Annotated in this window: 116 protein-coding genes and 1 pseudogene (2 of these 117 only partly in view); 63 read left to right on the plus strand and 54 right to left on the minus strand. The window is 67.8% G+C overall.

What is annotated here, in order from left to right; translation table 11 throughout:
- The 7 genes from KBY88_RS02025 to KBY88_RS02055 all read right to left on the minus strand — a co-directional run.
- On the minus strand, positions 1–99 hold the 5' portion of the coding sequence (locus tag KBY88_RS02025; protein WP_254938214.1) for a hypothetical protein. It extends 75 nt beyond the left edge of the window; the window shows 99 of its 174 coding nt (coding positions 1–99); it begins with the start codon at positions 97–99; the stop codon falls past the left edge of the window.
- The gene (locus KBY88_RS02030; protein ID WP_254938215.1) at positions 96–380 is read right to left on the minus strand and encodes a PilZ domain-containing protein; all 285 of its coding nucleotides are present in this window, start codon (positions 378–380) and stop codon (positions 96–98) included. Before KBY88_RS02030 ends, KBY88_RS02025 begins: the two co-directional genes overlap by 4 nt.
- A gap of 387 nt (positions 381–767) precedes the next feature.
- Positions 768–1013: a hypothetical protein gene (locus tag KBY88_RS02035; protein ID WP_254938216.1), complete on the minus strand. Its 246-nt coding sequence runs from the start codon at positions 1011–1013 to the stop codon at positions 768–770.
- The gene (locus KBY88_RS02040; protein ID WP_254938217.1) at positions 997–1908 is read right to left on the minus strand and encodes a glycosyltransferase family protein; all 912 of its coding nucleotides are present in this window, start codon (positions 1906–1908) and stop codon (positions 997–999) included. Before KBY88_RS02040 ends, KBY88_RS02035 begins: the two co-directional genes overlap by 17 nt.
- A 61-nt stretch (positions 1909–1969) precedes the next feature.
- Entirely contained in the window at positions 1970–2794 is an 825-nt protein-coding gene (locus KBY88_RS02045; RefSeq protein ID WP_254938218.1) for an HlyD family secretion protein, read from the minus strand.
- Positions 2795–3081: 287 nt separating this feature from the next.
- Positions 3082–3624, minus strand: coding sequence for a hypothetical protein (locus tag KBY88_RS02050; RefSeq protein WP_254938219.1), 543 nt, complete (start codon positions 3622–3624; stop codon positions 3082–3084).
- Positions 3625–3862: 238 nt separating this feature from the next.
- The gene (locus tag KBY88_RS02055) at positions 3863–4330 is read right to left on the minus strand and encodes a hypothetical protein (RefSeq protein ID WP_254938220.1); all 468 of its coding nucleotides are present in this window, start codon (positions 4328–4330) and stop codon (positions 3863–3865) included.
- A gap of 329 nt (positions 4331–4659) precedes the next feature.
- Here KBY88_RS02055 and KBY88_RS02060 point away from each other — a divergent pair, with 329 nt between their 5' ends.
- Positions 4660–5214, plus strand: coding sequence for a rhomboid family intramembrane serine protease (locus tag KBY88_RS02060; RefSeq protein ID WP_254938221.1), 555 nt, complete (start codon positions 4660–4662; stop codon positions 5212–5214).
- Positions 5215–5240: 26 nt separating this feature from the next.
- Positions 5241–6020, plus strand: a complete 780-nt coding sequence (locus tag KBY88_RS02065; protein WP_254938222.1) for an SIMPL domain-containing protein — start codon at positions 5241–5243, stop codon at positions 6018–6020.
- Positions 6021–6051: 31 nt separating this feature from the next.
- Here the strand turns inward: KBY88_RS02065 and KBY88_RS02070 are convergent, their stop codons facing one another.
- From KBY88_RS02070 to KBY88_RS02080, 3 genes are read right to left on the minus strand one after another with little or no spacing between them, the layout of a single operon-like run.
- Positions 6052–6315, minus strand: a complete 264-nt coding sequence (locus tag KBY88_RS02070) for a cell division protein SepF (protein ID WP_396102338.1) — start codon at positions 6313–6315, stop codon at positions 6052–6054.
- 4 nt (positions 6316–6319) lie between these two features.
- Positions 6320–9496, minus strand: a complete 3177-nt coding sequence (locus tag KBY88_RS02075; protein WP_254938223.1) for an efflux RND transporter permease subunit — start codon at positions 9494–9496, stop codon at positions 6320–6322.
- On the minus strand, positions 9493–10761 hold the full coding sequence (locus KBY88_RS02080; RefSeq protein WP_254938224.1) for an efflux RND transporter periplasmic adaptor subunit: 1269 nt from the start codon (positions 10759–10761) through the stop codon (positions 9493–9495). Before KBY88_RS02080 ends, KBY88_RS02075 begins: the two co-directional genes overlap by 4 nt.
- Positions 10762–10925: 164 nt before the next feature.
- Here KBY88_RS02080 and KBY88_RS02085 point away from each other — a divergent pair, with 164 nt between their 5' ends.
- On the plus strand, positions 10926–11429 hold the full coding sequence (locus KBY88_RS02085) for a hypothetical protein (protein ID WP_254938225.1): 504 nt from the start codon (positions 10926–10928) through the stop codon (positions 11427–11429).
- Here KBY88_RS02085 and KBY88_RS02090 read toward each other — a convergent pair.
- The 3 genes from KBY88_RS02090 to KBY88_RS02100 form a co-directional block, all read right to left on the minus strand.
- A complete protein-coding gene (locus KBY88_RS02090; RefSeq protein WP_315858080.1) occupies positions 11419–12411 on the minus strand; it encodes a PfkB family carbohydrate kinase in 993 nt (330 codons plus the stop codon). The two genes, KBY88_RS02085 and KBY88_RS02090, sit on opposite strands and share 11 nt — an antisense overlap.
- A gap of 181 nt (positions 12412–12592) precedes the next feature.
- Positions 12593–13063 (minus strand): universal stress protein, encoded by a 471-nt coding sequence (locus KBY88_RS02095; protein WP_254938226.1) that lies wholly within the window; start codon positions 13061–13063, stop codon positions 12593–12595.
- 31 nt (positions 13064–13094) lie between these two features.
- Positions 13095–13328: a hypothetical protein gene (locus tag KBY88_RS02100; RefSeq protein WP_254938227.1), complete on the minus strand. Its 234-nt coding sequence runs from the start codon at positions 13326–13328 to the stop codon at positions 13095–13097.
- A gap of 68 nt (positions 13329–13396) precedes the next feature.
- On the opposite strand from KBY88_RS02100, the gene KBY88_RS02105 reads away from it, so the two are divergent.
- The 3 genes from KBY88_RS02105 (at position 13397) to KBY88_RS02115 (ending at position 16421) form a co-directional block, all read left to right on the plus strand.
- On the plus strand, positions 13397–13555 hold the full coding sequence (locus KBY88_RS02105; protein ID WP_254938228.1) for a hypothetical protein: 159 nt from the start codon (positions 13397–13399) through the stop codon (positions 13553–13555).
- A 52-nt stretch (positions 13556–13607) separates the two neighbouring features.
- Positions 13608–16079: a putative bifunctional diguanylate cyclase/phosphodiesterase gene (locus KBY88_RS02110; protein ID WP_254938229.1), complete on the plus strand. Its 2472-nt coding sequence runs from the start codon at positions 13608–13610 to the stop codon at positions 16077–16079.
- A 192-nt stretch (positions 16080–16271) separates the two neighbouring features.
- Positions 16272–16421: a hypothetical protein gene (locus KBY88_RS02115; protein WP_254938230.1), complete on the plus strand. Its 150-nt coding sequence runs from the start codon at positions 16272–16274 to the stop codon at positions 16419–16421.
- A gap of 212 nt (positions 16422–16633) precedes the next feature.
- On the opposite strand, the gene KBY88_RS02120 is transcribed toward KBY88_RS02115, so the two are convergent.
- The 7 genes from KBY88_RS02120 to KBY88_RS02150 all read right to left on the minus strand — a co-directional run bounded on the left by KBY88_RS02120 (position 16634) and on the right by KBY88_RS02150 (position 23138).
- Entirely contained in the window at positions 16634–16909 is a 276-nt protein-coding gene (locus KBY88_RS02120; protein WP_254938231.1) for a hypothetical protein, read from the minus strand.
- Between the two features lie 101 nt (positions 16910–17010).
- On the minus strand, positions 17011–17688 hold the full coding sequence (locus KBY88_RS02125) for an alpha/beta hydrolase (RefSeq protein WP_254938232.1): 678 nt from the start codon (positions 17686–17688) through the stop codon (positions 17011–17013).
- A 149-nt stretch (positions 17689–17837) separates the two neighbouring features.
- Entirely contained in the window at positions 17838–19934 is a 2097-nt protein-coding gene (locus KBY88_RS02130; RefSeq protein ID WP_254938233.1) for a bifunctional diguanylate cyclase/phosphodiesterase, read from the minus strand.
- Positions 19935–20041: 107 nt separating this feature from the next.
- Positions 20042–21142: a magnesium/cobalt transporter CorA gene (corA, locus tag KBY88_RS02135; protein ID WP_254938234.1), complete on the minus strand. Its 1101-nt coding sequence runs from the start codon at positions 21140–21142 to the stop codon at positions 20042–20044.
- A 96-nt stretch (positions 21143–21238) separates the two neighbouring features.
- Complete coding sequence (locus KBY88_RS02140) at positions 21239–21754, minus strand: HNH endonuclease (protein ID WP_254938235.1); 516 nt, start codon at positions 21752–21754, stop codon at positions 21239–21241.
- A gap of 23 nt (positions 21755–21777) precedes the next feature.
- Complete coding sequence (locus tag KBY88_RS02145; RefSeq protein ID WP_254938236.1) at positions 21778–22371, minus strand: hypothetical protein; 594 nt, start codon at positions 22369–22371, stop codon at positions 21778–21780.
- Between the two features lie 560 nt (positions 22372–22931).
- On the minus strand, positions 22932–23138 hold the full coding sequence (locus KBY88_RS02150; protein ID WP_254938237.1) for a hypothetical protein: 207 nt from the start codon (positions 23136–23138) through the stop codon (positions 22932–22934).
- Between the two features lie 231 nt (positions 23139–23369).
- Between KBY88_RS02150 and KBY88_RS02155 the strand changes: the two genes are divergently transcribed.
- Together KBY88_RS02155 and KBY88_RS02160 are read left to right on the plus strand one after the other, a co-directional pair.
- The gene (locus KBY88_RS02155; protein ID WP_254938238.1) at positions 23370–24488 is read left to right on the plus strand and encodes a glycosyltransferase family 4 protein; all 1119 of its coding nucleotides are present in this window, start codon (positions 23370–23372) and stop codon (positions 24486–24488) included.
- Positions 24478–26601: an amylo-alpha-1,6-glucosidase gene (locus tag KBY88_RS02160; protein ID WP_254938239.1), complete on the plus strand. Its 2124-nt coding sequence runs from the start codon at positions 24478–24480 to the stop codon at positions 26599–26601. Before KBY88_RS02155 ends, KBY88_RS02160 begins: the two co-directional genes overlap by 11 nt.
- A 136-nt stretch (positions 26602–26737) precedes the next feature.
- Here KBY88_RS02160 and rbp read toward each other — a convergent pair whose 3' ends face one another.
- Positions 26738–27091 carry an RNA-binding regulator gene (rbp, locus tag KBY88_RS02165; protein WP_254938240.1) on the minus strand — a complete coding sequence of 118 codons (354 nt, stop codon included), beginning with the start codon at positions 27089–27091 and terminating at the stop codon, positions 26738–26740.
- A 422-nt stretch (positions 27092–27513) separates the two neighbouring features.
- On the opposite strand from rbp, the gene KBY88_RS02170 reads away from it, so the two are divergent.
- From KBY88_RS02170 to KBY88_RS02180, 3 genes are all read left to right on the plus strand, one after another.
- A complete protein-coding gene (locus tag KBY88_RS02170; RefSeq protein ID WP_254938241.1) occupies positions 27514–28413 on the plus strand; it encodes a phycobilisome rod-core linker polypeptide in 900 nt (299 codons plus the stop codon).
- Between the two features lie 135 nt (positions 28414–28548).
- Entirely contained in the window at positions 28549–29088 is a 540-nt protein-coding gene (locus KBY88_RS02175; RefSeq protein ID WP_254938242.1) for a hypothetical protein, read from the plus strand.
- A 214-nt stretch (positions 29089–29302) separates the two neighbouring features.
- Positions 29303–29488 carry a DUF8657 domain-containing function gene (locus tag KBY88_RS02180; RefSeq protein ID WP_254938243.1) on the plus strand — a complete coding sequence of 62 codons (186 nt, stop codon included), beginning with the start codon at positions 29303–29305 and terminating at the stop codon, positions 29486–29488.
- Positions 29489–29968: 480 nt separating this feature from the next.
- Here the strand turns inward: KBY88_RS02180 and KBY88_RS02185 are convergent, their stop codons facing one another.
- Together KBY88_RS02185 and KBY88_RS02190 are read right to left on the minus strand one after the other, a co-directional pair.
- The gene (locus tag KBY88_RS02185; protein WP_254938244.1) at positions 29969–30727 is read right to left on the minus strand and encodes a hypothetical protein; all 759 of its coding nucleotides are present in this window, start codon (positions 30725–30727) and stop codon (positions 29969–29971) included.
- A complete protein-coding gene (locus tag KBY88_RS02190) occupies positions 30727–32415 on the minus strand; it encodes a VWA domain-containing protein (RefSeq protein ID WP_254938245.1) in 1689 nt (562 codons plus the stop codon). The genes KBY88_RS02185 and KBY88_RS02190 overlap by 1 nt, the downstream gene beginning before the upstream one ends.
- A 74-nt stretch (positions 32416–32489) precedes the next feature.
- Between KBY88_RS02190 and KBY88_RS02195 the strand changes: the two genes are divergently transcribed.
- The gene (locus tag KBY88_RS02195) at positions 32490–33512 is read left to right on the plus strand and encodes a substrate-binding domain-containing protein (protein ID WP_254938246.1); all 1023 of its coding nucleotides are present in this window, start codon (positions 32490–32492) and stop codon (positions 33510–33512) included.
- Positions 33513–33524: 12 nt separating this feature from the next.
- Here the strand turns inward: KBY88_RS02195 and KBY88_RS02200 are convergent, their stop codons facing one another.
- A complete protein-coding gene (locus KBY88_RS02200) occupies positions 33525–33911 on the minus strand; it encodes a VOC family protein (protein ID WP_254938247.1) in 387 nt (128 codons plus the stop codon).
- 112 nt (positions 33912–34023) lie between these two features.
- Between KBY88_RS02200 and KBY88_RS02205 the strand changes: the two genes are divergently transcribed.
- The 3 genes from KBY88_RS02205 to KBY88_RS02215 all read left to right on the plus strand — a co-directional run bounded on the left by KBY88_RS02205 (position 34024) and on the right by KBY88_RS02215 (position 36155).
- On the plus strand, positions 34024–34674 hold the full coding sequence (locus KBY88_RS02205; RefSeq protein WP_254938248.1) for an ABC transporter ATP-binding protein: 651 nt from the start codon (positions 34024–34026) through the stop codon (positions 34672–34674).
- Positions 34671–35558 (plus strand): ABC transporter permease, encoded by an 888-nt coding sequence (locus KBY88_RS02210; protein WP_254938249.1) that lies wholly within the window; start codon positions 34671–34673, stop codon positions 35556–35558. The genes KBY88_RS02205 and KBY88_RS02210 overlap by 4 nt, the downstream gene beginning before the upstream one ends.
- Positions 35559–35672: 114 nt before the next feature.
- Complete coding sequence (locus KBY88_RS02215; RefSeq protein ID WP_254938250.1) at positions 35673–36155, plus strand: TspO/MBR family protein; 483 nt, start codon at positions 35673–35675, stop codon at positions 36153–36155.
- A 29-nt stretch (positions 36156–36184) separates the two neighbouring features.
- Here the strand turns inward: KBY88_RS02215 and KBY88_RS02220 are convergent, their stop codons facing one another.
- On the minus strand, positions 36185–36403 hold the full coding sequence (locus tag KBY88_RS02220; RefSeq protein ID WP_254938251.1) for a hypothetical protein: 219 nt from the start codon (positions 36401–36403) through the stop codon (positions 36185–36187).
- A gap of 207 nt (positions 36404–36610) precedes the next feature.
- Between KBY88_RS02220 and KBY88_RS02225 the strand changes: the two genes are divergently transcribed.
- Both KBY88_RS02225 and KBY88_RS02230 read left to right on the plus strand, forming a co-directional pair.
- Positions 36611–36748, plus strand: coding sequence for a hypothetical protein (locus KBY88_RS02225; protein WP_254938252.1), 138 nt, complete (start codon positions 36611–36613; stop codon positions 36746–36748).
- Positions 36749–38647: 1899 nt separating this feature from the next.
- Positions 38648–38914, plus strand: coding sequence for a PM-15 family protein (locus KBY88_RS02230; RefSeq protein WP_254938253.1), 267 nt, complete (start codon positions 38648–38650; stop codon positions 38912–38914).
- A 42-nt stretch (positions 38915–38956) separates the two neighbouring features.
- Here KBY88_RS02230 and KBY88_RS02235 read toward each other — a convergent pair whose 3' ends face one another.
- Together KBY88_RS02235 and KBY88_RS02240 are read right to left on the minus strand one after the other, a co-directional pair.
- Positions 38957–40165 carry an NAD(P)-binding protein gene (locus tag KBY88_RS02235; protein ID WP_254938254.1) on the minus strand — a complete coding sequence of 403 codons (1209 nt, stop codon included), beginning with the start codon at positions 40163–40165 and terminating at the stop codon, positions 38957–38959.
- A gap of 3 nt (positions 40166–40168) precedes the next feature.
- Positions 40169–40933: a sulfite exporter TauE/SafE family protein gene (locus KBY88_RS02240; RefSeq protein ID WP_254938255.1), complete on the minus strand. Its 765-nt coding sequence runs from the start codon at positions 40931–40933 to the stop codon at positions 40169–40171.
- A gap of 138 nt (positions 40934–41071) precedes the next feature.
- Between KBY88_RS02240 and KBY88_RS02245 the strand changes: the two genes are divergently transcribed.
- Positions 41072–41665, plus strand: coding sequence for a MarC family protein (locus tag KBY88_RS02245; RefSeq protein WP_254938256.1), 594 nt, complete (start codon positions 41072–41074; stop codon positions 41663–41665).
- A 27-nt stretch (positions 41666–41692) separates the two neighbouring features.
- On the opposite strand, the gene KBY88_RS02250 is transcribed toward KBY88_RS02245, so the two are convergent.
- From KBY88_RS02250 to KBY88_RS02285, 8 genes are all read right to left on the minus strand, one after another.
- On the minus strand, positions 41693–42388 hold the full coding sequence (locus KBY88_RS02250; protein WP_254938257.1) for a CPP1-like family protein: 696 nt from the start codon (positions 42386–42388) through the stop codon (positions 41693–41695).
- Between the two features lie 51 nt (positions 42389–42439).
- Positions 42440–42664 carry a hypothetical protein gene (locus tag KBY88_RS02255; protein WP_254938258.1) on the minus strand — a complete coding sequence of 75 codons (225 nt, stop codon included), beginning with the start codon at positions 42662–42664 and terminating at the stop codon, positions 42440–42442.
- 141 nt (positions 42665–42805) lie between these two features.
- Positions 42806–44461, minus strand: a complete 1656-nt coding sequence (locus tag KBY88_RS02260) for a peptide chain release factor 3 (RefSeq protein ID WP_254938259.1) — start codon at positions 44459–44461, stop codon at positions 42806–42808.
- Positions 44458–45444, minus strand: a complete 987-nt coding sequence (locus KBY88_RS02265; protein ID WP_254938260.1) for an FUSC family protein — start codon at positions 45442–45444, stop codon at positions 44458–44460. Before KBY88_RS02265 ends, KBY88_RS02260 begins: the two co-directional genes overlap by 4 nt.
- Positions 45441–46145, minus strand: a complete 705-nt coding sequence (locus KBY88_RS02270; protein ID WP_254938261.1) for a class I SAM-dependent methyltransferase — start codon at positions 46143–46145, stop codon at positions 45441–45443. The genes KBY88_RS02265 and KBY88_RS02270 overlap by 4 nt, the downstream gene beginning before the upstream one ends.
- A 100-nt stretch (positions 46146–46245) precedes the next feature.
- Positions 46246–46821 (minus strand): cysteine hydrolase family protein, encoded by a 576-nt coding sequence (locus KBY88_RS02275; protein WP_254938262.1) that lies wholly within the window; start codon positions 46819–46821, stop codon positions 46246–46248.
- A gap of 10 nt (positions 46822–46831) precedes the next feature.
- Positions 46832–47206, minus strand: a complete 375-nt coding sequence (locus KBY88_RS02280; protein WP_254938263.1) for a DoxX family protein — start codon at positions 47204–47206, stop codon at positions 46832–46834.
- A gap of 70 nt (positions 47207–47276) precedes the next feature.
- Complete coding sequence (locus KBY88_RS02285) at positions 47277–48974, minus strand: SulP family inorganic anion transporter (RefSeq protein WP_254938264.1); 1698 nt, start codon at positions 48972–48974, stop codon at positions 47277–47279.
- Between the two features lie 260 nt (positions 48975–49234).
- Between KBY88_RS02285 and KBY88_RS02290 the strand changes: the two genes are divergently transcribed.
- Positions 49235–49726: a hemerythrin domain-containing protein gene (locus KBY88_RS02290; RefSeq protein ID WP_254938265.1), complete on the plus strand. Its 492-nt coding sequence runs from the start codon at positions 49235–49237 to the stop codon at positions 49724–49726.
- Between the two features lie 249 nt (positions 49727–49975).
- On the opposite strand, the gene KBY88_RS02295 is transcribed toward KBY88_RS02290, so the two are convergent.
- Positions 49976–51367: a PhoH family protein gene (locus tag KBY88_RS02295; protein WP_254938266.1), complete on the minus strand. Its 1392-nt coding sequence runs from the start codon at positions 51365–51367 to the stop codon at positions 49976–49978.
- Between the two features lie 110 nt (positions 51368–51477).
- Between KBY88_RS02295 and KBY88_RS02300 the strand changes: the two genes are divergently transcribed.
- The 15 genes from KBY88_RS02300 to fba all read left to right on the plus strand — a co-directional run bounded on the left by KBY88_RS02300 (position 51478) and on the right by fba (position 64628).
- Positions 51478–52665, plus strand: coding sequence for a F420-0:Gamma-glutamyl ligase (locus KBY88_RS02300; RefSeq protein WP_254938267.1), 1188 nt, complete (start codon positions 51478–51480; stop codon positions 52663–52665).
- A 66-nt stretch (positions 52666–52731) separates the two neighbouring features.
- Entirely contained in the window at positions 52732–53778 is a 1047-nt protein-coding gene (locus KBY88_RS02305; RefSeq protein WP_254938268.1) for a hypothetical protein, read from the plus strand.
- A complete protein-coding gene (gene ruvX, locus KBY88_RS02310; protein WP_254938269.1) occupies positions 53775–54251 on the plus strand; it encodes a Holliday junction resolvase RuvX in 477 nt (158 codons plus the stop codon). The genes KBY88_RS02305 and ruvX overlap by 4 nt, the downstream gene beginning before the upstream one ends.
- A 19-nt stretch (positions 54252–54270) precedes the next feature.
- Positions 54271–54822 carry a DUF3727 domain-containing protein gene (locus KBY88_RS02315; protein WP_254938270.1) on the plus strand — a complete coding sequence of 184 codons (552 nt, stop codon included), beginning with the start codon at positions 54271–54273 and terminating at the stop codon, positions 54820–54822.
- Positions 54819–55331 (plus strand): YqeG family HAD IIIA-type phosphatase, encoded by a 513-nt coding sequence (locus tag KBY88_RS02320; protein WP_254938271.1) that lies wholly within the window; start codon positions 54819–54821, stop codon positions 55329–55331. The genes KBY88_RS02315 and KBY88_RS02320 overlap by 4 nt, the downstream gene beginning before the upstream one ends.
- Positions 55331–56452 carry a glutamate 5-kinase gene (gene proB, locus KBY88_RS02325; RefSeq protein ID WP_254938272.1) on the plus strand — a complete coding sequence of 374 codons (1122 nt, stop codon included), beginning with the start codon at positions 55331–55333 and terminating at the stop codon, positions 56450–56452. The genes KBY88_RS02320 and proB overlap by 1 nt, the downstream gene beginning before the upstream one ends.
- A gap of 39 nt (positions 56453–56491) precedes the next feature.
- Positions 56492–57529, plus strand: a complete 1038-nt coding sequence (lpxD, locus tag KBY88_RS02330; RefSeq protein WP_254938273.1) for a UDP-3-O-(3-hydroxymyristoyl)glucosamine N-acyltransferase — start codon at positions 56492–56494, stop codon at positions 57527–57529.
- Positions 57530–57611: 82 nt separating this feature from the next.
- Positions 57612–58685, plus strand: a complete 1074-nt coding sequence (leuB, locus tag KBY88_RS02335; RefSeq protein WP_254938274.1) for a 3-isopropylmalate dehydrogenase — start codon at positions 57612–57614, stop codon at positions 58683–58685.
- 73 nt (positions 58686–58758) lie between these two features.
- Complete coding sequence (locus tag KBY88_RS02340) at positions 58759–59649, plus strand: phosphoribulokinase (protein ID WP_254938275.1); 891 nt, start codon at positions 58759–58761, stop codon at positions 59647–59649.
- A 43-nt stretch (positions 59650–59692) separates the two neighbouring features.
- Complete coding sequence (locus KBY88_RS02345) at positions 59693–60007, plus strand: hypothetical protein (protein WP_254938276.1); 315 nt, start codon at positions 59693–59695, stop codon at positions 60005–60007.
- Positions 60008–60865: a prepilin peptidase gene (locus tag KBY88_RS02350; RefSeq protein WP_254938277.1), complete on the plus strand. Its 858-nt coding sequence runs from the start codon at positions 60008–60010 to the stop codon at positions 60863–60865.
- 30 nt (positions 60866–60895) lie between these two features.
- Entirely contained in the window at positions 60896–61771 is an 876-nt protein-coding gene (gene accD, locus KBY88_RS02355; protein WP_254938278.1) for an acetyl-CoA carboxylase, carboxyltransferase subunit beta, read from the plus strand.
- A gap of 15 nt (positions 61772–61786) precedes the next feature.
- Positions 61787–62212, plus strand: coding sequence for a hypothetical protein (locus KBY88_RS02360; RefSeq protein ID WP_254938279.1), 426 nt, complete (start codon positions 61787–61789; stop codon positions 62210–62212).
- A complete protein-coding gene (locus tag KBY88_RS02365) occupies positions 62209–63339 on the plus strand; it encodes a Gfo/Idh/MocA family protein (protein WP_254938280.1) in 1131 nt (376 codons plus the stop codon). The genes KBY88_RS02360 and KBY88_RS02365 overlap by 4 nt, the downstream gene beginning before the upstream one ends.
- A gap of 215 nt (positions 63340–63554) precedes the next feature.
- A complete protein-coding gene (fba, locus tag KBY88_RS02370) occupies positions 63555–64628 on the plus strand; it encodes a class II fructose-bisphosphate aldolase (protein ID WP_254938281.1) in 1074 nt (357 codons plus the stop codon).
- 69 nt (positions 64629–64697) lie between these two features.
- Here the strand turns inward: fba and KBY88_RS02375 are convergent, their stop codons facing one another.
- On the minus strand, positions 64698–67565 hold the full coding sequence (locus KBY88_RS02375; protein WP_254938282.1) for a UPF0182 family protein: 2868 nt from the start codon (positions 67563–67565) through the stop codon (positions 64698–64700).
- A gap of 110 nt (positions 67566–67675) precedes the next feature.
- Here KBY88_RS02375 and thrC point away from each other — a divergent pair, with 110 nt between their 5' ends.
- From thrC to KBY88_RS02390, 3 genes are all read left to right on the plus strand, one after another.
- Complete coding sequence (gene thrC, locus KBY88_RS02380; RefSeq protein ID WP_254938283.1) at positions 67676–68983, plus strand: threonine synthase; 1308 nt, start codon at positions 67676–67678, stop codon at positions 68981–68983.
- Between the two features lie 75 nt (positions 68984–69058).
- A complete protein-coding gene (locus KBY88_RS02385) occupies positions 69059–69334 on the plus strand; it encodes a MoaD/ThiS family protein (RefSeq protein WP_254938284.1) in 276 nt (91 codons plus the stop codon).
- A gap of 124 nt (positions 69335–69458) precedes the next feature.
- Positions 69459–70421 (plus strand): cupin domain-containing protein, encoded by a 963-nt coding sequence (locus KBY88_RS02390; protein ID WP_254938285.1) that lies wholly within the window; start codon positions 69459–69461, stop codon positions 70419–70421.
- A gap of 30 nt (positions 70422–70451) precedes the next feature.
- Here the strand turns inward: KBY88_RS02390 and ftsH are convergent, their stop codons facing one another.
- Positions 70452–72329, minus strand: a complete 1878-nt coding sequence (gene ftsH, locus KBY88_RS02395) for an ATP-dependent zinc metalloprotease FtsH (protein ID WP_396102446.1) — start codon at positions 72327–72329, stop codon at positions 70452–70454.
- Positions 72330–72572: 243 nt separating this feature from the next.
- On the opposite strand from ftsH, the gene rpmF reads away from it, so the two are divergent.
- On the plus strand, positions 72573–72752 hold the full coding sequence (rpmF, locus tag KBY88_RS02400) for a 50S ribosomal protein L32 (RefSeq protein ID WP_254938286.1): 180 nt from the start codon (positions 72573–72575) through the stop codon (positions 72750–72752).
- Here rpmF and KBY88_RS02405 read toward each other — a convergent pair.
- Genes KBY88_RS02405 through KBY88_RS02415 form a run of 3 tightly spaced genes read right to left on the minus strand, consistent with a single transcriptional unit; the run spans position 72713 to position 74852 of the window.
- Complete coding sequence (locus KBY88_RS02405; protein ID WP_254938287.1) at positions 72713–73726, minus strand: hypothetical protein; 1014 nt, start codon at positions 73724–73726, stop codon at positions 72713–72715. The two genes, rpmF and KBY88_RS02405, sit on opposite strands and share 40 nt — an antisense overlap.
- Entirely contained in the window at positions 73723–74067 is a 345-nt protein-coding gene (locus KBY88_RS02410) for a DUF565 domain-containing protein (protein WP_254938288.1), read from the minus strand. The genes KBY88_RS02405 and KBY88_RS02410 overlap by 4 nt, the downstream gene beginning before the upstream one ends.
- A complete protein-coding gene (locus KBY88_RS02415; protein WP_254938289.1) occupies positions 74064–74852 on the minus strand; it encodes an HAD-IA family hydrolase in 789 nt (262 codons plus the stop codon). Before KBY88_RS02415 ends, KBY88_RS02410 begins: the two co-directional genes overlap by 4 nt.
- Positions 74853–74872: 20 nt before the next feature.
- Between KBY88_RS02415 and recJ the strand changes: the two genes are divergently transcribed.
- Positions 74873–76837 carry a single-stranded-DNA-specific exonuclease RecJ gene (gene recJ / locus KBY88_RS02420; RefSeq protein WP_254938290.1) on the plus strand — a complete coding sequence of 655 codons (1965 nt, stop codon included), beginning with the start codon at positions 74873–74875 and terminating at the stop codon, positions 76835–76837.
- 46 nt (positions 76838–76883) lie between these two features.
- A complete protein-coding gene (locus KBY88_RS02425) occupies positions 76884–78179 on the plus strand; it encodes a chloride channel protein (RefSeq protein WP_254938291.1) in 1296 nt (431 codons plus the stop codon).
- On the opposite strand, the gene psb30 is transcribed toward KBY88_RS02425, so the two are convergent.
- Positions 78158–78265 carry a photosystem II reaction center protein Ycf12/Psb30 gene (gene psb30 / locus KBY88_RS02430; RefSeq protein ID WP_254938292.1) on the minus strand — a complete coding sequence of 36 codons (108 nt, stop codon included), beginning with the start codon at positions 78263–78265 and terminating at the stop codon, positions 78158–78160. The two genes, KBY88_RS02425 and psb30, sit on opposite strands and share 22 nt — an antisense overlap.
- A 177-nt stretch (positions 78266–78442) precedes the next feature.
- Between psb30 and KBY88_RS02435 the strand changes: the two genes are divergently transcribed.
- The 12 genes from KBY88_RS02435 to KBY88_RS02490 all read left to right on the plus strand — a co-directional run bounded on the left by KBY88_RS02435 (position 78443) and on the right by KBY88_RS02490 (position 89156).
- Entirely contained in the window at positions 78443–78799 is a 357-nt protein-coding gene (locus tag KBY88_RS02435) for a YkgJ family cysteine cluster protein (protein ID WP_254938293.1), read from the plus strand.
- Positions 78799–79182 (plus strand): TMEM165/GDT1 family protein, encoded by a 384-nt coding sequence (locus KBY88_RS02440; RefSeq protein WP_254938294.1) that lies wholly within the window; start codon positions 78799–78801, stop codon positions 79180–79182. Before KBY88_RS02435 ends, KBY88_RS02440 begins: the two co-directional genes overlap by 1 nt.
- Positions 79183–79221: 39 nt before the next feature.
- Positions 79222–79539: a TMEM165/GDT1 family protein gene (locus KBY88_RS02445; protein ID WP_254938295.1), complete on the plus strand. Its 318-nt coding sequence runs from the start codon at positions 79222–79224 to the stop codon at positions 79537–79539.
- An 84-nt stretch (positions 79540–79623) separates the two neighbouring features.
- Entirely contained in the window at positions 79624–81930 is a 2307-nt protein-coding gene (locus KBY88_RS02450) for an RNB domain-containing ribonuclease (protein ID WP_254938501.1), read from the plus strand.
- Between the two features lie 2 nt (positions 81931–81932).
- Positions 81933–82547 (plus strand): flavin prenyltransferase UbiX, encoded by a 615-nt coding sequence (locus KBY88_RS02455; RefSeq protein ID WP_254938502.1) that lies wholly within the window; start codon positions 81933–81935, stop codon positions 82545–82547.
- A gap of 7 nt (positions 82548–82554) precedes the next feature.
- Entirely contained in the window at positions 82555–83124 is a 570-nt protein-coding gene (locus KBY88_RS02460) for a hypothetical protein (RefSeq protein ID WP_254938296.1), read from the plus strand.
- A gap of 48 nt (positions 83125–83172) precedes the next feature.
- Entirely contained in the window at positions 83173–83643 is a 471-nt protein-coding gene (locus KBY88_RS02465; protein WP_254938297.1) for a DUF2996 domain-containing protein, read from the plus strand.
- Between the two features lie 50 nt (positions 83644–83693).
- Positions 83694–84782, plus strand: a complete 1089-nt coding sequence (gene acsF / locus KBY88_RS02470; RefSeq protein ID WP_254938298.1) for a magnesium-protoporphyrin IX monomethyl ester (oxidative) cyclase — start codon at positions 83694–83696, stop codon at positions 84780–84782.
- A gap of 32 nt (positions 84783–84814) precedes the next feature.
- On the plus strand, positions 84815–86248 hold the full coding sequence (locus tag KBY88_RS02475; protein ID WP_396102364.1) for a TldD/PmbA family protein: 1434 nt from the start codon (positions 84815–84817) through the stop codon (positions 86246–86248).
- A 3-nt stretch (positions 86249–86251) separates the two neighbouring features.
- On the plus strand, positions 86252–87619 hold the full coding sequence (locus KBY88_RS02480; RefSeq protein WP_254938299.1) for a TldD/PmbA family protein: 1368 nt from the start codon (positions 86252–86254) through the stop codon (positions 87617–87619).
- Between the two features lie 12 nt (positions 87620–87631).
- A complete protein-coding gene (locus tag KBY88_RS02485) occupies positions 87632–88714 on the plus strand; it encodes a methionyl-tRNA formyltransferase (protein WP_254938300.1) in 1083 nt (360 codons plus the stop codon).
- A gap of 7 nt (positions 88715–88721) precedes the next feature.
- The gene (locus KBY88_RS02490) at positions 88722–89156 is read left to right on the plus strand and encodes a 23S rRNA (pseudouridine(1915)-N(3))-methyltransferase RlmH (protein WP_254938504.1); all 435 of its coding nucleotides are present in this window, start codon (positions 88722–88724) and stop codon (positions 89154–89156) included.
- An 18-nt stretch (positions 89157–89174) separates the two neighbouring features.
- On the opposite strand, the gene KBY88_RS02495 is transcribed toward KBY88_RS02490, so the two are convergent.
- The 4 genes from KBY88_RS02495 to KBY88_RS02510 are packed head-to-tail and all read right to left on the minus strand — an operon-like array spanning position 89175 to position 92222.
- The gene (locus tag KBY88_RS02495; RefSeq protein WP_254938505.1) at positions 89175–89564 is read right to left on the minus strand and encodes an MAPEG family protein; all 390 of its coding nucleotides are present in this window, start codon (positions 89562–89564) and stop codon (positions 89175–89177) included.
- A 26-nt stretch (positions 89565–89590) separates the two neighbouring features.
- Positions 89591–91069 (minus strand): DEAD/DEAH box helicase, encoded by a 1479-nt coding sequence (locus KBY88_RS02500; protein WP_396102367.1) that lies wholly within the window; start codon positions 91067–91069, stop codon positions 89591–89593.
- A gap of 32 nt (positions 91070–91101) precedes the next feature.
- On the minus strand, positions 91102–91440 hold the full coding sequence (locus tag KBY88_RS02505) for a DUF6464 family protein (protein WP_254938507.1): 339 nt from the start codon (positions 91438–91440) through the stop codon (positions 91102–91104).
- Between the two features lie 5 nt (positions 91441–91445).
- On the minus strand, positions 91446–92222 hold the full coding sequence (locus KBY88_RS02510; RefSeq protein WP_254938301.1) for a MeeY/MeeF family manganese export membrane protein: 777 nt from the start codon (positions 92220–92222) through the stop codon (positions 91446–91448).
- A 64-nt stretch (positions 92223–92286) separates the two neighbouring features.
- Between KBY88_RS02510 and KBY88_RS02515 the strand changes: the two genes are divergently transcribed.
- The gene (locus KBY88_RS02515; RefSeq protein ID WP_254938302.1) at positions 92287–93240 is read left to right on the plus strand and encodes a slr1353 family protein; all 954 of its coding nucleotides are present in this window, start codon (positions 92287–92289) and stop codon (positions 93238–93240) included.
- Here the strand turns inward: KBY88_RS02515 and KBY88_RS02520 are convergent.
- Positions 93211–94035, minus strand: a complete 825-nt coding sequence (locus KBY88_RS02520; RefSeq protein WP_254938303.1) for a hypothetical protein — start codon at positions 94033–94035, stop codon at positions 93211–93213. The genes KBY88_RS02515 and KBY88_RS02520 overlap by 30 nt on opposite strands.
- Positions 94032–94778 carry a class I SAM-dependent methyltransferase gene (locus tag KBY88_RS02525; protein WP_254938304.1) on the minus strand — a complete coding sequence of 249 codons (747 nt, stop codon included), beginning with the start codon at positions 94776–94778 and terminating at the stop codon, positions 94032–94034. Before KBY88_RS02525 ends, KBY88_RS02520 begins: the two co-directional genes overlap by 4 nt.
- Before the next feature lie 84 nt (positions 94779–94862).
- Between KBY88_RS02525 and mfd the strand changes: the two genes are divergently transcribed.
- From mfd to KBY88_RS02545, 4 genes are all read left to right on the plus strand, one after another.
- The gene (mfd, locus tag KBY88_RS02530; RefSeq protein WP_254938305.1) at positions 94863–98399 is read left to right on the plus strand and encodes a transcription-repair coupling factor; all 3537 of its coding nucleotides are present in this window, start codon (positions 94863–94865) and stop codon (positions 98397–98399) included.
- Positions 98400–98452: 53 nt separating this feature from the next.
- The gene (locus tag KBY88_RS02535) at positions 98453–98683 is read left to right on the plus strand and encodes a hypothetical protein (RefSeq protein WP_254938306.1); all 231 of its coding nucleotides are present in this window, start codon (positions 98453–98455) and stop codon (positions 98681–98683) included.
- A gap of 11 nt (positions 98684–98694) precedes the next feature.
- Positions 98695–99123, plus strand: a complete 429-nt coding sequence (locus KBY88_RS02540; RefSeq protein WP_254938307.1) for a PIN domain-containing protein — start codon at positions 98695–98697, stop codon at positions 99121–99123.
- Between the two features lie 329 nt (positions 99124–99452).
- A complete protein-coding gene (locus KBY88_RS02545; RefSeq protein ID WP_254938308.1) occupies positions 99453–99656 on the plus strand; it encodes a hypothetical protein in 204 nt (67 codons plus the stop codon).
- Between the two features lie 49 nt (positions 99657–99705).
- Here the strand turns inward: KBY88_RS02545 and KBY88_RS02550 are convergent, their stop codons facing one another.
- The 3 genes from KBY88_RS02550 to KBY88_RS02560 all read right to left on the minus strand — a co-directional run bounded on the left by KBY88_RS02550 (position 99706) and on the right by KBY88_RS02560 (position 100645).
- The gene (locus KBY88_RS02550; protein WP_254938309.1) at positions 99706–100068 is read right to left on the minus strand and encodes a hypothetical protein; all 363 of its coding nucleotides are present in this window, start codon (positions 100066–100068) and stop codon (positions 99706–99708) included.
- Between the two features lie 114 nt (positions 100069–100182).
- On the minus strand, positions 100183–100341 hold the full coding sequence (locus KBY88_RS02555; protein ID WP_254938310.1) for a hypothetical protein: 159 nt from the start codon (positions 100339–100341) through the stop codon (positions 100183–100185).
- A 163-nt stretch (positions 100342–100504) separates the two neighbouring features.
- A complete protein-coding gene (locus KBY88_RS02560) occupies positions 100505–100645 on the minus strand; it encodes a hypothetical protein (protein WP_254938311.1) in 141 nt (46 codons plus the stop codon).
- A gap of 336 nt (positions 100646–100981) precedes the next feature.
- On the opposite strand from KBY88_RS02560, the pseudogene KBY88_RS02565 reads away from it, so the two are divergent.
- From KBY88_RS02565 to KBY88_RS02585, 5 genes and pseudogenes are all read left to right on the plus strand, one after another.
- Positions 100982–103591: pseudogene (locus tag KBY88_RS02565) on the plus strand (Calx-beta domain-containing protein); the annotation flags it as partial.
- Positions 103592–104319: 728 nt separating this feature from the next.
- Positions 104320–105075: an Ig-like domain-containing protein gene (locus KBY88_RS02570; protein ID WP_254938508.1), complete on the plus strand. Its 756-nt coding sequence runs from the start codon at positions 104320–104322 to the stop codon at positions 105073–105075.
- 179 nt (positions 105076–105254) lie between these two features.
- The gene (locus KBY88_RS02575) at positions 105255–105431 is read left to right on the plus strand and encodes a hypothetical protein (RefSeq protein ID WP_254938312.1); all 177 of its coding nucleotides are present in this window, start codon (positions 105255–105257) and stop codon (positions 105429–105431) included.
- A 100-nt stretch (positions 105432–105531) separates the two neighbouring features.
- Entirely contained in the window at positions 105532–106086 is a 555-nt protein-coding gene (locus KBY88_RS02580) for a hypothetical protein (RefSeq protein ID WP_254938313.1), read from the plus strand.
- Positions 106083–106613 (plus strand): hypothetical protein, encoded by a 531-nt coding sequence (locus KBY88_RS02585; protein WP_254938314.1) that lies wholly within the window; start codon positions 106083–106085, stop codon positions 106611–106613. Before KBY88_RS02580 ends, KBY88_RS02585 begins: the two co-directional genes overlap by 4 nt.
- Positions 106614–106652: 39 nt before the next feature.
- Here KBY88_RS02585 and KBY88_RS02590 read toward each other — a convergent pair whose 3' ends face one another.
- From KBY88_RS02590 to KBY88_RS02600, 3 genes are all read right to left on the minus strand, one after another.
- Complete coding sequence (locus KBY88_RS02590; protein ID WP_254938315.1) at positions 106653–107987, minus strand: S41 family peptidase; 1335 nt, start codon at positions 107985–107987, stop codon at positions 106653–106655.
- Positions 107988–108140: 153 nt separating this feature from the next.
- Positions 108141–109412, minus strand: a complete 1272-nt coding sequence (gene ispG, locus KBY88_RS02595; RefSeq protein WP_254938316.1) for a (E)-4-hydroxy-3-methylbut-2-enyl-diphosphate synthase — start codon at positions 109410–109412, stop codon at positions 108141–108143.
- A gap of 45 nt (positions 109413–109457) precedes the next feature.
- A complete protein-coding gene (locus KBY88_RS02600) occupies positions 109458–110072 on the minus strand; it encodes a uracil-DNA glycosylase (protein ID WP_254938317.1) in 615 nt (204 codons plus the stop codon).
- A gap of 120 nt (positions 110073–110192) precedes the next feature.
- Here KBY88_RS02600 and KBY88_RS02605 point away from each other — a divergent pair, with 120 nt between their 5' ends.
- Positions 110193–110802 carry the 5' portion of a pyridoxal phosphate-dependent aminotransferase gene (locus tag KBY88_RS02605; protein ID WP_254938318.1) on the plus strand. It continues 569 nt past the right edge of the window, so 610 of the gene's 1179 nt are visible here — the first part of the coding sequence; the start codon lies at positions 110193–110195; its stop codon lies beyond the right edge, outside the window.

Here is a 110802-nt window from a genome sequence, read left to right on the forward strand (position 1 = left end):
AGCCGCCGTGCCCATGCGTCGGGGCTTCTGATACCTGGCGCTGCCGTCATGGAGCAGGGCCATCAGAGCCGCCGCCGGCGCTTGGCTGAGGGATTTCAAGGCCAGCCGCCAGCGCCGGCAAGGGTCCCCTGGTTCTGTGGAAGCACCTGATCCGGTCGCTCAAGGCGCTCCTCCACCAAAATCCGCTGGCCGCCCAGGCCCGTGGGCGGCAGGATCTCCCCCCGGTTCAGCAGCAGATGGACTCCCGATTCGGAGGCATCACTGGTGGTGCCCCAGGGCTCCTGGTCGTCCAGCCGCAGGCGAGCCATGCCTTGGAAGGGAAGACGATCGCTGAGGTGTTTCTCGGGCCAGTCCCCGCAGACGAGCCGGCAGGGGAGCACCGCCCAGGCGTTGGAATGGTTTCAAGCCAGCATCAACCCTTCGCCCTCAAACGACACCCCGCCCCAGCCCGGGACCGGCAGAGGCCGACCTGAGAACAGCACCAGGCTCTCGATCAGGAGCGTGAGGTGAGCGATGAACGGCCTGACCAGGACACGATCCAGCTGCCCACTGCGGCTGCTCGCGGCCTTGTTGGTGATGACGGCGCCGAGGAGGCGGAAGGGCCAGGGTCTGCCCGATGCGGACCACGGCGGGATAACAGAACAGCGAAGCGTCGGCCTCATTCCAGATCAGGATGTGGTGGTGATTCGTGAGCCAGGTGGTGCATGGGCAGACCAGGATCGCGAAGGGCTGCCCATGCACCACAGCTTCGATCGGCGGCGCGGCGATCAGGGTGAGGCCCAGCTCCAGGCTGGCCGGGGAATCCGCTGAACGACCAACCGCAACAACGGCTTGAACAGGCTGACCAGGAGATTGAGGTGGCAACGCTTCGGACCGAGGTTGAGCTTGCTCGAAAGCGGCAACTCCTTGCCCGAGGAATTGATCTGAATGTTGCCTTGCCTCCAGCGCAGCCGGTGGTCGCGGAGGCTGCGTGGCACTTCGGCAAGGCTCAGGATCTCATCGAGGTAGAGCATGCGCCACCCCGTGTGAGCCCTGTGGTGCCGCTCTGGTGATCCTCGATGGTGCAAGGGGTGATGCACCCTTCACCCCCACCGATTCGATCACGCTTCGGCGCACCCTGTAGGAGGTGCCGCAGCAGATCACGGCGTTGAAGTGATCGCGGATCACCTGCAGGTGGTGAAAGACGTCATCGCTGTCGTCGGGCATGCCCGGTTCCAGGCCGAGGTTGCGGTTGTGGCGACCAGAGTTGAAGTCGCCCGGGGCAGAGGCCCCAGGGCTTCCTTGATCTCCGTGACGAACCCGAGGATGCGCTCGACCACCTGGCGGAAGGGAACAGAATCGCCGTCGATGTCGGCGGTCGGTTCGGAGGAGCTGCGGGCCAGGGTGGCGGTGGCGGATGGCCTTGCTGGCGAGCACGCAGCGCTGGATCAACGGTTCGGATTCGTTGTCGGTGGGAATCCAGATGTCCACCGTGGTTGCCTGCTCCTGGGCTAAGCCGGCCAGGCGGCTCGCCTCGCGCGGTCGCCGCAGGGGCCCGTAGACGATCCAGGGAATGAGCTGCACCGGGCTGGTGATCAGGTCAAGCGCCGCGCACAGAGTCTGAACGAGGTCGAAGGCGAAGCGGAGCGGTCGTGTTGATCGTGGTGCTGCGCCAGATGAAGGACCGCAGACCCCGCGGGCCAGCGCGCTGAGCACCAGGGCATGGCTCCAGTTCCTCCGGGGCAGCAGGTTCCCCCCCGGGGCGAGTCCCACCGGCGGGACCGTATCCAGCCCCAGGCCCCACCCCTGCCATGGCGCTGGCAGGGTGCGGAGGCTGAGCGGATGGAGCTGCACGTGGCCGAGGCACGCGGGCTGCAGGTTCACGAGCAGCAGGGCGCCCCGCAGCGGCAGAACCAAGGCCAGCAGCAACCACCGGACCCCGGGCTGAGCGCCGGAGCAGAGAGGGCCGTGGCTGCGGGGTGGCGGCGGCTCATCGCTCGAAGCTGAGCCGCGCGCTGAAGTCCCCAGGGCAGACCTTCAGGGGAGGGGCCGGGAGGTCGTTGCGGATGCGACCGCCCACCTGGCTTCTGCGCGCCAGGTTGATCGGAATCGGGTTGGTGTCATCCCGCAGGGACACCCGGCCCAGGCCGGAGCGGATCTTGGCCACCTCGCCGCGCAGGTCAAGGGTCTCGCCTACCAGACCAATCCGGGCCGGGCTGCCGATTCGCACCCGGTTCAGATCACTTCCCTTGATGAAGGTGGTGATGAAGCGGTTCTTGCACTCGATCAGCTGCAGCACCGGCGCTTCAGCGGGGAGGCTGTCGCCCTGGTTCGACAGAGCCACCGGAGCACAGCCTGATGGGGGCTCACCAGGGTGCCTTTCCGCCTGCAGGCCGCGGGCCGCTTGGGCGCTGTCACGCTGCGCGCTCAACCCCTGCACGCATCGGGCCTCGGCGCGGCGGCGGCCCTCGAGGTGCTGGAGCTTGAGGTTGGATTCCTGCAGCCGCATGGCCGGATTGAAGGTGCTGCCGATGGTGGTCAAGGTGCGGTTCTTGCTGGCGGCGGCCACCACGCTCCTTTGACCGGCCCGGCGTTCGTCCAGGGCCGCCGGTGGCTGGCGTTCAGGGGCCAGTTCGGCGCTGGCTCGATCCACCACCGTTTCAGCCACCGCCCCCCTGGAGCGACGCACCTCTGCCTCAAGACTCTGGAGATCTCGGCTGCACTCGATCTTGAGTTCCTGCTGTTGTCCAGCCTCACGGCGAATCTGAGCGATCAGCAGCTTTGGCTTCCCAACCTCCTCGTCGAGTGCCTCCAAGCCGCTGCGGCTGGTGAGCCGATCGTTCGTCTCGCGGCTGCGCCCCTCCTGGCCGCTGGCGGGGGCGCATCGACCAGGCCGAGCAGTTCCTCCTTGCTGACGAACCGTCGGCTTTGGCGCTGAGCATGACCCGGAGGCCGCTGCCGGGCGTCTTGATGTCGCGCGCGCTGGCCTCCACCCTCGGATCCCTGGAGCGGGCGGTGGGCAAGTCGATCAGGATTCGCCACGGCCGTGGGGGCCAGGCCCCCTCGCCACGGTCTCCGTCTGGGACCGACGTCCGGGGCGGCTCAGGGCTCTGGGGTGTCATGGCGGACCCGCGCGAGCGGCGAGATCGGCGAGCGCCGCCACTGGGCCAATCCACCCCCGCGCCCCCGGGCGCACAAGGTGGCGCCCTTGTCCTGGAGCCCAATCAGGGCAAAGAAGGGCAGCCGGCCCACGGGCGCGGCTTCGAACGGCTCGCTGACTGGAAGAGTCCGGTCCAGGGCGCGCCAGGGGCCCAGCTGGAGGTGCAGACGCTCGAAGCGAAACACCAGCAGGGGCCGTCGTCCCTGCAGCCGGGCCGGACCCTCGAACTGCAGCGCCAGGCCCCCCAGCCGCACGGAATTGCGCACCCGCAGTTGGGATTCCGTTGAATCCCCGGGGGAATCCGTCGCCATGATCTCCAGCTGGGCCCCCAGGCCCCGGAACAGGCGGCTGTTGAGGCCTGAGGGCTGGGTGCCCCGCCGGGGCCAGACCTGGTCCAGCCGCCAGCAGCCGATCAGATCGGCCGCCGTCAGGCCGCTGCCCCCGCGGCGGCTGAGTCGTTCCTGATCGAGCAACGCCGGTTCCATGGCGTCATTGTGGAGCGCTCGCGTCTCTGGCGGGGCCGTCCGCGTCAGGGGGGCTTCCGGGGCTGAGGGATACCAGGGGCGACAGGGGGGTGCCAAACGGGCTTGGCGAACAGCCCATCCAAGAGGCCGCCCTTGGCGGAGAAGTCCCGCTCCAGCGGGGGCCAAACGCCAAGCTCCGCGATCCTGAAGAATCCCACCGCCTGGAAGGTGTTCCTGGCGTCGGCCTTGCCCTCGGCAGTCACAGGCCGGAAGCCGTGGTCCACGACAAACCTCTGGGCTTCGGGGGTGAACAGGAACGTGGCGAAAGCCTCGGGAGCCGGGGGCGTGCCCCGCCCATCGACGGTCCTGTCGACCACGGCGGCGGGCATTCCCGTGAGCACATGGGGAGGAACAGCTTCACCGGGGTGGTCCAGGTGCCGCTGCGCCTGGCCAGGAACGCCTCGGTTTCCCGGTTCAGCAACCCATCCCCTGCCCACCCATCTCCTTTCTTGTCCTTCACGAAGGCATCGGGGGCGGCACGGGCGTCCTTGGCCAGCCCCTCGTCGTTGCGGAACTCCGCCTTGATGAAGGCTTTCGATCGGGCCGCGTTCGATCCTTTCTGTTGCAGGCCCCCCAGAGGGCGACGACGCTCCAGCGGCCGCACGAACGTCGACACGCTGGAGTGGCTGGCCGGGCCGACCACGTCGGCGGCGAGGCCATCGATCACCGCCCGGGTCCGGCTGTCGAAGCCCCCGTCACTGCCCTTGATCGTCACATCCTCGGCTGTGCGCTTCTACCAGTCGGCTGTCAACAGAGGGATGATCTGGTCTGTGGTGGCTTCGGTGACGGCCTGGCGCACCGGCACGGTCAGGAGGTCGGCCGGAACAAAAGGACCCCGAGACCGCGGGAGTGCCGATGCGCTGAGACAACCACGTCATCCGGATCGGATCCAGATTGCACACTGCCCGCGGCCCCGGGGGTGGGTCGGATCGGCACGGCAACGGTTGCCCCGTCTGCCGGCGGTGGGAGACTTGACGGTCGGCGTCTCCCTTGACCATGGCTCCGTTCTCCACCCAATTGCGCCGCGGCTTCTGGCTGCCGATCCTGGTGTTGGCGCTGCCCTGGGGACAGGAACTGCTGGACCAGGTCTTCTTCGCGGGCCGGTGGAACCTGCCGATGGAGCCCGGCGGCTCCTTCCTCGGGGTGCTCACCGCCCCCTTCAGCCACGCCGGCTTCGGCCACCTGATCAGCAATTCCCTCTGGTTCCTGCCCCTTTCCTGGCTGGTGCTGCTCCAGGGCCGTCGCGACTACCTGGCGGTCTGGCTGGGGGTCTACCTGATGGCGATTCCCGTCTGGTTGTTCTGGCCCTACGGCAGCCATGGGCTCTCGGGGGTGGTCTATGGGCTGCTGGGCTACCTACTGCTGGTCGGATGGCTGGAGAAACGGATGCTGTCGCTGCTGCTCTCGGTGGTTGCCCTGCTCAGCTACGGGGCCCTGTTGCCCAGCCTGCTGCCTTTCCTCAGTCCGCCGGGGGTGAGCTGGATCGGCCATCTTTCCGGCTTTGCCGGAGGCGTGCTCGCCGCCTTTGCCATGCACCGGGAGCCGACTTAGGTTGAAACCTCTACTTCCCTGCGGCGATGGCGGATTCAGAGCTTGACCCGCCGGGGAACGGCTGGCCCCAGCGCAGTCTGCACGCCCTGCGGAACACCCCGGCCCTGGTGGCGGCCATGGCGGTGCTGAGCCTGGGGATGGTGGTCTCCAGTGCGGTGCTGATCAAGGGGTTCCGCCAGGCCGACGACAGCATCACCGTCACCGGCGCCAGCACCGAACGCATCCGCAGCGACGCGGTCGACTGGAGTCTGGAGGTGCGCCAGGGCGGCACCAGCCAGGGGGACTCCTACAGGGCCCTGCTGCCGGCGGTGGCGACCACCACCGCCTTCCTCAGGGCCCGGGGCCTGACGGACGCGGAAGTGCAGCTGGGGGCAGTCAGATCTGAGCGGGAGGATGTGCGCGATCCGAGCACGGGGATGTTGCGCTCCAGCGTCTGGACCAGCCGCCAGCCGATTGTGGTGTCCAGTGCCCGGGTGGAGCTGGTGTCCCAGGTGGCACGGGACGCCGCCCGGTTGATCGGCGAGGGGGTGCCGCTCACGATCAACGACCCCGCCTACACCTACGGGCGGCTGGCGGAGAAGCGCGTGGACATGCTGGCCAAGGCGACCCGGGATGCCCGGGCCCGGGCCCGGGCCATCGCCGCCGAGGCCGACGCCCGGATCGGGGCGATCGTGAATGCCGACACAGGCTCGTTTCAGATCACCGCTCCCAACTCCACCGAAACAGGTGACACGGGCTCCTACGACACCCGCACGATTGACAAGGACATCACCGCGGTTATGGCCGTGACGTTTCGGGTGGAGTGATCCGGTTGGTACGCCTCCGGCAGCCGTGCGCTCAGAAAGGGTCCCGCTCAATGGCCACGTCGTAGGGGGCGAACAGAAAGATCAGATCATCGAGCTGCTCCTGATGGCCGTCGATGGCGAACACGCCACCGGCGACGAAATCGGCGGCGCGCTGGGCTTCAGAGTGCTCCATGGCGGAGAGATTGAGCAGCACGGTTTTGCGGTCGCGCACGGCCAGAACCGCCTCGGAGACCTCTTCGAAGCGGCGGGGCTGCATGAGGACCACTTCGTGGCCCCCGTCGGCAAAACGGGTCATGCCCTCAGGCTGGCGCGACCGGCTCCTCTTGGCTACTGGGGTCTGGACTTCCTTGATGGAGCGCCCCATGGCTTGCTTCGGCTGCATCCCCGGTGATCTGTGGTCGCAGCCCCAGCCGTGCTGCGAATCCCTCAGCAGTCACATAGAACACCGGAGTGATGTAGAGCGTCACGATCTGGGAGACCACCAGCCCCCCCAGCACCACCAGCCCCAGGGGGCGGCGGGCCTCGGCCCCGGCGCCGAGGCCCAGGGCAATCGGCATCACGCCGATCACCGATGACACCGTGGTCATCATGATCGGCCGGAAGCGTGTCAGTGAAGCTTGGTAGATCGCTTCGATGGGCGTCAGCCCCGTGCGCGAGGCCACGACGGCGAAATCGATCATCATGATGCCGTTCTTCTTGACGATGCCGATCAGAAGAATCAGGCCGATGTAGCTGTAGATGTTCAGCTCCGAGCCGAACAGGATCAAGGTGGCCAGGCCCCCCACCGCCGCCGAGGGAAGGCTGGTGAGGATCGTGAGCGGATGGATGAAATCCTCATACAGGATTCCCAGCACCACGTAGATCACCAGGATCGCCAGAATGGCCAGCCAGCCCAGGTTGGCGAAGGATTCCCCGAACACCTTGGCGTCCCCCTGGAAGCTGGTGCTCACGCCTGCCGGCAAGCTCTCGCGCGCCAGATCGTTGATCGCTGCCGTGGCCCGATCGAGCGACACCCCCGGGCGCACGTTGAACGAGAAGGTGACCGAGGGCAGCTGGGCATTGTGGTTGATCGAGACGATCCCGCTGCCGCGCTCGAGGCTGGCCACGGCGCCCAGGGGAACGAGCCTGCCGGCGCTGTTGCGGATCGAGAGCAGATCCAGATCGGCCGGTGAATTCTGATCCACCAACTTGACGCCACTGATCACGGCGTACTGGCCGTCGGATTTGTAGATCGTTGAGACCTGCCCTTCGCCGTAGGCGTCCCGCAGGGTGCTCTGCAGGGTGGCCACGTTCAGGCCCAGGGCCGCCGCCCGGTCGCGGTCGATGTTCACCTTGAGCTTCGGGTTGTTCAGCAGCAGGTCACTGTTGACATCGGTGAGCTCGCCCATGGCGCGCAACTGGCGCTCGAAACCGGGCGCCACCTCCAGGAGTTGGGCCAGATCGATCGCCTGGAGCGTGAACTGATAGCGGGCGCGGGTCTGGCCGCCGCCGATGCTGATCGCCGCCGGCTGGCGCACGAAGCCGCGCAGACCTGGAACGCTGTTGACGGTGCGCCGCAGGCTGCGGGTCAGCTCCGCAGCCCCAAGGGGGCGCTCGGAGCGTGGCTTGAGCCGCAGGAACAGGCGGCCACTGTTGGAGGAGGCGTTGGGGCCGCCGGAGCCGATGGTGCTGTTCACCCCGTCGATGTTGGGGTTGGCCAGCAGCTTGCTCGCCAGCTTGTCCTGGAGGGCCGCCATCTCCGGAAACGAGATGCCTTCGGCGGCCTGGGTGTTGACCGTGAGCTGGCCCGTGTCCACATCGGGAATGAATCCCTTCGGGACCAACTGAAAGAACAGCACCGTGAGCAAGACCAGCGCCAGGGAAAACAGATGCACGGCTCGGGGACGGCGCAGGGCCGTGCCGAGGGTGCTGGCGTACAGCGTGCTGAGGCGATCGAAGGAGCGGTTGAACCAGCGCAACAGTCGGTTGTTCTCCAGGAATCCACTCGATCTGGCGCCGGTTTCGGGCAGAAAGCGAGCCGCCATCATCGGCGTGAGTGTGAGCGCGACCACGCTCGAGAACATCACCGCCACGCTCAGGGTCACGGCGAACTCCCGGAACAGGCGGCCGAGCAGCCCCCCCATGAACAGGATCGGAATGAACACCGCCACCAGGGCCACCGTTGTGGAAATCACGGTGGTGGTGATCTCCTCTGAACCCAGCAGCGCCGCGGTCCAGCGCCGCTCGCCTTTCTCCTGGCGGCGCACGACGTTTTCCACCATCACGATGGCGTCGTCGACCACGAAGCCCACACTCAAGGTGAGGGCCATCAGCGAGATGTTGTTGAGCGAATACCCCAGCAACCAGATCACCCCGAAGGTGGCCACCAGCGAGATCACGATGGCCAGGGCGGGCAACGTGGTGGTCATCGGCGAGCCGAGGAACAGGTAGACCACCACGACCACCAGGGCGATGGTGAGCAGCAGGGTGTGCTCCACATCGGTGATCGATTCCTTGATCGCCTCGGAGCGATCGAAGAGCACATCCAGATTGATGGCGGCGGGAATAGAGGCTTTCAACTCCGGGATCAGGTCGCGGATCTTGCTGGTGATCGCCACCGTGTTGCTACCCGGCTGGCGCTGGATCGCCAGCACGATCGACCGGGTGCCGTTGTATTTGCTAGCGAGGCGCTCATTGGCCACCGAATCGAACACATCGGCCACATCGGAGAGGCGCACGGGTGAACCGTCCCGGTAGGCGACGATCAGCTGGCGGTAACCGGCGGCGTCATCGAGGCGGCCATTGTCTTCGACTGAGTAGGTCTGCTTGGGTCCGTAGAGGTTGCCCGTGGGCAGATTGGAGTTCCCGCCGCGCACGGCATTGAGGGCTTCGTCGATGCCGATGCCCTTGGCGCCCAGGGCCTGGGGGTCGAGGCGCACGCGCACGGCATACTTCTGGGCCCCGAACACCTGCACCTGGGAGACCCCGTCCAGCATCGAGAGCCGTTGGGCCAGTTGCACCTCCGCGGCCCGGTTCACCTCCACCAGCGGCAAAACCTCCGAGCTGAGCACCAGATAGAACACCGGCTGCTCGGCCGGGTTCACCTTGCGCAGGGAGGGCGGTGAGGGCAGATCGGGGGGCAGCTGCCGGCTGGCCTGGGCGATCGCCGTCTGCACGTCCTGGGCGGCGGCGTCGATGTTGCGCTCGAGGTTGAACTGGAGTGTGATCTGGGTGCTGGATTGGCTGCTGCTGGAGGTGATCGAGCTGATGCCAGCCACGGTGGAGAACTGCTGCTCCAGAGGGGTGGCGACCGCCGTGGCCATGGTTTCCGGGCTGGCCCCCGGTAGGGAGGCGCTCACCTGCAGGGTGGGGAAATCGATCGTGGGTAGATCGTTGATCGGCAACTGGCCGTAGCCGATCAGGCCGAAGATCACCAGGGCCACGGCGATCAGCGTGGCGGTGACCGGCCGCCGGATCATCTGGTTCGCGAGACTCATGGCTTGGTGCCTCCCTCGCGACTCGGTTGGCGCGCCCCCCCCGGGCGGCCCGGACGCTCGGAGAGGCTCGCTCCGGGGCTGAGGGCGAACTGCCCCTTGGTGACCACCCGATCACCGGGCTCCAGTCCGCCGAGCACCACCACTTCCCCATCGGCGGCGGGCCCGGTGCGGATCGGCCTGACCTCGGCCTTGCCGGTCTTGGGCTTGCCGCTGGCCAGGTAGACGTAGCTTCCCTTCTGGCCGATCTGCACCGCCGTCTGCGGCACCAGCAATACGTTCTCCAGCCGCTGCAACTGCAGCCGTCCCTTGACGAACTGACCCGGCACCAGCGATTGGTCGCCGTTGGCGAAGCGGCTTTTGATCCGGGTGGTGCCCGTGGTCGCATCGACGGCGTTGTCCACCGAGGCCAAACGCCCCCGGATGGGGACCGCCCCGGGACCGCTGGCCTCCAGCTGCACCGGCAGGCCCGGCCGCAGCTGCCCCAGCAGCCGCTGGGGCACGGCGAAGACCACGTCGATGGGCGAGAAGCTGTTGACCAGCAGCAGCGGTGCGTTGTCTTGGGCCCGGACGTAGTTGCCCACGGTGACCTGCAGCTGGCCGGCACGGCCGGCGATCGGCGAGCGGATCTGGGTGCGCTGGAGTTGCAACCGCGCCGTGGCCTCAGCGGCCCGGGCCGCCGCCAGGTTGGCCAGGGCACTGCTGACCCCACTGCTGCTGCTTAGGGCCGTGGCCTCGGCGCTGTCGGCCTCGCTGATGAATTGATCCTGCTGGTCGTTGCTCACGGCACCCTGGCGTCCCAGGTTGCGGTAGCGCTCGGCCCGCACCCGGGCCGTGCTCGCCTGGGTGGCCGTGCGTTTGGCCTCGGCCCTGGCCTGGAGCACCCCTGCCTCGGCCTTCTGGCTGTTCGCCCGGGCCTGGTTAAGGGCAGCTTGAAACTCGTCTGGATCGAGGCTGAGCAGCAGCTGGCCGGCCTTCACCTGCTGTCCCTCGCGGAAATGCACCTGTTGCAACATGCCGGAGACTTCCGGTCGAATGGCGGCGGCGGCGATCGCCTTCACCTCGCCGGTGAGCGGAAAGACCACATCGAGCTGGCCGTAGCGCGCCTGGGTGGTTTCCACCAGAACGGGCGGGCGCTTGCGCTGTTCGTTCTCCTTCGGCAGCAACCCTCTGACCAGCAGGCCGCCCAAAGCGAGCCCCGCGGCGACCAACAGCCAGCGGGTGCGTCGTGGGGTCCGCAGCCAACGCTCGCGCAGGGGCCGAGTCAAGGGGACTGAATCCGTCACCGAGTCACCGTAGAAGCCGGATTGGGGGCTTGCGTGTGCTGACTGCCGCCTGGATGAACCAAGCTGTGACCAGGTCTGTCCCTGCCGATCGAGAGGGAGTTGCGATGGCGATCCCACGGCCAATCCGATCCTTCCGATTCCGAGCCTTGCCCGGGCTCGTCCCGTTGGTCGTGCCCTGGGCCGTGACCGGCGCGGCGCTCTCCTGGGCGGCTTCCCTTGGCACTGGTGCGGCGCTGGTGCCGAACGCATTGTTCGCAGGATTTCCGGCCGTGTCCTTCGGCCTGCCGTTCGCGGCGGCGCGCCTGGCGATCGAGCGCAACGGAGCCCGGCCGGCGTCCTTTGGGGCTGACACCATCGAATTGGCCTGGGATGGTCGTTTCGCTGGCCACGATGGGCGCGCCACGCTGCTGTTCGCCCCGGGATACGGGCTGCGCCCGATCAGCCTGCTCCTCCAGGCGCCGAGGGGCGGCGACCGATGGTTCGAGCGTTTCGGGGCCCAGATCGCCGCCCGCCAGGGTGCCGCTGACCAGCGCATCCTGAGCTCACTCGATCGCACGCTCACCTGGCCTGCCCGGGCGGGCGTGGTGGTCAGCCTGCGCCAGACCCTGCCAGCTCCCCAGACGCTGGTGCTCTCCTGGATCAGTCCCTGACGGATCCCAGCCGCCGCTCGGCCGCCGCCCCATCGATCTGGCCGGCGTAGGCCCCGCGGCCCGTGATGCAGGCGGCGCCGCAGTGGGAACCCAGGGCGAGGGCTTCCTCCAGGGTCCAGCCGGCCGCCAAGGCCGTGGTCAAGCCGCCGGCGAAGGAATCGCCGGCCCCGTAGGTGTCCCCGCCGCAGCGCTCCAGCCCCACGGCGCTTCGCTGCGGCGCCTGAAAGCGGCCGCCGGGGCAGGTGTAACCGCCCTGGGCCCCTTCCGTTCCCACATAGACCCCAGGGGGCGGATCCAGATCCCCCGCGCCGTAGCTCTCGCCGGGATCACTGGCACTGCCGACCAGGGCGTCGAGGCCCACCCCCGTGGCGCGAATCAGGGGCAGGCCGAGGCGCGGCGTGGCCGCCAACACCTTTGCCCGGCGGGCGTGACGCAGGGCCTCGGCATCGCAGGCGGTCACGAACACGCCGTCGCAGCTGCCCAGCAGCTCCCAGGGCAGCGGGTCACTGGCGCAGGGGCTGAGGCGCTCGCCGTAGACGGTGATCGAGCGTTCGCCGCTCGCTTCGATGAAGCTGATCGCCCGGCGGGTGGGGGCCTCCCTCCAGGCAATGTGCAGGTTGAGCCCGCGCTCGCTCAGCTCCGCTGCCGCTCGCTCACCGAGCGGATCACGCCCCAGGGCCGTGAAAACATCCACCGGCCCGGCCAGGCGGGCCATCTGAGCCGCCACCACGGCGCCGCCGCCGGCGGCTTGCTCGAACAGGTCGCTGGCGCGCTGGATCTGGCCGGAGCGCGGCAGGGCCGGCACCCGCACGAAGCTGACCCACTCCACATGGCCGACCACGGCCAGGCGCAACCCCGTGCCGAGCGCCGTCAACGGGCCTGGGGGTGCGTAGAACGGAAGCAGGTCAACCGGAGGCTGGTGTGGGTCATCACCATCGTCGTCGGGCGCCAGCGCGCCATCGCCGCCTGGGTCCTTCCGCACCCTCGGCGGAGGCCCAGCGCACGGCAGAGCGAATCCATGCCAGCACCACGGCCCATTGGCGCTGCTTGATCGACGATCCCGATCACCCGGGTCAGCGGGTGGAAAGGCACGTGTACGCCCTGCGGCAGCAGGCCAGGGCCCACCGGCTGCTGTTGGGGTGAGTGCCTGCGAAGCCCTTGACTCATGGGCCTTCCGGTGTCCGGTAAACGAGCACCGGAAGGCTGCTGTGGGTGAGCACCCGCTGGGTTTCGCTGCCCAGCAGGAAGCCGGCCAGTCCGCGGCGCCCGTGGGAGGCCATGAAGATCAGGTCGCAGCCGTGGCGCTTCGCCTCATCGAGGATCGCCTCGTAGATCACGCTGCCCACGACCGTGATTCCTTCGCTCCTGACCCCGGCTGCCGTGGCCAGGGCCTCGGCCTGCTGGAGCACCTGGGAGGCGTAGGCCTGGTTGGCTCGCAGGAGTTCTTCACTCCAACCTGGATTGACCACCATTCCATCGCCGAACAAGGAGACGTTGCTGGGGCCGAAGACTTCCGGTTGAACATGCAGAAAGGTGAGGCGAGCGCTGTTCTCAGAGGCAAAGGCGACGGCCTTTGCGATCGTTTCGCGCGAAAGGCTCGAGCCGTCGGTGGGAACAAGCAGGTGGCGGAACATGGGAGCTCACGCGTTGAATCCCAGGCTAGGTTCAGCCATCAAGGAGGTTCAGATCCTGAAACCTCGCCACCAGCCAGGGGGGGATGCCGTCGACATCCCAGTTCCAGAAGGATCCGCGGCCCAGATAGAGGGGTTCGCGGGCCAGGTACGACTGGACCAGGGTGCTCAGATCGAAATCCTGCAGGGCATCGTCGCGGTTGACCTGACGCAGCCGGGCGGCGGGGGAACCTTTGCTGGCGACCTTGGTAAAACGCCTGACGAACATGGCCCCCACCCACGGTCATGCTCACGTTATCCGCATGCCAGATTCGGCGCCCATCCGCGTGCGGAGCCATGAGCAAGATCCTGTTGATCCTGCTGACCGTGGCGTCCGTTCTTGCTCTGCAGAAGGGCTGGCTCAAGCCCGATTGGTCTGTGATCGTGAAGGACTCGGGCCTGCCTTTGCCCGTCCCGCCCAGCCAGCCGTCCGCGAAGCCATGCCCGGCCCGATAGCGGCCATGGCGCTGAGTTGTATCCCGCCAAGGCGCAACCAAGCCAAGCACCGTTGAAGCAAACGTCCACCCCACGCTCCCCCTTCACCCTGCTCCGTGGCCTGGGGCGATCCTGCCGCTCGTGGTGGAAGGAGGAGCGCAGCCACTTGCCGGGCCCCGGGGCCTGGCGACTGGCGACCGTGTCCGCTGTGGTGCTGATCACGCCTCTCCTGGTTCTGGAGTTGCAGCGGCGGGCGGGCTCGATTGATCGCAGCCAGCGGGAGGACCGCCAACAGGCCGTTGAGCTGGCGACGTCCGCCTTTTCTGGCCTCCGCCGCACGGTCTTCGATTGGGCCAACTGGGCCGACATGGAGGGGTTCGTTCTGGGCACCAACCCCGGCTTCCTGAAGCGTGACGTGGCCACCACGTCCTTGTTTGACGGGGGGGCCTCGATGGTCGTGCTCACGACGGCGGAAAGGCCCGTGCTCGTTTACGCCAGGCGCCCGCTGGATGGGCCGGAGACGGAGTTGCTGCTGAGCTGTGCCAGGGACGGGGGGCGTTCACGGAGCCAGGTGGGGGTGGCGGTGCGGCTGATCTGCCAGGACCCCCGTGGCCGCTGGCTGCTGGGGATGAAGACGGCGATCAGCAACAACGATGGCAGCCATGGGGCCTCCGGCACTCTTGCGATGTTTCAGCCGCTGCTGCAGCCGGAACACGGCCCGGCCCTGCGGGGCAACCTGCGGGAGCTGAGCGGGCATTTCCGCTTCCTACCTGAGGGCGACGAGGGCCAAGCTTCGCGCTCCAGTTGGCAGGTCTTGACCCCGTTGGTCCATGCGCCTGGCGGGCTCATCCTGGTCCTGAGCCCGCTGAATCTGGCGCCGGCCCTCGCCCTTGAGGTGCTTGAGGATCTGATCCTCATCGTCGCCATCCTGGCGGCCCTGCTGGTGGTGCGTGCCCAACTGATGCTGGAGCGTCGCCGCCAGACCCTGCGTCAGCGCATCCAGGAGCGGAGGGAGAGCCAACGCATTCGCCAGGTATGTCAGGAACTGGACCGGTTGCTCGACCACTTCGGCCTGGCGGAGGGACCATCGGCGCCCGATGAACAGGTGCTCGCACGCCTGTTGGGGCGCCTGGAGGAGGGCCAGGCGCCTGGGGCGGAGCCTGCTTCCGTGGACGGCCGTCTCACACAGGTGGCCCAGCGCTTCCAGCGCTTCCTGGCGGGCGCCAAAAACCTCGCCCTGCGCGACCCGCTGACCCAACTGCCCAACCGGGCTTATTTCATGGAGAAGCTGGAGCTTGAGGCCAAGCGTTATCAAAGGCTTCGTTCCAGCTTCGCGATCCTGTTCGTGGATGTGGACAAGTTCAAGGACATCAACGACACCTATGGCCATGCCATCGGAGATGCTGCCCTGGTGAACGTGGCTCAGCGGCTCGCCGGTTTGATTCGCGGCACTGATTTCCTCGCCCGCTACGGCGGCGATGAGTTCGTTCTGCTCATGGACCTCTCCCAGGGATCAGGCGGCAAGCCGATGGATCCCAAGGTCGAGGCTTACCTCCTGGCCGAGCGCATCACATCGGCATTCAGCCAATCGAGCGAAGTGAATGGCCTGCCGTTGGAGCTGAGCCTGAGCATCGGCATCGCCTTGGTGGACCCCGATGAGCAAGACACAGCTTTGGCGATGCAGCGCTCGGATCTGGCGATGTTGAAGGCGAAACAGAGCCGCAGCAGCCAGATCTCCATTTTCGAAGTGGAAGCGAACGACTTCCGGCTCGACAACTTCCAGCTCTACAGCGACTTGATGGAAGCGGTACGCAACCATGAGCTCCAGGTGTTGTTCCAGCCGATCGTGGATGGGGATGGTCGGGTGCATTCGCTCGAGGCGCTGGCCCGTTGGCATCACCCGATCAAGGGACCGATCCCCCCTGAAGACTTTCTCTCCCTGGCTGAACGGCACCGCAAGATGCGGATGGTGGGGGAGGAGCTGCTGCGGTTGTCACTGGAGGGCTTCTTGACCATTGCTGAGCGTTTGGGCCCCAGGGTGCGGCTGTCGTTGAACCTCAGTCCCTCCCAGTTGCTGGATGGTGAGATGGTGAACAGGATGAGTGTTCTGTTGCGCACCCTGGGCTTTGATCCGGGTCGCCTCACGTTTGAGATCACCGAGCTCGCGATTCTCGAGGCCAACGAAGTCGTTCATGGCAATTTAAAGCGTCTACGGGCGATGGGGATTCACCTCTCACTTGATGATTTTGGCACGGGCTATTCTTCGCTCAACATGCTCAGTACGCTCAAGCCTCAGGAGGTGAAGATCGATAAGACATTCGTGATGGCGATGGAGCGAGATGCCTATGCCCTCCAGATCATTGAGTTGATTGCGCGCATGGCGCCCAGCATGGCCCTCGAACTGGTGGCTGAAGGGGTGGAAGACCGGAGCAGCTTGGTGGCACTGAAAGCGATGGGGATCGGGCTCTTCCAGGGGTATCTGTTCTCCAGGCCGATCCCCGCCGACCGGGTGGTGGCCCAGTACCCGGTCGAACCGTTGAGCTGACCGCCAGTGGGCCGGGCCAGAGGTCCAGGCTGGGCGCAGGAGGTTGATCATCGCGAGCGGTCTGGGAGATCAGATTTCAGTTGGTTCTTCTCGATTGGCCTGAGCTTTCAACCGGCCAGGAGGATCAGGGGCCTCCACGGGTCGCCTATCCGCTGGGTTCATTCTTGTCCTGGGGATGACGTGAAGGCGCCCGTGACACCCTGCGTCCAACCATCGATCGGCGCCCACTCCCACCCCGGTGCGATGACCACCAATGGCCAGACTGGCAGCAGCGCCTTCAGCGACGACGGCTCCCGCATGACGGCGGCCCGTGGCGCCCCTGGTGAGCGCCATGATCCTTGAGCAGGTGGTGGAAGTGGCCCGTTGGCATGGGTTCTGTCTCGGCGTTGCTGAGTCCCAGCAGGCGTAGGTGATGCGCCCCCTCCACAGCCTGGTCAAGGCCGGTCTTGAGAAGGCGATGACGCCCTTTCCTGTGATCCAAAGCGAGAATGAGGCTGATCAGGAGAGCAAGGTTTCCTGGGTCTGTGGATGGATTCAGCAGAGGTGCGTTGCACTCATTCAGGAGGGTCGAGAAGGATTTGATCCTCTGATGCTTCGCTGAGCCCACTATCGATGTAGGCAATGGATGGGGGAAGGCGCAGTCCACGGAGCCATTCCACTAGAAAGCAACGATCCATCATTGCCGCCGAAATCTCCTGAAAATCAGAGAACAGCACCGTCTGGTCTTTGATCACATGTTGCAGTTCTTCCAGTTTCCGACAGATGGCCCGGTAGAGGCTGAAGTCGCGTCTGTTGAGTTGTGAGAGCTCTTTCCGTATAACGACCGCCATGGGCGAACAGTTTAGGCCTTTTGAGAAAGAATCGCATTGAACACGAGCCCAGGCGCTGTCCCCATGGGACCCCGCCCTGACGGGGCGGGGTCAGGCGCGAATCACCAGAGGCCACGAATGCCTACCCCAGGCACCACGGGTGTACTGACCTCGCGGGTCACCACGGCCGTGCTCTGCTGATTGGCCTGGATGCAGGCCGGCAGGAACACATACCAACTCAGCAGGGAGGTGCACTGGGCTTCACCCACGCATTTGCCCTCGGCGCAGATGTTCTGTTTGCCGTCGTAGGTGTTGCAGGTGTGGGCCAAGCGGTAATCCACCGGCAGGTTGGCCATGATGTCGAGCGAGGAGATCGTGCCATCGGCAGCGGCGCCGATGATCGCCCCCCGCAGGGATTCCACGGCGTAGGTGCTCTGGGTCCAGTAGGGGAAGTAGCTACGCGAAGCATTTTTGAGGAACTTGATACCGGGATCGGAGTAAAGGAAGTTCGCAACTCCGACCACATCAACGGAGTAGGGCTTGGCCAGTCCCGCGCGCAGCTCGCTGGCGGACCAACCCGAGCGGGAGATGCCGTCATTGAGACCGCGGTCGGTGACGTCGCCCGTGTTCACAAAGGTAGTGATCGAGGCGAGATCCGTGGACCAAACGGCTCCGCCGGAGTTCCAGCGGATGGTGTTTCGGTTCGAGTCGTTGCCCAGGTCGTAGGCCGAGGCGGGAGGTGAGAACACAACGCCAAGGCTGGTGCCGACCAAAAGGCCGACGGCGAGATAGTTGAACATGGCCATCGACGGGGAGAGTCACTACAAACCTAATCAGCTCTTTTGCGCCTGAAGGCATAGCGAAGTTGAGGATTGTGAAGCTTGCCTACTGGAGGGGTCGTTGCGCTTGGATCACACCTGATGTGCAGCGCCGATGCGGTGATGATTGCTCAGTTGCCTGAGACAACCTCCTCTGTGAGCGGGATGACCCGGTTGCGGCCTTTTTGCTTGGCCAGATACATCGCCGCATCGGCCCGGGCGATCAGGCTGTCGGCCTGTTCACCGGTACGCATCAAGGTGACGCCGATGCTGAGGGTGATCGTCACCGTCCCTGCCTCGGTGGAAATCGGTTCAGCGACAGCTAGGCGGATCTTTTCGGCGATCACAAGGGCGTTGTCTAGATCGCGCACGCCATGGAGCAGCACCAACATCTCATCGCCGCCGATGCGGGCGGCGAGGTCATTGCTGCGCAGGCAACGACGCAGGCGCTGGGCCACGGTGATCAGCACCGTGTCACCGGCGGCATGGCCATGGGTGTCGTTGATGGACTTGAAGAAATCCAGATCACAGAACAGCACACCTGAATCATCGCTACTACGGCGTACCTGGGGTGTGATCGTTTCGAGCCGTTGCAGCACTTCGTGCCGGTTGAGCAGGCCGGTCAATGCGTCGGTGCTGGCGCGACGTTCCAGTGTCTGTTCCGCTTCCACTTCGCTATCCACGGTGCGGAAGGAGGTCACCAGACCGTCGGGCTTCCCATCCATGTCCAGGTAGGGCTTGGTGTGGGACTCGATCCAGTGCCGATTGCCGTCCTTGGCCTGCACCAGGTCACGGGTGACGATGCTGGTGCCCGCCTCCACCTGTTTCAGCTTTTCGGCGTACTGCTGATGGGTGCTCGGATCCATGAAATCGGTGCTCGACCGGCCGACCCAGTCCTCGGGCCGCCAGCCCAGCATCGCGCTCAGCGAGGGGGACACCCATTCGATCATCCCCTGGCGCAGGTGCATCACCACATCGAAGGAGTTCTCGGCGAGCAAGCGGTAGCGCTGCTCGGAGGCGGCGATGCGTTGTTTGGCGCTCTCCCGTTCGCTGACCTCCCGCCAGGTCAAGGAAAGGGTGTCTGGCCCCATGGGTACGGCTCGAACGTCGAACCACCGCCGCTCGCCTCCCTGCCGTTCGTCGTCGTAGGCGAAGCCGTCCAGATCAAGCGGTCGTTGATCCTTCAACACGGTTCGGCATCGATTGAGCAGACCGGTCTTCTCCAGCCCGGGCATCACCGTGCTCAGGCGAACCGTGCGCAGCTCATCAAAACTCCGGTCGATGCCTTGGCGGGCTGCGCTGTTGGCATCGAGATAAGTGAAGTCGAGGATGTGGGCCTTTCCGTCGCGGATGGCCTGGAGCACCACATGGGGATCGATCAATGCATCGAGGGTGGCACGCAGGCGACCACGTTCATGACGCAGGCGCTCCTCGGTGGCGGCCCGTTCCGTGTGGCTGCGTTGCAGGTTGTTTTCTGCTTGCTTGCGCTCGGTGATGTCGAGCATGACGCCGCACCATAGGCTCGGTTGGTTGACGTCTGGGCGCAACTGGCGTGTGCTCAGGTTCAGCCATTTCAGCGTGCCGGAGGGGGTGGTGATGCGGAAGTCCGCAGTAAAACTGCCGCTGCTGGCGGCACCCTCGGGGTGCAGGTCGCCCAGGCGCTGGACATCCTCCTGGTGCACCAGGCGCCAGAAGCTCTGGGCCTCATCCAGCAGTTGTTCGGGCTCCAGTTCAAGTAGTTCGCGGCAGCCGGCTCCGACGACAAGGAAGCGGCCGCCGCCAAAGGACTCCTGGAGGTATTCATAGAGCACGCCGGGAACCGTATCGGCGATCTGGGAAAAACGCGTCTCCAGGCTCCGGATCGTCTGCTCCCGTCGCTGGCGTTCCCTGGCCGCCAGGATGGCCACGATAGAAATACTCATCAGACCCAGAAGCCGGGTGCTGGTTTCCACTGAAGGGAACAAGTCCCCGTGGCGACTTGACATGATCCCCAGGGCCAAGGCTTCGCTTGAGAGGGCACCCACCTGCAACGGGCTGGCGAAGCCCGCCGCTAGCACCACTGGAATCCAATAGAAGGGGAGCAGCACAACCTCCTTGGGCAGGGCCAGGTCGACCAGGAAGATTCCCACCATGGCGAGGGTGAGCAGGACCCAGCGCCGCTCTCCCTGGCGCCCTGGCCGCGGGAGGCTCAGGGGGACCTTGGGTCGCTCAAGGCTTCTGGGTTCCATGGGTCAGGAACGAGTGCCTTTTCTCCCTTCTGGTTTAGGCCGCTTGAAGGAGCATCTAGGGGCCTGTTCACAGATTGGAATCCTCCCCATTTGATCGGACTCTGGGCTCAACGCGGTGCGGTCCAGTCTTCAAACCAGCGGCGGCGCCAGAGCCAGTAAAGCTGAATCAACGCCACCAGGGCCATCAGGCCCATCGCATAGGCATAGCCGTAGCGCCAGTGCAGCTCGGGCATGTTGTCGAAGTTCATGCCGTAGACCCCGCCAATGAAGGTGAGGGGAGCAAAGATGCTGGTAAGGATGGTGAGCGTCTTCATCACCTGGTTCATGCGATTGCCCACACTCGCCGCATACGATTGAGTGATCGCATCGCACTGGTTGCGCAGCAGTTCGCAATTCTCGAACAGCATTTCCACCAGGTCGCCCATGTCACGGAAGCCGGCGGTGGCCTCCGGCCCCAGCAGCTCCTGGCGCTGGCGCAGCAACACCCGGATCTGGTGGCGCAGGGGCCAGATCTGACTGCGAATCGTGAGCAGGTTGGAGCGGTGCTCAAAGGTGCGCTTGAGTAACTTCGGCTTCGGGTCGCGCAGGGCCGCCTCCTCCAGATCGCAGAGCCGGTTGGCGATGAGCTCCAGCATCGGGAACAGTTCATCGAGGATCTCGTCCACCAGGAAGTGGAGGATGTCGTCGAGGTCACGCAGCTCCGTGGCACCCACCTGGGCCGAGAGCCAGTTCGTGAGGTCGGGAAAGGCTTCCCCCAGCGGCGCTTCCTCGAAGCTGATCAACAGGCCTGGCAGCAGCAATGCCCCCACCTGGGAGCTGATCAGATGGGAGGGATCACGGGCGAAGCTGAAGCGGTGCAGCACCACCAGCAGCGCCTCCCCGAGGGAGTCCACCCGGGGACGCTGGGGCACCTCCAGGAGCGGAGGCAGGAGCACCGATGGCACCGCCAGGGGCAGCAGCATCGCCTGGATCGCCCTTGGGTCGCTCAGCCCCATGACCCGCAGCCACAGCGGAATCCCAGGCTTCTGAAGAGCCGCCAGTTCGCCCGGGTGCTGCAGGGCATGCAGCCTGGGCCCCGCGGCTTCGAAGGCCATGACGCTGAAGCGGCTGGGCTGCTGGCCGCCATGCACATAGAGCTGGGTGGGGATGGCGGCGGGGCGTTCCTCCAGGCGACTGGAGCGCAGGGCGCCGGGGGTGGGTCGCAGCACGGGGAAAGGGGGCCATCCGGCGAACGGCCATCTCAGGCCAGGGGGGCCACCTTCGCCTGTCGCAGGGACGACATGGCCTGTTTCGATGGGATCGCCTCAGGCGGTGGGGCCGCGGAGCTGAGCCTTGGCCACGCGCACATAGGTCAGGAAGGCGTCGTACTTGTTGTCGAATTCTCCCAGCGACTGGCGGCGGCCATCCATGAGGATCCGCGCCCGAAAGCGGCCCGTGCTGCGGTCCTGGGTGACGCCCTTGAAGCCTGTGGCCAGATCACTGGGGGCACTGCGGCGCGGGTTCCGCGGCTGGCCTTCGGGCGTGGCGCGCAGGTTGTTGATCCGGTGGTCATCGCGGTTGCCGTTGATCGGCGTGATCTCCCGCCCGATCGGATCGACGCCGTGGTGCAGGCACCAGATGATGCGTGTCAGGGCATAGCGCTGACCTTCGATGGCGACATGCCAGCGGCCGTCGCGGCTCTTGCTGCCGGCCCGTTCGCCCTGGCGGCTCTGTCCACGAACCGTCGCCGCAGCGGTCCAGCGGCAGTGGCCGCTGCGGGGGTCGTAGCTGAGGTGCTGGCGCAGGAACTCAGCCGGCGGCAGCCGTTTGTGGTTCGCCATGCTGCCAGGAGCGTTGGCTGAGTTTACGCGGGCGGGGCTTGGGACGAGCCCACCCCGGGCCTTGGTTCAGCGTTCAGGTGTTCAGGAGGCCCCTGCGCCCAGCGCAGCGGCGCCTCCTCCTGCTCGCGCCCATGGTCGCGCTCCTCGAGGACGTGCTCCTGGATCAGCAGCGGCCGCAGGTCGCTGGGCCGTGCACCGGGACGGGTGAACACCAACCCCCAGCCGCACCCGCCGGAACCGCAGGGCGCGGGGTCCTGCAGGCCCGGGTGCGCGACCACGCCACGGCCATCGCAGCCGATGCGCTCGAAGGGGATGTTGGGGCCATGGCGGGCGTTGAAGCCCCCGACGCCGTCCTGACCGATCGCCTCGATCGCCCGGGCGATCAGCCGGTTGACCTGCAGCCCTTGGTGAACGCCGCCGCCTCGCTCAAGCAGGCCCCCTGCGGGAGCGGGCTGAGGCCAGAGGGCCCCGTTGGGAAGGACCTGCCGCACGCTGAGCCTCCGGTTCGGATGGGCGGTGATCGCCTCCAGCGCCTGCTCCGGCGGGTGGCGGATGTTCTGGCGTTTGTGGTCCGAGGCGACGGTGGTGGAATCAGGGGTCTCGATGCCGAGGAACACCCGTTCGCAGCGGTGGCCCCCCCCAGCGCCATCCGTCCCTCGTCCGTGGCCAGATCCAGGGAGGCTTCCCTGATCAGGGCACAGGGGATGCCGGGGAGCGCTGCCAGGTCGGTCGCTGGGGGAGCCGCCGCTTGACGCTGCGCCTGTCGCCGATGACGTTGTCATCGTCGGGAAAGCGTTGCCGAGCCAGCCGCGTTCGGCGAGCCGATGGCGCTCCGCGCCAGCCATTGCTCCGTTTCCCCGGTCCACGGCTTGCGGCCGGCGGGCACGATGCTGGCGCAGAACTCGCCCAGCAACGGGAGCCGCACGAGAATTGCGCGGCCATGGCGGCGCAGGCGCCCAGCTCCAGCCGAGCGCAGCGGGTCACGGACATGCTGGTGAGCACCGGCGCTCCTCGACGGTGCGGAGGCCACCACGGCGCTCGCTCCGCCCCCAGGGCCGCCGCGGAAGCGGCCAGGCCATCTGATCGGCGAGGTCCTTGGGTCGCACGAACGTCGCACCGACGATCACCAGATCGGCCCAGGCCCCGTCTCCCTCGGGCACCTCGCGCCCTTTCACGTTCACCAGCGGCGGCAGCCGAACCCGACGGCCCCGCGCTCCAGGGCAGGGCGGAAGCTTCGGGAGGCCTGGGGAAAGCGCGGGTCGGCGGGCAGGTGCCTGTGGGGCTCCCCCAGACCCGCCTGTGCCCTGAGCGTCCCACGGGAGCTGGCCCAGTCGGCCCGTTCGTCATCGGCTTGCGCCGCTGGATCGCTCCGATGGCGTTCCATGTGCCGCCGATGTACCGCACGTCGGCTTCGGATCACCTCCCTAGCCTTGTTGAGCGGAAGCTGATGCATCCCACGGCCGCTCTGGGTTGTTCAGCTTCTTTCCGGTTGATCGCCGTTCCCTGGTGATCCGCTGAAGCCTGGTCGGCTGTCGCTCGGTGTCTTGGGTCTGCCATCGGCATGGCAGCCGGCGAGACCCGGGCGTGGCGATCGTTCTGTATAGGAGTCACGACGATGCGCATCGCCCAGATCTCGCCCCTCGATGAATGTGTGCCTCCCCTGCGCTACGGCGGTACGGAGCGGGTGGTTCACTACCTCACCGAGGAGCTGGTGCGGCGCGGCCACGAGGTGGTGCTGTTCGCCAGCGGTGATTCCACCACCAGTGCCGAGCTCTACCCCTGCGTGCCCCAGGCCCTGCGGCAGGCAGGGTACGAGGGTGATCGCAGTGTGCCGGCCCTGATCCAGCTCGACTGTGTGGCCGAGCAGCGGCATCGTTTCGATGTGCTGCATTTCCACACCGGCCACGGCCATTACCCCCTGACGGCGCGCCTGGACGTGCCCCATCTCACGACCATGCACGGGCCGCTGTCGGCCCCCTCGATGACGGCACTGCACCACCACTTCGCTCGAGTGCCTTTGGTGTCGATCTCCGAGTCCCAGCGCCTGCCGTTGCCGCTGGCCCACTGGCTCGGTACGATCCACCACGGTCTGCCCACGGATCTCTACCGCTTCGAGCCCACGCCGTCTCCCTATCTGGCCTTCGTCGGGCGCATCTCGCCTGAGAAGAGGCTGGATCGCGCCATCGCGATCGCGGCGGCGGCGGGGCTGCCGCTCAAGGTGGCGGCCAAGGTCGATGCGGTGGACCGCGCGTATTTCCATGCCGTCATTGAACCGCTGTTGGAAGGCCATCCCGAGGTGGAGTTCATCGGCGAAGTCGACGACGCCGGCAAGCAGGAACTGTTGGGCCACGCCCTGGCGCTGCTGTTCCCGATCGACTGGCCGGAGCCCTTCGGTTTGGTGATGATCGAGGCCAACGCCTGTGGCACCCCGGTGATCGCTTGGTGCAACGGCTCCACTCCGGAGGTGATTGTCGATGGTCTCAACGGGCGGCTGGTGCAGTCGATCGAGCAGGCGGTGGCAGCGGTGCGCAGCATCGATCAGTTGCCGAGGACGCTCATCCGGGCTGATTTCGAGCGTCGCTTCTGCGTCGAGCGCCAGGCGATCGCCTACGAGGCGCTCTATAGGCGCTTGATCGAAGCGCAGGGCGATCCCCCGGCCCCTTCACCGGCCCAAGCAGAGCAGCCCTTGAGTCCGGAGGGCACCGCCCTTGCCCAGGTGTGCCATGCCGCTTGATCAACTCCCCCCGTTCGTGCTCAAAGATGGTGAGACCTTCGCCATGCTCGACCGGCGGGGTGAGATCAGCCCGGTGGCCCATCCCGATTCCGGGGTGTTTCACCGGGGCATGCGCCATGTGAGCCAATTGGAGCTGCTGCTCTGGGGCCACCCCCCCTCGGTGCTCTCCTCCACCGAGCGCGAGGAGATGGGTCTGCATGTGAGCCATCTCAGCAACGACGGCTTCGCCGCCGGCTCGGCGCCAGCGGGCACGGTGCACCTGGAGCGCAGCACAGTGCTCACCCCCACAGGCCTGATGCAGCAGTTGAGCTTCACCAGCTATGCCCCCTCCTCGCTGACGATCCCCCTGGTGCTGCTGGTGGATGCTGATTTCCTCGACATCTTCGAGGTGCGCGGTCTGAGGCGGGAGCAGCGCGGCACCCGGGTCTACAGCTGCACCGCCGACAGCCTGGAGGTGGTCTACCGCGGCCTCGATGCCATCGACCGCAGCACGGCCCTGCGGGTGGCGGCGCCGGTGCAGGACGTGTCGGAAACTGAACTGCGCCTTTCCCTCGACCTGGAGCCCCGCTGCACACGCAAGTTGGCGTTGGTGTTGGATTTTCATCACCACAGCGAGGACAGCTGTTCCCCCCAGGCGGCCTTCGATGGCGCCCTGCTGGCGTCGGTGGAGAGGTTTAGGAGCAACCGACTCCTGACGGCCGCGATCAGCACCGACAACCCCGCCTTCAACGCCTGGATTGCACGCTCCACGTCGGATGTGCACCTGCTCTCCACCCAGCTCGACCATGGCCTCTACCCCTACGCCGGGGTGCCCTGGTTCAGCTGTCCTTTCGGGCGTGACGGGCTGATCACCGCGCGCCAGATGCTTCTGGTGGAACCTCGCCTGGCCCGGGGGGTGTTGGGGTTCCTTGCCGAGCAGCAGGCCCGCCACCGCGACGCCAGCTCCGACGCCGAGCCGGGCAAGATCCTGCATGAAGCGCGCCTGGGGGAAATGGCGGTGCTGGGGGAGGTGCCCTTCTCCCGTTACTACGGCAGCGTTGATGCCACGCCGTTGTTTGTGATGCTGGCGGGTGATTACCTGCTGCGCAGCGATGACCGGGCCTTCATCGACAGCCTTCGACCGGCCTTGGATCGTGCCCTGGCCTGGATTCGGCAGGCCGAGGCGAAGAGTCCGGATGGGTTTTTGCGCTACCTCTGTGCCGCCCAGGGAGGCCTGCGCAACCAGGGCTGGAAGGACAGCGACGATGCGGTGCACCATGCCGATGGCAGGCTGGCGGAGGGTTCCATCGCCCTGTGCGAGGTGCAGGCCTACGCCTATGGCGCCCGGCGCGCGATGGCTGCGATCGAGCAGCGCTGCGGTCAGCAGGCGCAGGCGGATCGGCTGCTCCAGGAGGCCAGTGACCTGCGCCGTCGGTTTCATGGGGCCTACTGGTGCGAGTCGATCGGCACCTATGCCCTGGCCCTCGATGGGGCCGGGGTGCCCTGCAAGGTGCGCTCCTCAAATGCGGGCCATTGTCTCTGGACCGGCATCGCCAGCCAAGCCGCGGCGGCATCGATCGCCCGGGAACTATTAGCCCCCACCAGCTTCAACGGTTGGGGGGTGCGCACCCTGGACGAACGGGAGGCGCGTTTCAACCCGATGAGTTACCACAACGGCTCGGTCTGGCCCCATGACAACGCGATGATTGGACTGGGACTGGCCCGCTACGGCCACAGCGCAGAGGTGATGCGGATTCTCACGGGGCTGTTCGAGACTGCCTGCGCCATGCCCCAGTACCGCCTTCCGGAGTTGTTCTGCGGCTTTCCCCGCCAGGAGGGTGAGGCACCCACCCATTACCCGGTGGCCTGCAGCCCCCAGGCCTGGGCCAGTGGCTCGGTGTTTGGCCTGATGGAAGCGATTACGGGCATGGGCCTCGGCCGTGACTCGACCACCGGCCGGGTGCAGGTGCTGTTCCGCAACCCCGTGCTGCCCAAGGGCCTTGACCTTCTGGAGATCGCCGGACTGCGTCTCGGGGAGGAAGAAATCGACCTGCAGTTGCACCGCAGTGACCACGACACGGGAGTCCTGGTGGGACGGCGCACCCCGGGGGTGGACGTGATGATCTGGAAGTGAGCATTGGGCCATGAAAAACCCCCGGGGAGTGAGGCTCTCCGGGGGCATCAGCTAACTGTCGAGGGGGCGCTCAAGGGCGTTGCCTCAGGTTGCGTCAAGGCGGAGGGGTCAGCCGCACTCCGCCAAGAGGTTTGGATCAGTAACGGCCCTGGCCACCGCCGCCGTAACCGCCGCCACCGCCGCCGTAGCCTCCGCCACCGCCGCCGCCGTAACCACCACCACCGCGATTGCCGCCACCGCCACCACCGGTGCGGGGTTCGGCTTTGTTGACGCGGATGTTGCGTCCCATCCACTCGACGTTCTGAAGGTCGTCGATGGCCTTGGCCTCTTCAGCCTCGACGGCCATGTCGACGAAAGCGAAGCCACGCTTACGGCCGGTTTCCCGATCGAGGGGCAGGCTGCACTGTTTGACTTGACCGTAGGTCGCGAAAAGCTGTTGGAGGTCCTCCACTTCGGCATCGAAGGAAAGGTTGCCCACGTAAATCGTCATGAACTCAGAAACTATGAATCGATCCGTCGACGGCCCTGAAGAAAGTTGAAACTCGCTTGAAGAGAAATCTTGGAACCATTCACACTATAGATGGGCATGGGCCCCCTGCCGGCAGGGTCTGCCATCGGTGGGGACAATCGCGCACCGGCGAAGGCTGCGTCTGGGGTCCCAGCGCCCTTGGGCTGGACGGCTTGAGGGCCATGGGGGGAGCTTGCGCGGTCGCGGTCCCTCGCTGGCGGCAGGGCTTTGCCTTCTCTGGGAACGTGCCCCAGTGAACTCGGATCAACATCCGTAAAGACTTGTTCTGAAGCGTTGAAATCCATGGACCCCCATGAAGCTTGTCAGTGTTTGCCCATTGATCCGCCTACGGTCCAGCCTGGCGCCTCCCTGGCCCTGACGTCGACTCCTTTGCCCTTTTCCCGATGACCTTGATCAGAGCCCCCTATCTCGGTATCGAGCGTTTCGCCAATGACCGCTACAAGGAAGGCTGGATCACCGACTCCGACAACGACAAGAGCATCACGATCCGCGCTGTCTACCAGCAGGTGCTCGGCCACCAGTACCTGATGCAGAGCGAGCGCTTGGAGGGGGCCGAATCCCTCTTCCGCAACGGCTACTACAACGTTCGTGAACTGGTACGGGCCGTGGCCAAGAGTGGTCAGTACCGCAGCCGTTTCTTCGAGAATTGCAATCCCTATCGCTTCATCGAGCTCAACCACAAGCACCTGCTCGGCCGCGCTCCCCACAACCGCGACGAGATGCTCCACCACTTCACGATTCTGCAGGAGCAGGGGGTTGATGCCGAGATCGATTCCTACATCGACAGCCCCGAGTACCAGGAGCGCTTCGGTCTCGATGTGGTGCCCTACATCCACGGTTGGGATTATTCCGCCGGTCTGGAGGGCCGTCAGTTCTCCTGGCTGATGCAGTTGGCCCGTGGTGCCGCCGCTTCCGTGAAGGGGGATGCCGCCGGTACACGTTTCCGCCTCGGAGGTGCTCTGCATCAGAACCGGGCCATGCCGGTGGTGAGCCCCAGCGCCAGCGAAGGGCCCTTCCGTTCGGTGGTCAGCTCCGGCCTGGCGGCGGGCGACATCAACGTGGGCGGCGCCCATGCGCTCCGGAGTCCCGCCCAGGCCCACAGGGTGCATGGCCTCCAGGGCGCTTCCGGGCGCACCGTCACCCTGCACGTGAGCGGCATTGCCAGCCTGAGGGACGAGCGCAGTGCCGATGTGGTCTGGCGGGTGCCGTTGGCGCGTTTCAATCAGGCGATCCAACGGGCGAACCGGCTCGGCGGTCGCATCACCCAGGTGAGCGTGGCCTGAGCTCCAGTGGTTGGGGGGCTTGGCCCCCCGGCCCGTGAATCGCGGTGGACCCTGGCCCGGGGCGTGCTTCCCGGCCAGGGTTCGTCCATGATCGGGCGGTGCCCGGTGCCTCACCAGGGTCCTGGAGGCTGAGCTTTGAACCCAACCCTCTCCGAACGACTGCGCCGCCGCAAGCGCCAACGCCGGGGCCGGTTCGGCGTGGAGAGTCCCTATCGGGTGCCGGGCGATCTGCCCACCGCCCTGGCGGCCATGCGGGGACAGCCTGCCGATCTGCCCCCTTCATGGGCGCCCCTGGCGCGCGGAGCGGTTGAGGTGGAGGAACGGCGTGGGGAGGACGGCGTTGGCCCCTCCGGCCCTGAGAGCGAAGGGCTTGAAGGTCGCGCAAGCGCTCCGGGGACTGGATCCGTAGAAGTGGCGCTATCGCTTCCAGGGGGCCAGGGAGTGGCGGCGGTCCCAGCGCTGGTGCTTGAGGCCAGCGCCAAGCGCCAGACCATCCTTGCGCTTGTGGTGTGGATGCTGGTGGTGGTTGTCGATGGTGCCCTGGCCTTGCAGGAGTTGGTGAGCCCGTTGCTTGATCGCTGGGATCGACGTGTGGAGGCCCCAGGGAGAAGGACAAGGCGCCGGGTGCTCCCCGGTGGGGCTGTTGGACCCGTGCCATGCGAACTGCTGCACTGAACGGGCGGGCGCCGGCCTGGGATCCGCGTGCTCGGTGTTTGCACCAGCACAGAAAGCATGAATTCGTCAACCGGTGCGCAATCAACCGTTACGATTGCTCCAGCCGCTGCGTTCGTCGACTCACCCCCTGACTCCATCGGCGGTCTTCGTCGCCAGGCGCCCCGGCGTCGTTGGTGCCTGAGGCCCAGGCCGATCGCCCCCCGTGTTCGATCCCATGACCCTCACATCAGGCTCCTTTGTCCAGCTGACCAACAAGCCCGACGGCACCTACCAGGTGGTCAGCCTTGACGACGCCTCGGATTCCTGCTGGGTGCGCCGTTGGCCCCTGGCCCGCAACGGTTCACCCCCTTTCTCCGTTCCTCTCCAGCACGTCATCCCGTCGGTGGCGGCGTTGCGCTGAAGCAGCGGCTGCATGCGGGCCCGATCCATCCTGCAATCAAGCCGGTAACGCTCTCCAGCGCCCCTGGGGCGGTGGGGAGGGAGCTGTTTCCCCACGCGCGACGTGCGATGGCGGTTCCCTTCTGGCGCCCTGGGAGGGTGGCTGCATGGGATCGCGACAGTTCTCTGCCGTGCTGGTTCACCTTCGGCCTCGTCATGAACGCCATGGGCCAAGCCCGGCCGGATCGGGCCCTTCAAGAGCGATGGATTGGCAGCAGGGGTCCCCAGCCGTTGCCAACAGAGTGCCTTCCCGGAACGGCCCATCGAGCGGCAGGGCAGCAGATGGCCTTGGTAGACAGAGACGTTGCGTTCATTGCGGTGGCCTCGACGGACCTGGTGACCAAGCCTGTGCGGTAATTGTTCCTTTGGCGTGAGCATGGTTCATCGGTCCGCCGCTGCCCGGTGCCTCCAGGGGCGCCGTGATCGGACCTCTGGAGGCGGTTCAGGCCCGGCCGGCATCTAACAGCCGCTCGATCTGATCAAGGGCTCCGTCGAGGGGATCGATGGCCGCCGTCAGGGCCGCGTCGCTGGCCTCCTCGGAGTTCCACTCGCGCTCGATCTGGCGCCGCAGCAGCTGCAGCCCCCCGTCGATGGCCTCCAGGCGGGTGGCCAGGGCCAGCAGCCGGGCCTCGCGCTCGTCCATCCCCTGGTGGGCGGCGCTGAGGTTGCGGCTGAGTTGATCCACGAGGCGCCGGCGTTCCTGGCGCAGGGGCCCGTCAGCGTCCCGCGTCAGGGCCTGTTGCTCGCTGCGCAGGCGCACGGAGAGGTCAACTGTGGAGAGCAGCACGCCGCCACCCGACTGGAGCAGCGGGCGGCGGCTCTCCAACCGCTGGGGCAGGGCCGCGAGCCGCTCGCAGCAGAGTTGCACGCGGCCCAGGCCCTCGAGCTGAACCGTCGCGGTGAAGCGCTCGATCGCCTGCAGCCGGAGGGTCTCCGCCTGGGCCGCCAGCTCGCTGGCCCGCAGCAGCGCCGCGTCGATGCCGGCCTCCACCCGGCGATCGTGCAGCCGCTGGTCCTGGCTGGGGCGGCGGCGCAGGGATCGGCCCAGGGCGGCCAGCAGCAGGGCGGCCCCCAGGCCGAGTAGTAACCCCGGCACCAGCGCGAGCAGGCCGAGCCTGACCACGGCCACCAGCAGCAGGCCGGCGGTGGCGACCGCCAGGGGTTCATCAAGGGGATTAACCCAGGCCGGGAGTCGTGCCATCAGAAGGCCAACTGCAGATCTTCCATCCGCTTGCGGATGCTTTCGGGCGTGCCGGTGGCAAATTCACCGCCGTTGCCCAGGGCGATGCGCTTGAGCACCTCGCCATCGAAATCGCCCTGGTTGCCATAGCCGATCGTGAACACGGCGATGCGCTCATCGGCGCCAAACCCGCTGCGCTTGAGGCTGCCGATCAGGCCGTCGAGAGGAAGGCTTGAGCCGTTGTCCTGACCGTCGGTGAGCACCACCACCGCCAGGATCTCGCCCGGTTTTCGGCTATTCAGCAGCCAGTCGCGTCCCTGGTTCACGGCGTCGTAGAGGCGGGTTCCCCCCTCGGCCTGCAGGGAGCTCACGAACCGGCTGGCCGCCGCCCCGCCTGCGCCGGTGGCCGCGCCTCCGCGCACCACCACGGGCGGGCGCAGGGCGGCATCGAAATCAAACAGCCCGACCGTGTCCCGGGGGCCGATCTGGCCCAGGTAGGCCTGCAGGCTGCGCTGGGCGGCCGCCAGCTTTTCTCCCTTCATCGAGCCGGAGCTGTCCACCACCAGGGCCACCCGCGACGGCTTCTTGGCCAGATCGCGCCACACCTGGATGATCGCCTCGACCACCTCCGGTTTCGGGGCCCGCAGGGAGTCGTAGACGGCGCCGGGATCGGCGCCCAGGGCGGGGGTGACGCGGCTGGCGGGCACGGCCGGATTGGCGGGCCTGAGGCCCTCGGCGGCCGCCAGCTGCTGGATCGCCGGCTGCTGGAGCCGTTCAATCAGCAGCAGGGCCGCCTGCTTTTCCTTCGCCGACACCCAGGGGGCATTGGGCAGGATCACGCGCATCGTGCTGGCGTAGGTGGCGCGGGGGTAGACGGCCTTCATCGCCTCCTGGTCGGGGCCGCGGCGGCTGTTCACCCCCACCACCGAGGACTCGTACACCGCCCCCACCGAGGCCCAGAACACCCCGTTGCGCTGCATCGCCCGGGCGAGTTCATCGGTGGAGCTGCCGTAGCGGGTGACGTGACGCTCGATCGCCGCCAGCTGGTCGGCATGGGCACGCACATCGGCAACCGTGAGCTGCTCGGGCCGCTTGCCGGCCACCTCCGCCACCATCGCCACCACCGTCTGCAGGCCGGAGTTGGAGCGGGTGGGGGCGGTGTGCACGAAGCGGATCGGCTGGAACGGGCCACTGGGATCAAGCTGGTGGTGGTCGCCGCTGCGGGCCAGGGCTCCGTAGGGATCCTTGCGGTTCAGGCCCTTCGCCAGCTCCGGCGTGGTCATCAGCACCATGGGGCTGGAGGCCAGGGCGGGGGCGTCGGCGGGCAGGGGGATCAGCTCCCGGGTCGGGGCCAGCCGTTGCAGCCGGTGACGCAGCAGCTCCAGGTAGATCTCCCCGTCCACCGAGAGCAGGGTGGGAATCCGCGGATCCTCCGCTGCGCCGCCGCCCTGGAGCACGCCCCGAGCCTGGTCTTCAATCTGCTGCACCACATCGCCGCTGCCTGCGGAACGACAGCGCAGGAGCACGGGGGTGCGGTCCGGGAGCTGGGGTGGGTCCTTGGCGATCGCCGCCGCCGCGCTCTGGCAGAAGCCCTTGAGGGCACTGCCCACGAGCATCTCCAACTCCAGGGGGGGAGGAGACCAGAAGGAGCAACCCGCCAGGCTCAGCAGCAGGGAGGCGCAGAGGGCCTGCGGCAGGGGCCGGGCCATGGAGGTTGCCCATCGACAGGCCCATTGTGGGGCGATTCGCGCTCCAGCGGTCAGACTGGGCCCACCTTGTGACCGTGGCTGTGCAGGCGACCCTCCGGCGCAGGCGCATGATCTCGCTGTCGATCGCCGCCGTGGCCGTGGTACTGGCGGCCGCACCCCTGCCGGGACTGCGGCGCCCCCTGCTGGTGGCGATCGGCTCCGAGCTCGCTCCGGCCATGGAGGCGCTGGAGCCCGCCTTCGAGCGCCAGCACCCGGACATCGACCTGCAATGGGAGGTGCAGGGCTCCCAGGAGATGGTGAACCGCTGGCTCGATGGCGGGGCGGAGCGGGCCAGGGTGCTGATCCCCGCCAGCCGCGATCACCTCACGGCGTTGGCCGAGGCGGCGCAGGCCCGAGGGGAAGCCAGCCCGTTTGCAGAGGTTCCTCAAACCGTGGCCCGCACCCTGCTGGTGGCCGTGGTCTGGCCCCAGCGCGCCCAGCGCCTGTTCCCCGCTGGCCGCTTCAGCTGGAGCCGCCTGCGCCAGGCGGCCGCCGCCGGCCAGTGGAGGGCCCTCGGCGCACCGGAGGCCTGGGGCAGTTTCGACCTGCGCGCCACGGACCCACTGCGCTCCAATTCCGGCCAACTGACCCTGGCGCTCTGGTGCCAGGGCGAAGCCAGGCCCGGTTGCGTCGAGAGCCTGCGGCGGGCCCTCTACCGGCCCGCCCGCTCCACCGACATCCTGCTGAAGGAGTTCATCAGCGGCGGACCCAACGAGGGGGATCTGGCGATGGTCTACGAAGCCTCAGCCCTGGCCCGGCAGCCGGAGGCGGCCCGAGCGCGCCCCGGTGGCTACCAAATTCTGGTGCCCGATCCCACCGTGGAAACGGTGCTCGCGGCGGCGGTGCTGCGCGGAGTCGGGCAGGGGCGCGAGGGCGACGGGGAGCGGTTTGTGGGCTACCTGGGTGGAGCCGACGGCCAGGCCTTGCTGGCCTCCCATGGCTTCCGCCGGGCGAATGGCAGGGGCGTCAGCCCCCGGGGGGACGGGGTGCGGCGGCTGTCCCCACCGACGCCGGCCCAGCGCGATGAGCTGCTGCGGCAGTGGCAGCAGGCCAGCTGAGGCCAGGGTCGATCAGCGCACCAGCAGCAGCAGCCGGTTGCCCTCGGGATCCTGCAGCCAGGCCTCGGCGCCGAAGGATTCCCGGCGCGGCGGCTCCTGAGCGCGGGCGCCATGGGCGAGCGCGACCTCGATCCAGGCCGCCAGCACCGCCAGGGGGTCGTTGGACCCCCCAGCGCTCTGGAGGCAGAGGGCGAGGCGGCCCGCTTGCCGCGGCACGGGTCGTGTGCGCGAGGGGGCGTAGACCTCCAGCCAGCCGCCGCTCGGCCAGGGCAGGCGCCAGTGGCCAGACCCCCAGCCCGGTTGCGCCTCCACTTGCAGCAGGGCGCCATAGAAACCCGCCAGGGCGGCGGGATCATCGGCGGCCAGCACCAGGGAGGCGTCCGGGGCTCCTGGATTCATCAAGGCGGGGCGGGCCCCCCAGGATGGCGGCCAACCCTCGGGTGGGTCCGATCGACCCGGGGTCCGATCGACGTCGGGGTCGAGCAGAGTGGCCCTGCCCCACTGCCGCGCCTTGGACCGCCCCCTGCTTCTGCGCGCCGAGGGGCTCAAACGCCAGCTCGGCGATCGCCTGCTCTGGGGCGGCCTCGATCTGGAACTGGCCGCTGGGGAACGGCTGGGGCTGGTGGCGCCTTCGGGGGCGGGAAAAACCCTGCTGCTGCGCGCCCTGGCCCTGCTCGATCCCCTGCAGGCGGGTTCGATCCGTCTGCAGGGCCGGCCACCGTCGGCCTGGGGTCTGCCCTGCTGGCGCTCGATGGTGTCCTATCTCGCCCAGCGGCCCGTCGCCCAGGGGGGCACGGTGGAGACGAACCTGCGCGCCCCCTGGGCCTTCCGGGAGCTGCGGGGGCGGGGGGGCTGGAGCCGGGGGCGGATCACGGTCTGGTTGGAGGCCCTGGGGCGCGATCCTTCCTTTTTGACCTACGACGCCGAGCGGCTCTCCGGCGGTGAGCTGCAGCTCCTGGCGCTGCTGCGGGCCCTGCAGTTCGATCCCACCGTGCTGCTGCTGGATGAACCCACCGCCTCCCTCGATGGATCGACGACGACGGCGCTGGAGGCGTTGCTGATCGCATGGCTCGGCGGGGGGGGCCGTGCTGCGGTCTTCACCAGCCACGACAGCGGGCAGATCGAGCGCTTCGCGAGCCGCAGCCTGGAGCTCGTGCCATGACCCCCGCCCCTGCCGGCGCTCTGGCGATCAGCGATGGCCAGTTGGCGCTCTCCGCCCTGCTGATCCTGGTGAACGTGGGCCTCTCGGTCGTGCTGCGGCTGGGCCTGGGGCGCAGCCTGGTGGTGGCTTCCCTGCGCATGGTGGTGCAACTGCTGCTGGTGGGTTCCGTGCTCGAGTGGCTGTTCCGCCAGGACGATGCACTCCTGATTGTGCTCGTGGCGGTCGCCATGGCCCTGATCGCGGCGGTGTCGGCGGTCCAGCGCACCCGGCGCCGCTTTGCAGGCATCTACCTCAACAGCCTCCTGACGGTGCTGGCCTCGGCGGCCCTGGTGACGGGCCTGGCGGTGGTCGGGCTGATCAGGCCCCAGCCCTGGTACGACCCCCAGTACCTGATCCCCCTGCTGGGAATGGTGCTGGGCAACACGCTCAACGGCCTCACCCTGGGGCTCGATCGCTTCATGGAGGGCTTGCGCAGCGGACGCGATCGGGTGGAGACGGCCCTGGCCCTGGGGGGGACCCGCTGGGAGGCCTGTCAGGAGGTGGTGCGCGACGCCATCCGCGTGGCGATGATCCCGACGATCAATTCGATGATGGTGATGGGGCTGGTGAGCCTGCCGGGGATGATGACTGGCCAGATCCTTCAGGGGGCGGCACCGGAAGCCGCCGTTCGTTACCAGATCGTGATTCTGTTCATGATCGCTTCGGCGACGGCGCTGGGGGTGTTCGGTGTCGTGGGCCTGGCCTATGGGCGTCTCACCAGTGCCGACCACCAGCTGCGGCTCGATCGCCTGGTCACCGTGGGCGAGCGGGGCATTGGAGGTGCCGGTGGCTCCTTCCGGCGTTGGTGGGGTGCCGGACGTGGGGGAACTTCAACGCTGGGCTGAGGGGGCGGATCTGGCGCCTCCTGACCATCGCAGCAGCTGGAGCTTCCCTCCGCCGCCGCGGATTCCGGTTGATGGGCGACGACGGGGTGTCGTGGGAGCGGCAGTCAGCGACCGGTGCGCCAGGCTGAGGGACGCGTTGGAGAGCCTTCCGTGCTGGCGGCCCTGCTGATCCTGGTGGTGATGGGGGCGGTCGTGGCGGCGCTCAACCCCGGCAGGGTTGAATTCCAGTGGTTTCTTGCCCTCCGGCGACCGCGTTGGCTGACCTTCGAGCGTTGGATTCCCCTGATCTGGATCGGCATCTACGCCTGCTTCTATGCCTCGGCCTTGCTGAGCTGGAACGCCAGTGGCAGCTGGCCCCTGATGGCGGGCTTCCTGCTCTTGGTCCTGCTGGTGCAGAGCTACACCCTGGTGATCGTGCGCACCCGCCGCCTCCGCAACGGAACGCTGCTGGGTGCGGCTGGCTGGGGGTGGGGCGTGGCGCTCAGCCTTGCTGTGGCCCCGGTCAGCCGTGGGGGCCTGGTCCTGCTGATTCCCTATCTGCTCTGGAGCCCGATCGGCACCTTCGTGACCTGGCGCATGCAACGACTCAATCGATGAGCTGAGCCACGCCGTCGAAGTCTTCGAGGTCACCCCACGGCGTCCGCCGCAGCGGTGGAGGCCCCCAGGGGCTTGGCGGCGCGGGGGGCATCCTGGTCGCCGCTCTTCTTGCCGAGTGCCCAGAAGGTCTTTGTCCCGTCGGGCGGATGGATGGCGTCCTGGAGCCAGGCCGCGTCCAGGTCCACCGGAGCCAGGCCGGGGGGCTTGGCCCCCAGTCCCGGCAGGGTGCCAGGGGCGGCAGGGCCCATGGCAGTGCCCAGCGCCGGGTTGGCGCAGGAGAAGGGATGGTCCGCTCGAAAGCGGGCTGGGCAGCAGCGCTCGGTGGGCGGCTTGCTGGAAGGCGACGGATGCTCGGTGTGATGGGCTGAGCGATCACCCCAAGGAGTCTCCCGGTTCCCCTGGGGCGCCCGGTGGTGGTGCAGCAGGCTGCCGGCTGGCTGGGCTGGGCCGGGACCATGGAGCGGCAGCCGCAGGCATGGGCGCCGCTGCTGGTGCTCTGCAGCGGCAGGGGCCTCGCTGCGGTTCTTCCCTGCGGCCTGAGGGCCCAGGGCCTCAAGAACGACCTCCGTCGTCGGCTCTCTCGGAGTGGTTGAGCCAGCGTTAGCCGCAGCGCCCCGGGTTAGGGCGATGGGCCGCCGGTCGTGGGGAGGGATGCTCAGGCGCGGGCCTCAGGGCCAGCCCCCAGATCACGTCGATTCGATCCAGGCACTCCCACACCCTTGTGCTGTGGGGAACGAGCGGTTCGATTCCCCCCCCCCCATGGCCTGGCGCGGCAAGCGCGCCAGGTGGTCCTTCCCGGAGCTGCCCTCTGCAGCCCGCCGGGAGTCGAGCTGTCCGTGGCCTTCGTCACGATCAGCAGTTCCATCTGCGCGGCGGACTCCACGATCTCTTCCTCTGGCATGGCTCCCCCAGGCTCCGCCGGAGGGGTAGCGGGACGGGACAGGGGCGTTGCCGCTGCCATGGCGCCTTCCTGTCGAAGACCCAGCCCTTCAAGCGACGCTTGGCCGCGAGCACGGAGTGTCCATCGGATTCGAGGAGATTCGGAGGCAGGCCTGATGGTCGACTTGGGTGAGGGTGGGCTGCGTGTCACGGACCGCTGCGCTGCCACCGCCTGCCGCTTGATGGTCCAGCAGCGTCCGGGCGGAGACACAGGTGCCTTGGATGGTGCGTTCGCCAGGGCTGATGTCCGCTCGGACGACGATGGGCTTGATCGTCCAGGCCCCGTCGCTTGATGGAGAGGGCTGCAGTGGCGGGCCCGGGCCCCCTGACCCCGCTCCGACCGGCAGGTCTGCGCCGACTCCAGCTGGGGTGGGTGGTTTGACTGCTGCCCGCTCGTCTCGGGAGCGGACCCTTGCAGATGCTGCAACCCAGCAGGGGGGCGGGCGGGATTGGGAGCAGCAGGCCATCGGAGCGGCACGCCTTTCCCGTCGCCGGGCTTGGCCCCCATCGAGGGGCCGGGCCGGGCGACGCCGTGACGGAGGCACCCCTGGTTCCCCTTGGCTTGGCCCTGTCGGGCCTTGCCGTTGGGGGTGGGGGCTCCACACGCCGATGCGCTGCGGGCGGATCACAGCGGCGCCGAAGCGGGTGCCGTCGCTCCGTTCAATCGGTTGAAGGCCGACGCCGGGAGGCATCAGGTGCTGGAGGGCCCGCCACCTCGTCGAGTTGCCCTGGCGGATCCGCTCCAGGCCTCCACCTCCAGGGCCCTCGCCGCTCGGGTCCTCTGCCTTCGGGCTGCGCGGATCGAGGCCGCAGCGAAAGGGGCGCTCGTGCAGCAGAGCTTTCCTCACTGGGGGCCTGGCCATCCGAACGTTGCGGCCGTCTTGCCGCGATCGGCCCTTGCTGGAGCCCCCTGCTGAGTCGTGGGGCCACCAGAATCCATGGGGCAGCCGCTGCCGTCATGGAGGCTGAGATGGCGGGCCGCCATGGGTGGCGTTCAGCCGAGGTCTGGCAGGCGATGGCCTCGGTCCATGCCCCGAGGCGAGTCCATGGCCGCCCAGAATCCCGCGGCTCGATGAAGCGCACGGCCTCCGCCGTTGATCTGCGGCGGGGAGGGCTTGGAGCCGATTTCCATCACGGGTGGCGCGACCGTTCATGACGGCCGTTCGCGTGCGCCAGTGAAGCCGCCCGAACCGGTTGATCGAACCTGATGGTCGACCCCCTGAGGGCCGCTGGCGCGATCCGCCCCTGCCCCCGCAGCCGGCCCGTGCCAGGAAGCCGGCCCTGGGCGCCCAGATCGAACCCGCGTCGCTTGATGGATTGCCATGGCGGTTTTCTGCCGGCTCCCCGCGCCAGCGGGGGATGGCGACGGTGCATGGACGGTTCGAGCTCCCCAGACGGCAACGGCAGCGGGAGCAGGCTGAGCTGTTCCGCTCCGGGGTGTTCCTGCCGCCCCTACGGATCCCGCCGGGAGCGCCGTGGGGTCCACCGGCTGGCCTGACCCACGGCGCGGCTTCGGGCCCGACAGACTTTCTGAGGTTCCGTTACAAAAGGTCATGACGGTTGGCGAGCTGTTTCTGGAATCTCTCTCCAGTGGGGTGATCACCTCCTCTGAGCTGGGCTGGATCGTCCGCCAGCAGAACCGTTTCTCCCGGCTGGAGGAGGCGACCGCCCTGCGCCTGGGGCGTCTGCTCGACCAAGGGGCGATCCGGCTGGGCTGCCGCCTGCCGGCCGCGACACTCCACCACGATCAGGTGCGCGAGTCCTGGATCGAGCCCCTGGGCCGACGACGTCATCACCGCGCTCGGCCCCTGCAGGCTTGAGCGACCCCCCGCCCCGCCCCACCTGAACGCTCCGCTCCCGTTTCAGGCGCTGATCGGCTCCACCGTTGCCATCAGCTGGCGGGCCAGGGCCTCACTGCTGCGCAGGGCGCCTTCAAGGCGGCCGAATCCCGGGCCGGCGAAGCCATCGCCGCAGAAGCCGATCCGGCTCTGGGGGCACAGCATCAGTTCGGCGAACAAGCCGGGGGGCTGGGCCAGGGCGGCTCCCCAGCGCATCAGCTGGCACGGGCTCCCCCCACGTTCGCTGGGGCTGATCCAACGCTCCATCACCTCCTGAAGGGCGGCACTGAGCACCCTGATCATCGCCTCCTCCTGAGCGTCCGTGGGATCGCTGGTGCGCCGTCCGGCGACCGTCGAACCTGAGCCGAAGACGTCAAGATGCTTGGAGGCGAACGCCGCCGTGGCGTGGGCCACCACGGCGCAGCGGCCGTCGTCGAAAGGCTGGATCGACAACCGTTCCAGATCCCAGCGCTGCTGAGCCCCCGGATCGAAACTGAGCCAGCGGAAGGGCAGATCACGCCAGCTCTGGCCATGGTCCGCCTGGATCGGCAGCAGTAGCGTGCAGCGGGGTTCGTGATGCAGGGCGGCGATGGCCGCCAGGGTCCGATCGAGCTGGGGATCCCCCAGCCGCCGCGCCACTGGCTGCAACGGCGGCTCATCCCAGCCCAGGAGTCGCCGGCTGCGCGGATGGGCGAGCAGGGTGCCGCTCAGCACCAGCCAGTCGGCCTCGCCGAGCCGCTGCTGGGCGCCATCAAGCCAGTGCCAGCGCCCCGTGGCGGTCACCACCAGGTGGCGCACGAGGGTGCCGAACTGCCGCTCAACCCTTGCGCCCGCCAGGTGCAGCAGCCCCTGGCAGAGCTGATCCATCCCCCCCCGGCCACGAAAGAGCTGCCCGTCGCTGAAGCGATCGCCCGGGTGGGGCTGGAGCTGGCCGTCGCGATCGAGCTGGGCGATGGTGCCGGGCCACGGCTCGATCCAGCCGCCCTCCAGCAACGGCGCCAGCAGCTCCGGCGCTGGCTGGGAACTGATGTTGAACAGGGGAGCGCCGTGGTCGAAGCGCAACCCGGGACCACGGCGGGAGCGGCGGGTGCTGGCCCGGCCACCGGGACTGCGGCCGGTCTCCCACACACTCAGTTCCCCCGTCCAGCCCAGGCGCCGCAACTGGGCCAGCAGGGCGCAGCCGGAGACCCCGGCGCCGATCACCGCGAGCGCATTGGCGGGCGATCCAGCCATCGATCAGGCCTTGAGAAAGTAGATCACCGCCACCAGCACGCCGATCACCACCACCATGGCGCGCAGGGTGGCGGGGTTCACGCGGCCGGCGAGCTTGCCCCCAAGGGCGCCACCGGCGAGGGCACCGGCCGCCATCACCAGTGCCGCCCCCCAGGCCACCTGGCCAGAGAACAGAAAGAACAGGGCAGCGGTGACGTTGGTGACCAGTGAAATCGCCTGCTTGAGGCCGTTCAGCCGCGTGAGGGTGTCATCGAGGCTGAGGGCGAGCACCGCCAGCACAATCACGCTCAGGCCGCCGCCGAAGAACCCCCCGTAGACCGCCGCCGCGAACACCGGCGCCACCGCCCAGCGCTCCGAGGGCCGTTGGCCCCGGCGCTCGGCCCGGCGCACCACCCAGTGACGCAGGGGCTCCTGCAGCGCCAGCAGCGCCGAGGCGAACAGGATCAACCAAGGCACCAAAGCGGTGAACAGTTTCTCGCCGGTCTGCAGCAGCAGCAGGCCGCCCGCCAGTCCGCCCAGGGCCGCCGCCGGCAGCAGGTGCAGGAAGCGCTGGCGCTGGCCGCTCAGGTCGCGGCGCTGGGCGAGGGTGGCTCCCAGGTAACCGGGCGAGAGGGCCACGGTGTTGGTGACGTTGGCCGCCACCGCCGGGAGGCCAACGCCCGTGAGCGCCGGGAAGCTGATCAAGGAACCACCCCCGGCCAGGGCATTGAGCAGCCCGGCGGCGACCCCCGCCAGGGCGATCCAGAGATAGGAAAGGCCGCTGAGCATCGGATGGGCCGTTGGCGCTGGCCGCGACGCCAGGGGTGGAGGCACAGACCCAAGGAGAATCCCACCCGATCGGGCGAGGGGCAAGGCGTGCCTCGATAGGCCTACGGTGATCGCCGCCGTTCCGCCCGGGGCGCCGCCATGGCGTTGATCAACACCGCCGTCGGTCTGCTGGCGATCAGTTCGCCCATCGGTGTGCTGCCGGTGGTGGCCAAGGCCGCCGGCAACGATCCGAGCCGGGTGCGGCGCATCAGCCGCCTGGCGGTGCTCACTTTCCTGCTCACGTTGCTGGCTGCCTGCTGGTGGGGCCAGGCCCTGCTGGATCTGTTCGCGATCACCCTGGATTCCTTTCGGGTGGCCGGCGGCCTGATCCTGTTGCCGATCGGCCTGCGCCTGATCGACGGCAAGGAGGTGAGCAACTCCGAACTCGACCTCGATGAGGGCCTGCTGGGGGTGGTGCCGATTGGATTGCCCTTGCTGGCGGGGCCTGGGGCGATCTCGTTGGTGGTGTCAGAGGCGCCGGCCCAGTGGCAGGGGCGCCTGGCCCTGAGCGCGGTCATCGCCGTGCTGGCGCTGGGGATCTATCTGGTGCTGCTGGTGTCGATGCCCCTACGGCGGGCCCTGGGGGAACTGCAGGAGAAGGTGATCAGCCGGCTGATGGGGTTGCTGCTCAGTGCCATCGCCGTGCAGATGTTGGTGGGTGGTCTGAAGGGATCGTTTCCGGTGCTGGGGTGAGGGTTTCCGCTGGCCAGACCCAAGGCCTCAGGCGATCAGAAGCGCCCCAATCAGCAGCACCACCAACGCCGGCAACGCCTGCAACTGCAGAGGGTTCAAGGGCAACCCCAGCGGCAGGCCGCTGGGGAGCACGCTCAACAACAACGCCCCCAACACCAGCCCCAGGCTCAGCAGGGCAAAACTCCAGCCCACCGCGGCCAGGAAACGGCCGTTGCGCCGCTGAAGGTTGATCACGCCCACGCCCGTGGCCAGGGCCAGCAGCAGCTCGGGCGAGGCGCTCGGAGCCAGCACCAGCAAGGCGAGCAGCAGGCCATCGGCGGCGAGGGGGAACCAGCGCTCACGACCCTCGGCCAGTTCAACCTGGGGCAAGGTGAAACGGGGAGGCGAGAAGCGTCCGGCGGGCAGTCGGGGGAGGGAGGGCAGGGCGGGCAACGCCGGCCGGCTGGGAGCCGTGGCCGTGGGGCGGGCGGCTTCCCGTTGGGAGGCATTGAGGGCGGCACTGCTGACCTTGCCCTGCTGGCGCTCCTTGAGGCGGTCCATCAGCACGGCGTCGTAGGCGCCCTCGATCAAGGCGCGTGCCTGGGGGTCGTTGCCCAGGGCGTCGAGGCGCGCCTGTTTGGCGTTCTGAACCTCGTCGAAGCTGGCCTCGGGGGTGATCCCGAGGCGCTGATACGGCCCCGGGGCACCGGCTTCATGGGAGGGCTGATCAGAGGCCTGGTTCATGGGTCCCGGCGCGGGACGCGCTGCGTTGGCCTGAGCGTATCGAGGCTGGGCTCAAAACAGGGGTTCACTGAAGCGATAGCCGCCTTCCTGTTGCAAGTGGCGGCTCTGGGCTTCGGCTTCAGCCCGTTGGACCCACTGACGACGTTTGAGCAGGGGCATCTGGGGCGGCAGGTGGCTGCCTTCGCGCACCTCCACCGTTTCCAGGGTGGGGAGGAAGCGAACGTAATCGCAGCCGCCATCGCGACTGGGGCGAACCAACCAAACGGGCTCGGCCATGACTGTGACCTTTCGTTGCAAAGAGTCTGGCTGATTGAGGCTCCAGCCGCGAGGGCCCCGCAGACCGGCTGCAGCGCCGGCCGGTGTCCGCCAGGGATGAACCGGCCTGGGGTGTGGGATCCGGAGCGGCGGACATCGGACCTAAAGCGCAATCGGCTCCACGCCGCTCACCACCGGCGCCACCGCCGAAAGCTCGAGCCCGGGATGGTCCTCAGCCAGCTGATTGAGGTTCCAGTCGTTCTTGAACAGCAGCACCGGCCGGTCCCAGGCGTCGCGCACGGTCTTGCAGTTGAAGATCCGTCCCACCGCCTCCAGGGCCGGCCAGCCCCCCACCACCCAGCGGGCGACGGCGAACCCCAGGGGCTCCAGGCGTGTGGGCACCCCGTATTCGTTCTCCAGGCGGTACTGCACCACCTCCAGCTGCAGCTGGCCAACGGCCGCCAGGATCGGGTCGCGCTTGCTGGCGTCGGTGTCATAGAGCACCTGCACGGCCCCCTCTTCCCGCAGCTCATTCACCCCTTTGCGGAAGCTCTTGAAGGCCGAGGGGTTGGGGTTGCGCAGCCAGGAGAAGATCTCCGGGCTGAAGCAGGGAATCCCTTCATATTCCACCTTCTGCCCCACATACAGCGTGTCGCCGATGGCGAACATGCCGGGGTTGTTGAGGCCGATCACATCGCCGGGATAGGCGTCTTCCACCACTTCGCGATCGGCCCCGAAGAGCTTCTGGGGCCGTGAGAGCCGGATCGTCTTGCCCGTGCGGGCGTGGCGCACGTTCATGTCTTTTTCGAATTTGCCACTGCACACGCGCACGAAGGCAATGCGGTCGCGGTGCCGTGGGTCCATGTTGGCCTGGAGCTTGAACACGAAACCGCTGAAGTCTTCGCGCAACGGGTCGACGGGGCCATCGTGGCCCTTGCGGGCCACCGGGCGCTGGGCCAGATCCAGGAAGGCATCGAGGAACGGTCGCACCCCGAAGTTGGTCATCGCCGAGCCGAAGAACACCGGGCTCAGTTCCCCGGCGTGCACCTGATCCAGATCCAGCCCGGCGCCGGCACCGTCGAGCAGTTCCAGTTCCTCGATCGCGGCGGCCAGCAGCTCCGGCTCCACCAGATCCCCCAGGGCGGGGTCATCGGCCGCCAGACGCCTTTCGGCTGCCTGGCGGCCCCGTTCGGCCCGCTCGAACAGGATCACGTCGCCGCTGCGGCGGTCGATCACGCCCCGGAAGCGGTCGCCGCTGCCGATCGGCCAGTTCACCGGCCAGCAGCTGAGCCCCAGCTCGCTTTCGATCTCATCGATCAGCTCCAGGGGATCGCGCCCGGGCCGGTCCATCTTGTTGATGAAGGTGAAGATCGGCACCCGTCGCAGGCGGCAGACCTCGAAGAGCTTGCGGGTCTGGGGTTCGAGACCCTTGGCGGCGTCTTCCAGCATCACCGCGTTGTCGGCGGCGGCCAGGGTGCGGTAGGTGTCCTCGGAGAAGTCCTGGTGGCCGGGGGTGTCGAGCAGGTTGACGGTGCTGCCGGCGTAGTCGAACTGCAGCACCGTGGAGGTGATCGAGATGCCGCGCTGCTTCTCGAGCTCCATCCAGTCGGAGGTGACCTTGCGCTGCTCGCCCTTGGCCTTCACCGCGCCCGCCTGCTGGATCGCGCCCCCGTAGAGCAGCAGTTTTTCGGTGAGCGTGGTCTTCCCCGCATCCGGGTGGGAAATGATCGCGAAATTGCGCCGCCGGGCGACGGCCTCCGCCAGGGAGGGCCCGCTGCCTGGGGCGGCCGGTGGGGCGGTGCGGGAGCTGCTGGTCATGGCCCCAGCCTGCCAGCCCCCCGTGGCGCCGCCTCCAGGCGCGACAACCCGAGGGCGACGACGAGGCCCACAGTGCCCCCCGCCACCACCAGAGTCAGCCGTTCCAGCCCGACGGTGCCCCAGTCGCCGCCGCCGGCCGCCGCCGTCAGCACGATCCCGCAGCAGCGGCAGGCAAAGGCCAGCCGGTAGCTGTGGAAGGCCACCAGGGTCAGCACCGTGAGCGCCGTGGCGAGCGCGTGCACGGTGGGATTGACGGGGATCCAGCGCACCAGCAGCACCGCCACCCCCAGTCCGAGCAGCGCCCCGATGGCGCGGTCGAGGCCCTTTTGCTGGCTGGAGGTCAGTTCACCGGTGGCCACGCTGGCCGAGGACCAGATCAGCCAGGGTCCGAAGGCCGGCGGCAGCAGGCGCACCGCCGTGGCCGTGAACAGCACCGCCAGGGCCCGGATCAAGGCCTGGCGTGTCAGCTGTTGGCGCTCCGTCTCGCTGAGCGGCCACTGCTGCCAGCCCCAGTGCCAGTCCCGAGGGCCCAGCAGCAGGGTCGCCCCCAGCACCGAGGCCACCGCCAGCGGCACCCCCAGGATCAGCAGTTGTGCCAGGCCCTGCAGGGAGGTGCCCTCCGCGTGCAGTTCGTAGGCCAGGTACAGGGCGGGGATCAGGGTGAACGTTCCCACCGAGCTCCAGCGGGTGCCGAGCCTGGCGATCCAGACGCTCAGAAAGGCGTAGAGGCCGCAAAGGGCCACGAAGGCGAGCGCCGAGCCCTCCGCGACGAACAGCGCCGCGATCGCCAGTGCCACCAGCACCCCCTGGGCGGCCAGCAGCAGCAGCGAGCGCTGGCAACGGGTGAAGCCGATCAGCAGCGCCGCCGTCAGCAGGCTGAGCGCCAGCAGCCTCCCGTCGTGGAGGCGCTCAGCGAGCAGCACTCCGGGCGCCAGGGCCAGGGCCCCCCGCAGCAGCGGACGCACGGCAACCAGCCCGTTCATGCCCCCTGGCGTTTCAACCGGCCGCTGATCTCCAGGTAGCGGTCGTCGCGGTCGCGCACGGACAGCCCCCGGAGTCCGGCGCGCGCGAGCTGGTCTTCCACCTCCTGACGGCTGAAGGCGGCGTGCAGGGAGTTGGCGTAGTCGCGGCGCAGCACGGCCGGGGCGCCGGCCGCATGGCGCGCCACCAGCGCCTGCAGCGCCGCTTCGCCGCTGGGCCGACGCAGGTCATGGATGTGAACAGCGGCTCCCTCGGCCGCCAGCAGCCCCACGGCCTGCCAGAGCACCTGGGGCTCGTGGAGATGGTGCAGCAGGCTGTTGCTGACCACGGCGCTGAAAGGCACCGGCCAGGCGGCGGGATCCCCCAGCGGCAGCAGGGCCTGCTGAAACCGCAGCCTGGGCCAGCGCTGCGGCTCGGCGGCCAGTCGGTCGGTGGCGAAGCCCAGCATCGCCGCGGAGCCATCGAGGCCGAGCACGGCGGCGCTCGAGAAGCGCTCGGCCAGGCGGAAGCTGATGTTGCCGGGGCCGCAGCCCAAATCGACGATTCGCTCCCCCAGCCCCAGGCCGTCGCCCCCTGGAACTGGTCCGAAACGGGTGGCGATCCGCTCCACCAGCGCCTGGTCGCTGGCGCTGAAATCGGCCGCGGCATAGGCCTGGGCCTGGAGCGGATCGTCCATCAACTCCGGTTCGGGCAGACGCTCCATCGGGTCAGCTCGCGGCGCACAGGGCCAGCATGGTGCTGCCGTCAGGGTTTGGCTGCCCAGGCCATTCCCTGGCCCGTGCCAGCCGCCCGGGCCAGGGGGCCTAGGCCAGGGCCGCCAGGCCAGCGGCGCTGGTCACCGTGGCGATGCGGCTGAGCAAGGTGATCGAGTGGCCATGCTCGGCGGCGCTGGCCGCCGCACAGGCGTCCTCCACAACCACCACCTGCAGATCGCGGTCGTGGGCGTCCCGAGCCGCCGCCTGGATCGCCCAGGCTGTGCTCACCCCCGCCAGGACAAGTCGCCCGATGCCCTGGGCCCGCAGGTCCGCCGCCAGCCGGGTGCCGAAGAAGGGGCTGATCCGCGGTTTGACCAACACCGGATCGTCGGGCTGAATCTGCAGGTCGCCATGGAAGTCGGTGCCCCACTGACCCAGTCGCAGCGCCCCGGCGCGGGCCGCGGGGCCGAAGACCGGCGAGGCCGCGGGCAGGTCGGTGTAGCCCGCCGCAAAGCCCACCTTCACCAGAACCACAGCCCAGCCCCGACCCCGGGCGATGGCCAGGGCCCGGTTGGCACCGGCGATTCCCCCCCGGGCGACCAGCTGGGCGGCGCAGCTGGGGGCGCGTCCCTCGGGGTGGGAGAGGTCGTTGATCAGATCGATCAACAGCAGGGCTGTGGACACTGGTGGCGGATCAATCACCATGGTTGGCCACCAACAACAGCCCGCCGATGATCGCCACGTTCTTCAGCAGCTGGATGCGTTCAGGGAGTTCGGCCACGGCACCGTGAAAGATCAAGGTGGTGGGAATCAGGAACATCAGCAGCAGCACGGCCCCCAGGCGGCGCTTCCAGCCGCTGATCACCAGCGCCGACCCCACCGCCAGCAGCAGCACCGCCGACCCCAGCAGCAGCGAGGGGAAGGGCAGCCCCTTGGCGGCGATCCTGGCGGCCACGGCTTGGAAGCCAGTCAGTTTGCCGAAGAGGGCATGGAGAAACACCAGGCTGAGGAGCACCCGGGCGATGCCGTCCACCAGGGAGTTGCCGGCGGCGGGGCTGGAACGAGTCATCGGGCGCAGCGATGGAAGGTGGCGTGGCTCAACCGTGGGCCGGCCCACGCCCGATGGCAAGGGGCTGGGGTTACATCGGTTCCGGTCCCCGCGGCCCCTGACCGGTCTGGCGCTCGTAGCGCTCCACCGCCTCCTCAACGTTGAAGAGCAGTCGCTCGCGGCCCAGGCGCTCCCCCAGTTCCGAGTGCTGCACCACCGCCAGCACCTGCGGGTTGAGGGCCGCCAGCCAGAGGCTGATGCCGTGGCGGGCGAAGCGACTGTCGGCCTCGATCAACATGCGCAGGGCGGAATACTCGATGTCGATCACAGCACTGCAATCGAGCACCACCACCTTGGGCTGGGCCGCATCAATCTGGTGGCGCATGGCGGTCGCCGCCGACTGCGCATTGGCGAAGAACAGCCGTCCTTCCGCCCGCAGCAGCAGCAGCCCGGTCCAGGTCTGGTCCCCGGGGTGTTCCGGCGAGATCGGCCGAAACACATCGGTGCCGTCTTTGCGGGCCAACGCGTAGACGGGCGGGTTCATCTCCTGCTGCGCCAGGGCCAGCAGCGACACCACCACCGCCACCAGGATCCCTTTCAAGGTGCCCAGCAGCACCACCCCGGCGAAGGCGATCAGGGCCCAGTGGAACTCGGTGACGCGGATGCGCCGGATCGCCAGGAATTCCCCCGGGGCAATCAACTCGAAGGAGTAGACGACCACAACCGCCGCCAGGGCGGCGATGGGCATGCGGGCGATCAGGGGGGCCAGCAGCAGCAGGGTGAGCGCGGCGCCGGCGGCGGTGATCAGTTCAGCCATCTGGGAGCGCGCCCCCGCTAGGCGATTCACGGCCGTCTGGGTGGTGCCGCCGCCGGCGGCCATCGCCCCGAAGCAGGCGCCGCCGATGTTGGCCAGCCCCAGGGCCACTAGTTCCTGGTTGGCCGCGGGCCGGGGTTCGTTGCCATTGCTGAAGGTGCGGGCGGCGGCGATGCTCTCGGTGAAGCTCATCAGGGCGATGCCGGCGGCGGCGGGCCAGAGGCGCACCACCGCGTCCAGATGGGGTAGCACCAGCGGCGGCAGGCCCGTGGGCACCGGCCCCACCACGGCCACCCCGAAGCGATCGAGCCCGAGCAGAGCCGAGGCGCCGATCGCCACGCCAATCGCCACCAGCGGGGCGGGCAGGCTCGGTTGCCATCGGTGCAGCCCCACCAGGATCACCAGCAAAACCAGGGCCAGGGTTGTGGTGGCAGGGGAGGTCTGGGGCAACTGACGGAGCAGGGAGCCGAGATCGCGGAAAAAGCCGATCTTCTCGACGTGCAGGCCCAGGAGCTTGGGCAACTGGTCGGCCACGATCACCAGGCCGATGCCGCTCTTGAAGCCCACCAGCACCGATTCGCTGATGAAGTTGGCGACGAAGCCCAGGCGTAGCACTGCGGCCAGGGTGAGCATCGCCCCCACCAGCAGGGTGAGGGAGGCGCTGGCGGCCAGCAGGGTGGCGGGGTCACCGTCCGGGGCGCTGCGTTGGAGCTCTGAGCCCACCAGGATCGCCAGGGTCGTGGTAGTGCTGACGCTCAGGGGCCTGGAACTGCCCAGCAGCGCGTAGATCACCATCGGCACCAGGGCCGTGTAGAGCCCCACTTCCACCGGTAGGCCGGCAACGGTGGCGTAGGCCATCGCCTTGGGCAGTACCACGGCTGCCGCCGTCAGACCGGCCAGGAGGTCGGGTCGGAACCATTCAGGCTGGTAGTGCCGCAGCCAGGCGGCGGGGGCGGGAAGGCTCAGCTGGGTCATCTCGGCTCCCCTCTAGGCGTTGGAGCATCTTGAGGCGGTGGGGGGCCGCGGGGCAGATCTCTCCGTCTTAGGCGGCCCCAGCCCCCTGGGCCGCCTGATCAAGCAGCTTGTAGCACCCATGCCGGGATGCGAGCGGGGGAGCAGCCCGTCAACCCCCAGCGCCGAGGGGTAGAAGCTTTGCGAAAGCGATCGATTCCACCCCTGGGGCCGCCGTCGGGGCTGATCTGATTAGCTTCCGAACAGAACCGATCCCCAAGCCCGTGGGCGAGTCCGAGCGTGTTGGTGCCGCCTTCTTTCAGTCCTTCCATGCGGTGATGCTGAACGACCTGGGCGTGGTGCTCCCTGCCCTGGTGAGTGGCAACGATCTGCCCGGCTTCACCGAGGCCTGGGATGACCACCTGGCCGCTGTGGCGGTCCACACCGTCATGGAGGAAGGGGTTGAGGGCGTGGGGCTCGGAGCGATCGCCATGCTTGACCATTACCTGGGCGGAGTCCTGGGCCTGGCCCGCTTTGCGGCCGAGCATGCCCAGGAGAGCGTCGCCCAGGCGGCTGTCACGGCGGCGATCGAGCGGGGGGCCATCAGCTTGGAATGTGCCCTTGGGACCTACCAGGCCATGGTCGAGGACCATCTCAAGCATGAGGAAGCGGTGATCGTGCCCCTGGTGGCGCGGCTGCCCCCCCCAGGGAGCCGAAATTCAGCCATTGGTGCCTGGCCGCGGGCCTGGCCCATGGGGGGTTCGAGCATTTTGTAGCCCATAGCGTCACCTCCCTGGCCACCCACGGCAGCCCACTCCATGCCCCGGCCCAGGCCACCTGCTGGTTCCTTCAGTCCCTCAGGGCCGTGTGCTCGCCCGCGCACTGGGCGCTCGTGCAGCCGGTGGCCCGGGCCGCCGCCCATGATTCCATCTGGGAGGCCATCCTGGCGGAGAGGCCGGAACTGGGACGGTCGATCGCGGTGTGACCGCCGCAGCGCTCAGATCTCTGGTGGTGAGGCTGGAGCCTCAAAGCAAATTCGCCGCCAACTCCGCCAGTTCGGAGCGCTCGCCCTGCAGCAGGGTCACATGGCCCGCGAGGCCCTGGCCCTTGAAGCGCTCCACCAGCCAGGTGAGGCCGTTGCTGTCGGCATCGACGTAGGGATTGTCGATCTGATATGGGTCCCCAGTGAGCACGATCTTGGTGCCCTCGCCCACCCGGGTCACGATCGTCTTGACCTCGTGGGGGGTGAGGTTCTGGGCCTCATCCACCACCATGAACTGCCGGGGAATCGAACGGCCGCGGATGTAGCTGATCGCTTCCACCTCCAGCAGCCCCATGCCCTTGAGATCGGCCCAGTTGCTGCGCTGGGCCCGGTTGCCCCGGCCGCGGCCGGCCCCCGCTTCGTCGGTGGCGCTGGCTCCGAGCAGGAAATCGAGGTTGTCGATGATCGGCTGCATCCAGGGGCCCATCTTTTCCTGCAGATCGCCCGGCAAAAAGCCGATGTCCTTGCCCAGGGGGATCACCGGCCGGGTCACCAGCAGCCGGTCGTAGAGATGGTCATCGGCCACCTGGTGCAGCCCCGCCGCCAGGGCGAGCAGGGTCTTGCCCGTACCCGCCTTGCCCACCAGGGTCAGCAGCTGCAAGGCTGGATCGAGCAGCAGATCCAACGCGAAGGTCTGCTCCCGGTTGCGCGGGAGGATACGCCCCAGCTTGATCCGATGCACCTTCTGCAGCGGCTGCAGCCGGTGGGTCGCCCCGACGTAGCGGGCCAGCAGGGTGTGGTTCGCCTGCCGTTCATCCACCAGCGTCACCCCTTCATTCGCCTGGAGGGTCACCCCCGCCAGGACCCCCGCCGGCAGCTCCTCGATCCCCAGGCCGCCGCCTCCCTTGAGCTGGTCCATGAGCGTTGCGCTGACCTGAAGTTCGCAGAACCCCGGGTAGAGATCCGCCAGGTCCACCTTGTCGGTGCTGTAGTCCTGGGCGATCAGCCCCACCGCGTCGGCCTTGATGCGCAGGTTGGTGTCCTTGGTGACCAGCACCACCGGTGGCTTGCTGCCCATCACCTCCTGCAGCCGCTGCTCCAAGGCCACGGCCAGGATGTTGTTGTCGCCGTTGCCCCCTTTCAGCTCGGGAGGCAGCTGGCTGAGGGTCTCGCTGCGGCAGAACACCACCTTGAGGGTGCCGTGGTGAACATCGTCGATCTCGACACCATCGGCCAGGTTGCCCCTTTGGCGCAGGCCATCGAGCAGCCGTGACACCTGCCGGGCGTTGCGGCCCTTCTCGGAGGGGTCCCGCTTGAAACGGTCGATTTCCTCGACCACCTCGATGGGGATCACCACATCGTTGTCCTCGAAGCGGGTGAGGGCGCGCGGATCGTGCAGCAGGACGTTGGTGTCAAGAACGAAGGTCTTGCGCATGGCGCCCTCCCGGGGCGTGGCCAGATCACGAACCTAGGTCCCCGCTCGGGAGCCGCCTCGGGTCCTCCAGGGGGCCCGGCCTAACCTCCCCCAGACCTCACCCCGTTGGCGTGCCTGCCCTTCCCCTTTCGCTCACCGTGCTCGCTTGGCTGGTTCTGCTCCTCGGGCTCACCCTGGGGGTGCTTGAACTGCGCCACCGGCTGCGGCCCGCCTCGCCGCTCATCCTGCGCTCCGGTCCCTGGAGCGTGCGCCACTTTGATCTGGGCCTCAAGGCGATCGGTGAGATCGAGATCGCCAACCCCCACGGGCGCATGGAGGTGATGGTGCCTGAGCTGCGCGCCGTTCCCACCCTGCTGGGCACGGGCCGGCTCGAACAGCTCAAGGTCAGCACGCGCATTGAAACGCTGCACCCGGATGAGGAGGCCCGCGCCGACGGCTACTGGGCGGCCTACATCGTCAAAGGGCACAAGCGCACCCGGGCGCGCCTGACCGTGCGCATCGAGGCCCCCCCCGGCGTCAACCTCGGCGCCCTGCTGGACACCCTCTGGGTGGATCTGGTTTGGGTGAATTACGGCCCCTTTGGCCGCCTGGAGCGCCGCGATGGCCTGTTGGTGCCCCTGCGGAAGCCCGAACCCGTGAGGCCGGAGGCGGCCCAGTGGCGCGAGGGCGACGGCTGCCATGTTCTGCCCGTGCGCACCCACCTGCTCGGGGTGCTCGACGATCCCGCCCAGGTGCTCCGGCGCTATGCCGGGCCCCTGCTCCAGCCCGGCGACATTCTCACCATCGGCGAGACACCCCTGGCGGTGATCCAGGGCCGCTATCACCATCCCTCCACCGTGCAGCCCTCGGCCCTGGCCCGGCTGCTCTGCCGCGTGTTCCATCCCACCAGCAGCCTGGCCACCGCCTGCGGCCTCCAAACCCTGATCGACCAGGTCGGGCCGGCGCGGGTGCTTCTGGCCTGGATTCTGGGCAGCCTGCTCAAGCTGGTGGGCAGCAAGGGGGGCTTTTACCGACTGGCCGGAGCCCAGGCCCGCCTGATCGATGACATCACCGGCACCACGCCCCCCTACGACCAGACGATCGTGCTGGGCCCGGATCAGCCCGAGCGTGCCTGCCGGGAGCTGGCGGAGGAGCTGGGGGTGCCGGTGGCCGTGGTGGATGTCAACGACCTTGGGCGGGTGAAGGTGCTGGCCGCCAGCCCAGGCTGCGATCAGACCCTGTTGCAGCGGGCCCTGCGCCCTAACCCCGCCGGCAATGCCAACGAGCGCACCCCCCTGGTGCTTGTGCGGCCCGGCTGATCTCGCCATTGGTCTGAGATCGATACAGTTGGGGTCCAGCGCGAGCCACCCATCAGCGCGATCGCCGTGCGTCACGACCCCCAGGGACTGGTGATCGAACTGCTGCAGGGTTGGCATCTCCCCCTGCTGCAGGATTCAGCTTTTGTGGACCTGCAACACCTGTTGCAACGGGCCCTATTGCTGCGGGCCCCGGAGCGGCTGCTCAGCTGGCTGGCCCCCCGCCGACCGTTGGCCCCCCAGGTGCTGGTGGCCTCCTGGGGTCCTGATCGACTGCTGGGCCTGGTGGTGAGCCAGCGCTCCAACCGCAGCGGCAGCTGCTGGGAGCTGCGTCACCTCCGCCTGGCCGAGCACGGGGGGCCGGTGGCGCCCGATCAACCCAGTCGCCTGAGCGTGGAAACGGCCTTGCTGCGGGAGGCGATCCAGCGCAGCCGCGGGGCCGCCAGCTGGATCACCAGCGCCTCCAGCCTCGATGACGACCGCCTGGCCCTGCTGCGCCAGCAAGGTTTTCAGCCCCAGCGCACCGAAACCCTGTGGCGCTGGAGTCCGAAGGCAAGGGCCAGCCAACGGGTGGGGTGGCCCGCCGAGTTGCAGCTTTGCCCCTTGCAACGGCGCAATGCCCCGCTGCTTTGGCACCTGGAACAGGCCGCCTGCCCGGCCCACCTGCGCCAGCTCCTCGATCGCCGTGTCGAAGATCTGCTTGATCACACCTCATCACCCAGTCTGCTGCTGATCGACCCCAGCCGTGCCCAGGCGGTGGCGGCGGTGCGCCGGCTGCGCCATGAACCTGGCGATCCTCTGCCTGAACTGGAGATCACCCTTCACCCCGGCTGGGAGCACCTGCTCGGATCGGCGGTGGAGCCTCTCCTGAGCCAGGTGGCCTCAGGAATGGAAGTCGTGCGGTTGCGCAGCGATGTGCTCGACCAGCCGCGCAACGGCTGGCTGCGGGGGTTGGGGTTGCGACCGGAGGGCGAGGAGGTGTTGATGGCCCGCAGCGTCTGGCGGCGCCAGGAGCCCCAACCCTCCCACCAGGCTGCCCGTCGGCTGGAGGCGATGCTCGAGAGCTGGCAGCCCCGGCGCCGGCCGCTGCCCACCCCCGTGCTCCAGCCCCGTTGAAACCCCAAGCGCGATCTGTGCTGGCCCTCGATGTGGGGCGCCGCCGGCTGGGCCTGGCCGGCTGCGATGCGCTCGGGCTCACGGTCAGCCCCCTGGCGCCGCTGCTGCGGGCCGCTTATCCGCTTGATCTGGCCAAGGTTCAGGTGGTGGTGGCCCAGCGACGGGTGCGGGCGCTGGTGGTGGGTCTCCCCCTCGATGCCCAGCAGCGACCCACCGAGCAGGCCCGCCACTGCCGTCGCTACGGCGAACGCCTTGCCCGCGACCTGGATCTGCCCCTGGCCTGGGTGAACGAGCACGCCAGCAGCTGGGCGGCCGCTGACCAGTTGCAGCTCCACGGGGACCGCAGCGGCGCCCTCGACAGTGCCGCTGCGGCGCTGTTGCTCGAGCAGTGGTTGGTGGAGGGCCCGGAGCCGCTTCCGGTCGGAGCGGCGACCATCGGTTCTGGCCACCTGGACCTCGTTGATCCATTCTGAGGGGGTCTGAACTCCTTCCATGAGCGCCGAAGGCCCCTCCAACTCTGGATCCGGTGATGTGCCCACGGTGCTGGTGCGCGACGGTGGCCGCGAGCTGCTGTGTTTCCTTGAGCAGCTGATTCCCCTTGACGGCCACGACTACGCCCTGCTCACCCCCGTGGACACCCCGGTCTGCCTGGTGCGTCTCGAGGACGACGAGGAGCCTGAGGTGATCGAGCTGATTGAGGCGGCTGAGCCGATCCTCTCGGTCGCCGATGTGGTGCTTCAGGAGCACGACCTCACCTTGGTGCGCTCCGCCGTCACGCTCACAGTCAGTGGCGAGCTCGATGAGCCCGATCCCGATGACTTCGAGGATGAGGATGATGACCTCGATGACGAAACTGATGCCTACGAACTGCTGATTCAGTTCCGCGCCGACGGCCAGGAGTACGGCCTGTTCATTCCCATCGATCCCTTTTTCGTGCTCGCGCGCATCAACGATGGCGAGGCGGTTTTGGTGGAAGGGGAGGAATTCGAGCGGGTCCAGCCCCGCATCGAGGCCGAGCTCGACGAGCGGGAGAGCGACGATTGAGCCTGCCCCAGCTGCTGCAACCTGACTGGCTCGCCAGCGGCACCGTGGCGGAGCTTTCCCTGGACCGTCTGCTGGCGGTCCCCTTGGGTGCCCTCGTGCTGGATGTGGACCGCACCCTGCTGCCGGCGCGGCATGCGGAGTTGCCGGCCTCGATCGAGGCCTGGCTCCAGCGGGCCCAGCAGCACCTGAAGCTGCGGCTGTTCAGCAACAACCCCTCCAAGGCGCGCATCGGCTCTGTGGCGGACCGGCTGGGGGTGCCCTTCACCACCTCCGCCGGGAAGCCCCGCCGCAGCGCCCTGCGCCGGGTGCTGGCGGAACTGAACCTGCCCCCGCAGCAGGTGGCCCTGGTGGGCGACCGCCTGTTCACCGATGTGCTCGCCGGCAACCGCCTCGGGCTCTACACGGTGCTGGTGAAACCGGTGAATCCCTCGGGTCTGGCCTGCGAGCGCGACCGGTTGCAGAACCTCGAAATGCGCCTGGCCCGTTGGGTGGGCAGCGACCTGGGCTGATGGCCGTGCGCCGGGTCATCAAGGTGGGGACCAGCCTGCTGCGGGGCAGCGCCGAGCGCGACACCGCCGCCGTGATCGCTGATCTGGCCGCCAGCCTCAGCCGTCAACGCGCCAATGGCCACAGCGTGGCCCTGGTCACCAGTGGCGCCGTGGGCCTGGGCTGCCGCGCCCTGGAGCTGCCCGGCCGCCCCAAGGAGGTGCAGGCGCTCCAGGCCGCCGCCGCCGTAGGCCAGGGCCGTCTCATGGGCCTCTACGACGCCGCCTTTGCCGCCCATGGCCAAACCGTGGCCCAGGTGCTGCTCACCCGCAGCGATCTCGCCTCCCGCCGCCGCTACCAGAGCGCCTGCCGCACCCTCGAGCAGCTCCTGGTCTGGGGTGTGGTGCCGATCATCAATGAGAATGACACTCTCGCTACCCACGAGTTGCGCTTCGGCGACAACGACACCCTCTCGGCCCTGGTGGCCGTTGCGGTGAGCGCCGATGAACTGATCCTGCTCACCGACGTGGACCGGCTCTATTCGGGGGATCCCCGGCGGGATGCCAACGCCCAACCAATCGAGGAGGTGGGCTCCCTGGCGGAGCTGGAGCGCCTCAGTGGGGTGGCCTCGGGCGGTGGCCAGTGGGGCACAGGCGGCATGACCACCAAGCTGGCGGCCGCCCGCATCGCCACCTCCAGCGGCATTCGCGTGCGTCTGGCCGATGGCCGCGATCCCGCCGTGCTCAATGCCCTGCTGGTGGGGGAGCGTCTGGGAACCGTGTTCCAGCCCAGTCCCCAGCCCCTGCCCGACCGCAAGGGCTGGCTGGCCCACGCCCTGGTGCCCAGGGGCAAGCTCTGGATTGATGCCGGCGCCGAAAGTGCCCTGCTGGAGCGAGGAGCCTCACTCCTGGCGGTGGGCATCCGCCAGGTGGATGGTCGCTTCGAGCGCCGCGATGCCGTACGTCTGATGGCCCTCGATGGCCGTGAGCTCGGCCGCGGCCTGAGCGCCCTGAGCAGTGAGGAGCTGGCTCTGGTGATCGGCCAGAGCAGTGAGGCGCTGCAGCGCACCCTGGGCGCCGATGTGGGCGATGCGGTGGTGCACCGCGACCATCTGGTGCTCACCGCCCCGGCGGCCCTGGCCTAGGGCCGCCCTACCATCCGGCCGCGGCTGGCGATCGGCGGAATGCGCTTCAGTGAACTGCTGGCCCGGCTCAGCCCCGGTAATGCCGCCGGGGCCCCCCATCTGGCCGGCGATCCCGAGCTTTCCGGTGCCGCAGCACTCGATCAAGCGGGCCCCTCCCAGCTCAGCTTTCTCGAGGCGGGCCACAGCCTGGCGGCCCAGCTGGCGGCCAGCGACGCCGGCGCCCTGCTGCTCCCGGGCGACCCCGCCCTGCAGGAGCAGGCCAGCGCCGCCGGCCTCGCTTGGGTGGCCCTGAAGAATCCGCGCCTGGGTTTCGCCGAGGCCCTCGACGCTCTCTACCCGCGCCAGCCCCGGCCCGCCGGTGTCCACCCCAGCGCCGTGATCGATTCCACAGCAACCCTCGGAGAGGGTGTGTCCATCGCCGCCCAGGTGGTGGTGGGCGCCGGCTCGGTGGTGGGCGCGGGCTCCACCCTCCATCCCGGTGTGGTGCTCTACGACGACGTCGAGCTGGCTGAGGGCTGTGAGATCCATGCCAATGCTGTGCTCCAGCCCGGTTCCCGCCTGTCGAAGGGCTGCGTGGTGCACTCCAACGCCGTGATCGGGTCCGAGGGCTTTGGTTTCGTGCCCACCGCCAGTGGCTGGCGCAAAATGCCCCAGACCGGTCAGGTGGTGCTTGAGGAGGGGGTTGAAGTGGGCTGCGGCAGCACGATCGATCGGCCCTCGGTGGGGGAGACCCGCATCGGCGCCGGCACCAAGATCGACAACCTCGTGCACATCGGCCACGGGGTGGTGACAGGCCAGGGCTGCGCCCTGGCGGCCCAGGTGGGCATCGCCGGCGGCGCCCGCCTCGGGAATGGCGTGATCCTGGCGGGCCAGGTGGGGCTGGCCAACAAGGCGGTGATGGGCGACCGCTCGATCGCCTCCTCCAAATCCGGCATCCACGGTGAGGTGGCCGCCGGTGAGGTGGTGAGCGGCTACCCAGCCATCCCCAATCGGCTCTGGCTGCGTTGCTCGGCGGCCTTCAACAAGCTGCCGGAGATGGCGCGCACCCTCCGCCAGTTGAGCCGCGACGTCAGCTGAGGCCTGCAGCGCAGTCCCCCGGGTCAGCCCCCCGTCGCTGGGGTAGCTTCGCGCCACGTGCCCGCCCCCCTCTCCAGTTGCCATGACCCGCTACCGACTCACCCTGCTGCCCGGAGACGGCATCGGCCCGGAGATCATGGGCGTGGCGCGGCAACTGCTTGATGCGGTGAGCATCCGCCACGGGTTCGAACTCAGCTATGTCGAGCAGCCGATCGGTGGGGCCGCCATCGATGCCACCGGCGTGCCCCTGCCGGAACGCACGTTGGATGCCTGCCGCGCCAGTGATGCGGTGCTGCTGGCGGCCATCGGCGGCTACCAGTACGACGCCCTGCCCCGCGAGCTGCGCCCCGAAACCGGCCTGCTCACCTTGCGCGCCGGCCTGGGCCTGTTCGCCAACCTGCGGCCGGTGACGATCGTGCCGGCCCTGATCGACGCCAGCACCCTGCGCCCGGAGGTGGTCGGCGGGGTGGATCTGCTGGTGGTGCGCGAGCTCACGGGCGGCGTTTACTTCGGCACCCCCAAGGGGCGCGTTGAAGCGGATGGCCACGTGCGCGCCTTCAACACCATGGCCTACTTCGATTTCGAGATCGATCGCATCGCCAGGGTGGCCTTCGATCTGGCCCTCCAGCGCCGCGGCCAGCTCTGCTCAGTCGACAAGGCCAACGTGCTCGATGTGAGCCAGCTCTGGCGCGATCGGGTCGAGGTGATCAGTGCCGAGTATCCCGGCGTGGAGCTCAGTCATATGTATGTCGACAACGCCGCCATGCAGTTGGTGCGCAACCCGCGGCAGTTCGATGTGCTGCTCACCAGCAATCTGTTCGGCGACATCCTCAGCGACGAGGCCGCCATGCTCACCGGTTCGATCGGCATGCTGCCTTCGGCTTCCCTGGGCTCAGGCGGGCCGGGGGTGTTTGAGCCCGTCCATGGCTCCGCCCCCGACATTGCCGGTACCGACAAGGCCAATCCCCTGGCGATGGTGCTCTCGGCCGCCATGCTTCTGCGCATCGGCCTGCACCAGGGGGCCGCCGCCGCCGATCTGGAGCGTGCCGTTGACCGGGTGCTCGAGGCGGGCTACCGCACGGGTGATCTGGCCGCCGAAGGCACCACGTTGCTCGGTTGCCAGGCCATGGGCGAACAGCTTCTGGCGGTGCTCTAGGGCCGCTAGGGCCTGGCCGCGGGGGACAGGTCCGGCGATCTGCGAAACTCAATTTTCACTTATCCCTGCGCCGATGTCGAAGCGTCATCCGGTCGTGTCCGTCACCGGTTCCTCCGGCGCCGGCACCAGCACCGTCAAAAAGGCCTTCGAGCACATCTTCAAGCGCGAGGGCATCACCCCAGCGGTGGTGGAGGGCGACAGCTACCACCGCTTCGAGCGCGGTCCGATGAAGGTGGCCATGGCAGAGGCCCTGGCCAAAGGAGAGAATTTCTCCCATTTCGGCCCTGAGGCCAACCTGTTCGACAAGCTCCAGGAGCTCTTCAAGACCTACGGCGAGACCGGCGGGGGCCAGAAGCGTTACTACCTGCATTCCCTCGACGAGGCTGCCGAGCACAATGCACGCCTGGGCACCAAGCTCGAGCCCGGCCAGTTCACCCCCTGGGAATCGCTCCCTGCTGACACCGACCTTCTCTTCTATGAGGGTCTCCATGGCGGTGTGGTTGGCGAGGGTTACGACCTGGCCTCGCTGGCCGACCTGCTCGTGGGTGTGGTGCCGATCGTGAACCTGGAGTGGATCCAGAAGATCTCCCGTGACAACGCCGAGCGGGGTTACTCCGCTGAGGCCACTGTGGATACGATCCTGCGCCGGATGCCGGATTACATCAACCACATCTGCCCGCAGTTCAGCCTCACGGACATCAATTTCCAGCGCATCCCCACGGTCGACACCTCCAATCCCTTCACGATCCGAAACATCCCCACCCCGGACGAATCTTTCGTGATTGTGCATTTCCGCAAGGGCGCCCGTGAGAAATGGGGAATTGATTTCCCCTATCTGCTCAAGATGATCACGGGCTCCTTCATGTCCAGCCCCACCTCGATCGTGGTGGGCGGCGGCAAGATGGGCTTTGCCATGGAGCTGATCCTCACCCCGATTATTCATAACCTGATCAAGGATCGGTAGATCCTCGGGCGGCGCACTAACCTGCGCCCAGTTGGTGGAACCGGTGAAACCGAATCCGATCACCACGCCATCGTTTGAGATCCGTGGGGCCGTTGGTCTGCCGCTGCCGTCCCTGCGCTTTGATCGCGTTGACAGTGGTCGGTTGATCTCTATGGCTCGCCGCCTTTACCTGCAGCATTTCGAGCACGGCCCTTGCGGCGGCGAGCCCCTGGGCATCGTCCTCAATCTGCAATCGGCCCAGGGCCGGGTGGTGTTCGAGCCGCCGGTGCTGCTGCCCGAGGAACAGTTTGTGGCCCTTGATTACATTCGCGGGGCTTCCACGCGCCCCCGGCACTCCCGTTCACCCGCTCGCCGCTGAATGGAGCCACCTGCGGTCGCCGCCTTTGACGTCGCGCTGATTGCGCCGGTGGCCGCCGTGCTGGGGGCCTGCGTCGGCAGCTTCTTGAACGTGGTGGCCTGGCGCGTGCCCCGGGGGGAGTCGATCATCTCCCCCCCCAGCCATTGCCCCCACTGCGGCACCCGCCTGCGCTGGTACGACAACCTGCCCCTTCTGGGTTGGCTGCTGCTGCGGGGCCGCTGCCGCCACTGCCACGGCCCGATCGCCGTGCGCTACCCCCTTGTGGAGCTGCTCAGCGCAGGGCTGTGGGTGGCTGTGGTGCTGGCGGTTCCCTCGGCCATGGGGGCGGCCGCCCCCTGGCTGCTGCTGGCGGCCGGCTGGGTGTTCGTCAGCTGGCTGGTGCCCCTGGTGCTCATCGACCTTGACCAGCTCTGGCTACCGGAACCTCTCTGCCGCTGGGGTGTGCTCCTGGGCTGGGCGGTGACCGCCGCCCTGGGCTTCAGCCAGGGGGAGGCGATCGGCCGCCAGCTCTTGCTCGATCACCTCATCGCCGCCGCCGTGGGTCTGCTCGCCTTTGAGGGGCTCAGCTGGCTGGCGCAGAAGGCGATGGGCCAGCCTGCCCTGGGGCTCGGTGACGCCAAGCTCACGGCCTTGCTGGGGGCCTGGTTGGGACTCACCGGCATGGGTCTGGCGGTGGCCCTTGCGGTGCTGGGCGGTGCGCTGCTGGGCAGCCTCGGGCGGCTCACGGGCCAGCTCAAACGCCACCAGCCCTTTCCTTTTGGCCCCTTTCTCGCCGCCGGCGCTGTGGCCCTCTGGTTCGGTGGCAACGGCTGGTGGCTGCGGCAGTTCGGCGAGCGCCTGGGCTTCGCCGGCGTTTAATGGCCTGATGATCCCCGGGGCTGCCCAACCGTGTCGCTGTTCGACTGGTTCGCCGATCGTCGCAAGACCATCCCCGTGGTGCGTGCCGCCCAGGAGGTCGAAGAAGGCGACGGCCTCTGGAGCAAGTGCCCCGAGTGCGGCCTGGTGGTCTACCGCAAGGATCTCATCGCCCATGCCAGCGTTTGCAGTGGTTGCGGGCACCACCACCGCATCCACAGCGACGAGCGCATCCGCCTGATCGCTGATCCCGGCAGCTTCGAGGTGCTTGACGGCGAGCTCACCCCCACCGATCCCCTGGTCTTCAAGGACCGCCGCAGCTACGCCGATCGTCTGCGAGACAGCCAGCGCAGCACCGGTCTCAAAGACGCCGTGGTCACCGGGCTCTGCCGCCTCGATGGTCTGCACCTTGCCCTCGGGGTGATGGATTTCCGCTTCATGGGCGGCTCCATGGGCTCGGTGGTGGGCGAGCGACTCACCCGGCTGATCGAGGAGGCCACGGCCCGCCGGATCCCGGTGGTGATCGTCTGCGCCTCCGGTGGCGCCCGCATGCAGGAGGGGATGCTCAGCCTGATGCAGATGGCCAAGATCTCCGGTGCCCTGCAGCACCATCGCCAGGCGGAACTGCTTTACATCCCCCTGCTCACCCACCCCACCACCGGGGGGGTCACGGCCAGCTTCGCCATGCTCGGTGACCTCATCTTGGCCGAACCGAAGGCCCTGATCGGCTTCGCCGGCCGGCGCGTGATCGAGCAGACCCTGCGGGAGCGCCTACCCGATGGCTTCCAGACCGCCGAGTATCTGCTGGAGCATGGCTTCGTCGATCACATCGTGCCGCGCACCCGCCTGCGCTCCACCCTGGCTGGGCTGCTGCGGCTGCATGGCTGCGCCGCCGCCGTACCGGCCTGACCCGGGGGGATCAACATGGTTCGCTTCCGGCCCACGACCCTGCTGGGCGCCCTGCTCGCGCTGATCCTCTCGATGGCTCTGCCCACTGGCCTGCTGGCGGGGCCGGTGGAGTGGATCTCGGTCGGCACCACGGCCGAGGGGGAGCAATGGTGGGATGCGGGCAGCCTGCGGGTGGGCCGTGGGGGCCAGCTCACGGTGCTGAGTCGTTTTCGCCCCGCAGCGGAGGGCGCCGCTGGCGAGGGTGATGGGGGGGGCCGGCCCAAGCCGGGCAGCCTCTACGTGATGGATCTGGACTGCGGCCAAGCGCTCTACCGCGACACCGCCATTGGCGGTTGGCACCAGTTCGGCGCCGAGTGGCAACCGGTCGGGGGCGATCCGTTGATTGCGGCGGTTCTGACGGCGGCCTGTGAAGCTGGTGCCCCCCTGCTGGCCGCCCGATGAGTCCCCCACCTGCAGCTGCGGCCCAGGCTTCCCCTGCGGCACCGTTGAAGGTGGCGGTGGCAGGATTGGGCTTCGGTGAGAAGGTGCATCTGGTCGCCCTGCGCGATCAGCCCCGCACCGAGCCGGTGGTCCTCTGGCACCCGCGCCCCGAGCGCCTGGAGGCCGCCTGCCGCGCCGCAGAGCTGCCCGGCCACAGCGATTTCGACGCCCTGCTGGCGGATCCGGGGATCGAGGCTGTGGTGATCGCCACGCCTCCGGCGGTGCGTTTCGATCTGGCGCGGCGGGCCCTCGAGGCCGGCAAGCACCTGCTGTTGGAGAAGCCCGCCGCCCTCCATGCCGACCAGGTGGAGGACCTGCGCCGCTTGGCCCTGGCCCGGCGCCTCTGCGTGGCGGTGAATTTCGAATACCGGGCCGTGCCCGTGTTCCAGCAGCTCAAGGCTCTCCTGGAGCAGGGGGTTCTGGGGATTCCCTATCTGGTGAAGCTCGATTGGCTGATGGGCAGTCGCAGTGACACCAGCCGTCCCTGGAACTGGTATTCCCAGCGCAGCGAAGGGGGCGGCGTGATCGGCTCCCTAGGGACCCACGCCTTCGACACGTTGCATTGGCTGATCGGACCCTCCCTGGAGCTCTCAGCCAGCACCCGGGTGGCGATCCCTGAGCGCCCCTTACCCGACCGATCGGGCCGTCGGGCGCCGGTCGATGCCGAGGACATCGCCCTGGCTCACCTCAGCCTGGAGGTGGCCCCTGGTCAGGCGGTGGCGGCCCAGATGAACCTGGCGGCCGTGACCCGTCGGGGCCGGGGCTACTGGATCGAGCTCTACGGCAGCCAGGCCACCCTCGTGCTGGGCTCCGACAACCAGTCCGACTACGTGCACGGCTTCCAGCTCTGGATCTCCCGAGGCGGAGAGCCCCTCCAACCCGTGCCCCCCGATCCGGCCCTCGCCTTTGCGCGCACCTGGATGGATGGACGCATCGCCCCGGTGCGGCGGCTCCAGGGCTGGTGGGCCGAGGCCGTGCGCGCCGATCGGCCGATGGTGCCGGGCCTGGCCGAGGCGGTCCAGAGCCAGCGCTGCTGCGATGCGACCCTGCGCTCGGCCGTCAGCGGTCTGCGGGAGCGGTTGGGCTGAGGGAGAGCCGGTCCCGGCCACGGAGCGTGCTTGCAGTGACGCGCTCGTCTGGGTTTCAAGGGGCATCCCCTAGACTCCCGACTAGCCCAGCACGGTCGGCGTTCAACGCCGTTCAGGCAACTCCGGCAACCCAGACAACCAAGGCATCGGGTGAACGTCGTTCACTCCGGCTGTCCTCTCCCTGTCGTCCCTTTTCCCCCTCGAGGTTTCTTCCCATGGCGCTCGTTCCGCTTCGGCTGCTGCTCGACCATGCCGCAGAGAACGGCTATGGCATCCCGGCCTTCAACGTCAACAACCTGGAACAGGTGCAATCGATCATGGAGGCGGCCTCTGAGACCGACAGCCCCGTCATCCTGCAGGCCTCCCGCGGCGCCCGTCAGTACGCCGGTGAGAACTTTCTGCGCCACCTGATCCTGGCGGCGGTGGAAACGTACCCCGACATCCCGGTGGTGATGCACCAGGACCACGGCAACAGCCCCGCCACCTGCTTCGGGGCCGCCGCCAACGGTTTCACCTCCGTGATGATGGACGGTTCCCTCGAAGCTGACGCCAAGACCCCCGCCAGCTACGAGTACAACGTGGCCGTCACCAAGGAAGTGGTGGATGTGGCCCATGCCATCGGCGTGAGCGTCGAAGGCGAACTGGGCTGCCTGGGCTCCCTGGAGACCGGCAAGGGTGAGGCCGAGGACGGCCACGGCTTCGAAGGCGCCCTCTCCCACGATCAGCTGCTCACCGATCCGGCCGAGGCGGCCGACTTCGTCGCCAAGACCAAGGTGGACGCCCTGGCGATCGCCATCGGCACCAGCCACGGCGCCTACAAATTCACCCGCAAGCCCACCGGTGAGGTGCTCGCGATCTCCCGGATCGCGGAGATTCACAAGGCCCTCCCCAACACCCACCTGGTGATGCACGGCTCCTCCTCCGTGCCCCAGGAATGGCTGGACATGATCAACAAGTACGGCGGCGCAATCCCTGAAACCTACGGGGTGCCCGTCGAGGAGATCCAGGAAGGCATCCGCAACGGTGTGCGCAAGATCAACATCGACACTGACAACCGCCTGGCCTTCACAGCGGCTGTGCGTGAAGCCGCCTTCAAGGATCCCTCCAACTTCGACCCCCGCCACTTCAACAAGCCCGCCCGGGCCTACATGAAGCAGGTCTGCCTCGATCGCTACCAGCAGTTCTGGTGTGCCGGCAACGCCAGCAAGATCAAGCAGCAGAACATCAACTACTACGCCGAGCTCTATGCCAAGGGTGCCCTCGATTCGAAGACCGCGGTGGCCGTCTGAGTCCGTGACCCAGCCCAAGCTGCGTTTCAGGGGCCTTCGGGCCCCTTTTTCATGGTGCCAGTGGTCGCTTCAGGGCGCAGGGTTGACAGGTGTGGCCGCCTGCTGAGGGGCTGGGAATCCTCGGCCCCCAGGGGCCTTGAGCCCCACCAGCCGGGCGAGGGCGACCTCCAGACTGCGCTCCATCACGAAACGCCGGCCGTCGGTCACCACCACTCTGACCAGGGTGGGGAAATTCGTGGATTTGGAGCGGAGATAGATCGGCTCGACATAGAGCAAGCCTTCGCCCACAGGCAGCACCAGGATGTTGCCGCGGACCAGCTGGGAGCCGCCGACCCTGCCCCAGAGGCCAAACTGAAGGCTGATCTGTGGGTCCTGGGCGATCAGCGAGGTGATCTGCTCCGGGCCCAGCAGCAGGCGTTGCTGCGGGAATCGCACCAGCACCAGCTCGTCGTAATTCGGAGGATCATTGCGGGCGGCCAGCCAGCCCACCAGGTTCGAGCGCTTCAGCGGTGAGAAGGGGAGCAGCAACACGAACTCCGGCTTCACTTCCCCCGGCAGTTGCAAGGTGGCGTGATACGGCTGCACCGGAACGGTCTTGGAGTCATAGATCTCCGAAGGCACCGCCCATTCATCCTCGCGGTTGTAGAACGTCCGCACGTCGGTGACGTGATAGCGGAGCAGCCGCTCCGATTGAATCGTGAACTGACTGATCGGCACTCGGATGTGCTTCAGCAAGGGCTTGGGCATCGCCTGAAGCGGTCGGAACAGCTCAGGGAAGGCCCTCTGCCAGGTGCGAAGAATCGGATCGGAGGCATCGCTCACGTAGAGCCAGACCCGTCCGTCGTGGGCATCCACCACGGCCTTGACGGGATTGCGGAAGTAGCGAATCCCATTGGTATTGGCCTCGCTGTAGGGGTAGCTGCGGCTGGTGGTGAAGCCGTCGAGCATCCAGTACTGGTGCTGTCCGGGGCGATGGCCCGGGCTGTCCTTCAGCTCAGCGGTGACGAGATACGGTTCGCTTTCGAAACCCAGGAATGGGGCCAGGGCCCGGAGGCGCTCCTTCACCTGCCGTCTCAGCAGCAGCAGCGATCGGGGCGTGAAGGATCCGCTGAACAGCACACGGGGCTCCCCCAGGTACGCGGCGGCCTTGAAGCGATGCCAGGCATTGCCCAGTCCGACTCCCAGTTCTCCCTCGAAGTGGTTCCAGAAGTTCAGTTCCCCGTCGGGGTAATCGAACTCCTCCACCTTGGTGGGCGCAATCGCATAGGGAGCGGGAGCCGATCCGTAATAGATGCGGGGGCGGCCCACCGGGAAAGCCCCTTCGGCACTGGCGTTACTGATGCCCAGCGCAGCGTTCCCCTGCACCCGCAGGCTCCTGCCCAGATCTTTCACAAAGAACGAGGGCAGGCCATCGGAGCCGAAGGTGTTCACCGGGGACACAGTGAAGCCGTAGCCATGGGTGAAGACCAGATGCCGGTTCAACCAGGTGCGTGACCCCGTCGGCAGGGCGCTCGGGTCGATTTCCCGGGCGGCGATCAGCACCTGCTGGGACGCTGTGACCCGGGCTGGATCGCCCAGCAGGTAGCGATCCACCGCCGCTGAGGGGAAGCTGTAGTAGAGCCGCAATTGCTGGAGCTGGCGGTTGGCGGCCAGCAGGGGCCTGCTGTCCCAGAGGCGGATGTTGGCCAGGGTGCCCGGGGCCTTGGCCAGGTCTGCGGCGGTGAGGGCCTGGCGTGGGGCCAAGGTCATCTCCCGCAGCCGCTCAAGACCGAAGGCACGGCGGGTGGCGCGGATGCTGCGGCGCAGATAGGGCGTCTCCACCAGCAGCTCCCGGGGTTCCACCCAGAGGCGCTGGACCAGCGGTGCCACCAGAAATTCGGCGACCGGCAGCAGCAGGGCCGTCCCCACCAGGGGCAACAGGATGAGCCGCCGCAGCCAGTGCCGGCGCATCGGCACCACCAGTCCGAGAGCCGTGAACAACAGCAACAGGGCCAGCAGCAGCCGCAGGGGGAGGCGCACATGCAGGTCGACGAAGCCCGCACCGGCGGCCACGCCGTTGCCCTGCACCATCAGATCGAAGGGGCTGAGCGCCGCACTGATCGCTGCCACGACGGCCAGCACGGCGACCTGGGGCTGGAGCACCGCCTTCTGCTCCAGGCTCAGTCCAACAAAGCGCAGATCACTAACGGTGCTGCCCTCGGTGAAGGTGAGCCAGAGGCAGCCCGCCAGCCCCACGGTCGCCTGGGCGAAGAGAACGCTGAGCAAGAGCCGTAGGGCTGGCAGCTGCAGCACCGTGAAGCTGAGATCAAACCCGGTGAGCGGATCCCCTTCACCAAAGGGCACGGCCAGCAGGGCTGGAACCCAGAGGCTCCAGCCCCGGGCCAGGGCAGAGGCCGACCCCACCAGGGCCGCTCCCATGAGCAGCCGCAGGGTGGTGAGGGGCCAGAGGAGCAGTGGGATCAGCAGAGCAGCACCAAGCCCGATCACCAGCGGAGGGGAAAGATCGGCGAAGACGGGAAATCCACTGATCACATCCCCGCTGAACGGCGCCGCAATCAACCCCCTGGCCTGGACCTCCAGGTAGGAGAGGCCTCCGACCAGCAGGATCAGCAGCACGGCCTGAACGGCCACAAGGGGGACTGGATCGAGCCGGAGCAGGGAATCGGGTGGCAGGATTTTCGAGCCTGCCCTCTGGCGAAGATTCCAGCAGCGCTGAAGTTGCTGGAGTTGGAGTGGGATCCCGAGCCCCATGACCACCAGAAAGGCGACCAGCTGTAGGAGCCAGCGGCGCAGCACCACCGACTCGAAGCCGAATTGGCCGAACCATTCCCACTCGATGGACAGCCGCGACAGAAGGACAGCCGCGGGCGCGACGACAAGCAGTCCCAGGGCCGTGGCAACCCACGGGAACGGCCGGCGAAAGGGACGAAAAGCCACGGCGTGAGGCTAGTTCGCGTCACCCGGGGCGCAAGGGTCAACCAGGCCTCGCTAAACCCGACTAAAATGATCGGCTATTTAGGACCAGGCGAGAGAGCGCTGCTAGCTTCATGGAACTCAGCCTCCGGGATGTGACCGCCACCCTCTCCCGAGCCACCTTCACGGGCCTGCGCTGCAAGGAGTGCGGCCATCCCTACGAAGCAACCGCTCGCCATGTCTGCGAAGACGTCTGCTTTGGCCCCCTGGAGGTCGTTTACGACTACGACGCGATCCGCGCCCGGGTCAGCCGCGCCTCGATCGAAGCCGGTCCCGCCTCGATCTGGCGCTACCGCGAGTTCTTGCCGATTGAGGGCGATCCCATCGATGTCGGCACCGGCTTCACGCCCTTGCTGCGCGCCAACCGCCTCGCCCGCCGTTTGGGTCTCAAAAAGCTCTACATCAAGAATGACGGCGTGAACTCGCCCACCCTCTCCTTCAAGGACCGGGTGGTCTCTGTGGCACTCACCCGCGCCCGGGAGCTGGGTTTCTCCACGGTGAGCTGCGCCTCCACCGGCAACCTGGCCAACTCCACCGCCGCCATCGCTGCCCACGCGGGTCTTGAGTGCTGCGTGTTCATCCCCTCCGATCTGGAGCTGGGCAAGGTGCTGGGCACCTTGATCTACAACCCCACCTTGATGGCGGTGAAAGGCAACTACGACCAGGTGAACCGTCTCTGCTCCGAAGTGGCCAACACCTACGGCTGGGGTTTCGTGAACATCAACCTGCGCCCCTACTACTCCGAAGGCTCCAAAACCCTGGGCTACGAGGTGATCGAGCAACTGGGCTGGCAGCTCCCTGATCACATCGTCGCTCCGTTGGCCTCGGGCTCCCTGTTCACCAAGATCCGCAAGGGCTTCGATGAGTTCATCAAGGTGGGCCTCGTTGACGAGAAGCCCGTGCGCTTCAGCGGTGCCCAGGCGGAGGGCTGCAGCCCCATTGCCCAGGCCTTCGCCGAGGGGCGTGATTTCATCACGCCGGTGAAGCCCAACACCATTGCCAAATCGATCGCCATCGGCAACCCCGCTGATGGCGCCTACGCCCTCGACATCGCCAGCCGCACAGGCGGCTCGATTGCCGCGGTCAGTGACGCGGAGATCGTGGCTGGGATCCAGCTCCTGGCGGAAACCGAAGGAGTGTTCACGGAAACAGCCGGCGGCACCACCATCGCCGTGCTCAAGAAGTTGGTGGAGGAGGGCAAGATCGATCCGGAGGAGACCACCGTCGCTTACATCACCGGCAACGGCCTCAAGACCACCGAGGCGATCACCTCCGTCGTGGGTGAACCGCTCACGATTGAACCGCAACTGGGCAGTTTCAACGCCGCCTGGGAGCGTGCCCAGTCCCTGCAGCGCGCCTCCTGGGAGCAAGTCACCTCCTGAAGGCCTTTGGGCCAGGCGCCCCAGCCTTGGCGCCCTTGAGCCGATTCCCCCCTAGATCCTTCCCAACCTTTTCCCATGGCCGTTCAGGTTCTGATCCCCACTCCGCTGCAGAAATACACCGCTGACCAGGCCAATGTGGCGATCGAGGCCAGCGATGTTGACGGGCTGATTCAGGCCCTCGCGGTGACCTTCCCCGGCATCCAGGAGCGGCTCACCGATGAGAACGGCAAGTTGCGCCGCTTTCTGAACATCTACGTCAACAGTGAAGACATTCGTTTTCTCGACAACCAATCCACCCCCTTGAACGATGGCGACGAAGTGAGCATCGTCCCGGCGGTGGCCGGCGGCTGAAAGCTGACCCGGGTCGAACCACCGAGGCCCCCAGCCGTGTCAGGGGGTCATCGTCTCCACTGCTTCAGCCGTCCGCCCCGGCCCCAGGGCCAATAGGCTCAGGTCCTCTCAAGCGGCTGGATCAATGACCCAGGCACCCCAGGCAACTATTGCAGGGTCTGTCGCCTGCCCGGGGAGCGCCAAGGCCCTGGTGTTCGATTACCGCCAGGCCGCCAATCCGATCCGCCACGGCCTCACCGAGCCGATGCGCGAGCACGGCTGGGGCCCATCACTCCATGCCCAGGGGCCCACGGCGGTGCTGCCCCTGGACCTCAGCGCCGAGCTGGGGTGCGGTGGCCCGGCCACCAGCCCCGCCCTGTCGGCGAACTTCATCCGTATTCTCGCCGGGGAGGCGATCGAGGCCAGCGCCAACGCCACCAGCCAACTCTTCTACGTCTGGCGTGGGGCCGGCAGTTGCCGGCGTCCAGCGGCTGTCCTCGGAGCGGAGGTCAACCAGCCCTGGAACGCGGGCGATCTGTTCGTGCTGCCCGCCGGTGGACCTGCCCGACTGGAGGCCACTGCCGAGAGCACGATTTATTGGGTCCATGACGGTCCGCTGCTGAACTTCCTCGGGGTCGCGGCCACGGATCCGCGCTTTGAGCCCACCCACTACCCGGGTCCCTGGCTGCGGCAGGAGCTGGAGACCCTGGCCGCCGATCCCTCCAGCGCCCGCAGCAACCGCCTCAGCCTGCTGCTGGCCAACCGCGACCTGCCCGCCAGCCGCACCGTGACCCACACCCTCTGGGCCATGCTCGGCCTGGTGCCCGCCGGGGCAGTTCAACCCCCCCATCGCCACCAGTCGGTGGCCCTGGATCTGGTGATCGACTGTGACCCTGGCTGCGCGACGCTCTCGGGTTCGGAGCTCAATGGGGACGGCACGATCCGCAACCCCGTGCGTATGGACTGGGAGCCAGGAGCCGCCTTTGTGACCCCCCCCGGCCTCTGGCACTCCCACGTGAACGAGAGCGGCAGAAGCTCGATGCTCCTGCCGATCCAGGACGCCGGCCTGCACACCTACCTGCGCAGCCTCGACATCCGTTTCAGCTGAGTCCAACCGTCGCTGAACAGGGTTGGAGCCTCAGATCACCGCAGCGATGGTTTCGCTGCCAGTGCTCCCGCTGGATTGATCCTCCTCCCGAGCGCCCGCAGCGTTGACAATGCCACGGAACTCCTCGCCATCGAGGGTTTCCTGTTCAATCAGTCGCTCCACCAGTTCATCCATCAACTGCCGCCGTGGCTTGAGCATGGCCACCGCCTCATCGAGAGCCTGCTGGGCCAGGTCGCGCACCTGGTCATCGATCTGGCGTCCGGTGCTGTCGGCATAGTGGGGGCGAGATTGGAGCAGATCGCGGCCAATGAAGATCTCACCACCGCCCCCTTCGAGCGCCACGGGCCCGAGGCTGGAGAACCCGTAGCGGGTGACCATCTCACGGCAGATGCGGGTGACCATCTGCAGGTCCCCGGAGGCCCCCTGGGTCACCTCGTTGGGTCCGAACACCACCAACTCCGCCGCCCGTCCCCCCATGGCCACCACGAGCCGTGCCCGCAGGTAAGCCTTGCTGATCAGACCGGAATCGAGAATTTCCTCGTCGGGGGTGGTGCGGGCGAAGCCCCCCACACCACCGGCCCGGGGCAACAGGGTGACTTTGTCGAGCTTGTCGGCGTGAGGCACCAAGGTGGTGAGCAGGGCGTGGCCCACCTCGTGGTAGGCGATCAGGCGCTTCTTGGCGCTGTCCTGCAGCGGCGCCACGGTCAGGCCCATGGTGATGCGCTCGAGGGCGTCATTGAGCGCCCCGTCGTCGATGCTGCTCCTGTGCCGACGGGCGGTGAGGATGGCGGCCTCGTTGAGCAGATTGGAGAGATCGGCTCCGGAGAAGCCCGGGGTGTGCACAGCCCAGCGGGCCAGTGAAACCTCCGGGTCGAGGGGGCGGGTGCGGGCGTGCACCGCCAGGATCGCTTCGCGCCCACGGCGGTCGGGGAGGTCTACGGTGATCTGACGATCAAAGCGGCCCGGACGCAGCAGGGCGGAATCCAGCACATCGGCGCGGTTGGTGGCTGCCAGCAGGATCACCCCCGAGTTCTCCTCGAAGCCATCCATCTCTGTGAGCAGTTGGTTGAGGGTTTGTTCACGCTCGTCGTTGCCGCCGCCGATGCCGGCTCCGCGCTGGCGCCCCACCGCATCAATCTCATCGATGAAGATGATGCAGGGCGCTTTTTCCTTGGCCTTCCGGAACAGGTCGCGCACCCGGCTGGCCCCCACGCCCACGAACAACTCGACGAATTCCGAGGCGGCCATCGAGAAGAACGGCACCCCGGCCTCGCCGGCGATCGCCCGGGCCAGCAGGGTCTTGCCGGTGCCGGGCGGTCCCACCAGCAACACACCCTTGGGGATCTTGGCGCCGATGGAGGTGAAGCGCTCGGGCTCCTTCAAGAAGGTGACCACCTCCTGAAGTTCCGCCTTCGCTTCGTTGATGCCGGCGACGTCCTCGAAGCGAACGCTCACACTGCCCTCGGGCTGCACCCGGGGCTGGCTGCGGCCAAAGCCCATGGCCTTGTTGGCCACCTGGGCCGAACGGCGGATCAGCAGGGTCAGTCCGCCCAGCAACAGGGCCACAAGCAGCAGATTGGCCACCAGGCCGGCGGTGGCGTCGTCCTGGCGGCTGTCCCGCACCGTGAGCGGCACGCGGGCCTCCTGGGAGGTGCGCAGGAGTTGCTGGTCATTGTCGAAGACAGCAACGGAGGCGGTACTCCCGTCTTTGAATGTGACCTGCGCTTCACGTTGGCGCACGGAGAGTTCCAGGCTCTTGACGTTGCCGGCCTTGATGTCGGCGAGCAGCTGGCTGTAGCTGGGGCCCGCGGGGGCCTTGAGGCCCAGGTCCTGGAGCAGGGAGGAATGGCTGGAGGACCGGAGGGGTTGCGCAGCGGTGCTGGACGCGGGTGGTTGTGCCGGTTCCACCGAGCCGCTGCTGGTTTTGGGAGGGTCAGCCTGGGGCTTGGGGGCGACGGATTGGGGGGGCGCCGCTGGGGTGATCGCTTCGGCCCCCGGGGGCGCGGGTGCCGGGACGGCCGCGGCCACGGGGACCGCGATTGCCGCCGGAGGAAGGCTCGTGCTCACTGGGCTTGACCGCTGGCCACACCTTAGCGATTTGACGAATGGCAGGGTCGCGGCGCAGGATCATTGTTTGGCAGAGCGAGTGGGATGGCTGTTCCCAAGAAGAAAACCTCCAAGGGCAAGCGCAACCAGCGCCACGCCCATTGGAAGGCCAAGGCCGGTGTGGCGGCCCAGAAGGCCCTTTCCATTGGTAAGGCCGTGCTGAGCGGCCGCGCTCAGGGCTTCATTTACCCGATCGCTGAGGTCGAGGAGGAAAGCGAAAGCTGAGCGAGGGCAGAGGGGGCCTCAGCCCCAGTGCCACTCCAGGGGCAGCGGCGCTGGCGATCAATCAGGGCCACACCCTCGGCCTTCCCCAGCAGCGGGTCTTGGTAGAGCGACGGCGGTAACGAACCGAGACTGGCCCGCACCAAAGCTTCCACGTTTGCTGGCGTGAGTCCGGACCCGGGGTAACGGCGCCGTTGCTGCGCTTCGGCCTGAAGGCGCCAGCGCCGGGGGCAGGTCCAATCAACGGGTCGCAGAATCCAGAGGGTGTCAAGGTGCTCCCAGAGGGGGCCGTAGTCTCCCAGGGCCTGATTCCAGCGCGGCAGCCAGTCCACCTCCGCCTCGGAGAGACCCAGGCCGGAGGCACCCCCCTGGGCGTGAACCATGGCCGTCAACTGGTCTTGGGGGATGGGCCGGCAGCCCAGCAGCCAGCCCTCAAGGAGCACGGCATCAGCACGCTGTTCGCTCCAGCCGCAGCGGTCACCTTCCCCGCCGCGCAAGGTTTTGTCGAAGCGGGGCAGGCGCAACAGCCCGCCCTGACGCCACTGGCCCAGGGCGGTGGTGAACACGTCGCTCCCATGGCTGCCAGGGGGCACCCGACCGACGCCGAAGGGATTACCTGTCAGCACCTTTTGCCGCTCCTCCCAGGGCAGGTAGGCATCGTCGATCGAGGCGATGGCCAGATGGATCCCCGCCTGGGCGGCCAGGGCCCGCAGCACCTGAGCCAGGGTGGATTTGCCCGCCCCCACGGGACCGTTCAGCCCGATCAGCACGGGAGGGCCCTCCCCCAGGCGCCGTTCCAGGACCGTCAGCAGGGGTAGCCATAGGTTCCACACCAGGCTGGGATGGGCGCGTTTCAGCGCCTCTTGCAGATCAAGATCTCCTGCGCGATGGGCGGTTTCCAGTCGTCGTCGCCCCAGCTTTCGCCACAGCACCTGATCCTCAACCCCGCAAGCCGCCAGCAGGGCCTCGGTGGTCATGAACCGAGCTTGAAGCCCTCCAGCACCACGGCATAGACCACGCCGATGCGCAGGTTGTCGCAGAGCACCCAGCCCAGACCTGGGTCCCCTTTGAGCCAGTGGCTGCGCAGCCTCACCACGGCCTCGATCAGCACCACCATTCCCAGCACCACCAGGGGGCGTTGGCCGATGCTCTGCAGGAAATAGCTGGTGAGGTTGCTGCCGGCGTAGTAGCCCAACAGCAGGGCCAGGATGGCCAGGCTGCGCTCTCGCCAGCGGCCCGCGAGACTGCCGAACAGCAGCCTTGCCAGACGCTCCTGAACCCGACTGAAGCGGGTGGGTTCCAGCGGAAGCCTGGTCATGGCATGGACATCAGCTGCTCCAGCCAAGAGAGCGTAATGAGCCCCTGCCGGCAAGCCGGACCACGCCGCACTGCGGCGGGGCGGCCCGGATCCCCCAGACCATCCACCACCCCCGTCGCCGCAGCGAAGCGTGCGATCGGCAGCGCGGCGCTGTCGATCCCCAGGGTGATCAGGCAGCGCAGACCGGCCGCCCTTGCCGCCCCCAGGCCATTGAGCGAATCCTCGATCGCCAGCACCCCATGGCCATCCGATCCCAGCTGCGCCAGCGCCAGCCGGTAGGCCTCGGGGTCGGGCTTCTTGCCCTGCACGTCTTCGCCACAGATCCAGAAGCTCAACGCACCGGCCAGCGTGCCGAGCAGCTGTTCCGCAAGCGCCTGCACCGAGTCCCGGCCACTGGTGGTGACGATGCCCTGGCGCAGGCCCGCCGCCGCCGCTGCCGCCATCAGCCGGCGGACCCCTGGCCGCAGCTGCAGTTCGCCGGCCTCCACAAGGGCGTGATAGTGCCCCTGCTTACGTGTCACCAGATCGTCGAGCCGTGATGGTTCGGGGGGCCGCCCTTCCCTCCGCTCCAGGTCATGGGCCAGGCGCTCACGTCCACCGCTCACGGTCAGCAGCTGCCGGTACGTGGTTTCGTCCCATTGCCAGCTCAGGCCGGCGTCGGTCATCGCTCGGTTGAAGGCGAGCCGGTGTCCCCCCTGCTCAGTCTCCGCGAGGGTCCCGTCCACGTCCCAGAGCAGGGCGCTCAGCGCACACCCGGGGGAACACTCAGGGGATGAAACCTGCATGGGTGCAGGCTAGGAGGTGCATGGGATCCGTACGCCACGCAGAATGCGGCAGCCCCAGCGCCCCGCCGTTGCTCTCCTCTTTGCCCGAGCAACCCTGGCACCTGCCCGCGCCCCTTCCGGCCCTGCACGCCGGTGGGACTGGAGACCCCCTTGACCCCAGCGCGTTGGAGGGACTGGGGCTCCCCGATGAGCTGCTGGCGGTGCTGCTCCGCCGCGGCTTCAGCAGCTCCGCAGCCATCGAGGTCCTGCTGGATCCAGCACCCGCACCGGATGCCTACGGCCACTTCGCTGATCTGGCCCTAGCCGTCGCCCGCCTGCAGCGGAGCTGCGCGGGAGCGGAGGCGGTGGCCATCTGCGGCGACTACGACGCCGATGGCATGACCAGCACGGCCTTACTGGTGGGGGTGCTGCAGCGGCTGGGGGCCAGGCCAGTGGCGGCGATCCCCAGCCGCCAGGACGATGGCTATGGCCTCAACGCGCCCATGGTGGAGCGCCTGGAGGCAGGCGGCGTGCGCCTGCTGGTGACCGTGGACAATGGCATCTCCGCGCGGGGGGCCCTGGACCGGGCCCAGGAGCTGGGGGTGGAGGTGATCCTCACCGACCACCACACGCTGCCGGCGGAGCACCCGCCCTACCTGGCTTTGCTCCACCCCGCCTGCACCCCCGAGGGCTCCCCCTACCGAGGGTTGGCGGGGGTGGGCCTGGCCTACGTGCTGGCCCAGGCCCTCTGCCTTCAGCTCCAGCGCCCCGATGCCTTGGCGGTGGCCCTGGATCTGTTCTGCATCGGCACCGTCGCTGACATGGCCCCCCTGCTGGGGGTCAACCGCCGCTGGCTGATGGATGGGTTGCCGCGGCTCGGGGCCAGCGGCCTCCCTGGCCTCCAGGCCCTCGCCCAGGTGGCGGGCCTGGAAGAGGGGCCCATGGAGGCCACCACCATCGGCTTCCAGTTGGCCCCGCGCATCAACGCCGTGGGCCGGCTGGGGGATCCGCGGCTGGTGGTGGAGCTGCTCACCACCGAGCAGCGGGAGCGGGCCATGGACCTGGCGCGGGAGTGCGAGGCGCTCAACCGCCAGCGCAAGGAGCTCTGTGAAGCGATCGAGGCTGAGGCGGTGGCCCTGGTGGAGGCCGATGGCCCCCAGCGCCCCGCCTTTCTGCTCCTGGCTCAGGGCCACTGGCACCACGGCGTGATCGGCATCGTGGCGGCCCGTCTGGTGGAGCGCTTCGGCCGGCCGGTGGCACTGCTCGCCAGTGAGGGCCACGGCCGCCTGCGGGCATCGGTGCGCTCGCCCAAGGGATTCGCCGTCGATCAGGCCCTGCAGGAGTGCGCCGAGCTGCTGGAGCGTTTCGGCGGCCACCCCGCCGCCGGCGGGTTCACGGTGCGGGCCGAGCGGGTGGCAGCCCTTCAAGAGCGGCTCGAGGGGCTGGCCCAGGGCTGGCTGGCCAAGCGGGGGGAGGGCCTGCCCCTGGAGCCCGAGGCGCACCTGCCCCTGGGGCGCATCGACCGGGCCTTCTGGCAGCAGATGCGGCGGCTGGAGCCCTTTGGCGTCGGTCTCGCGGCGCCCCTGTTCTGGTGCTCGCGCTGCCGGGTGCTGGAGCAACGCCTCCTGCGGGGCGGTCACCTGCAGCTGACCCTGGAACAGGGGGAGAGCCGGCTGCGGGCGATCGCCTGGCGCTGGCAGGGCCAGGGCCCCGTACCCGAGCAGGTGGATGTGGCCTTCCGTCTGCGGCTGGACCGCTGGCAGGGTCAGGAGCGCCTGCAGTTGGAGTTGGCGGGGGTGCGCTGCAGCGGTGGGGGGGAGGTGCTGCTGCGGCGTCGGGAGCGCAGCTACTGGTGCCGCCGCCAGGGGGAGGGGCTGCTGATCCGCAATGCCGCCGGCGAGGAAGTCCAGGCGGCCATCGCTCCGACTGGGACCGCCGGAGGCGAGCACCCGTACATCCGTTCGCTGCTCCAGGAGGCCGCCGTGGCCCTGGGGCTGGTGGCCTGAAATGGGGAGAGAACAAGGCCGGTCCCCGCGTCTGGCTCAGCCGCCGATGCGGCCCAGTAGCGCGCTGTGGGGCCTTCTGCAGACGCTGCTGCAACTGGCGCTCCTGGGGCTGGCGGTGGGGGCAGCCTGCTGGCCCCTGAACCTGATGGACCGGCTCCAGGCCCAGTGGTTGGGCCGGCTCCCGGCCTTCAGCGGCCAGGGCTGGACCGCGCCGGGGCTGCTGCTGGCAGCCTCACCGCTCGTCGTGCTGCCGCTCTTGCTGGGGCTGCAGGCGGACCGGTGGCACGAAGGGGCCGGCTCCGGCATCCCCCAGACCATGGCCTGCTTGGAGAATTCCGCCGACGCCGAGGGCCTGATGGCGCCCCGGCCCACCCTGCAGCGGCTGGCGCTCTGGAGCGCCGCCACCCTGGCGCTGATGCCCCTGGGGCGGGAGGGTCCTGTGGTGCACGTGGGGGCCGCCGTGGCCCATGGGCTCAGGCGCCGCTGGCCTGGCCTGCTCAAGGACCTCCAGGTCCCTGACCTGTTGGCCATCGGTGCGGGCGCCGGTTTGGCCGGAGGCTTCAACACTCCTCTGATGGGAGTGGTGTTCATGGCCGAGGAACTCACCCACCGATTTCAGCTCACGGTGATCTTGCCTGCCCTGCTGGTCTGCTCCAGCGCTGCCGCCTTCAGCCATTTGGGGGGAGAGCCGATGTTCGGGCTCGGGCTGCTGAGCAGCCCAGCTTTTGAGTCGGATCAACTGGCCTGGGCCCTGCCGGTGGGGGTGCTCGGGGGGCTGCTGGGAGCTGGCTTCTCGCGGCTGCTCCTCGAGACCAGCCGACTCCTGCTGCCCCACCTGCGCCGGCGCCCCCTGCGGCTCGGTCTGCTCTTGGGGGGCCTGCTGGCGGCCTTGGCCCTGCTCAGTGGCGGCAGCAGTGGCGGCGATGGCGAAACGCTGATGAGCCAGCTGATCGAGGCTGCGGGCGAACCGTTCACGCCGCTGGGCTGGATGGGGCTGCTGCTGGCCCGGCTGGTGGGGCCGGTGTTGGCCTTGGGAGGGGGAATTCCAGGCGGTTTGATCGATCCGGCCTTCAGCCTCGGGGCGGTGTTCGGCGACGGGCTGCTGCGGCTCTTCGGAGCTGACCCCCACCTGGGACTGGCCCTGGGCATGGCCGCGGGCCTGGCGGGGGCCACCCAGTTGCCCGTGATGACCATCGTGTTTGCGGTGCGCCTGGCGGGGGACCAACAGCTGCTGCCTGGCCTGCTGCTGGCGGCCACCCTGGGGGCCTACACCGGCCGGCTGGTGCTCGACCAACCGATTTATCACGCCCTGGCGGAGCTTCAGAGGGCGCCGCGGCGGTAGAAGAGAATGAACACCACGGCGGGACCGGCGAGGGTGATCAGGGCCAGGGCGAGAAAGTTGGCGATCAGATGGAAGTCGATGCCCATGGTTGGTCGGCTTGCGATTGGTCGGCGTTCAGATGGCGGACGGGGATCAACTCCCCGGGTGGATCGCCTGGGTACGGGCGCCACCTGCTCCAGGGCAGCCTACGGGGCGCCCAGGGCTGGGCACGGCGCCGGGAAGGCCCACTGTGACGGCTTGTCACAGCTCCGGGAGCTGCGGCCATGAGTCGCCCCGAGCAATGGACCTGCATCAGTGGTTGTGGTGCCTGTTGCCGGCTCGATCCCGACGAGCGCGGCGAGGCCCTCGCTGCGCTGGATCCCGACCAGCGCACGCTCTATCTCTCGATGGTGGGCCCCGATGGCTGGTGTCTCCATTACGACAGCGGTGGCCGCCGCTGCCGGATCTATGACGGGCGACCGACGTTCTGCCGGGTGGAGAACCTGGCTGATCTGTTCGCGGTGCCGGAGGAGGACGGCGACCGTTTCGCGATTGGCTGCTGCCGCCAGCAGATCCGCAGTGTCTACGGAGGCCGTGGCAGGGTGTATCGCAGTTTCGAGCGAGCCATCCAGGGACGCTGATGGGCGATGCCAGCCAACCCGCCACACCTGATGCCGACGCGGCATCGCTCGACCTGAAGGCCCCGTCCCAGGTGACCGCCCAGGGGGCAGGCAGCTGGGGAGCCGTCTTCCTCACCACGGCCACCACGGTGTTTCTGGCTGAGCTGGGCGACAAGACCCAGCTGGCGGCCTTGTTGCTCTCGGCCCAGTCCGGTCAACCGGTGGTGGTGTTCTTCGGGGCCGCCTTGGCCCTGATCTGTTCGTCGTTTGTGGGGGTGGTGTTGGGCCGCTGGCTGGCGGGCGTGATGCCGGCCCACCAGTTGGAGCGCCTGGCGGGCATCTTGATGGTGGCGCTGGGCCTCTGGATCGGTCGCCAGGCCGCCCTTGGTCTGATGTCGCCCTGACCACCACCTCCGGCTGTTTGATCCGAGCTCACCGCCGCCATGACCCTCCCTCTGCTGGCCTCCACCTTTGTCACTGTGTTCCTGGCGGAACTGGGTGACAAGACCCAATTGGCGGTGGTGTCGATCAGCGGCACCTCGAACCGCCCCGGGGCTGTGTTCGCCGGCAGCTCCGCCGCCCTGGTGCTGGCGAGTCTGCTCGGTGCGGCAGCCGGGGGCTCGCTCTCCTCGGTGATCGATCCTGAAACCCTTCAACTGGCGGCGGCCCTGGGCTTTCTGTTGATTGGTGGCCGCCTGATCTGGCGCTCCAGCCAAGGGGACCCCACGGCGACTCCAGCCGGCGATCCCACGGATCCTTAGAGTCAGCTGTCAAGACGCACGTCCGCCTGGGCTTCGCTGCACGCCCAGACGGCCGAGGTGCCCACTGCCTCCCCACCGCCCCCGATGAAGTTCACGGTCGCCGACCTGCTCGACCAGCTCCCCGCCAGTGAGCCGTTGCCGGTCGCCAAGTTGGAGAAGGCGCTCGGGTTGAGCCTCAAGAGCGACAAGGACCAGCTGCGCATCGCCCTCGACGGCCTCAGCCGCTTGGGCCTGCTGGAGGCCGAGGGGGAAGTGGTCAGCCGCCGCGTGGATGACGGCTTGATCGAGGCGCGGCTGCGCTGCTCCAGCAAGGGCTTTTGCTTCGCCCTGCGCGATGACGGCGGCGAAGACATCTACATCCGCGACCACCAGCTCAACCACGCCTGGAATGGCGATCGGGTGCTGGTGCGCATCACCCGTGAAGGCGGTCGCCGCCGTTCCCCCGAGGGTGGCGTGCAGTGCATCCTCGAGCGCGGCACCACGGCTCTGCTGGCCCAGGTGGCGCAGCAGTACGAGCGGTTGGTGGCGGTGCCCCTCGATGACCGCCTGCTCACCACCGTTGAGCTGCCGGAGGTCGACAGTGCCCATCTCAACCCCGAGCAGGAATCGGTGGTGGAGGTGCGCATTGACCGCTACCCGGTGGGCCAGTTCGCCCCCCAGGGCCATGTGGCCCGCAGCCTGGCGATCAACGGCGGCCCCGAAGCCGACCTGGATCTGTTGATCACCAAGCACGGCCTCGGTGACCTTCCGGCGCCCCCCCGTGCCACGCTCAAGAGCCTGCCTGAGAAGGGTCGCACCGATCTCACAGCCCTGCCCACCCTTCTGCTGGAGGGCTGGAGTGGCGGCGAGGCGCCGCTGCTTCCGGCGGTGTCCCTGGAGGACACCGGCGAAGGCTGGCGGCTGTGGGTGCACGCCCCGGCGGTGGCCGAGCGGCTCAGCTTCGCTGGCAACCTCGATCTCTGGCTCCGGGAGGCCGCCGAAGCCCTTTGCCTTGGCCCCCGCTGGCTGCCCCTGCTCACGCCTGCCCTCACCAAGGCGGCCGCCTGGACCACCGGTGAGGGTCAGGCGGCCCTCTCGGTGGCCCTGGAGCTCGATCGCCAAGGGGTCTTGCAGCACTACAGCTTCAGCCGCAGCACGGTCAGCGTCGGGGCCCGCGTCGAGGCCAGGGCGCTTCAGGCCCTGGCCGAGCGCAAGCCGAAGGCCCGCACCGTGCCCGCTGCCCTCAAGGCGCTCAAGGATCAGCTCCCCCTGCTGGAGCAGCTCATCGACGTGGCCGGGCTGCTGCGGCAGCAACGGCGACAGGCGGGCTCGATCGATCTTGATCTGCCCACCCCGCCAATCGAGAGCCTCGGGGATCTGACGATTCCACCCCCGGATGAGACCCGCGAAGGTTGGCTGGTCTCACTCGATGACACCAGCCCCTTTGCCCTGCTGCGGGAACTGCTGATCCCGGCCCACCGGGCCCTCGGCCGCCACCTGGCCGCCCTGGAGCTGCCGGCCCTCTATGCCACCAACGAGTCTCCCGATCCAGCCGATCTGAACGAGGTGGCCAAGGCCGCCCTGGCCCTGGAGATCCCCCTGGAGCTCTCCTGCGACGGCAACGCCAGTGCTTTGGAACTGGCGACGGCCTTTGCCGCCAGCGACCGCTCCCGGGTGTTGCAGCAGCAGCTCAAGGACACCCTGCGGCCAGTGCAGCTCAGCGAGGTCCCAGGCCCCAATGAACTGGCGGGCGAGGACACTGCCTTTGCCCCCTGGACCCAGCCCGGTCTCCATTACGCCGACATCTGGAACCAGCAGGTGCTGGTGCTGCTGCTCACCGAAGGCAAGGATCGCCCTTCCGTGCGCCACAAGACCAGGGTGGATCTGGCCTCGGACAGCTGCCATGGCCAGGTGGACTGGCCGCTGCTCGCCCCCAGCGCCCTGATCCCATTCCAGGAGGCTCGCAGCCATGCCCTTCTGCACCGCCTCAACACCCGCTCCCGCTTCGTCAAGGAGCTGCACGCCGATGCCCTGGCCCTGGCCCAGGCGCGCCAGGCGGAGCCCCTGGTGGGACAGACCCTGCATGGGGTGATCAGCGGCGTGCAGAGCTACGGCTTCTTCGTGGAGGTGCCTCCTTCCCAGGTGGAGGGGCTGGTGCACGTGAGCTCCCTGAAGGACGACTGGTACGAGTACCGCTCCCGTCAGAACCGTCTGGTGGGGCGCAAGAACCGGCGCACCTACATGCTCGGCGACAGCGTCGAGGTGGTGATCCAGAAGGTCGATGTGCTGCGCCATCAGATCGATCTGGTCGTGATCCAGCCTGAAGATGTCGAAGCAGGTGCGTCCAGCGTCGTCGACGAATCCGATGGTGACGGAGCCGACTCCCTGCCGGTCACCTCCGGAGAGGATTGAGCATGGAGCCGGTGGTGCTGGCCGTGTCCGGCGCTTCCGCCCAGCCCCTGGCCCAGCGGGCCCTGCAGTTGCTGCTGGAGGCGGGCGAGACCGTGGAACTCGTGACCAGCCGCGGGGCGATCGGGGTCTGGCAGGCGGAGCAGGGGCTGCGGGTGCCCTCGGAGCCAGAGGCCCAGGAGCTTTTCTGGAGGAGGCGCACCGGCACCAGCTCGGGCACCCTTCACTGCCACCGCTGGAACGATCAGGCCGCCGCCATCGCCAGCGGCAGCTTTCGCACCCGCGGCATGGTGATCCTGCCGGCGAGCATGGGCACCGTGGGGCGAATCGCTTCGGGGGTGGCCCTGGATCTGATCGAGCGGGCGGCGGATGTGCATCTCAAGGAGGGGCGGCCCCTGGTGATCGCCCCCCGCGAACTGCCCTGGAACCTGGTTCACCTGCGCAACCTCACCACCCTGGCCGAAGCAGGGGCGCGCATCGCTCCGCCCGTTCCCGCCTGGTACCACCGGCCCACCAGCCTGGAGGAGATGGTGGATTTTCTGGTGATCCGGGTGTTCGATTGCCTCGGCTACGACCTCGGCTCCCTGCGCCGTTGGCAAGGTCCCCCCTCCACCTCCTGAACGGCCCGTGCTGCGACGCCTGCTGCTGATCCCGTTGCTGGCCCCCCTGCTCGCCGTGCTGCTGGTGGCTGCGCTCAACCCCCGGCCGGCCCTGCGCCTGCGGCTGCTGGTCTGGAGCGCGCCGGCCCTGCCCCTGGGGGGCTTGATCACCCTGGCGGCGGTCGGTGGCGCCTTGCTCAGCGCCGGCGCCACGGCCCTGGCCCTGCGCTCAGGAGCTCCAATGCTGCGCCGACAGGCGCGTCAGGGGGCGGCCGCAGCGTCCTGGGACCAGGCTGCCCCACCGCGGCCGCGCCAGGCACCTGCCGAAACCGCTGCGCCCGCTGGGTGGAGTTGGCCCCGTCGTTCTCCGCAGGACCCACCCCCCACCGTGTCGGTGCCCTTTCGGGTGATCCGGAAGGGCAACGGTCAGGCTGCCGCCCCATCCGCCCCGAGCGCATCCGCCCAGGGGTCGGCGGCAGCACCCCACGCCAAAGCCACTTCCGGCGCCAGCTCCGTTTCCAGCCCTGCCCCTGGGTCCTCCGCAGGCACCCGGGATCAGGGTGAGAGTTGGGAGAGCTCCGCCCAAGACGACTGGTAAGCCGCGCCGCTTCTACAGTTCGCCCAGCCTCCACACCAGGTCTCCGCCGTGAGCGATACGACCAACCCTGCATCCAGCCCCGAGACGAACCCGGCCGCGCGACCCGAGCCGCAGGCGGCCCAGCCTGCCAAGGCGGCGGCGGCCAAGGTCAAGCCCCCCGCCCCGGAGGACAGGCCTTTCGCTGACTTCATCCCTGAACTGTTTCTGCCTGCTCTGCGGGAGCGCCTTGAGGCCTCCGGGGCGGCTCTGGGCGAGCTGTCCTTCGAGCAGGGGCCGATCCCCGTGGTTGCCCGGCCTGCCTGGCAAGTGAAGGGGGACTTGTCTGGGGGGCGTCGCTTCTGGTTGAGCTTTGTCGACGGCGACATCAATGGCGCCAAGACCTTCGCCCTGGCCGAGGGGGGCAGCGAGCCCACCCTGTTGGAATCGTTTCTGGTGGATGAGAAGAAGAGCACCCTGGCCCTGCTGGTGTCCCGGGTTGTGTCACGGCTCAATGGCCAGAAGTGGCTGGGCCCCAACTGAGGGCTCCAGGACCCTTACGATGCTCGTTCAGCCTTGAGCCCTGTTCTGCGATGGTCCCCCCCGCCGCCACAGCCACCTCTCCAGCCGCCACCGCTGGGGGCACCGCCACCTTCAAGGAGCCGGTCAAGGACACGATCCTGACGCCGAGGTTCTACACCACGGATTTCGAAGCCATGGCGGCCATGGACCTCAAGCCCAATCAAGTGGAGCTTGAGGCGATCTGCGAGGAGTTCCGCAAGGACTACAACCGCCACCACTTCGTCCGCAATGGCGACTTCGACGGCGCCGCCGACAAGCTCGACCCGGACACCCGCAAGGTTTTCGTTGAATTCCTCGAGCAGAGCTGCACGTCGGAGTTTTCGGGTTTCCTGCTCTACAAGGAGCTCAGCCGCCGCATCAAGGAGAAGAATCCTCTACTGGCTGAATGCTTCGCCCACATGGCCCGTGATGAGGCCCGTCACGCGGGTTTTCTGAACAAATCGATGAGCGATTTCGGGCTGCAGCTCGATCTGGGCTTCCTGACCGCCAGCAAGGCCTACACTCACTTCAAGCCCAAGTTCATCTTCTACGCCACTTACCTCTCTGAAAAGATCGGTTACTGGCGTTACATCGCCATCTATCGCCACCTGGAGCAGCATCCTGAGAGCAAGATCTACCCGATCTTTAACTTCTTCGAGAGCTGGTGCCAGGACGAGAATCGCCACGGCGATTTCTTTGATGCCTTGATGAAGGCCCAGCCCGACACCGTGCGTGGCCTCACGTCCCGTCTCTGGTGCCGTTTCTTCCTCCTCGCGGTCTTCGCCACCATGTACGTGCGCGACGTGGCCCGCAAGGAGTTCTACGAAGCGCTCGGCCTTGACGCCCGCGACTACGACAAGTACGTGATCGCCAAAACCAACGAAACCTCCGCGCGGGTGTTCCCGGTGGTGCTCAATGTCGAGCACCCCAAGTTCTACCCGCGCCTGGAGCGGATCGTCAGCAACAATGCCGCCCTCAGCGCTGTCGACGCCGGTGAAGGCCCCGCGCCCCTGAAGGTGCTGCGGAAGCTGCCCTTCTGGGCCGCCAATGGTCTGGTGATGGCCAAGCTGTTCCTCACGGCGCCGATCCGCAGCGAACAGTTCCAGCCGGCCGTGCGCTGAAGAGCGAACCAACCAACCCCGCGAGTCCACCCTTGCTGTCTTCCCCCTCCGCCGTGCTGGCGGTTGAACCCTTTGATCAGCTGTGGCAAGTGCGGCTGGAATCCCTTCTGGCCGCCGGCCGCGCTGCCGGGGCCGATCTGGTGGAGGTGTTCCTGGAACGCACCGATGCCGTCGGGGTGCTGGCGGAGCAGGACCGGATCACCAGCGTCAGCCCCGGCCTCGGCCGGGGGGCGGGGCTGCGGGTGTTCCTCGGGGAGCGCGATGGCTTCGTGAGCACCAATGACCTGAGTGACCCCGGGCTGCTTACGGCTCTCGATCAGGCCCTGGGCATGCTCGGGCTGGAGCGCTCGGCCCAGGTTCACAGTGATTTCGAAGGGCTGCCCGCCCTGCGCGATTTCGGGCGGCTCAAAGCAGATTGGCTCGGCCGTTGTCCGGCCCTCGGGGAGGCCACCGATCGATTACTGGAGGGCACCGCCCAGTTGGGACGCCACGGACGGCACCTGCAGGTGCGACGCGGCAGCTACTCCCGCGACTGGCAGGAGGTGCTGGTGGCCGCCAGCGACGGCACCTTCGCCCGCGACATCCGCCTGCATCAGTCGGTGGGGCTGAACGTGCTCGCGGCCGATGGCGAACACCGGGCGAGCCTGGGGCGCCGCTACGGCACCTCCGGTCGCCCTGACGATCTGCGCGAGTGGGATGCCGAGGCCGCCGCCCGCGACCTCTGCGCCAGCACCGGCACCATGCTCTACGCCGATTACGTGGAGGCGGGCCAGTGGCCGGTGGTGCTGGCTAACCGCTTCGGCGGTGTGATCTTCCATGAGGCCTGCGGTCACCTGCTGGAAACCACACAGGTGGAGCGCGGCACCACCCCCTTCGCGGAACAGGTGGGTGAAGTGATCGCCCATCCCGCTGTGACCGCCATCGATGAGGGGCTCAGCGATGGCGCCTTCGGCAGCCTCTCGATGGACGACGAGGGCATGGAGCCCCAACGCACGGTCTTGATTGAGAACGGAGTGCTGCAGCGCTTCCTCTCCGATCGGGCCGGTGAACGCCGCACGGGCCATGCCCGCACCGGCAGCGGCCGGCGCCAGAGCCACGCCTTCGCCGCGGCCAGTCGCATGCGCAACACCTACATCGCCGCAGGCCCCCACACCCCCGAGCAGTTGATGGCCTCGGTGGATCGGGGCCTCTACTGCAAAACCATGGGCGGCGGCAGCGTCGGGCCCACCGGCCAGTTCAACTTCTCCGTCGAGGAGGGCTACCTGATCGAGAACGGCCAGCTCACCAAGCCCGTGAAGGGGGCCACCTTGATCGGTGAGGCGAAAGACGTGATGCCGCGGATCTCCATGTGCGCCAACGATCTGGAGTTGGCGGCGGGCTATTGCGGCTCGGTGAGCGGCAGCATCTACGTGACCGTGGGCCAGCCCCACATCAAGGTGGATTCGATCACCGTGGGGGGGCGCTGAACCATGGCGGACCACTCCCTCGACACCAGCCGGATCGATGCGTCGCGCCTGCGCGGGCGCCTGGAAGACCTGGCCCACGGCTTGGCCATCCCCCAATGGGATCTGGGGGCCGCCTGCAGCACCGACACCTCCGTGCAGGTCGACCGGGGGGAGGCCAAGCAGCTCAAGGGGGCCCAGCGCAGCTCCATCACGGTGCGGGTCTGGAATGGTGATGGCCTGGTGGGGATCACCAGCACCTCCGATCTGAGCGACGGAGGTCTGGCCCGGGCCCTGGCCAGCGCCAAGGAGGCCAGCGCCTTCGGCAACCCCGACGACAAGCCCGCCTTCTCACCCCTGTCCACGGCGCCCCTGGCCCCGTTGGAGCAGCCCCTCTGTCCACCCCAGGGCATCTTGACCCTGCTGGGCACGCTGAAAGAGGCCGAGCGCGAACTGCTGGGGCGCCACGCCGCCATCACGACCGTTCCCTACAACGGCCTGGCGGAGCGCAGCAGCGAACGCATCTACCTCAACAGCGCTGGAGCGAGTCGCCACCAGAAGCTCACCACGGCCAGCGTCTATCTCTATGCCCGCGCCGAGGAAACGGGCCGTAAACCGCGCAGCAGTGGCGCCGTGCGCCTGGCCTACGGCGCCGATTCCCTCGATGTGGCCGGTTGCATCGACGAGGCGGCTGAGCGCACCATTCGCCACCTTGACTACGCCCCGATCGAGACCGGCTACTACACCTGCTGCTTCAGCCCCGAGGCCTTCCTCGATCTGATCGGCGCCTTTAGCAGCCTGTTCAATGCCCGCGCCGTGCTGGATGGGGTGAGCCTGAGCACCCGCGAGTCCCTCGGCCAGCCCCTGGCGGTGCCGTTTTTCCAGCTCCATGACAACGGCCTCCACCCCGGCAACGTTGGCGCCAGTGCCTTTGATGGCGAAGGCACCCCCACCCGGCGCCTGGCGCTGGTGGAAAACGGCCTGCTGGCCAACTTCCTGCATTCTGAGGCCACCGCCCGGGCCTTTGGCGTGGCGCCCACCGGCCATGCGGGTCTGGGGGCAAAGGTGTCCGTGGGTCCCGATTGGTTTGAGGTGAGTGGAACGGGAGGGCAGGCGGATCTGGATCGCCACAGTGCCGATGGGATCGTCTGGATTGATTCGCTCTCCGCCCTGCATGCCGGCGTGAAGGCCAGCCAGGGCTCCTTCTCGCTGCCGTTCGATGGCTGGCTGGTCAAGGGGGGTGAGGCCCGTTCGATCGAGGCCGCCACCGTGGCCGGCGACATCCGCTCGCTGCTCAACGGGATCATCGGTTTTGAGGGCGCAGCCAAGATCACCCCCGACGGCCTCAGTCCCTACGTCTGGGTGGAAGGGCTTTCGATCACCGGTGATTCCTGAGGTTTTCAGGACTTGAAGGTTCTGTTCTGGGGTACCCCCGCCTATGCGGTGCCCACCCTTGAGGCTCTGGTGGCCGCCGGCCATGCGCTGGTGGGGGTGGTCAGCCAGCCGGACCGGCGCCGTGGACGGGGCAAGGAGCTGATTCCCTCACCGGTGAAGGCCCGGGCCCTGGAGCTTGGCCTGCCGGTGGTCACGCCCGGGCGCATCCGCCGGGAGCCTGCTTGCCAGCAAGCCCTGGCCGAGTTTGGGGCTGAGCTCTCGGTGGTGGTGGCCTTCGGCCAGATCCTGCCCCCCGCGGTGCTGGAGCAGCCACCCCTGGGTTGCTGGAATGGCCATGGTTCGCTGCTGCCCCGCTGGCGTGGGGCCGGTCCGATCCAGTGGAGCCTGCTGGAGGGGGATGCCGAAACCGGTGTCGGGATCATGGCGATGGAAGAGGGCCTTGACACCGGGCCCGTGCTGCTGGAACGGGCAATGCCGATCGGGCTGTTGGAGAACGCCCAGCAGTTGGGGGAGCGGCTGAGCCAGCTCACCGCGGACCTGTTCATTGCCGCCCTGCCACGGATCGAGGCGGCCGGCCCCGGCCCCCGGGCTGAACGGCTGGCGCGGCTGGGGGTGCGTCCCCAGGGGGAGGGAGGCCTCACCTACGCCCGGATGCTGGGTAAGGATGATTTTCAGATCCATTGGAGCGCCCCAGCCCTGGCCCTCCACCGCCGGGTGATGGGGCTGTACCCCGGGGCCCACACCCGTTGGCGGGGCCTGCGCCTGAAGCTGCTGGCCACCGAGCCCCTGGTGAGGCGATTGGCGCCCCAGCTCAGTCCTGAGGTCGCCGCGCTGGCCGAGCGCTGGGGATGGCCACGGGGGGCGGCAGCGGTGGGATCTGAGTCCTGCGATGGGGACGCACCAGTCCCCGGCAGGGTGCTGGCGGTGGCCGACGGCATCGGGCTGGTGGTGGCCACGGGCGGCTGCCCGTTGCTCATCCGCAGTGCCCAGTGGGAGGGCAGGAAGGCCGCAGCGGGCCAGGCGCTTCTGCAGCAGCTGGGGGCCGTGGTGGGTGACCGGCTGGGCGATCAGCCTGGTGAGCCTGCGGCCGGCTGAGATGGCCTTGAACCCCGGCCGGCTCCGGGTGATTGCGGTGGGGAAGGTGCGCAAACGCTGGGTGAGTGAGGGGGTGGCCCTGTACCTCAAGCGGCTCCCGGGGCTGCAGGTGCTCGAACTCAAGGATTCCAATCCCGCCACCGAGGCCCAGGCGGTGCTGGCGGCCCTGCGGCCCGCTGAGCGCCTGGTGGCGCTCAGCGAGGAGGGCGAGCACCTGGGCTCTGTGGCCCTGGCCGGGCGCCTGGAGAGCTTCGGCTCGGAGCGGCTTGCCTTCGTGATCGGCGGCGCCGATGGCCTCGATTCAGTCCTGAAGAAGCGTGCCCACTGGCTGTTGAGCCTCTCGCCGCTCACGTTTCCCCACGAACTGGCCCGCTTGCTGCTGGTGGAGCAGCTCTACCGCTCCCAGTCGATCCTTCAGGAGGGTCCGTACCACCGGGGTTGATGGTGGTTGACGTTGACCTCAGATCAGCAGATCGATCACCCCCTTGAGGGCCAGGGCCAACAACACCACGCTGGTGAAGAGGCCTATCACAAACCCAGGCGCCCGTTGCTCGACCGCGCGGCTATAGCCGATGGCGTAGGCGATCCGGGCCCCCACCCAGACGAAGCCCAGGGCCGCCGCGAGGCGGGGATTGTGGAACAGGGCCGCCAGCCAGAGGGAGGGAAGGAAGAAGACCAGTTGTTCCAGGGTGTTCAGCTGCACCCGCAACACCCGCTCGAACGCCTCTGGGCCATGGGTGGCCGGTGGCCTGACCCGGTGGGCCGCCCTGGCACGGCCCACCTGCAAGGTGGTCACGCCATAGGTGACTAAGGCCAGGAGGGTAGCCAAGGCTGGCCAGGCGAGGGCCATGAGCAGGGGGGATAGGTCGCTGGGCATCAATCCCTCCCCCGGGGGCGGCCATCGCGGGAGCCGCCATCGCGAGAGAGGGCGCCGCTGCGCGGCGAGCCCGCGCTCCGGCCTGTGCCACCCCCCCGGGGGGAGCCCTGGGACGTCCCTCGCCGGGTTCCGCCACCTCCGGATCCGCCTCCATAGCCGCCACTGGCCCCACTGCGGCGGCCACCACCCTTGCCCCGGCCGCCGCTCAGATCGAGGGGCGGCGCCTTGTGGATCGTGGGTTCAAACCCCGGCACCTCTTGGCGGGGCAGGGGCTTGCCGATGACGCGCTCGATCGCCCGCAGCAGCTCGTGCTCCTCGGCCGCCACCAGCGAAAGGGCGTGGCCGGTCTGGCCAGCCCGGCCGGTGCGGCCAATACGGTGGACGTAATCCTCGGCGACGTTGGGCAGATCCAGGTTGACCACGTGGGGCAGCTGGTGAATGTCGATGCCCCGGGCGGCCAGATCCGTGGCCACCAGCACGCGCACCTCGCCGCTCTTGAAGCCCGCCAGCGCCCGGGTGCGAGCCCCCTGGCTCTTGTTGCCGTGGATCGCGGCGGCGTTGATCCCTTCGCTGGCCAGGCGGTCGGCCAGCCGATTGGCGCCGTGCTTGGTGCGGGAGAACACCAGCACCTGCTGCCAGTCGTTGCTGCGCACCAGATGGCTGAGCAGGTCCCCCTTGCGGGCCATGTCGCAGGGGTGCATGACCTGCTCCACTAACGGTGCCGCCTGGTTTTCCGGGGTGGCCTGGAGCTGCACGGGGTTGTGGAGCAGACCCGTGGCCAGCCGGCGGATCTCGCCAGAGAAGGTGGCCGAGAACATTAAGTTCTGGCGCTTGGGGGGCAGCAGAGCCAGGATTTTCTGGATGTCGCGGATGAAGCCCATGTCGAGCATGCGGTCGGCTTCATCAAGCACCAGGATCTCCAGCCGATCGAAACGGATCGCGTTCTGCTGGTAGAGGTCCATCAGGCGGCCGGGGGTGGCCACCAGCACGTCGGCGCCTCGGCGCAGCCGCTGCATCTGCGGATTGATCTTGACGCCACCGAAGACCACATCAGCGCGCAGGTCGAGGTAGCGGCCGTAGGCCACCACGCTCTCGGCCACCTGGGCCGCCAGCTCACGGGTGGGGGTGAGCACCAGGGAGCGCACCTGGTTCTGGCGCGCCAGGGGACCGTGGCGCAGACGCTCAAGCATCGGCAGAGTGAAACCGGCGGTCTTGCCGGTGCCCGTCTGGGCCGCCGCCATCACGTCGCGGCCGGCCAGCACGGCGGGAATGCACTGCAGCTGGATCGGCGAAGGGTGGCTGTAGCCCTTGGCCGCCACGGCCTCCAGCAAGGGCTTGGAGAGTCCGAGGGAGGTGAAATCACCCGTTGGGCTGACCGCAATCTCAGGACTGGTGCCGGCTCCGGGTGGGGTCTGGGTGTCGAGGGGAACGCGCTCCTGTCCCGGAGCTGGGTTGGTCAGGAGGGAAATGGCAAACACCGCATGAACCAAGCCAGCCTAAGGGGGAAGGATCAGCGGGGGGTGTGGTGGGCGCAGCGCTCGCAGGGACCGTCGGGCAGCACGGCACAGCGCAGCAGGGGGCTGCGGGCGTTGAAGCGGCAGTGGGGATCACCGATCACCCAGCCGCCGTTCCACCAGAGGGCATCGTCGGGCTGCCGCTGGGCTTTGACCTGCAGGGCGATGGCGGCCAGCTCGTAGCGGCCCTGACGGAGGCGGTAGCGGTGCTGGCGTTGCAGCACCAGAAAACTGCGTTCTCCCAGTTGCAGCCAGCGGCCGGGATGGGGCACCTCCTCCAGGTCGAGAGATTCCAGCAGTTGGTTGCTGCCGGATTGCCGCAGTTCCACCTTGATGGGGCTCATGGCCGCTCGGGACCGGGCGTCAGGGTGGCTGGGCCCTCGGGGTTGCCCTCTTCCACCCGGAGGGAGAAGCCCCAGGCGAACAGGGCCGCCACAGAGAGCAGCAGGACCCATTCGGGCGGCACCAGGTCTGCGTTGATCAGCCGCAGCATCAGCCTCAGCCCCACCAGGGCCACCGCCAGGTAGCCGGCTTTCTCCAGGCGCGGGAAGATCGCCAGCCAACGGACGAACAGCCCCGCCGTGACCCGCAGGGCGACCACGCCGAAGGCACCGCCGGCCATCACCAGCCAGAGGCGATCACTGACCGCCACGGCGGCGGCCACGGAATCCAGCGAAAAGGCCAGATCGGTGACCCCCAGGGTGATCACCACGCTGCGCAGGCTCTCACCCGAGCCATGGGCCGTTTCGCCTCCTGAAGCGCCTTCGCTTTCGGAGGAATCGTCGGCCCCTTGCGACTTGGCCAGCAGCCCCGTGCCCGCCAGCCAGAACAGGTACAGGGCGGCGGCCAGCTGCAGCGGCCAGGAGTCGATCACCCACTGGGCGAGCACGATCAACACCAGCCGGAACACCAGGGCCAGCACCAGGCCGAGGTTGAGGGCTTGACCTTGGCGGAGCGGGTCCTTGAGCCGGCGCGAGATCGCGGCGAGGGCGACGGCGTTGTCGGCGGAGAGCACCACCTCAAGGGCCACCAGCAAAGGCAGCAGCAGCAGCACCTCCCCCCATTGGTCCGCCTGCTCGATCAGAGGGGATAGGGAGGTGATCGACTCCGCTTCCATCGCGTCGCTGCGGTTGCCGAAAGGGGCACTCTAGAAACAGGCTTCCCTTTGACCCGGCGCGGCCATGCAGCTGCAGACCCATCTGGTGCATGCCGAAGCCGGCCGGCGGGTGGTGCTGGCGAGCGCCTGGGAGGCGGGCCAATGCCTGGGCAGCGCCCTGGGGGAGGCGACCAGCGCGGAGGAGGCGGAGGACAGGGCGATCGAGCGGCTCAGGGGGCGGATTCGGGTCCCAGGGGGACCTGGGGACCCGGGGTCAGAGCCTGAAACGCCCCCAGGCGCCGCTGTTCCCAAGCGCTCGAGCCGGCCCCCCAGCTTGCCCACCCCCCCAGGGACTTCGGTTGGTGCAGGGACCACGACGGCCCCCGCGGGCCGGCGCTCCGGGCCAGAACCGGCGCCTGCTTCCGCCTCGCCCCTGCCGCCACGGCTCCAGAGTCCGGTGGCGACCCCGGCGTTGCCCGAGCCAGCCGATCCAGCGATCACAACTTCCGGCCCAGCGGGGGCGGGCCCTGCGGTTCCCCCTGGGGTGCTTCCCTCCCCGCCACTCCCCGCCAACGCCCTGGCCGCGGCCAGGGCCCCGGAGCCGCCCCCCGACCCCGAGGACTGGAGCGATGAGCTGGCCGGGCTGGAGTTGGAGCTGCAGCGCCTGGGCTGGGGGCGGGAGCAGGAGGCGGCCTACCTGGAGCGCGCCTTCGGACACCCCAACCGCGGCCGGCTCACCCGTTATGCCGATCTGACGGCCTACCTGGGGGTGCTGCGCCGGGCCTCAGCCGGGGCCGATCCCGCAGCCCTGCCCACCCCCCTGCGCCGCCGCGACCTGCTGGAGCAGTCGGATCTGCTGCTGGGCCAGCTCCATTGGGACGCAGCCCAGGGCCGGGCCTTCCTGGAGCGGCACTTCGCCCTCAGCAGCCGCCAGCTGCTCAGCGATGAGCAACTGCTGCACTTCAATCTGCTGCTGGAGGAAGAGGCCAGCGCCCCGGTGTCAACCTGTTCACCGCCGGCAATTCCCCCGCACCAGTGACACCCCCAGTTCCAGATTCTTCTGGTTGCTGTAGGCCTCCCGCTCCAGGAGTTGTTGGGTGGCGGAGAGCCCCGCATAGACCGGACTGCTCAGAAAGCGCTCCGTGGAGGGTTGGCTGACCACGGGCAACCCCAGGGGCTGGGGCCTCGCCCGCAGACCGCCGCTGCGGCAACTCTGGGCCACGTGGATCGACTCGTGGTTGAGAACCTTGGCGAATTCGCGGCTGCCCTTGGCGGGCACGTCGGGGCGGATACGCACGATGCCGGCCCGGGGCTCCCATTCCCCCGCGGCCCCGGCCTTGCGGGGCGGTCCGAGCACCACCAGCACCCCCCGGGAGCGCAGCTCGCCCAGAAGCGCCGTGATCGCCGCCCGTTCGCGCTCGAAACGGGGCGGGAAGCGGATCAGCAGCTTGATCTGCTCGATGCTGAGCGGGGGGTCGTCCTGGCGGCGCTTGTAGGTGTAACGGGTGCCGCCATTGGGCAGGAGCTGGGCCCTGGGGCGCCAGCCTTCATCGGCTTGATCCAGGGCGGCCATCAAGCTGCTGTCATCGGCGGGTTTGAGGGGGCGATCGCTGGGCCTGGGCTGGGCGTTGAAGGCCTGGGTGCTGGAGAAGGCTGTGATCGCTGCCGCCCCCAGGGCGGCGAACAGCGCCAGCGCCGCCAGGGCCCTGAGCGGATGGGCGCGCTTGAGCGGCTCGAGCGGCAGGCCGCAGCGAGCGCAGATCCGCAGCCCGTGGCTGTTGCGGGCGGTGTGCCTGGGTTGGGAGCGGCAGGCGGGGCAGCGGTAGGAGGTCATGGCCGCGCTCCCTCGGCTGAAACGCCATGGGCTGTTGAGCCGGGGCGCCGCAGCAGCAGCCCCGGGGTCTCGCCCTCAAATCCCTGGTCGTAACTGGGATGAAACAGGCGGCCGCTCCAGGGGGCGGGCAGCTCCGCCAGCAGGGCTTCGACGTAAGGGTGCAGCCGCGCCGGCCGGCTCACGGTGTGGACGGGGTAGAGGCGGACCTCGCCGCGGCTCACCCGCCTCAGTTCGGCCAGGGCGCGCCGGTGCCAGGCGAGATCGAAGGGGGAATTGGCGTAGAGGCCGCCGTCCTGGAGGGGGGAGTAGCCGAAGAGCAGATGGGCCGAGAGCACCAGATCGAAGCTGCCATCGGAGAACGGCAGCTCAGGGAGGGAGGCGGCCAGGTAGGACTCGGGGTGGGCGCGCCGGTCGGAGAGAAAGGAGGCCAGGGCCCCGCGCTTGCCCCGGTGGTAGAGATCCAGATCGAAGTCAGGGCGTAGGTGATCCGCCCCGCTGGCCCGCTCGTTGTGGAGGCCGATGTCGGCGAGGGCCTGGCGCTCCAACTCTTCCGGGGGCAGGCCGTAGAGCGGATCGACGGCGATCACCTCCACCCCGTGGCGCCGGGCGAGGGCGGTGAAGGCGCCGGGGCCGCCGGGACAATCCAGCAGCCGCCTCCCCTTCAGGGCCTCCCACTCCAGGTCGAAGAACTGCAGCGCCTCCTCACCTGTGCGGCCGAAGAACACCACCTTGGCCAGATCCATGGCGCCCGCCCGCTGGTTTTGATTCTGACGGTCTCCCATCGCCAGCGAGTTGCGAAGATCGTTTCCCGATCGCCCCTTGGCCCGATGCCCCTCACCGCCCTGGTGCGCCAGCTGGAGCAGGTGCCCCTCACCGGTGAGCTGCAGGCCCGCATCGGGCGGCCCGAGCGTCTGAGTCTGCGGGGCGCCGGCCGGGCCGCCCGGGCGTTGATCAGCTCGGCCCTGGCCCGCCAGCGGCGTGCGCCGCTGCTGGTGGTGGTGCCCACCCTGGAGGAGGCGGGCCGCTGGACGGCGTTGCTGGAGCTGATGGGCTGGCCCACGGCCCAGCTCTATCCCACCAGTGAGGGCTCGCCCTACGAGCCCTTCGATCCCACCAGTGAGATCACCTGGGGGCAGCTGCAGGTGCTGGCGGAGCTGGTGGGTCCGAGCCCCTGGAAAGGGGCGATCGTCGCCACCGAACGCGCCCTGCAACCCCATCTGCCGCCACCGGAGGCGCTCGCGTCCCAGTGCCTGACCCTGGCCAAGGGGGCCACGGTTGACCTGGAAGAGCTGGGGGAGACCCTGGCGCGGCTGGGCTACGAGCGGGTGCCCACGATCGAGCAGGAGGGCACCTGGAGCCGTCGCGGCGACATCGTCGACTTGTTTCCGGTCAGCGCCGAGCTGCCGGTGCGGCTGGAATTCTTTGGCGAGGAACTCGAGAAGCTGCGGGAGTTCGATCCCGCCAGCCAGCGCTCCCTGGATCCGATCGAGGTGGTTCGGCTGACCCCCACGGGCTACGGCCCCCTGGTGGCGGACGACCTTCGCGAGGCGATGCCCGAGGGGCTCGAGGCGCTGCTCAGCCCCGAAGCCCTTGAGCAGTTGCTGGAGGGGGGCACCCCCGAGGGGATGCGCCGACTGATGGGCCTGGCCTGGGGGCAGCCCGCCTCGCTGCTCGATTACTTGCCCGAAGCCACGCTGATTGCGATTGATGAGCGGCGCCAGTGCCTGGCCCACGGCCAGCAATGGTTCGATCACGCCGCTGCCCACCACGGGGAGGTCCCTGAGCTGCCGCCGTTGCATCGGCCGCCGGCTGAGGCCCTGGGCGCCGCCGGCACCTTTGCGGGCTTTGATCTCTCGGAGCTGGCCGAAACCGATGGCCACGGCAATGCCTTTGATCTGGCCAGCCGGCCGGTGCCCACCCACCCCAACCAGTTCGGCCGCCTGGCGGCGCTGGTGAAGGGCTACCAAAGCGAGAAGGCGCGGGTGTGGCTGCTCTCGGCCCAGCCCTCCCGCGCCGTGGCCCTGCTGGAGGAGCACGACTGCATCGCCCGCTTCGTGCCCAATGCCGCCGACTGGCCGGCGATCGATCGGCTGGTGGAGCAGGGCACCCCCGTGGCCCTCAAGCTCAAAGGCACTGCCGAGCTGGAGGGCCTTCAGCTGCCGGCCTGGAAGCTGGTGCTGCTCAGCGACCGGGAGTTCTTCGGCCAGCACGCCCTGGCGGCCAGTGGCTACGTGCGCCGGCGGCGCAAGGCGGCCAGCCGCACGGTGGACCCGCTCAAGATGGTGCCGGGCGATTTCGTGGTGCACCGCAACCACGGCATCGGCCGCTTCCTGAAGCTGGAAAAACTCGCCATCAGCGGAGAGTCGCGTGACTACCTGGTGGTGCAGTACGCCGATGGCACCCTGCGGGTGGCCGCCGACCAGCTGGGCAGCCTGGGGCGCTACCGCGCCAGCACCGACGCCCCGCCGGAGCTCAACCGCATGGGCGGGGTGGCCTGGGCCAAGGCCAAGGAGCGCGCCCTCAAGGCCGTGCGCAAGGTGGCCCTCGATCTGGTCAAGCTCTACGCCGAGCGCCACCAGGCGCCAGGCTTCGCCTTCCCCCCCGATGGCCCCTGGCAGAGCGAACTGGAGGATTCCTTCCCCTACGAGCCCACCCCCGATCAGCTCAAGGCGATCGTCGAGGTGAAGCGCGACATGGAGGCCGCCCAACCGATGGACCGGCTGGTGTGCGGCGATGTGGGCTTCGGCAAGACCGAGGTGGCGATCCGCTCGATCTTCAAGGCCGTCACCGCCGGCAAGCAGTGTGCCCTGCTCGCCCCCACCACCGTTCTGGCCCAGCAGCACTGGCGCACCCTTTCAGAGCGCTTCGCCCCCTACCCGCTCAAAGTGGCGCTGCTCAACCGCTTCCGCACCGCCGCCGAGCGCAGGACGATCCTCGAGGGCCTCTCGGCCGGCACGATCGATGTGGTGGTGGGCACCCATCAGTTGCTTTCCAAGGGCACCAACTTCCAGCAGCTGGGGTTGCTGGTGGTGGATGAGGAGCAGCGCTTCGGGGTGAACCAGAAGGAAAAGATCAAGGCACTCCGAAAGGACGTGGACGTGCTCACGCTCAGCGCCACACCGATCCCTCGCACCCTTTACATGAGCCTCTCGGGGGTGCGCGAGATGAGCCTGATCACCACGCCGCCACCCCTGCGGCGGCCGATCAAGACCCACCTGGCCGCCCTCGATGGCGAGGCGGTGCGCAGCGCCATCCGCCAGGAGCTCGACCGCGGCGGCCAGGTGTTCTATGTGGTGCCGCGGGTGGAGGGGATCGAGGAGGTGGCGGGCGGCTTGCGCGAGATGCTGCCGGGACTGAAGTTGCTGGTGGCCCACGGCCAGATGGCCGAAGGGGAGCTGGAGAGCGCGATGGTGGCCTTCAACGCCGGTGAAGCCGATGTGATGCTCTGCACCACGATCATCGAGAGCGGCCTGGATATTCCCCGGGTGAACACGATCCTGGTGGAGGACGCCCACAAGTTCGGCCTGGCCCAGCTTTATCAACTGCGCGGCCGGGTGGGCCGCAGCGGCATCCAGGCCCATGCCTGGCTGTTCTATCCCGGTGAGGCCTCGCTTTCAGAAGCGGCGCGCCAGCGGTTGCGGGCGATCCAGGAATTCGCCCAACTGGGCTCCGGCTACCAGCTGGCCATGCGCGACATGGAGATCCGCGGCGTGGGCAACTTGCTCGGGGTGGAGCAGAGCGGCCAGATGGAGGTGATCGGCTTCGATCTCTACATGGAGATGCTGCAGGAATCGCTCGCCGAGATCCAGGGCCAGGACATCCCTGTGGTGGAGGACACCCAGATCGATCTGCCGATCACCGCTTTCATCCCCGCAGACTGGATCAGCGAAGGCGACGAGAAGATGGCCGCCTACCGCTCGGCGGCCGGTTGCAGCAGCAGGGGCGAACTGCTGGAACTGGCGGCCGCCTGGATCGACCGCTATGGCGCCCTGCCGTCCCCGGTGCAGGCGCTGCTGCAGCTGATGGAGCTCAAGCTGCTGGCCAGGCGCTGCGGCTTCTCGCGCCTCAGGGCCGAACAACCCAACCTGGTGCTCGAAACCCCGATGGAGGAGCCCGCCTTCCGGCTGCTGCGCCAGGGTCTGCCCACCCATCTCCATGGGCGTTTGGTGTACCAGGGCGGCTCCGGCAGCACCGCCAAGGTGCTGGCCCGGGGGCTGAGCGTGCTGAGCGCCGAGAGGCAGCTCGACACCCTGATGGAGTGGCTGCAGGCGATGGCGGAGCAGATCCCGGGCAGCGACGGGCTGAGCGAGGCCCAGCGGGGGGAGCAGGTGGCGGCGAAGAACGCGGCGGTGCTGGCGGTTTGAGGAGGAAGTGGGGGCGATGCCCGTGCTCCACGAAACCCGTGTAGCTTGAGGCCATGGCCAATCTCACCATCGCTCTCGATGCTGCGCTGCTACAGCGAGCTCGCGAAGCCGCCTTGAGGGAGAAGACCTCTGTGAATGCCCTGGTGCGAGATTTCCTGACCCGCTATGTGGATGCCCGCAGTCAGCGCCTGGAGGCGTTGGCCAGTTTTGAAGCGGTCGCCGCCAGCAGCCAAGGCTTCAGCCACCAACCCTGGAGCCGAGAATCCCTCTACGAACGCACCTGATGCGGGTGTTCGTGGATACCAACCTTTGGGTGTACCGCCTGGACCGGCGCGAGCCTGTCAAGGGTGAGCGCATCCGCCGCTGGCTCGCCGATCTGGCCGAGGACAACGACATCATCATCAGTACCCAGGTCCTGATCGAGTTGCGTGCGGTGGCGACCCGCAAACTTCGGCCTGCACTGGGCGACGCAAAGATCACGGCCCTGCTTGCCGCCATGGCTGGCTTTGAGGTGGTCAGCACGGAGCTGAATCTGGTTCTCGATGCCCATCAGTTGGCGGTGCGGCATCAGCTCAGTTGGTTTGATGCCCTGATCGCCGAGGCTACCCTCCGCAGCGGCTGCGCCGTGCTGTTCAGCGAAGACTTCACGCACGGCGTGACCATCGGTGCGCTGCAGGTGATCAACCCATTGCTTGATGGATGGCCGCCAGGCTGTGGCGCTTGATCTCAGCGACCGTGAGGATGTAGAGGGGCGCCAACTCAAGCGGTGCGTGACCCTCCGTTCCTTGTGTCAGGGCCGAATTCAGAAGAAGACGATCAGTGATTGGCCTTAGTGGCAGACCTCTCCCCGCTGCCTGACCCTCACCGCCAGCATCAGCAGATGGGCCGTTTGATCTGACCCTTCACTCGGTCGTCGCCAACCCGGCAACGCTTGAGGCCAGCGAGGTTGGCGCTTAATCCTTTGCGGCCTTGCGATCGAGCTTGCGGAGCTGCTGCGTGGCCCCAGGGATGAACTCACCCGTCCAGGACAAGGTCGTTCATGGGTTGATCTGGATGGATGGCAGGCTGGCCAGTTCGGCGCTGGAAGTCCAAGGCAGGGGCACCGAGGCAGACAGCTTCCAGGTCATCGAAGCCTTGCTCAATCGGTTCTCGCAGATCAAAGGCTTTGGTCCGGCCCGTCTCCAGGGCCAAACAACGCTCAAGTCGTCCTTCCCAGGCGGGATCCGGGCGAACGGAGGTGGCCATGGATTCATCTGAACCGTTGCCTTCCCTCCAGCTGGCTTGGCTACCCGAGCACCAGGAACGATCACACCCCGCTCATCCGAGCATCCGGCGGCCGAGGGCCTGAGCGACGCCCAGCGGGCGGAGCAGGCCGTGGCCCGGAAGGCGGGGGGCTGGTGGTCTTGAAGAGGAGTTGCTTGGTGAGCGGTATGGCCTCCAACCACGGCTCCTGCAGGGTCAGATCCAGGGCCGTGGCGATCCGTTCCAGCGCCATCGCCAACTGCTCTGGCGTGAGGCGCCCGAGCGGCCCATCGAGGTTGGTCCCGTCCACGGTGGTGGGATGCCAGGTCATCGCATAGACGTGGTGCTGCAGCCCATTCGCTGGGCTGGGTTCCAACGCCACGGCCAGCAGCTGGCCCTCCAGGCGGGGATCACGGCTCAGTGGCACCACACCCGGCGCGTGCTGGCGCCATGGGCAGCCTCCGGCGAGATCACCAGCACCGGACGGACCTTCCTGTCGCCAAAGCTGCGGTGGCGGGGCCAGCGCTAGAGGCTCCCTCGTTCAGGCATGGAGCCGCTCCAGCGCCTCGGTGCCCATCGCCTCCCCATCCGCGGTGGCTTCCTCCAGGTCACCCCCCTGGAGCTGGCTCAGATCGGCACCGGCCTGCTGGAGTTCCGCCAGGTGCCGAGGCCGCAGCCATGGACGGATCGCCTCGCTCACCGCCGCCGAGCGGTTGGTGCTGTGGGCATCGAGATCGGCCAGCAGGGCTCCTCCAGGGACAGGCTGATCGAGCCGGTGGCCATGGCCGTTGCCAGAATGGCTGCTAGTGATTCTCGGAGCCTTCAGGGCAGGACGGGCGCGCCGCTTCGATCGGGTGGGGAGTTCAGGCCCAGGGTTCGATCAACGCCGATCCGATCGGTGGACCCTCGCTGCTGGTGCGCGGGGCCAGGCCATCCAGCGCAAGGGAGCGGCCCAGCCCCGGCGGCATCAGCGCAGCGAAGACGTTGGTGACAAGCAGAAGCAACCGGGCCGCTCAAGTGACGGGGGAACGCCATGGCGGGGCAGATCCAGCTCGATTCCCTGGGCATTGCCCGAGCTGCTGAGGGCGAGATCAGCCCGGCGCATCGGTTCGCCAGGGTGACAGGGAAGGCGGTGGCCGCAGGCGATGACCGGACCGCCTCAAGGAAGGGGAGAGCGAGTCGTTGGGTTCCGCACTTACGCCGTACCCCTTGGGCTCTTGGTAGTCGCCGCTACACGTGAATCTGAAAATACAGGGATGAAGCTGAAAGTTGCGTGAAAGCGTTAGCCAGAAGCCCCTACTCCTTCCCTATGGTCAGCTATTGCCAGCGCTCGCCCCTCCATGGCCGTTTCTCTCACCAGCCTTGAAGTGCTCCTTCAAGACTGGAGAACCCAGCTCACGGCCTGGTCGATCGACGGCAGCCTGCGCAGCGCGGCCCGCACCGCCCTGCGGCTCCCCGATGGAGCCGATCCCGCGGCGCTCACCGGGCTGATCGCGGCCTGGGCCGCGGGCGATTTCGCCGGTCTCCCGCCGATTGAGGTGCTCGATGGCTCGGTGCTGCCCGGGGCGGCGGGGGCCTATGCGCTCAGCACGGGCACGATTTATCTCAATGGGGCTTGGCTGGCATCGGCGAGTGAGCAGCAGGTGATTGCCGTGCTCACGGAGGAGCTGGGGCATCATCTGGATGGGTTGTTGAATGCCAGTGATACGCCGGGGGATGAGGGGGAGTTGTTTGCAGCATTGATCGTTGAGAAAGAAGATTCTTCTATCGCGTGTATTCGAACCATTTCAGATAACGATCACGCATTATTGCAACTTATTGACGGCAGAATAGTAGAGATCGAGCAATCAGTGCCATCCGACTTTGGAGTCAATCTAAACACGCCAAATTATACTAGCAACAGATTTTCAGGCACCACCGCACAGTATGGTTTCCAATGCACAACATATGCTTATGGCAGAGCGCTAGAAAAAGGTCTATACAGTGCAAATTTTAGCATATTCAACGCCCTCAATAACACCTATCCTGCTCATGGGGGTCTCTGGGATGATATCACAGGTGTGCAGAGCAAGACCCCCGTTGCAAATTCATTTATTGTATGGGACCCATTTACTGGCGGGACAAATGCAGAAGGGCATGTTGGCTTTGTTGAGCAGGTATTGGCTGATGGAACCTTGGTGGTAACTGAAGCGAACTACCCATCAGGAAGCACTTGGAGATCAATAAACATATCTCCTGGGACTTCTCGTTACACATCTGCAAAGTTTATTCGACTTGATGGTGGATCAGCGACTCCACCGTTGACCACACCAGAAGGCACTGACGATCGCTTAAAGCTGCCCATCTTCGATCCAGCGTACTATCTCGCAGCCAACGCCGATGTCAGAAATGCTTATGGGTCATCTAATATTGAAGGTGCTAAATCACATTGGCTTCAGTTCGGCATAGCAGAAGGCCGGCAAGGCTCATTAGTGTTCAATCCAAAGTATTACCTTCAGCAATTTCAAGATGTTGCCAATGCCTATGGCGCCACCAACTACGCCGGTGCCATCAGCCATTGGCTGGAGTGGGGCCTGAACTTTGGCCGCAGGGGTTCGGTTGAATTTGACCCTATTTATTACATGGCAGCTCACCCGGATGTGGAGCAAGCCTATGGGGTGATGAACTTCAGTGGTGCCATCAGTCACTACTACCAGTGGGGCAAGCCCGGTGGCTGGTATGGATCCGAATGGATCACGGATTCAACAGCCTTTCAGCTTGGGTATTACCTGGCCAATAACGCAGATGTCAAGGCCGTTACCAACAATGCCAATCAGGAGGTGGAAGCCACCCGGCACTGGTATTTCAACGGCATCAATGAAGGTCGCCGGGGTTCTCCAGAATTCGATCCAAAGTTTTATCTCGCCAAGTATGAAGATGTGCGAGCAGCCTATGGAGACAACAACTATCGCGGCGCCCTAGACAACTATCTGTTGTTTGGTAAAGCTGGTGGCCGAATCGGAGCGGACGATACGCCCCGCACCCTCTCCATCAACGATGTTGGTATCATTGAAGGAAGTTCAGGTTCCCAATTCCTCGTCTTTACAGTATCTCTCAATATTGTTTTCGGTGACCCAGTTGCCGTGAGCTACAGCACGGCCAATGGAACCGCCACAGATGGCAGTGACTACAGAGCAATCAGTGGCAGCCTGAGTTTCGCTCCGGGAGAAACATCAAAATCGATCAGTATTGAGATCTTTGGTGACAACACCTTCGAGAGCGATGAAACATTCACAGTGAATTTAAGTGGGTCCTCCAATGCCTCCATCGTCAAAGGGCAGGGTGTTGGCACGATCGGTAACGACGATCCGCAGATTGTGAACGAGGGCAAAGCCACCTTCTCCCTTGCGGGCACCCCAACGGTTGGTCAGATCCTTACAGCGTCCAAAACTTCAGACGACCCAGATGGGAATGGCAGTTTTAGCTACCTCTGGCAATCCAGTGCCGACGGGAATTCATGGGTCAACATCGGCAGCAATTCTCCCACGCAGCTCCTTGGTTTTGCCGAAGCTGGCAAACAAGTTCGAGTCAATATCTCTTACATCGATGGCGATGGTTTTGCCGAAGTAGTGTCCGCGCCTCCCCTTCTCGTCGGACGTGGGGCTGTTCTGGCCGCGATCGCGGGAATCACCGACAACACAGGCTTGATTCAAGGAGCGATCGCCCCCGCAGGTCGCACAGACGATCGCACCCCCACGATCACCGGCACCTTTTCAGCGCCGCTTGTGGCGGGTGAATCCGTTCGGATCTTTAACGGAACCAGCCTCCTGGGGAATGCAGTGGTCAACAACACCACTGGAACCTGGAGCTACACCCCCACCCTGCCCATCACACCCGGCACCAGTTATTCGATCACCGCCCGTGTGGCCGATGCCGCCGGCAACCCCGGCCCCGCGTCAACGGCGCGCCGCTTCACGCTCGATGCCACCGCGCCGCTCACCACCGCAGCGATCACCAGCGTCAGCGATAACGCTGGGCTCCTCCAGGGCACCGTCGCCCCGAGTGGTCGCACGGATGATCTGGCCCCCACGATCACCGGAACTGTCTCCGTCGCCCTGGTGAGTGGCGAAACCCTGCGGATCTTCAATGGCGCCGTCCTGCTGGGGAATGCCACCGTCAACAACTCCGCCAAGACCTGGAGTTACACCCCCACGCTGCCGGCCACTACCGGCACCAGTTATTCGATCACCGCCCGTGTGGCCGATGCCGCCGGCAATCTTGGCGTGGCCTCAACGGCGCGCAGGTTCACGCTCGATACCACCGCGCCGCTCACCACCGCAGCGATCACCAGCGTCAGCGATAACGCTGGGCTCCTTCAGGGCACCGTTGCCCCAGGTGGTCGCACGGATGATCTGACCCCCACGATCACCGGAACTGTCTCCGTCGCCCTGGTGAGTGGCGAAACCCTGCGCCTCTTCCATGGCAGCACCCTGTTGGGCAACGCCACCGTCAACAACTCGGCCAAGACCTGGAGTTACACCCCACCCTGCCCATCACACCCGGCACCAGTTATTCGATCACCGCGCGCGTCGCCGATGCCGCGGGCAATCTTGGCCCCGCTTCTGCCGCACGCAGCTTCACGCTCGATACCACCGCGCCCTCGATTGTTTCGTCTTCGCCCTTCGATGGGGCCATCGGTATCGAGTCAGCCGCCAACATTCGCCTCACCTTCTCAGAAGACATCCAGCGCGGAACGGGCACCATTCAGTTGCGTGTCGGATCGGCCGCTGGACCGATCACCGAAAGTTTTGATGCCGCCACGAGCACTCGGATCAGCCTGAGCGGCTCGGCCGTCACGGTCAATCCCACCAGCAACCTGGCGCCCAACACCCGCTACTTCCTCACTTTCCCAGCAGGTTCCCTGGTCGACACCGCCGGCAATCCGTTCGCCGGCACCAGCACCTATGACTTCCGCACCATCAATGCCGTTTCTGGGAGCTCCACCAACGACATCCTCTCCTTCACCAGCACCGTCGATCGCCTCACTGGCCTGGCCGGCGGTGACACCTTCCGGCTCACCTCCCTGAGCCATGCCCTGCTCCCCACCGCAGCGGGCACAGCGATCGATCGGATCAGCGATCTGGTCACCGGCCTCGACGGCATTGACGCCCCGGTCGCCCGCGCCCTGGCCGCGGCGGTGAACCCCGTGGCTCTGGGGTCGGTGGCTGAGCTCAGCCCAGCGGCAATCGCGGCGCTGCTGACGACCACCAGCTTCACCGCCCTCACCACCACCTCCAGCGGCGGCGCCGCCACCTTCTCTTTCGCCGATCCAGTGGCCGGCACCCGCACCTTCCTGGCGATCAACGATGGCGTTGCCGGCTTCTTCGCCGCCACCGATTCCATCCTCGAGATCACTGGGTTCAGCGGCAGCCTGTCGGCGTTGCAGGTGTTCTGAGCCGTCATCCAACGCTGACCGGCTGCAGGGGCTGAACACAAGCGCCCTGCCAGCACAGGCATCGATGGCCTCTGGTCGCCAGCCGGTCCCAGGTCGGCTGGCGCGACGGAGCCCACCCTCCCTCACAGAAAGCGCAATATGCCGTTACAATCGGGCAACAACCGTTCACAACAATTCCCATGGGTGAGTTGCTGCAGAGTACCGATGGCGCCTTCAGCAGCCTCAGCCTCGTTTCCGCCCTGGCAAGTATGGCGGCCCTTGCCTTGTTTGCCCTCTTCCAGAGCGCCAGTGAAAACGATGACGACGATTCCACCCCCGGCGGCGGCCTGATGCAGCCAGTGGGCAGCGCCGCCTGAGCTCCGTTGGCCGGACACATCCGGTCGGATCTTCCCGGCCACCCTCGCTTCTGAAGGTCACTTGGTGGCCACAAGCTGGTGGAACGCTCCAGCCCCGCCCATGGAACGCCCGCCGGCCTTGCCGGGCCGCTGCTGCAGGAGACGATCCTTGGAGCTGTTGCTCGCTCTGGTTCTTTCACTGCTGGCTCCGATCACGGCCGCAGCCGCCTCAGACAACCACTGGTGGGCCATTGATCGCCTCCGCCAGCAGCTTTCTGCCCACGGGGTGCAGGTGGTGCAGCGCAATTGCGGCCAGCAGGGCTTGCAGGGGCTATACCACCGGCCCAGCGACACCATCGTGATCTGCAGGGTGCACGACGCTCCGTTGGCGGTGTGGAACACCCTGGCCCATGAAGCCACCCATCGCATGCAGGTCTGCCTGGGCGGGCCGATCACGGACCCGCGGCACCGCCCGTTGATGCTTACGGCCCTGGCCCGGACCTCGCCAGAGGAATGGCGCTCCCTCCAGAGCTACCCGGCCACGGAGCGCCTCAGTGAGCTGGAAGCGCGCTACACAGCCCAGCTGCCCCCCGAGCAGGTGCTCCAGCTGTTTGAGCTCTATTGCGGTCGGCGCCCCTCCCAAGGCCTCGCTCATTTCACCCCTCCCCTGCCATGAACAGCACAATTCTTTCTCTGCTGCTGAGCGCCTTGGGCCCATTCAGTGGCTTCGGGGGTGGTCTGCTTCCGGGCCTTGGACTCGGGATGGGGTCAGGATTCGGGGCCGGTTCGGGTGGCGTCCTCCAGCCGTGGCCGGGCGCCTACGGCGCTGGTTCAGGCCGGGGAGGGGAACCGCTGCAGGCCTTGCCCGTGCAGACCCTGGCGCTGGTGCGCTGCCTGCACCAGGAGGGGATGATCGGCGCGGAACAGGCCCAGCAGTTGATCGAGCGGCAGGGCTGGCGGCGCGGCTGGCCAGTCGACTGGGCGAACAGCATCGGTCCCGGCCAGGTGGATCAGATGCTCATCGCTGCCGGGGGCTGCCGCCCTCTGATGGCGGCGCTCCAGCGCAACGGCAGTCGCGTCGTCACCCAACCGGGCGCCGCGCCCTCCTGGGACGGCAATCCCGGCCATGACCCAGGTCTCAACCCCAGCCAGGGGGGCAGCCTGAGTGAAAACGAGGGATTCGGCCTGGCGCCATACCGCTGAGCGGAAGCAAGGGGCTCGGCTGGCGAAGCGACCCGCGACCTACTTGATGCCCAGGGCCTCGGGCAGGTTGGCGCTGGTGGGGTTGTAGATCTTCCTGGCGTTGCCACCGGCCGCAAGCACCTGCTTGAGCAGGGTGGTTTCCGCCGCCCGGTACTGGCTGTCCTTGCGCGTGCCGATGTCCTCGAGCTTGAGCTTCTGGGCGTCGGCTTCGCTGAGCTTGGCGGACACATCCGGAGCGATGCCGTGGTGGTGGATGTCGCGGCCGCTGGGGGTGAGGTACTTGGCGATCGTGACCGTCATGCCGGAGCCATCGGAGAGGCCGCGCACCGATTGAACCAGCCCCTTGCCGAAGGTCTTCTGACCCACCAGCACCGCCCGCTTGTTGTCCTGAAGGGCGCCGGAGAGGATCTCACTGGCGCTGGCGGAGCCCTCGTTCACCAGGATCACCAGGGGGCGCTTGGTGAGGGCGCGGCCATTGGCGCGCTTGATGTCCTGGATGCCGTCGCGGGTCTTGGTGGAGACGATGATCCCCTCATCAATCCACTGCCGAGCGATGGCGATGCTGGCCATCAGCAGCCCACCGGGATTGCTGCGCAGGTCGAGCACGTACCCCGACACCCCTTTGCTCTCCAGGTCCTTGACCGCCGCGGCCATGTCCTTGGCGGCGTTGGCGTTGAATTGTTTGAGGCGGATGTAGCCCACCTTGCTGCCATCGGGGGCCGTGTTGATCTGGTGCTCGACGGCGTGCAATTCGATGCGCTCGCGCATCAGCGGTGTGTCGATCAGCTGCCCCTTGCGCCGCAGCTGGATCGTCACCTTGGTGCCGGCCTGGCCGCGGATCAGCTTGACCGCGTCCTCGGTGCTCATGCCCTTGGTGCTCTTTCCGTCGATCGAAACGATCACGTCCTTGGGCTGCACACCAGCCCGGGACGCCGGGGAGCCGTCGATGGGCGAGACCACCACCAATTCCTTGGTTTCCTTGTCAAGACTCAGTTGGATGCCCACCCCGGAGAGTTCTCCGGAGGTGTCGATCTGCATCTCCTTGAACTCGCGCGGATCAAGGAAACGCGTATAGGGATCGTCGAGGGTCTGGAGCATCCCCCGGATCGCCTCGTAGCTGTCTTTGGTGTTGCCGTAGCTCTTGGCCAGCAGATCACGTCGCAACTTGCGCCATTGTTCCGGGGTGTATTTCCCCGTGGTGTCCAGGTAATCGCGGAAGACGATTTGCCACGCCTGGTCCATCACCTCCTTGGGGCTGTCATTGATGAGGCTGGCCAGGCTGGGGGGGACGAAGCTGCGGCCTCCGACCAGGGCGGTGGCGGCGAAGGCGCCCACTCCGGCCAGCACGAAAAGGGTGGTGCGACCTTTGGCCATCGTGCGCCGGCTCCTGAGCCTTTGAGATGAACTCAAGCTAGTCCCCGTCCCGGGGGCTGTCGTGGTCGTAGAGCCGAATCCTGTGCGGAGTCCCCGACTGAATGTGTCCGCTGAAACGTCTCGGTCGTGACCGGGAGGCGCAGGCCCTCGAGCTCAGGGATCGACCCAGCGGCCGTCCTCCTTGATCAGAGCGATGAGCGCCTCGACACCCTCAGCCTCCGGCACCCGGCGGATCTCGTCACGGCCACGGTAGAGGGAGATGGTGCCAGGGGTTTTGCCCACGTAGCCGTAGTCCGCATCGGCCATTTCACCAGGTCCGTTGACGATGCAGCCCATCACGGCGATGTCGAGGCCGGTGAGGTGGGCCGTGGCGTTGCGCACCACGTGCAGCACCTCCTCGAGGTTGAACAGGGTGCGGCCGCAGCTGGGGCAGGCCACGTACTCCACCATCGTTTTCCTGAGGCCCAGGGCCTGCAGGATCGAATAACAGACCGGGATCTCCTTCTCGGGCGCCTCGGTGAGCGAGACGCGGATCGTGTCCCCCAGGCCCTCGGCCAGCAGGGTGGCGATGCCGGCGGTGCTCTTGATGCGGCCGTAGTCGCCGTCACCCGCTTCTGTCACACCCAGGTGCAGGGGGTAACGGAAGCCTTCGCTGTCCATGCGGTCGGCCATCATCCGGTAGGCGGCCAGCATCACCGGCGCCCGCGAGGCCTTCATCGAGACCACGATGTTGTGGAAGTCGAGGCGATCGCAGATCTGGATGAACTCCATGGCGCTCTCCACCATCCCCAGGGGGGTGTCGCCGTAGGTGAACAGCATGCGCTCGGCCAGGGAGCCGTGGTTGACGCCGATGCGCAGGGCCTTGTCCTGCTCCTTGAGCAGGCTCACCAGCGGTTCGAGCGTGGACTGGATGCGTTCACCGATCGTCGCCACTTCCTCAGGCGTGAACTCGGTGCGGTTGGGGTCGGGCTTGTCGAACACATACAGGCCCGGGTTGATCCGCACCTTGTCGACGTGCTGGGCCACCTCCAGGGCGATCTTCAGGCCGTTGTGGTGCACATCGGCCACCAGGGGCACGGGGCGGTAGCTGTCTTCGAGGCGCTGGCGGATCTCCCCCACCGCCCGGGCATGGCCCAGGCTCGGCACCGTGAGCCGCACGATCTCGCAGCCGGCTTCGTGCAGGCGGCGGATGCCGGCGGTGGCGCCGGCGATGTCGAGGGTGTCTTCGTTGATCATTGACTGCACCACCACCGGGTGCTCGCTGCCCACCCACACATCACCCACCCGCACACTGCGGGTCTTGCGGCGGGTGATCACCGTGGCGTAACGGGGGTCATTGGCCCAATCACGGGGGCGGCCATCTGGGCTGCCGCCAGGGGTGCCGCCTGGGTAGGAGGTGTCGGGACGGGCCAGGGTGCCGGTCATCGCGCGGGGCCGGGGAGCTGGGACCAAGCCTGTCACAAGCGGGGTTCAACCGCCTGAATCCAGCGGTGGGGCGAGGTCATCCAGGCGCTTCAGTCGGGCGTGCACCGCCCGCAGGTCGGCGGCGGTGAGCGCCCGGGGGGAGCCCGGTTCGATCGAGCCGAAGCGCAGCAGGTAACTGGGGTGCAGCAGGGGCATCACCCAGCGCGATCCCCAGGGGCGCCACTGGCCCCGCAGGCGGGTGATGCCGCCTTTGATCCCCAGCACCCCGTCGAGGGCACTCGCCCCCAGCAGCAGCACCAGGGCAGGGTCCACCAGCTCCACCTGCCGGTCCAGCCAGGGCCGGCAGGCCGCCAGCTCCGCCGCCGTGGGCTTTCGGTTGCCCGGCGGACGGCACTTGACCACGTTGCAGATGTAGGTGTCCTGGGCACTGTCGAGGCCGGCGGCCACCAACAGAGCCTCAAGAAGCTGGCCGGAGCGGCCCACGAAGGGCAGGCCGCTGGCGTCCTCCTGGGCGCCGGGGGCTTCGCCGATCAGCATCAGTCGGGCGGAGGGATTGCCCCGGCTGAGCACCACCTGCTGGCGCCCTTCGGCCAGGGGACAGCGACGGCAGCCGGCGCAGTCGGTGCGCAGGGCCTTCTCGGGGTTGTGAGCGAGGGCCATCCATCCCTGCCGGGGAGTGCATGGTGCCGTAGCGAAAAGCCCGACCTGCACCGATGGGGGGCAGGGTATGGGGCAGGATGTCTTTTTCCCAGGCGCTCCTGCGGTGGAGTGCTGTTTGCGATGCGGCGCCCGTTGCGGCTCTCTGCACGGGCTGAAGCTCTGCAGCCCTCCCTGACCCTGGCAATCGCCGCCCGCGCCAAGCAACTGCGCGCCGACGGCCAGAACATCTGCAGCCTGAGCGCTGGAGAGCCCGACTTCGACACCCCGGCATTCATTCGTCAGGCGGCCACGGCGGCCCTGGAAGCCGGTCACACGCGCTACGGCCCGGCGGCCGGTGAGCCGGACCTGCGCGAGGCCATCGCCGCCAAGCTCACGGGCGAAAACGGTGTGCCCACCGAGGCCGCCCAGGTGCTCGTCACCAACGGCGGCAAGCAGGCGCTCTACAACCTGTTTCAGGTGCTGCTCGGCCCGGGCGATGAGCTGCTGCTGCCCTCACCCTTCTGGCTCAGCTACCCGGAGATGGCCCAGCTGGCGGGTGCCTCGGTGCGGCGGCTGCCCAGTGCCGCCGCCGAGGGGTTCTGCCTCGACGCCGCCCAACTGGAGGCGGCGATCACCCCCGCGAGCAAGCTGCTGGTGCTCAACAGCCCCGGCAACCCCACCGGTGCCGTGCTCAGCCGCAGCGAGCTCGAGGCGATCGCCGCGGTGTTGCGCCGCCATCCCCAGGTGGCGG

Source organism: Cyanobium sp. Morenito 9A2, assembly GCF_024345575.1.
Lineage (GTDB): Bacteria > Cyanobacteriota > Cyanobacteriia > PCC-6307 > Cyanobiaceae > ATX-6F1.

Excerpts from the sequence above, each read along its gene's own strand:
- KBY88_RS02440 (WP_254938294.1), top strand. The coding sequence starts at position 78,799 with ATGGGCGATGCCAGCCAACCCGCCACACCTGATGCCGACGCGGCATCG.
- KBY88_RS02065 (WP_254938222.1), top strand. The coding sequence starts at position 5,241 with ATGGCGGATTCAGAGCTTGACCCGCCGGGGAACGGCTGGCCCCAGCGC.
- KBY88_RS02155 (WP_254938238.1), top strand. The coding sequence starts at position 23,370 with ATGCGCATCGCCCAGATCTCGCCCCTCGATGAATGTGTGCCTCCCCTG.
- mfd (WP_254938305.1), top strand. The coding sequence starts at position 94,863 with ATGCCCCTCACCGCCCTGGTGCGCCAGCTGGAGCAGGTGCCCCTCACC.
- KBY88_RS02350 (WP_254938277.1), top strand. The coding sequence starts at position 60,008 with ATGGAGCCACCTGCGGTCGCCGCCTTTGACGTCGCGCTGATTGCGCCG.
- rpmF (WP_254938286.1), top strand. The coding sequence starts at position 72,573 with ATGGCTGTTCCCAAGAAGAAAACCTCCAAGGGCAAGCGCAACCAGCGC.
- KBY88_RS02435 (WP_254938293.1), top strand. The coding sequence starts at position 78,443 with ATGAGTCGCCCCGAGCAATGGACCTGCATCAGTGGTTGTGGTGCCTGT.
- KBY88_RS02075 (WP_254938223.1), bottom strand. The coding sequence starts at position 9,496 with ATGAGTCTCGCGAACCAGATGATCCGGCGGCCGGTCACCGCCACGCTG.
- KBY88_RS02480 (WP_254938299.1), top strand. The coding sequence starts at position 86,252 with ATGGCGGACCACTCCCTCGACACCAGCCGGATCGATGCGTCGCGCCTG.
- KBY88_RS02600 (WP_254938317.1), bottom strand. The coding sequence starts at position 110,072 with ATGGCCCTCGCTCACAACCCCGAGAAGGCCCTGCGCACCGACTGCGCC.
- KBY88_RS02585 (WP_254938314.1), top strand. The coding sequence starts at position 106,083 with ATGAACAGCACAATTCTTTCTCTGCTGCTGAGCGCCTTGGGCCCATTC.
- KBY88_RS02340 (WP_254938275.1), top strand. The coding sequence starts at position 58,759 with ATGTCGAAGCGTCATCCGGTCGTGTCCGTCACCGGTTCCTCCGGCGCC.
- KBY88_RS02130 (WP_254938233.1), bottom strand. The coding sequence starts at position 19,934 with ATGGAACCCAGAAGCCTTGAGCGACCCAAGGTCCCCCTGAGCCTCCCG.
- KBY88_RS02455 (WP_254938502.1), top strand. The coding sequence starts at position 81,933 with ATGGAGCCGGTGGTGCTGGCCGTGTCCGGCGCTTCCGCCCAGCCCCTG.
- KBY88_RS02035 (WP_254938216.1), bottom strand. The coding sequence starts at position 1,013 with ATGCTCTACCTCGATGAGATCCTGAGCCTTGCCGAAGTGCCACGCAGC.
- KBY88_RS02445 (WP_254938295.1), top strand. The coding sequence starts at position 79,222 with ATGACCCTCCCTCTGCTGGCCTCCACCTTTGTCACTGTGTTCCTGGCG.
- KBY88_RS02190 (WP_254938245.1), bottom strand. The coding sequence starts at position 32,415 with ATGGCCCGGCCCCTGCCGCAGGCCCTCTGCGCCTCCCTGCTGCTGAGC.
- KBY88_RS02255 (WP_254938258.1), bottom strand. The coding sequence starts at position 42,664 with ATGGCCGAGCCCGTTTGGTTGGTTCGCCCCAGTCGCGATGGCGGCTGC.
- KBY88_RS02545 (WP_254938308.1), top strand. The coding sequence starts at position 99,453 with ATGGATGGCAGGCTGGCCAGTTCGGCGCTGGAAGTCCAAGGCAGGGGC.
- KBY88_RS02200 (WP_254938247.1), bottom strand. The coding sequence starts at position 33,911 with ATGAATCCAGGAGCCCCGGACGCCTCCCTGGTGCTGGCCGCCGATGAT.
- proB (WP_254938272.1), top strand. The coding sequence starts at position 55,331 with ATGGCCGTGCGCCGGGTCATCAAGGTGGGGACCAGCCTGCTGCGGGGC.
- KBY88_RS02285 (WP_254938264.1), bottom strand. The coding sequence starts at position 48,974 with ATGACCCAGCTGAGCCTTCCCGCCCCCGCCGCCTGGCTGCGGCACTAC.
- KBY88_RS02580 (WP_254938313.1), top strand. The coding sequence starts at position 105,532 with ATGGAACGCCCGCCGGCCTTGCCGGGCCGCTGCTGCAGGAGACGATCC.
- KBY88_RS02220 (WP_254938251.1), bottom strand. The coding sequence starts at position 36,403 with ATGGGCCCTGCCGCCCCTGGCACCCTGCCGGGACTGGGGGCCAAGCCC.
- KBY88_RS02365 (WP_254938280.1), top strand. The coding sequence starts at position 62,209 with ATGAGTCCCCCACCTGCAGCTGCGGCCCAGGCTTCCCCTGCGGCACCG.
- KBY88_RS02185 (WP_254938244.1), bottom strand. The coding sequence starts at position 30,727 with ATGGCACGACTCCCGGCCTGGGTTAATCCCCTTGATGAACCCCTGGCG.
- KBY88_RS02235 (WP_254938254.1), bottom strand. The coding sequence starts at position 40,165 with ATGGCTGGATCGCCCGCCAATGCGCTCGCGGTGATCGGCGCCGGGGTC.
- KBY88_RS02450 (WP_254938501.1), top strand. The coding sequence starts at position 79,624 with ATGAAGTTCACGGTCGCCGACCTGCTCGACCAGCTCCCCGCCAGTGAG.
- KBY88_RS02270 (WP_254938261.1), bottom strand. The coding sequence starts at position 46,145 with ATGGAGCGTCTGCCCGAACCGGAGTTGATGGACGATCCGCTCCAGGCC.
- KBY88_RS02280 (WP_254938263.1), bottom strand. The coding sequence starts at position 47,206 with ATGACTCGTTCCAGCCCCGCCGCCGGCAACTCCCTGGTGGACGGCATC.
- KBY88_RS02385 (WP_254938284.1), top strand. The coding sequence starts at position 69,059 with ATGGCCGTTCAGGTTCTGATCCCCACTCCGCTGCAGAAATACACCGCT.
- KBY88_RS02245 (WP_254938256.1), top strand. The coding sequence starts at position 41,072 with ATGGCGTTGATCAACACCGCCGTCGGTCTGCTGGCGATCAGTTCGCCC.
- fba (WP_254938281.1), top strand. The coding sequence starts at position 63,555 with ATGGCGCTCGTTCCGCTTCGGCTGCTGCTCGACCATGCCGCAGAGAAC.
- KBY88_RS02260 (WP_254938259.1), bottom strand. The coding sequence starts at position 44,461 with ATGACCAGCAGCTCCCGCACCGCCCCACCGGCCGCCCCAGGCAGCGGG.
- KBY88_RS02575 (WP_254938312.1), top strand. The coding sequence starts at position 105,255 with ATGGGTGAGTTGCTGCAGAGTACCGATGGCGCCTTCAGCAGCCTCAGC.
- KBY88_RS02100 (WP_254938227.1), bottom strand. The coding sequence starts at position 13,328 with ATGTTCGTCAGGCGTTTTACCAAGGTCGCCAGCAAAGGTTCCCCCGCC.
- KBY88_RS02070 (WP_396102338.1), bottom strand. The coding sequence starts at position 6,315 with ATGACCCGTTTTGCCGACGGGGGCCACGAAGTGGTCCTCATGCAGCCC.
- KBY88_RS02510 (WP_254938301.1), bottom strand. The coding sequence starts at position 92,222 with ATGGAAGCGGAGTCGATCACCTCCCTATCCCCTCTGATCGAGCAGGCG.
- KBY88_RS02525 (WP_254938304.1), bottom strand. The coding sequence starts at position 94,778 with ATGGATCTGGCCAAGGTGGTGTTCTTCGGCCGCACAGGTGAGGAGGCG.
- rbp (WP_254938240.1), bottom strand. The coding sequence starts at position 27,091 with ATGACGATTTACGTGGGCAACCTTTCCTTCGATGCCGAAGTGGAGGAC.
- KBY88_RS02050 (WP_254938219.1), bottom strand. The coding sequence starts at position 3,624 with ATGGAACCGGCGTTGCTCGATCAGGAACGACTCAGCCGCCGCGGGGGC.
- KBY88_RS02425 (WP_254938291.1), top strand. The coding sequence starts at position 76,884 with ATGCGGCCCAGTAGCGCGCTGTGGGGCCTTCTGCAGACGCTGCTGCAA.
- KBY88_RS02360 (WP_254938279.1), top strand. The coding sequence starts at position 61,787 with ATGGTTCGCTTCCGGCCCACGACCCTGCTGGGCGCCCTGCTCGCGCTG.
- KBY88_RS02170 (WP_254938241.1), top strand. The coding sequence starts at position 27,514 with ATGACCTTGATCAGAGCCCCCTATCTCGGTATCGAGCGTTTCGCCAAT.
- KBY88_RS02160 (WP_254938239.1), top strand. The coding sequence starts at position 24,478 with ATGCCGCTTGATCAACTCCCCCCGTTCGTGCTCAAAGATGGTGAGACC.
- acsF (WP_254938298.1), top strand. The coding sequence starts at position 83,694 with ATGGTCCCCCCCGCCGCCACAGCCACCTCTCCAGCCGCCACCGCTGGG.
- leuB (WP_254938274.1), top strand. The coding sequence starts at position 57,612 with ATGACCCGCTACCGACTCACCCTGCTGCCCGGAGACGGCATCGGCCCG.
- KBY88_RS02250 (WP_254938257.1), bottom strand. The coding sequence starts at position 42,388 with ATGAACCAGGCCTCTGATCAGCCCTCCCATGAAGCCGGTGCCCCGGGG.
- KBY88_RS02495 (WP_254938505.1), bottom strand. The coding sequence starts at position 89,564 with ATGGCCCTCGCCTGGCCAGCCTTGGCTACCCTCCTGGCCTTAGTCACC.
- KBY88_RS02265 (WP_254938260.1), bottom strand. The coding sequence starts at position 45,444 with ATGAACGGGCTGGTTGCCGTGCGTCCGCTGCTGCGGGGGGCCCTGGCC.
- KBY88_RS02240 (WP_254938255.1), bottom strand. The coding sequence starts at position 40,933 with ATGCTCAGCGGCCTTTCCTATCTCTGGATCGCCCTGGCGGGGGTCGCC.
- KBY88_RS02515 (WP_254938302.1), top strand. The coding sequence starts at position 92,287 with ATGCAGCTGCAGACCCATCTGGTGCATGCCGAAGCCGGCCGGCGGGTG.
- KBY88_RS02520 (WP_254938303.1), bottom strand. The coding sequence starts at position 94,035 with ATGACCTCCTACCGCTGCCCCGCCTGCCGCTCCCAACCCAGGCACACC.
- KBY88_RS02095 (WP_254938226.1), bottom strand. The coding sequence starts at position 13,063 with ATGTTCCGCCACCTGCTTGTTCCCACCGACGGCTCGAGCCTTTCGCGC.
- KBY88_RS02225 (WP_254938252.1), top strand. The coding sequence starts at position 36,611 with ATGGAGCGGCAGCCGCAGGCATGGGCGCCGCTGCTGGTGCTCTGCAGC.
- KBY88_RS02405 (WP_254938287.1), bottom strand. The coding sequence starts at position 73,726 with ATGACCACCGAGGCCCTGCTGGCGGCTTGCGGGGTTGAGGATCAGGTG.
- KBY88_RS02315 (WP_254938270.1), top strand. The coding sequence starts at position 54,271 with ATGAGCGCCGAAGGCCCCTCCAACTCTGGATCCGGTGATGTGCCCACG.
- KBY88_RS02105 (WP_254938228.1), top strand. The coding sequence starts at position 13,397 with ATGAGCAAGATCCTGTTGATCCTGCTGACCGTGGCGTCCGTTCTTGCT.
- KBY88_RS02390 (WP_254938285.1), top strand. The coding sequence starts at position 69,459 with ATGACCCAGGCACCCCAGGCAACTATTGCAGGGTCTGTCGCCTGCCCG.
- KBY88_RS02210 (WP_254938249.1), top strand. The coding sequence starts at position 34,671 with ATGACCCCCGCCCCTGCCGGCGCTCTGGCGATCAGCGATGGCCAGTTG.
- KBY88_RS02415 (WP_254938289.1), bottom strand. The coding sequence starts at position 74,852 with ATGCAGGTTTCATCCCCTGAGTGTTCCCCCGGGTGTGCGCTGAGCGCC.
- lpxD (WP_254938273.1), top strand. The coding sequence starts at position 56,492 with ATGCGCTTCAGTGAACTGCTGGCCCGGCTCAGCCCCGGTAATGCCGCC.
- KBY88_RS02150 (WP_254938237.1), bottom strand. The coding sequence starts at position 23,138 with ATGGAACGCCATCGGAGCGATCCAGCGGCGCAAGCCGATGACGAACGG.
- KBY88_RS02590 (WP_254938315.1), bottom strand. The coding sequence starts at position 107,987 with ATGGCCAAAGGTCGCACCACCCTTTTCGTGCTGGCCGGAGTGGGCGCC.
- KBY88_RS02295 (WP_254938266.1), bottom strand. The coding sequence starts at position 51,367 with ATGCGCAAGACCTTCGTTCTTGACACCAACGTCCTGCTGCACGATCCG.
- KBY88_RS02060 (WP_254938221.1), top strand. The coding sequence starts at position 4,660 with ATGGCTCCGTTCTCCACCCAATTGCGCCGCGGCTTCTGGCTGCCGATC.
- psb30 (WP_254938292.1), bottom strand. The coding sequence starts at position 78,265 with ATGGGCATCGACTTCCATCTGATCGCCAACTTTCTCGCCCTGGCCCTG.
- KBY88_RS02125 (WP_254938232.1), bottom strand. The coding sequence starts at position 17,688 with ATGTTCAACTATCTCGCCGTCGGCCTTTTGGTCGGCACCAGCCTTGGC.
- KBY88_RS02120 (WP_254938231.1), bottom strand. The coding sequence starts at position 16,909 with ATGGCGGTCGTTATACGGAAAGAGCTCTCACAACTCAACAGACGCGAC.
- KBY88_RS02140 (WP_254938235.1), bottom strand. The coding sequence starts at position 21,754 with ATGGCGAACCACAAACGGCTGCCGCCGGCTGAGTTCCTGCGCCAGCAC.
- KBY88_RS02535 (WP_254938306.1), top strand. The coding sequence starts at position 98,453 with ATGGCCAATCTCACCATCGCTCTCGATGCTGCGCTGCTACAGCGAGCT.
- KBY88_RS02230 (WP_254938253.1), top strand. The coding sequence starts at position 38,648 with ATGACGGTTGGCGAGCTGTTTCTGGAATCTCTCTCCAGTGGGGTGATC.
- thrC (WP_254938283.1), top strand. The coding sequence starts at position 67,676 with ATGGAACTCAGCCTCCGGGATGTGACCGCCACCCTCTCCCGAGCCACC.
- recJ (WP_254938290.1), top strand. The coding sequence starts at position 74,873 with ATGGGATCCGTACGCCACGCAGAATGCGGCAGCCCCAGCGCCCCGCCG.
- KBY88_RS02180 (WP_254938243.1), top strand. The coding sequence starts at position 29,303 with ATGACCCTCACATCAGGCTCCTTTGTCCAGCTGACCAACAAGCCCGAC.
- KBY88_RS02410 (WP_254938288.1), bottom strand. The coding sequence starts at position 74,067 with ATGACCAGGCTTCCGCTGGAACCCACCCGCTTCAGTCGGGTTCAGGAG.
- ispG (WP_254938316.1), bottom strand. The coding sequence starts at position 109,412 with ATGACCGGCACCCTGGCCCGTCCCGACACCTCCTACCCAGGCGGCACC.